A 115,343-nucleotide genomic window follows, 5' to 3' on the forward strand; every position below is an offset into this window, starting at 1 on the left:
AGATCAGCTCCTAAAAAATGGGTTTGTGGTAAACACCATTTTAAAGGAAGCTGATCTTTTTTGTCCGAACAGCGTTCGGATTAATTTTACAATCTACCTATAAACAACAAATTGCGGAGGCACTATCGACACCGCTAACAGATGTGCTGAGTACAGAACAAATAAAGAAATTAATTGAGACGCCGAAAACGTCAACGATGGGTGATTTAGCTTTTCCAACCTTTACATTAGCCCAATCGATGCATCGCGCGCCGAATGATATTGTTGCAGATGTTTTATCCAAAATTGATCAGAGTAATTTTGAAAAGGTTGTTCAAGCTGGGCCGTACATTAACTTTTTCTTGGACAAAGGTCAATATGCCAATGAAGTACTGGGTACAATCTTGCAGCAAGGTTCTCATTACGGAGACTTTGATGAAGGACACGGTGGAAATGTGCCAATTGATATGTCATCGCCGAACATTGCGAAGCCGATGTCAATGGGACACTTACGCTCGACTGTGATTGGTAACTCAATTGCCAATTTGCTGACTAAACGTGGCTATCATCCAATTAAGGATAATCATCTCGGAGACTGGGGCACGCAATTTGGAAAGCTCATTACTGCATATAAAAAATGGGGTAATGAGGCTGATGTTCGAAAGGATCCTATAACGAATTTGGTTGCTTATTACGTTAAGTTTCACCAAGAAGATGTTGAACATCCCGAGTTAGATGATGAGGCCCGTGAATGGTTTAAAAAATTAGAAGACGGAGACGAAGAAGCTAATCGCTTATGGAAATGGTTTAGTGAAGTTTCCCTCAAAGAATTCCAAAAAGTCTATGATTTACTCGGTGTGAAATTCGACCTTTATAATGGCGAAGCCTTTTATAACGATAAAATGCAGGAAGTCATCGACATTTTAAAAGAAAAAAACTTATTGGTAGAATCTCGTGGTGCCGAAATTGTTAACTTGGATGAATATAAGCTTAATCCAGCTTTGATTTTAAAAAGTGATGGCGCGACTCTTTATATTACTCGTGATCTAGCAACGGCAATTTATCGTGAACGTGAATTTAACTTTGCTCAAAATCTCTACGTTGTTGGTAGTGAACAAACGTATTATTTCAAACAGGTTAAAGCTGTGTTGTTAAAGATGGGATTTAAGTCGGCCGAGCATATGGAGCACATTCCATTTGGTCTTATCACAGTGAACGGTAAAAAATTGTCGACGCGTTCCGGGCGCATTATTTTACTTGAGGAAGTTTTAAACGATTCAATCGCTTTAGCAAAAAAGCAGATTGAGAGCAAAAATCCGGATTTGAAAAATAAGGATGAAGTTGCTCGTCAGGTCGGTGTTGGTGCCGTTGTCTTTAATGATTTGAAAAATGAACGTATTTTGAACATTGATTTTAATCTGGAAGATGTCTTGAAGTTTGAAGGTGATACAGGTCCTTATGTTCAGTACACAAATGCCCGTGCTCAAAGTCTGTTAGCTAAGGCTGGAGTTAAACTTCAACAAGGAAATTATGCTTTGACTGATGAAAAGGCGTGGAACACCATTAAATTACTCGATGAATTTCCAAATATCGTCAAGGAAGCTAATGATGAGCATGAACCATCAGTAGTTGCTAAGTACACATTGCATTTGGCACAAGCCTTTAATAAGTATTATGGCAATACTAAGATCCTAGTTAAGGATGCCGATTTAGACAATCGGTTGGCCTTAGTGAAAAGTGTCAGTGTAGTGTTAACCGAAGCGTTACGTTTGCTGGGTGTTCAGGCGCCAAGTGAAATGTAGCAGAATTTAAAAAATAGATTACTCCATAACTGTTAGACAAGATTGCTAACAATTATGGGGCTTTGTATATGCGCAGCAAATATTTTTCAAAACTAAGAAAGCGTTTTCATTGAAGCTAGTAATATGCTACGCTGTTGTTGGGAGTGATAATAATGATAAATAAAGAAATTAATTGGCAAGCAGATGATCCGGAAGAATATACCCATGATATCGACAAAGGTTCCATTATTGATTTACCGACCCGTTCCTATATTGTTTTATCAGGTGTTGGTAAGGCTGATCCGAATAACCGTGATTTCACAGCGAAGGCAGACGCTCTGTACAAAGTAGCTGATTATTTGGCAAACGCACCTGATAATAACTTGGAGATAGAAGGGTATACACCCTTTAAACGATATCCATTACAGGCAATGTGGGAAAGAGTCACACCTGGTCGTGATGCAGAGTGGCGTTATCAACTGATGATTCGTCAACCAGCCTTTATCACCAAGGAAATTTTACAAACGGCTGAATTTGACATTACTAACGTTGATCAACAATATTTATGGGATATCCGAATGCTTCATTTCTCTGAAGGACTTGAAGCCCAGATTGGCAATAATGGGGTACTGACCCGCATTGGGCCAGCAAACATCAAATTGCAAAAATTCATTCAAGACGCCGGTTATCGTTCAGTAGCCTCGGAAAGCTGGCACATGGAACTTTATTTGGATGATGTAGTGCGTACGCCTGGGGATCAGTGGCACACTATTTTACGGAATGGCATTGAACCAATGGATGTTTCAAAAGTTGTCGAAACAAAGATACCGATTTTCAAGGGTAGCAAATAGGTTATTGAATATTTGAATAAGTACTAAGATAAAAGTTTCACTTTGGTGGGGCTTTTTATTCGGCAGGAGTTTTGAATATATTTGACGTGTCAATGTATATTTCAATTGTTACACAAAGCCTGTTCAGTGCATTGTTAATTTTTCCTTGCATCATGCGTGTTGATATGAGAAAACGTACTCTTGATAAAAAACAATAAAAACACAATTAAGGCTACCAATTACAGTCCTATCTTAATGACGTAATTGGTAGCCTTAATTGTGTTTCAGAAACTTTCACGAATGATTTCTTTAGTTGGAATAACCTTAATTTTTGCTTTTGGTTCGCTTGTTAACTTAGATTCAATTTTATTTTTCAGCATTTCCATTGCTGAGTAACCGATGGCAAACGAATCTTGCCTAATGCAGCTAATCCCTGGACGCATCAATTGCATCCATTCAAATTCTTCATAAGTGGCTACACCAAAGTCGCTTGCATAGTTATAGGCCAAAGATTGAGTGACCTTTAATAGTTCCTGCAAAACACGCGAATTCATGGTGAAAAAACCGATCTTTTTATTAGTTTGACCAAGTATTTGTGCTACTTCATCTTTAAAACTAGTATCTGTTGTTAAGTCATAGTTATAAGGAACTATCAATAAGTGATCATCACCTGCATAATGAGTTGCTTGTTGAAACCCAGTGTAACGGTGGATTCTGGTACTTACTTCATCTAAAGGCCATGATATAAAGTAAAGATCATCATAGTCTTTCTGAACCATTTTGGCGGTCATTTCGGACACTGATTTCGTATTATCAGTCACAATCGTGTCAATCAAATTACGTTTGGATTGACGATCCACAATGACCGTGTAAAGGTTTGATAGCTGGTTATAAATATCGCCATCTGGATTAACTGGGTCAATGATCAAGCCAGCTACTTCTTCTTGGCGCAAGCGATTAATATTTTCAATTTCTCGCCGTTCGTCATTATTGGAGTTGGTAAAGACCATTTTGTACCCATACTGTTCGCACCTCTCGGAAATTCCCGAAATCACAGGCGAAGTGAAGGGGTTTGTAATATCTGCTACAGAAACGCCAATTGTTTTATTTTCGTTTTTGGCTAAATTACGAGCTGTTGTACTTGGCAAATAATTTGTTTTTGAAATGATATCTGCCAGTTTTCTTCTTGTATTGATAGACATCTTCGCGTAGTTACCGTTTAAAAAATAAGAAACAGTTGCTGTGGAGACATTAGCTAACTTGGCAATATCTTTTATCGTGAATTTATTCAAAATGACCCTCCATTGTGGTCGTAGTGCAAAGAATATATCCTTCTCAACACTGATTATATCATGTAGCCGGCTTAATAAGGCTTAACTTATATAGTTGGTTGAAGTGCAAAATGATCGACCTGATTAGCCTATCAAAAATGAAATTGTTTGAAAAGCTATTTTTACTTACTACAAAAGTTTGTGAGGCTTAATGTAAAAAAATAGGCGAGTAATTTGCAAATAAGTGTGAATAAGTTCGGTAAGTATACATTCAGGATTCTTTAAATGATTTGAAAGGATGATAAACTTTGTGAATTTAGCAGCAAATAGTTGCATTCGAAAATGTAATCGTTTACAATAATGTTGTTTTGAAAGTTAATCGATTAACCAAGAACGAACTAAAACGATTTTGCTTATAGAATTGGTAGCCTATAAATTGGGATCCTATCGAATCTATTTATTTTTACTGTTTTAGTTAAGCGATTAACCATAGAAATTATAAGAAAGGCGACTTTAAAAAAGATGAAGCCTATCTATGAAATCTCATGTTTTTAGTTGAACGATTAACTTATTTCTGTGGAAAGGGGGTGATATTAAGATGCTTTTTGTAAATATAGACGGATTTGAATCGAGTGATTATGCGCGAGTGCTTGAGGCAGTAAATTTTTTAAAAAAGACTGATTTGGATACTATTCCACTAGGAAGAAGCCACCGAGATGGCGAAAGGTTTTATGTTCAGTGCTTGGAATATGAAACGGAATCAATTGAAAATTTCAATTTTGAAATTCATCAAAAACGATTGGACCTTCATTACATCTGTGCAGGTGAAGAAGAAATAGATGTTTCACCTAATACAAATTTTGTAGCGATGACAGATTATAACGATGATCGAGATATTCAGTATGTAGAACAACCAGATCATTTCAACCGAATTATGCTCCATCAGGGTGATTTTGTTTTGATCGGCATGCACGAACCGCATAGAACAAATGGTGCAATTGGAAAATCAACTCATGTACGAAAATTAGTTTTGAAATTAGGTAGATAGGGGCAACAAAGATGGAAAACAATTTAGCCTCGCATGGTCGATGGACTGGCAAACAGTTCGTGGTTCTAGCGGGAATATGGTTTGCATTTTTAATCAGTTTTATAACGCGTTTATCGTGGGCAACGATTATGCCCTCGGCAATTGATTCACTTCATTTCACAGTGCAACAGGGTAGCAATTATTTAACTGCATTTTATATTGGTTATGCGATTACTGTGTTGCCAGGAGGAATGCTAGCCGATAAGTTTGGATACAAAAAACTTTTATTAGCAGCTGTTCTAGGTAATTTAGTTGTTATGGGTGCAATGGTTTTCATGCAGGGCTATTGGGACGGTCTGGTTCTAAGGTTTGTGCTTGGGCTTGTGAGTGGACCTGACTTATCCGCCTGTTTAGGGATCATCACAGAATGGTTTGACGGTAAAAAACGTGCGACTGCTACTGGAATATTTAACACGTGTACGTCTTTTGGTCTGACGGTTATCAACCTGTATGCACCATCAGTAATGGTTCATTATGGTTGGCGGGCAACTCTAGGGGTCACAGCACTATTTCCACTTGCGGCATTGATTTTTGCATGGTTCGCACTTAAAGGAACGCCACCTTTTCCACAACAGTTTGGTGTGAAGGAAAGTGATGGCAAAGTTGAAACTGAATCATCGATGCAGCGGTTACGCAAAGCAATTAACAATCGCAGTGTTTGGATGTTAGCAATTACGGGACTGTTTGCGACAGGCGCAAAATGGGGCGTGACCAACTGGGCAAACTTATTTATGGTTAAAAACTTGAAGTTTAGTTTGGTTACTGCCGGTTCTGCAATGGCAATTTTTGGAATCACCTCCGTTATCTCAATGGTTGTGGCGGGATGGATCTCGGATCACTCCAAGTGGTCTCGACACGTATGGGCAGCGATATTTATGGCGATTTTCACACCAACAATTATTGGCTTTGCGTTAACGCCACATGGGAATACTGCATTATTGTATTTCTGGACAGGCGCAATGGGTGTCGGTGCGTTTATGTTTAGTACTATTACGAACAACCTTTCAGTTGAAGTTGCACCAGCAGATCAGCGAGGGACGGTTTCTGGTTTTATCAACGTCTTCAATCAGGTGGGATCATTTCTTGCACCAATTCTGCTTGGACAGATTTTGGCATCCAGTGGTAGTTATGTGGCTTCGTATTTAATTATTTCGGTATTCCCAATAATTGCTGTTGTAGCATTGTTGTTCGTTAGAGAATCAGACGCTCAAAAGAATGAGTAAAAAAATAGATAAGATAAAAGGAGAAAAATTAATTATGGAATTTGGACTTAGTAAGGCACATCGTCGGGATGAAAAAATTCAAAAACGCATTCAAACAGCTTTAGATTGGTTAGATGCACGTTCAACGGAAGAATTACTTGCTGAACCAATCGGTAACAAAGAAATTGCCGATGGCGTAGAATTGCGTTTTCAAGAATATGACACACGTGAGTATGCCACGATGAACTATGAAACACATCGTAAACACATTGACATTCATTATATGATTCAAGGTGCGGAATGGGTTAGATGGGCGGATGCAGGAACCGCAGAAGCAGCAAGCGATTACGATCCTGATGTTGAAATTCAGTACTTTAAGCACCCAGCCTTTCACAGTAAAGCATTGTTAACTGATCGTCATTACGCTATTTTTGATCCGTCAGATTTACACGCAGCTCATGGGATTGTCGATGGTAAAGTTAATCATAATCACAAACTGTGTGTGAAAATCGCATTAGACTAATTGGATTTTTTGCTCTTTTTGTTAACCGCTTAACTCAAAAGCAATTTTAAACTTTCTATCTGTGTGGTAGCCGTTTTAGCTATGAAGGGAGCAGCAATGATGTGTAGTTATGTTATTAACACAATTGCATTTAAAGACCAGTTGAAAAAGGGTATTTCACAAGCTGACATTATTGAAGAGTCAAAGAAAATAGGTTTTGACGCCATCGAAATTCGTAGCGAATTTTTAAATGGCAGCCCAGAAGAGTTGGAAAGAATTAAAAATGTTAGCGAGAGAAAAAATATTGGTATTTTTTATAGTGTGAATGATGTTTTGTACAAGAATGGCCGGTTAAATTCGAAATTGCCACACTATGTTAAACAAATGCATCAAATGGGCGCCTCAAACATTAAATTGAATTTAGGCAAATGTGGTTATTTAGACTCGGCTGGTTTAGTTCGGTTACTTGATGGAACATTTAGTTTAAAAATTGAAAATAATCAAACACTTGCTGAAAGTGATCTGGTTGCGACACAACGCTTTTTTAGACTTATAGAGGGGGCGGCTATTCCCCATATTAGCTATTGTTTCGATATTGCAAATTGGAGTTGGCTGTCGGCCACTGCGAATGAGGCGGCCGTGGCTTTAGCAAATGTTACTGATTATGTTCATTTAAAAAATGAGATGTTGATTGACCAGCGCCGGCAGGTGACTGATAGTTTGGAAAAAGGTGGCCTAGATTGGCGTTCGCTAATTAAGCTTTTACCAATGGCGAGATATTTTGGCTTTGAGTATGCCAGCACGCCTGAAGTCATTGCCGAAGATTTAGAACAAGTAAAATCGTTCTTATCGTCTAAGTAAGGTGGAAGGGGAAAATTAACATGTTGGAAACTGTAAACAAGGTTTTTCAAACATTTGGTGCAAGCGTTCTTGTTCCAATTATGATTTTTGTTGTTGCTTTGTTCCTGCGAGTTAAACCCAAAACTGCGATGATGAGTGCTTTTTATGCAGGAGTTGGATTAACTGGCTTTGGCTGGATTATCACAATGTTCACGCCCGTAGTTACAAAGATTATTAAGCAGATGGTCAATAATACTGGGATTAAGTTACCTGTCGTTGATATTGGCTGGCAGGCAGGATCGCTTGCATCATTTGGTTCTAGTGTTGGACTTAGTTTTTTCGTATTTGGTTTAATTGCAGAGTTAATTTTGTTCGCATTAGGTATTACTAAAATTTTTATGGCTTCAAATTTGTGGAATAATTTTGGATTTATGATTTGGGGCACACTTTGCTTTTATGTAACACACAATTTTTGGCTCTCGCTAGGACTTTCATTTTTCATGTTGCTCTATGCATTAGCATTAGCGGAAATACAAGCAGATCGATGGTCAGATTATTACGGAGTCAAAAATGCGTCTGTTTCTTCGCTTCACAACATCGAACAAACCGTGCCAGCAATAATACTAGATCCTTTGTGGAACTTACTTGGATTTAACAAGGTTAAAATGACACCGGATTATTTTAAACGAAAGTTGGGCGTGTTTGGTGAACCAACAACATTAGGTGCCTTGCTAGGCATAATTATAGGTGTCTTAGGAAACATCAGGACCTTAGGAACCCTGCATGCTTGGGGTCAGATTTTATCATTCTCTATTCAACTTGCAGCCGTTATGACCATTTTCCCATTGGTGACAGGAGTTTTTGCCAAGGCATTTACACCCTTAGCAGAAGAAATTGACAAACATCGAGAAAATGACGGAAATTCAGAAAGTACCTCTGAAGATTTAATTCAGGATAAGAAACGATGGTTCCTAGGAGTTGATGACGGTGTTGGCTATGGTGAACCTGCAACAATTATTTCCGGAGTGATCTTAATTCCCATCATGGTAATCATTGCATTCATCCTCCCTGGAAATAAATCATTACCAATTGTTGATTTGATTTCTTTACCGTTTATGGTGGAGTCTATTGTTGCAATCACGAAGGGAAATATACTAAAGGTAATTGCCAATGGAATTGTTTGGTTTAGTATTGGATTATATGCGGCGAGCTGGCTGGGTAGTGTTTATACTGGTGCAGTTTCACATTATGGTGTCGCTATTCCGGCAGGAATCGTTTTGATCACCAGCTTTAATTTAATGGCACGCCCCCTTAATGCCTTAATTTTTGCCGCCTTTATTTCACAAAATCCATTGTGGATTGGCCTGGCCGTTCTCGTATATTTGATTCTACTCTACGCATTGCGGCGGTATCGTTCTACTATTTGGCAATATTTGAAGCGTATGTCAGATAAGAATGTTGGTTATTCGGGCAGCAATCAAAAAATAAATTATTAAATTTAAATCATTTGGAAATGGAGGAAAAATCATGAAAAAAATTGAAGGACATTTGCACCTGGTTCGATCAGTAGCGGGCTTTAACGGCAAAGGTCGGATGACGCCATTAGGTAATGGTAAAACAATTTGGGATGACGGAACTTTGATAAAGCTCATTCCTGATGGGTGGGGCGATGACGATTTTTTGGCGGAATCAGCCTTAAAGGTCATGGATGACAACAAGATTGAAAAAGCTGTTCTATTGCAAGGCAGTTTGAATGGTTATCAAAATTATTATTCATATCAAACGGTTAAAAAATATCCCAATCGTTTCGTAGCTGCCTTTTCTGTGGACCCTTTTACAGATTCTGCAATGAAAATTGTTCGGCGTCATGTTGAAGATTTAGGGTTTAGAGCAATTAAATTTGAAATTAGTCAGGGTGGTGGTTTACACGGATACCATAAGCCATTTCGATTGGATTCAGATCCAAATATTGGAAGAATTTTTCACTATCTAGCCGATTATCCAGGATTTGTTGTAACAACAGATTATGGTGACTATTCTCAGTTTAGTTATGAACCGGAGGCAATCGTTAATTTGGCGCTGCGTTATCCCAAACTTGATTTTGTTGTCTGTCATCTTTCATTTCCAAATGCAGATCATTTAGATCGACTATCTAATGCATTAAATCAGTGGAAGCCCTTAGACAATATCTATACTGATATTTCAGCCATTCAAGATATTGAAGGCGAAACTGATTTTCCGTTTCCACGATGCCAGAAAGACGTTAGTCTAGCTAAGAAGATTTTAGGATCCAAACGAATTATTTGGGGGACGGATTCTCCATGGTCCTCAACTTTTAATTCATATCATAACTTGGCAACATGGCTGGAGCATACTGATATTTTTACGCCCGATGAGCTTGAAAACGTTATGTACAACAATGCCAATCGTATCTATTTCAAGTCGCAAAATGTAAAAGCGATGTTAGATGCGGACGATCCAGTTATGGAGTAATTTACTAAAAATTGTAACGAAGGGATTTAATAAAATGAGTAAAGCAAAAATTTTAGTTACAGGTATAATTCCAGAACAAGGTTTAACAGAATTACGTGAAGCTTTTGACGTGACTTATGAACCTGAAAAAGAAACGCGAGAATGGGTTTTAGCCAATGTTAAAAATTTTGACGGTTTGCTTTTGATGGGAACAAAAGGGGATCGCGAATTAATCGATGCCGGGAGTAACCTAAAAATTATTACGGCTAACGGAGTTGGTTTTGACCACATTGATATCGAATACGCGAAATCTAAAGGAATTGTCGTTTCTAACTGTCCAATGGGTGTCCGTGTACCCACTGCAGAAATGACTTTCGCCTTAATTCTTGCAACAGTCCGACGTTTGTATTTCTATGATAAAGTTGTTCGGAGTGGAAATTGGATGGATGTTTCTGAACAAAAGTATATGGGTATGAGTTTGCAAGAAAAAACACTTGGAGTGTATGGAATGGGCCGCATTGGATCTGAAGTTGCCAAATTCTGTCAAGTTCTTGGAATGAACGTGATTTACAATGATGCTCGTCGCCTCGATAAAGATTTAGAAGAAAAATTAGCTGTAAAGTTTGTCGATTTTGATACTCTTGTCTCTACATCAGATGTTATTACGTTGCATGCTCCTGCATTACCATCCACTGTTGGTATCTTTAATGAAAATGTCTTTGACAAGATGAAGAATACTGCGTACTTGGTTAACGCGGCTCGTGGTGTTCTAGTAAAACAGAATGACTTAATTAAAGCGTTACAGGACGGTCAGATTGCTGGAGCTGGCTTAGATGTTTTTGAAACAGAACCGAATATTCCTGAATCTTTGCGTGCGTTGGATAATGTGATTTTAAGCCCTCATGCAGGTACAGGTACATTAGAGGCACGTACGGCAATTGCCAAAGAAGCTTCACAAAACTTGATTTCATTCCTTCGTGACGGTAAGGCTATTAATCAAGTTAACAAGTGATTTTGAATCTCCTAATGTGTGTTTCTCCATTAGGAGATTTCTATTTGATGGACAGCATATAATGAAATTTAGACGAAGATGTCTTGACGTTCGCAAGTTAAGCGGTTAACCTAAAAACAACTGAGAAAATGATTGAAGGTACAAGTAGATGGAATTTGAAAAAATATTCAGTGATGAACTAGATCATTGTTATGCAATTATGCGAATGACTGCTGAAAATCGAGACTTTGTGATCGTTGCTTCTGAGGAGAATCAGCCTTGTTACGCATATGATCTAGATAACCATTTTTCTAGAACCACTGTATGGCCTGATGTAGGCGGAACTATGACAATGGTAAATATTCCTGGAACGCTAAACTTTTTAGCAACACAGCGTTTTTATCCAGGATTCAATTCCGCAACATGTCGAATTGTTAAAGAAACATTTAATGGAACTGATTGGGATCAGAAAGTTATTGGCAGTTTTCCTTATGTCCACCGTTTTGACATTATTCCCAAAAAAGACAACGAGGGATTCTGGTATGTCGGGTGCAGTATAGCTAATTCAAAACGGAATACCGATGATTGGAGCGATCCGGGAAAAATCTGGGTTGGTACTTATGATGATGTAAATGACCGAATTGTTGATAAAACACCTCTTTCTGTCCGAATTACGAAAAATCACGGTTATAAGCGGATGGACGGATATTCTCTGGTTACAGGTGTCGAGGGTATTTTTAAATTGGTTCCACCATCAACTGACAACACTAATTGGAAACTAACTCAGCTTTCTAGCATTGAGACATCAGACATTTACAGCACCGATATAAATAATGATGGAGAAAATGAGTATTTAACAATTGAGGGATTTCATGGTCCATATTTAAGAATGTCAAATGCTAGTTTTCAGACAATTAAACGAAGTGAGCCTGATACGCCGTTTGGACACGCAATTTGGGGTGGTCAGCTCGGATCAAAGAACTATTTCATATTTGGTTGGCGTGATGGAGCACAAAACCTAGAGTTAATTAGTGATGACCAGCTCAGTGCTACGGTGATTGACAAGCAGGTGGGTCCAAGTAATGTAACGGTGTATGAGAAAAATGGACAACAATATCTGCTTTCGGCAAACCGGGAAGCAAATGAGGTTGCGGTTTATGCAGTCAGAAATGCTGAATGACGGATGGTGATTTTACATGCATTATTTTTTAACCATCGATAATGGTGGTACTAACACAAAAGTTGTACTTATTGATGAACATGGGGCGCAAGTTGATGTTTTCTCGTTTCCGACCAAAGATATTGAACCCAGCCCAGGCTTTCATGAAATTCAGTTGGACGAATTGTTTAAAAACCTAATGCACGCAATCAAGACCTTAATTAACAGAATGAAAGTTCCAATTAGTGAGATTGTGGGCATAACAACTGTCGGCCACGGAAAAGGACTTTATGTATTAAATAAAGACAATCGACCATTTATGAATGGGATCTTATCGGCAGATAGTCGAGCAGAATCCTTAGCAGAAAAATATGAAAGTAATGTTAATCAGATTTTTGAAATTAGTCACCAACATGTAATGCCAAGTCAAGCACCTGTCATTTTAAAGTGGCTTAAAGACAATCGAAGAGCCGACTATGATCAAATAGGAGCGGTGTTGTCGAACAAAGATTTTATCAGGTATTTATTAACTGGCAAGGTCGTTCAAGAGCGTGGTGACGCATCGGGTAATAACTTAATCAATTTAAAAACTGGCGAGTATGACAGCAGATTAACTCATTTCTTTGGGATTTCTGAAATATATGAAGCATTACCCAGTTTGGTAAACGCAACCGATTGTTGTGGACAAATTTCTAAAGATGTCGCAAGACAAAGTGGATTGCCAGAAGGATTATCGGTGTATGCAGGGATGTTTGACATCGATGCTTGTGCAATCGCAACCGGAGTTTTAGACGATAGTCTATTTAGTATTATTGCTGGTACATGGAATATGAATATTTTTCCAAGTCGAACTTTGGCTCCCGAGAGTTCAGGACTTATGAACTCATTGTTACCGACTAATCAATACTTGATCGAAGCTTCTAGCCCGACCTCTGCTGGGAACTTGAACATCATAATAAAGATGTTAATGACCGCGGAAATACGTGATGCACAAGCCAGTGGGAAATCGATTTATGATACGTTGGAGAGTTTTCTGGAATCTACTGATGCAACATTCACTAAGGTTTTGTTTTACCCATTTTTGTATGGTAGCAATCTCAGTCCAGATGCTGAGGGAAGTTTCATTGGTTTACGTAGTGGCACGACAAAATCAGAGCTAATAAAATCTGTATATGAAGGTATTTGCTTCGCACACCGACAACATTTTGAACAGTTATTGGCAGTTTTGGGACATCGACCTAAAGCTATTCGAATGTCGGGTGGAGCTGTTAACTCGCCCAGTTGGGTACAAATGTTTGCGAATGTTCTAAACTTGCCAATTGAATTAACAGATGTGAGTGAATTAGGTGGTCTTGGTGGCGCAATGGCAATAGGCGTCGGGGCCAATATTTTTAACAATTTTGGTGAAGCGGTTAACCAAATGACACATGTTATCAAACGCATTGAACCGAACCCACGGCAAGTTGATTTGTATGCAACTAAGTACGAGACCTATCAGACATTTGGACGGGCAATGGATAATCAGTGGAAACAGTTGGACCTTATGCAAAGGAAGATGAATACAATTGACGACTAATGCACTTGGAATATATGAAAAAGCACTACCACAAAATTTAAGTTGGGAAGAAAAATTCAATCTTGTGCACCAGTTGGGCTTTAATTTTTTAGAGTTTTCGATTGATGAAAGCGATGAACGGCTGTCACGTCTTGATTGGTCACGTCAACAACGGCAACAATTTCGTCAGGCAATGTGGCGCACAAATAGTCGAATTAATACGATGATGCTATCTGGTCATCGACGTTTTCCACTCGGGTCAGCAGATCCAGGGGTCAGAGAAAAATCGCTATCAATGATGTCAAAAGCGATTGACTTGGCTGTCGATCTTGGAATTCGTAATATTCAGATGGCAGGATACGATGTTTATTATGAGCAAAAAACGGTTCAAAGTCGTGAATGGTTCATTGAAGACTTAATGAAATGTGTAGAAATGGCGGCTAAGAAACTTGTAATGTTATCGATTGAAACAATGGATGATCCGTTTTTAAACTCGCTTAGTAAAATTGCACATATCAAAAAGGAAATTCCAAGCCCTTGGCTTCAAGGATATCCAGACCTCGGGAATATTTCTGCATGGCCTGAAAATAACGTTGCAGAAGACTTGGAAAATAACATGGATGATGTTGTTGCTGTCCATCTGAAAGACACCAAAAGAGTCACTCCGACATTTAAAGGACAATTCAAGAATGTGCCCTTTGGGGAAGGCGATGTTGACTTTGAAGGCTGTCTCAAAACACTAAAGCGATTAAATTATTCAGGAAGCTACACGGTCGAAATGTGGACGGAAACGGCTGAGAACCCAATTGCCGAGATAAAGAAAGCAAAAGCTTTTTTCGATAATTTGTTTACCAAATTGAATATTCACCAAGAAGTTATTGATATTAAAAAAAATGAGGAGGCAAACTGATGCTCGAAAAATTAAAACAGCAGGTTTATGAAGCAAATATGCAACTACCTAAATTGGGATTAGTTACGTTTACTTGGGGGAATGTCTCTGGAATAGATCGCGATAAAGGTTTGTTCGTTATTAAGCCATCAGGTGTGGACTATGAAAACTTAAAACCTGAAGATATGGTAGTTGTCAATCTGAAAGGTGAAGTTGTCGAAGGCAAGATGAATCCTTCAAGTGATACTCCAACGCACACGGTATTGTATAATGCCTTTCCAAAGATTGGTGGAATTGTTCATACGCATTCACCATGGGCAGTATCCTTTGCAGCAGCTAAAATGGATGTACCTGCCTTCAATACGACGGCCGCTGACACTTTTTTCGGCGATGTTCCAGCCGCTGACGCCTTAACTAAGGAAGAGATTGAAGCAGACTATGAAGGTAATACTGGTCACGCTATTGTCAGAACTTTCAAGGAACGTCATTTAGACTATGAAGCAATCCCCGCGGCTCTAGTAAGTCAACATGGGCCATTTGCTTGGGGACCGACACCAGATAAAGCTGTTTATAATGCTAAAGTTTTAGAAGTCGTTGCGGGAGAAGATTATCACACACTGCAGCTGACTCGATCAAATAGTGAACTGCCGCAATATCTGCTGGACAAACATTATTATCGTAAGCATGGCAATAATGCCTACTACGGTCAAAACAACGCACATTCAAAAGACCATGCTGTGCGAGAAAATTAAGATGTAACAAAAGCCATTTTAACTGTTTGATATCTTTTGGTGTTTATCCTGCGTTTATCTGACTAAAAGCGGTCTAATAGAAAAATTGAAGGGTGTAACATGTTTCGTCAAATGAAACACGTTACACCCTTTTTCTGATGCGTTTTGAATATTATGAAAGCGCTTCATTTTAACTGTACTGCCCGTTATGCTGTCCTCGTAAGCAAGAAAAATAAATATCAAAAGGGAGCACAACATTATGCAAAAACGTGATTTTATCGACACCAATACTTATACCAAAGAAGAAATTCAATACATGATTGATCTGGGTATTAAATTAAAGCAGTCAATCAATGCAGGCTATTATCCGCAAGTATTAAAAGATAAAACACTAGGTATGATCTTTGAACAATCATCAACTCGTACCCGGACATCTGCGGAAGCTGCAATGACAGAATTGGGTGGACACGCTCAATACTTAGCCCCTGGTCAAATTCAATTGGGTGGTCATGAGACTATTGAAGATACTTCGCATGTTCTAGGGAACATTGTAGATATCATTGGTGCACGGGTTGAACGTCACAAGACGGTTGCCGAAGTTGGTAAGTTTGCTCAAGTACCAGTTGTTAACTTTATGAGTGACTATAACCATCCAACGCAAGAACTTGGTGACATCATCACAATGAGTGAGCATCTGCCAGAAGGTAAGAAATTAAGTGACTGCAAGATTGTCTTTGTCGGGGATGCAACACAGGTTTGTGTTTCAACGATGTTTATGGCAACCAAGATGGGCATGGACTTTGTTCAATTTGGACCAAAAGGATTCCAGATTAAGCCTGAAACGTTAGCGATTGGTAAAAAGAATGCTGAAGTATCTGGTGGTTCAGTTCTTGTTACTGAAGATGCTGATGAAGCCTTGAAGGATGCCGACTTTATCTATACAGATGTTTGGTACGGCTTGTATGAGTCAGAGTTGCCAAAGGACGAACGGATGAAGATCTTCTATCCAAAGTACCAAGTAAACGCCGATCTTGTTGCTAAGGCCTCGGATCATGTTAAATTCTTACACTGCCTGCCTGCATCACGTGGTGAGGAAGTCACAGATGAAGTTATTGATTCTGACTATTCATTAGCATGGGAAGAGGCTGGTAATCGAAAGACAGCCATGCGTGCAATCTTTACTTACTTATTAAATCCACGCATCAAACATCCTTCAGATGCTGAAGCTAAAAAGTATCAAAGCGAAATTGACGATTTATTGGCCCACCAAGTGGACACCAACCTTGTCAGTGACTAAATCTATTTCCAAGCACTTTTGGTAGTGTCGTGAAAGGAAATTACGATGAACAAGCAAAAGAAAAAGTTTCGGTTATTTGATGCGGTGCTAATGGCGGTCGTTGTGGTACTCGTTGTTGAATCAGCAGCACCGGCTGCAGCCATTGGACCATCACAGTTCTTTTGGTGGATTTTTCTACTGATTCTCTTCTTCATTCCGTACGGACTCATCTCATCGGAATTAGGGACGACGTACGTTGGCGATGGTGGCTTATATGACTGGGTTAAACAAGCCTTTGGGCGTCGCTGGGGTGGTCGCTTGGCATGGCTCTATTGGTTAAATTATCCATTATGGATGGCCAGCCTTGGCGTGCTATTCGCGGAAGTTGCTGGACAAATATTCGGAGTTCACTTCAATACGTTCTGGACTATTATCATCGAACTTGCCTTCGTCTGGACGGTTGTCACATTAGGTAATAAACCAATCAGTGAAAGTAAATGGATTATGAATTTAGCGGCGTTCGCTAAAATATTTACGATATTGTCGCTGGGAATTATGGGAATTTACTTTGCAGCAACTAAAGGTTTAGCAAATAACTTTAGTGGAACCAATTTGCTACCGAAACTAAACCTTTCAAGTTTAAGTAATCTTTCGGTAATTATCTTCAATTTTTTGGGCTTTGAAGTGGTCGCAACTATGGCTGACGATATGGATAATCCTAAGAAACAAATTCCGCAGGCCATTATTTATGGCGGTATATTAATTGCTTTCTTCTATTTATTGGCTGCGTTCGGTATGGGCGCTGCTATTCCTACCGATAAGTTGTCAGCTTCTTCTGGTTTGATTGATAGTTTCGTGCTGATGATTGGCCATATGAACTGGTTTGTCGTTATCATTGGCATTATGTTTCTCTACATCCTCGCATCAGAAATGGTTTCCTGGGCGCTAGGTGTTAATTACGTTGCTAACTATGCGGCTAAGGATCATGCATTACCGGCTATCTTTGGTAAAGAAGATGCTAAAGGAATGCCTGTGGGTACTGGGTATTTAAATGGGATTATTGCTTCAGTTTTGGTAGTGGCTTCTCCATTTATTCCAGATCAAAATATCTTCTGGGCATTCTTTGCATTAAATGTAGTGGCACTGCTGTTGTCGTACACGATGATGTTTCCAGCATTTTGGAAGTTACGACGTGATGATGCGCAACGCGAACGACCATTTAAAGTACCCGGCGGGAAATTCATGATCAACCTTATGACATGGGTTCCTGAAGTATTACTTGTTGCGACAATTTTGTTATCAATTTTACCGTTAAATGGGTCAGCATCAGAGTTGGCAAACAAAATTCCGATTCTAGTTGGTACCATTTTGGCAGTTATTGTCGGCGAAATCGTTGTTCGAGTTGCGGAACAACAAGACGATTCAAGCACGAAAGATGAAAAGGTTTCTCAAAATTCAACTCATTCGGCGAATGTCAGCGGAAAGGACTAACTAAATAATGAAAACTTTAACGAGCACACCTCAGCAAGATGGGTACAGAATGCCCGGAGAATTTGAAGAACATCAAGGTGTTTACATTCTATGGCCGCAAAGACCTGATAACTGGCGTAACGGTGGTAAACCAGCTCAGCATACTTTTGTTAAAGTAGCAGAGGCCATTTCCCAATTCGAACATGTCACAGTTGGTGTCAATGATGACCAGTATGAGAATGCGCGAACAATGTTACCCGACAATGTTGAAGTCGTGGAAATTTCAAACGATGATTCTTGGGTACGGGACTGTGGTGCAACGTTTGTAAAAAACGATAAGGGCGGTCTACGTGCTGTGGATTGGACATTCAATTCATGGGGTGGATTAGTTGATGGCTTATATTTTCCATGGGATAAGGATGACCGTGTGGCACAAAAAATGGCCGAGATGGAACACGTGGATCGGTACCGATTAGACGATTTCATTCTCGAAGGTGGTTCTATTCATGTGGATGGGGAAGGCACTTTAATTACAACAGAAGAATGTCTTCTGTCGAAAGGTCGCAACGCGCAACTTTCAAAAGAACAAATCGAGGAAGTTCTAAAAACACACCTGAATCTCAAAAAGATTATTTGGCTCAAAAACGGGATTTATAATGATGAGACTAATGGGCACGTGGATAACATTGCTAACTTTGTAAAGCCAGGGGTTGTCGCCCTAGCCTGGACAGACGATAAAAACGACCCGCAATATCAAATTTCGAAAGAAAATCTAGATATTTTGGAACATGCTACCGATGCTAAAGGTCGCCAGATTAAAGTGGTTAAGTTAAATGTGCCAAAGCCTGTTTTGATTACCAAAGAAGAAAGTGAGGGTGTCGATGCAGTTGATGGAACCTTGCCTCGGCAGGCCGGAGATCGTTTAGCTGCAAGTTACGTTAACTACTACACGGCAAACGGCGGTATTGTCTACCCAACGTTTGGAGACCCGGCGGATGATAATGCGCAAAAAGTATTAGAACAGTTGTATCCAGATCGCAAAGTAGTTGGGGTACCAGCTCGAGAAATTTTATTGGGCGGCGGTAATATTCACTGCATTACCCAACAGGTACCGAAAGCGTAGGTGAAGAATATGGCAGGTAGAAAAATAGTTGTCGCTCTTGGTGGTAACGCAATTTTGACCAACGATGCCAGTGCTAAGGCTCAGCAAAACGCACTGCGCAAAACTGCTGCTTCTTTAGTTCAGTTTGTTGAACAAGGTGATCAGTTAGTGATTTCTCACGGTAATGGTCCTCAAGTTGGCAACTTGTTACTTCAGCAGGCCGCTGGCGCAACAGAAAAGAATCCGGCAATGCCAATCGATTCCGCGGTTTCAATGACGCAAGGGAGTATCGGGTATTGGCTTCAAAATGCGATGGATGAGGCGCTGGCGGAAAAGGGTTTAGATAAGTCTGTAGCCACGGTTGTGACACAAGTTGAGGTTGACGCAGATGATCAGGCCTTTGCTAACCCTACAAAGCCAATTGGGCCATTTTATAAGGCCGATGAAGTCGCCCAGCAACGACTGGATCATCCAGAGTTTACGTTTGTTGAAGATGCTGGACGCGGTTATCGTCGAGTAGTGCCATCACCAAAGCCAATTGGCGTAGTTGAAGCCGATGTTATTAATCAGATGGTCGACGCTAATATTATTCCGATCTCTGTTGGTGGCGGCGGTGTTCCGGTTGTTAAAGATGGTTCACGATATATTGGTCGTGAGGCCGTCATTGATAAGGACTTCGCTTCAGAAAAATTAGCCGAACTCATTCATGCGGATTTACTAATTATTCTGACCGCAGTTGATAACGTTTATGTGAACTTCAATCAGGCAAATCAACAAAAGTTAACTGATGTAACGGTCGGGGAATTGAGTGATTTTATCGAAGAAAAGCAATTTGCTCCTGGTTCGATGCTACCTAAAATTCAAGCCGCAATGGATTTTGTAAATCACAGTGACCACGGTAAAACAGTAATCACGTCGCTTGACAATGTTGGTGAGTTTCTCACCTCTGGCGCAGGTACAACGGTTATGAAGACGCGCGACACAGTTCTGAACAAGTAATTTGATTTTTGCATGAAGTTGGTTAGGTTTTGTTTCAAAAATGCACTGATTTTCTACGGAATAGGAAATCGGTGCATTTTGATTTTAAATTAAACGTATGGAGACTCAATGCTATTAGTCCACTAGTAAACTAATACCGTCGTGGCGTCATATTGATGACGTAATTACTGTATATTTGTAAAGTGCCATTACAAATATATTCAGGAGGAAATTCATGAAATTAACTACTTTGCCACCAACTAGTGGTGTCAGGTTTGTTGCTGAATTTGAAAGACAAAAAGATGCTTATTTGATTTGGCCTGAACGACCCGACAATTGGCGAGATGGTGCCAAACCAGCCCAACGTGCGTTTACAAGGCTAGCCAACCTGATCGGTAAATATGAGCCAACAACAATGTTGGTGTCCAGCAAACAATATTTAAATGCTAGGCATCTATTAGACGATCATATACGTGTTTTAGAGATGAGCAGTAATGACGCGTTTATTAAAGATACAGGCCCGATTTATGTCGAAACAGACGGGAAACTTCAAGCAATTGACTTTGGCTTCAATGCATGGGGTGGATTATTGGATGGCTTGTATTTTCCGTGGGATCAAGATCAGCTTATTAGCGAGAAGTTAGCCGAGCTGAACAACATTCCATATTATGTAGAACATAATTTAATCGTCGAGGGGTGTTCTATTATCACCGATGGGCAAGGCACCTTGATCACTACTGAGGATGTTTTACTGTCTGAAGGCCGTAACCCAGGTCAGTCAAAATCGGAAGTAGAAATGATGTTAAAAAGATACCTTGGCATAAAGAAAATTATTTGGTTAAAGCATGGCTTCTTTTTAGATGAAACGAATGGGGCCATCGATAATATTGTCAATTTCATTGCGCCGGGCGAAGTGGTGATTACTTGGACTGAGGATAAAAAGGATCCAATGTTCCAAACCGTTCGGCAAATTGAAAGAGCTTTGTTAAAGGCGAAAGATGCGTATAATCGTTCCTTAAAAATTTACCATTTGAATATGCCAAAAGTGCAGACTGTCGGAAAAGTAGAAAGCGAGTCAATTGATCCAATAAATGGTTTGTTGCCGCGGACTCCAGGGCAACGGTTAACGACTAGTTATGTTAATTATGTATTGATTAATGATGCTGTGATTGTGCCTCAGTTTGGAGATAGCAATGACGCCGTTGCGGTAGACAAGTTACAAGGATTGTTTCCTAAGCGACGCGTTTTACCGTTCAATGCACACGAAATGATTTTAGGCGGTGGTGGCCTACACACCGTTGTTCATACGCGTCCTGATACATCCTATCTTGGAGGTGAGTAACATGAACTTTTTTGAAATTGTCAGTACTCACTTGCAAAGTTTAACGGATAATGAACGAAAATTATTTGATTACATTGTTAAAAATATGAGCGACGTTCAGGGAATGTCGATTCGTGAAGTTTCAGCGACATGCTTTGTTTCGACGGCGACATTTTTAAGATTTGTTAGAAAAATCGGTTTTTCTGGATACAGTGAATTCATCACGGTTTTAAAGTTCACGACACGTGACAATGCCAGTGAGGCGCGGGATCAGGCCAATAATCAATTTGTTGTTAATCAGTCTAGCTATCGAGAAGATTATCTTAAGAATATTGAAGAAACAGTTCATGTGCTTCGACCTGAAGTGCTTCATCAAATCACGGCAAAGTTATCACACACGAGAACGATTTTTATTTTTGCGCGTGGTCTAAGTAAGAGTGCGGCAAGGTACATTACAAATCTTTACCAATTAGCTGGATTCAACGTTAGTTTTCCTGAAGATCAATTATATAGGCGCGCAGCAATGGACCACATTACTGCGGAAGACTTAATCCTTATTATCGACTATACGGGTGAGGAGGTTGAGTTCGTTAATCTTATTCAACAAGTTTTTAAAGAGCCCCTAAATCGGCCAATGGTGCTGTCGATTACAGGCGCTGACAACAACACCATTCAAAACCTGAGCGATATTAATTTGTATACTTTTTTTGACCAAATCAGATCCAAAGAGGGCGTCGAAATCAGTTCGCGTGTGACCGCAATTGTGATTATGGAATTGATACTCTATCAGTGGCTGGATGAGTAGAAATTTGCTGGAAAAGAGTTCAATAATAGCTGTCGGTCAATGATTAGCAATGTCGCGAACCTTTCTGAGACTAGTCTTGCAGGTCGGAATATGAGACTTTGCCGGATTCACGGACCTTTACCGCAAGTGATGTGAAACGTAATATTGCGGGATCGATGTAGTTTAATGATTTTTGAAATCCGTTAAGATAATCCGTCCAGGAGGAGTCTAATTCCTGTGGGTTAATGATGAGAAAATGTCCTTTTAACATTAGAGATGTGTGAGCATCCTCGTTAAAACAATAAATAGCTGCATTGGTTGTGTTGCTCAAATTTTTAACTGTGGCGGAATTATGCTTTGTATAGAAAAAGATTGTGTCTAATGATCTGTCCATTTTCAAGGGAGTAAGGGCTGTAATGTTTGGAAAACCGAGTGAGTCTATTGTGGAAACTTGAAATACAGTGGCCGATTCAAGCATCTTTTCTGCGACTTTAATGGTTTTTAGCATGGCTATCCTCCAAATGTTTTCTTTAAATAAAGGGTATCATAACAATAAGTAATTACGAAAAAAACTGATTGGGAAAATCACTTGTGGTGATTAACGTCTGTTTAATATACTGTTAATTACGCATTCACTGCAAAATGTGAACGCAAGATTTATCCTGTCCATTTTAATTTAAGTGTAATGATAAACATGACCATTAAAAAAATAAATATTTTTTGTATTTATTTTTAAAAGAACATAATTCACAAACGATTTGCACTCAATATTTATAAAATGCAATTTTTGAAAAAAATAAACCTCATTTTCCTCTTTATTGCTCTTTTTTTGTTCAATAGCAGTTTCTTCTTAATGTGAAATTGAAAACAATGTGTTCTACAAACGCTGATTTTATAGGAATCTGAAAAACCGTTTTCATTATTTTGCGTTAAAATTCCTTGTTTTCTGAAAGACGTATGTACTACAATGGAATTTGCATAAGGGAGAGAGAAAAATGAAAAAACTATTTTTTAGTGCGCTCGTTGTTATACTAGTTGTCGCAGGTTCTGTCGTTACAGGTTTTGCATCAACCAGCGCTACTCGAGCCAACAAAGACAGTCAGTCATTCAATCAATTATATTCTAAGGTTCTTCAGAAGCAGGACCTGCCACTACAGTAATTTCATTGGTTCTTATTGGATTGCTATTTTTAACAAAAAGCATTACGTCTATTACACATTTGTGGACGTAATGCTTTTTATGTTAACGTCCTTATTAAAAAAACGAGACTATTTTTTAGGGACAGTAACTGCCGAAAAGATGCCTTCAAAACTCATATTAAAATCAGTTTAGTGATGTTTTACATTGGTTTACAAATCATTAAAATTCTGATGGAAATATATGCTATGCTTAAGTTTCTAAGCAACTGGGTTTCAAAAAAAGAGTGAACAGGAGCTAACGCAGATGACAGAGATAAGGCGATCGAAAAGGGCAGTAACTGATCTTAGCAAGATAACTGCAATTTTGAATGGATCACACATTATTCACACAGCAATCAACACGGAAGACTTTCCCTATGTGGTGCCGACCAATTATGGCTTTGAAATAACGGACGATGGTAAATTAACGCTGTACATTCATGGTGCGCCGGAAGGTCGAAAAGTTGACTTGATCAAGCGAGATAATCGGGTCGGCTTTGAGATTGACGACGGGGGTTCCTTGATGCCGACTGAATCGACAGAGGCCAGTCATAACTCTTGGCTTTATCACAGTATTATCGGCACTGGTGTGGCTCATCAAGTGACAGACACAGAGGGTAAATTACACGCATTACAACAAGTACTGATTCACGAAACAGGTCATGCATGGGAAAACATTGATCCTCATGGTGTTGAATACGTAAACGTTTATCGAATTGATGTGCAAGAATATAAGGCTAAACAACATGAGGTACCACAGGCTCAATAGCGACTTGAACGCACCAAAATCAAAATGTACACGTCGGCCTTGCTAGTTCAAACTTATTTGAGTCTCACAGATTGAGACACGATTTTAAAAACTTGGGGATAATAAAAATGACAAGTGGATTAACCACACATCTGATTGCTAATGCAGGTCGTGGTAAACGTTTTTTACTTACCAATGAAGATGGTCACGAATTGGGACGTGTTAAAAATCACGGTTGGACGAATTTGTGGAACCAATTCTTTGGCTGGGCTGTGGCAATGCCAATTCATGACGAACTCACCGTGGAAGAAATGACGTTAACGGTCGAGTCGAAGACACATTTATTGAGTGGTAAATACCGTTTGGAGATCAACCATCAGCCGGTGGCATTAGTGGTCACTCATAATTTTCAAAACGGTTATCTCATTAACGTGAAGAATGAACGCTACCAGTTGAAGGCAGGGCTTGGCAACGCTAGCTTTCAAATATTTCGTTCAGCCGATCAAACACCGGTAGTTAGCATGCGGCAGCAAATTGATAATCCAGATGCGTTTTCGGTCACTGTAAATGAATCCTTCGGCCTGTTGACCGGTATTGGGTTAGCCATGATCATCATGCGCGAACAGGGGAAGTAATAAAAAATTGCTACTAAAGAACAGAAAAATAGCACGACAGTGGGATGTCTTATATACTGGATTCAATTAAGTTTGAGGAGGTTTCAGTATGGCAAAGTTGACATCCGAAATGAAGGATTTGATTTCACAAGCGTTTCCGTTTATTGCGACCGTTGATGAGGATGGAAATCCACAAATTGGTCCAAAGGGCACGCTGAGAGTCATGGACGATGAACATTTAATCTATAATGAGGAAACTGGGCGCCAAGCTTGGCACAATTTGCAGGAAAACCATAAGATAGCCGTTGCCGTTCATCCTTATCCAGGTAAGATTGGGCTGCGAGTTGAAGGGTACGCAACAATCTATAAAGATGGCCCCGTATTTGAGGCGGCTCATCAGTATGCAGTGGACAATCAATTGCCTGATTTAATTGCAGCGGTTGTCATTTCCGTTGACCGAATTGTGAGCCTTGATGCAGGTCCTGACGCTGGTACAGAAATCGCAAACGAACCAGTTTCAGATTAGTTTAAAATTTAATCAATAAAACGCAAAAAGCCCAATTCGTCAGAGTCGGGCTTTTGTAACGCATAAAAATGAAATTGAATTTTTTATTGAGCAGTGTAGCCACCGTCGACGACAAATTCTGATCCGGTAGCGAACTTAGATTCGTCGGAGGCGAGGTAAACACAGATGTTTGCAATATCATCAGGTTCACCGATGTGACCAACTGGTGTTAATTTTGTTTGAGCTTCTTCCATTCCTGGTTGGGCTTCCACTAGTGGTGTTTTGATGTACCCAGGGTGCACAGTGTTGACGCGCACGCCGTAACCTTGTTTTGCGGCATATAACGCTGCAGACTTGCTGAATAAGCGAACGCCACCTTTAGATGCATTGTAAGCAGCCAATAGTGGGTCACCGATGAAGCCTTCAATGGAGGACATGTTGATAATAGAGCCGCCGTGGTCCTTCATTGCAATCATGCCGTACTTTGTACCGTAGAAAACACCATCCAAGTTAATTCCCAGCAATTGATGCCATTCGTCAGCGGTGGTGTGCTCAACATCTTTCGCAATGGCGATACCAGCATTGTTGACAATGATATCAAGCTTACCAAACTTAGCAACAGTTTCATCAATAACTTCTTTAAAGCGAGCTTCATCAGAGGCATCTTGTTGCATATAAAGGGCGTTGTCACCGCCGTTCAGACCATCGAGTGCTGTTTGACCGTCATCCTTGTTGCGTGAGGTGATAACAACTTTAGCACCTTCCCGTAAAAAAGCGGCGGCGGTTGCCAGCCCGATACCCTTGGTTCCACCTGTGATAATTGCAACTTTATCCGTTAAACGATTTGCCATTTTCATAACCTCCAGTGGTTTAGGTTGCTACTACACCGTCATTTTCGCATGTTTGGTAAATGATGTGAAGTAATATACAAGATAAAAATAATTGAAAATGTTGTTGCTTACTTTTCGTAAGTGCGATATAGTAAACCCCGTTATAGAAAACAATGATAAAACTTTGGAGGACGATGACATGGAAACAGAACTTTTAGGATTAATGAAGCAACGTCGATCAATTTACAACTTGGGCAAACAGGTGAGTCAGTCTCAAGACGACATTACTACGTTACTCAAGGACGTAATCAAAGAGTCACCGTCCGCCTTTAATAGTCAAACAACGCGTGTCGTTTTCGCTTTTGGCGACGCACACGAAAAAGTTTGGGACATCGTGTTGGACGAGTTAAAAAAAGTTGCACCCGCTGAGGCCTTTGAAGGCAGCAAACAAAAGGTCGAGCAGCAATTTAAGGCTGGATTTGGGACGATTCTTTGGTTCACTGACATGAATAAAGTTAAGGAATTGGAAGACGGCTTCCCGCTGTATGCTGACAATTTCTATGATTGGTCGGAACAGCATATTGGTAACAGTCAGTTTGCAGCGTGGACTGCTTTAGCTGAGAACAATCTGGGTGCATCTGTTCAACACTACAACCCACTTATTGACGACAGCATTGCTAAGGCTTTTGACTTACCAAGTAACTGGCGCTTACGTAGTGAAATGCCATTTGGGTCAATCGAAAGTAAGGCTGACGAAAAAGATTATATGGATGATGAAGATCGCTTTAAGACAATCGATTAGTAGAAATGGTTTCAACAAAGAGACATTCCAAATGATGCGAAAAGCCTATTTGTATATGGGATTCATTAATTTGTAAAGTATCTTTTCACAATATTGGTATATATCATATTGATAACCGGTAAATTGTTTTACTCACTTAAATAAATGCCTGTATAAGACTGTTTATAAGCGATGACAAATAAAACGTACGCAACTTAAATAGTATATTTTTAATATTTGGTATATCCTTTTTATGAAAAAACGGTTATAATGTCCTTATAGCAATTATCAATGGGCATTAACTGTTTCAAAGGAGGGTGTACCATGGCAAACATTCTATTTATCAATGCGGATCAGCAGAGTACACAAACGTTGATTTCGGCAATGGCTGCAGCTCAACCTGCGGATCGCTTGCGTTTGACCACGATGCATCCCCACAGCTTATCGAAGCAGGTACGCGCACGTTTTGAAATTTTGGTTGGTGCGGCTGATGATGGCCTATTCATGGCTGAGGCTACAGCCGGTATCGACGCTGTGTACCTAACTTCAGGGATGGCGACAGTTAAATACTTGCACACCTTGAGTTGGGCACTGACTAATTTCAAACGGCCGGTAAAGCGGATTATTTTAACGAACAGTGCTGCGTCCGATAGTGAAGTGAAGACCGTGACACCGTTTTGTTCGGATCGATTGGCGGTACTGACGGCATTAAGTGCAACACATGTGGCATTTGTCCTTGTCCAACAGGTTGCTGCCAAAGTTGCTGATTGCGTCTTAATTGAGACAGTTGATGCTCGTAGTCAAGTGTTGCGGCAGGTTATCGAGTTGCAGCAGTGGAATCAATGGTTGATTACACTGTTGTCAACGAATGTTGGCAAACCGTGGGTCGGTATTGCAAATTAAGCGATTTTATATTTGAAATGAAGAAAGACGATCACTGAATGAATTTCAGTGATCGTCTTTTGTCGACCGATTAAATTTTAAATTGCTGAACTAGTCGTCAATTCGGGCAAATTGCAGGCTCAACAGACTGTTGAACAGTGACTGATCAAAACGATGATTTTCTGACCGAACGCTACTTGGTACGATAACAGTTCGATCTTCTTTTGTCTGTGCCTTTGTTTTAAATAAGCGACGTAGTTTTGATGTAATGATGTTGCGATGTGCTTCAGTTTCCATCTGCTGTCCCTCCATGCGAGAAATCTAAAAAAAATTGACTACTTATAAATACCATCTTTTTCAAGATGGGTCAATAGAAATGCTCGATAAAAGTCAGAAAAGGTCAAACTTTTTATAAAAGTGTATGAAAACGCCATCATTGGTTGCTGAAGTGATCTTTTTTCTACGTGCTTGGGGTGAAAAACTAAGCAACACTAAAAGTTCATCGTGAGTATTGATTCGATAAGGTAATGACAAATTTTAGATAGTGACAGTGGCATATTAAAGATGGTCGTAGCGATCCACCAGCATAGAAGACCAACGGCTAAAGCAGTTAAACGTTTCATGCAATCTCCTCCAGAAATAGTATTAGAGTTTAACGTTACGCATGCATAGAAAGAGGCACGCCTCCAGCAATGGAAGGGCGTGCCATTTTTGCCAAAATTTGATGGTTAAACTTGTGGTTGTGCGGCGTCAACCGCAGTTTCCGGAGCAGAGGATACAGGCGGCGTTGAGGCATGAGGCTTCTTGACTGGCTCATCATCAAAAATCACCGTATTCACAGTATCGATATACTGAGCTGAAACAGGGGTTACGTAAGTCAGATGGTTGTCTTTATCAACCACCACGTTTGATTCTGCGATGGTCTTCATTGCGGCACGGACTGCGGATTCAGTTAAGTCTTCACTAACGTATCGTAATTTTAGGTGGCTGGCCTTGCCGTCACCGTTTTTAAACTTGAGGCTCAATTCTTTCATTGATTAGTTCTCCTTTGAGTGTGAGTTAGGCGTTCGCTTCTTGCTTTGTGGTAACAAAGATGTCGTTAACATTGTCGTTGGACAGACTTGCAATTGCTGCGCCAAACTTGTTCAGTTGATCATCAGTGACGTTTTGAGCAACGGTATTATAGTTCCGTTTGATTGGCGTACTGTGACCTTCACCTGAAATAAGATATTGAACGCTCGTTTTAAGCCATTTTTGTGACATGTGTTTCTCTCCTTAAATGTTGAGGTATTTGTATATCGTGGCCACGACTACATCATTAGTAACGAAATGACGAGCGCACTTTGTAAAGGGAAAGGTAATTTTTATGGCGTAGTAAGTCTACAAAAGCTTCGTACCAGTGCATTTCGGCGTAAAAAAACTTTGCCAATCCTTGGTAAAAAAGTACCAAGGTGACAAAGTTTATGGTGTTCTATATTTAATTAACGCTGTTGAACGGCTGCATCGTATTGTTGCTGAAGCAGAGAAATGGCGCGTGGCTCTGCCCGTGGACTAGTGTATGGTTTCATCGCTAACCGACGAACCATCGGGTCATTCTCGCCATAGTTTACGTCAAACAAAGCGTGGCGACTTTCAGGTTGACCATAATCGTTTGAGTCAGCATAATTGAAAGATGCCCCGTTAACTAGGGCGTTGCGTTCTTCTAAGGTTAGACCGCGGACGTATGCTGGCACATCATTTACATTAGCAATTTGTCCCAGTGGCACAATGATGAATGTCGGTTCGGGAACGGGGGCAATCACAAATTCACTATGAAAATCGACTAGCCGTTTGAAATTAGCGGTTGGGAGTGCCGGCAACACGCCGCGTGCTAAAGCCTCTGGCTGCTTGTTATGCATACGGGAAGAGTCTGCTTTACTGGCAATATTGCCGTGAGCGATGGCGTCTTTGTCAAATGCAATGAGCGCTTCGAGATCGTTTTCTCCGTTGAGTTCAAATGAACGCCGCACAAATGCGACGTTATGTGCATCGATTAAGTACCGTAACTGATGAACCATGCGTACCGTTGCGTCATCTTGAGCCAGTCCGTTTGGAAAAGCTGCCTGAACAGTATGAGCAAGTTCGCGCCAGAAGGGATCGCTGGGACCGGCTTCACGGGCGAATTCATGATCCGCCACTAAATCGCCGGTGTTGCTGTTGAGATGAGCACCCAGGATTGAAAGTAATTGTCGCATTTTGTCCAGCGGCGCCATCGAACTGGCGGCAAATAAAGTGGTAAATGCTGAACTGCCTACGGTGGCACTGGATGCTTGCCAGTTACTAAACTGAGTCTTTAAGTTTACGTCGTTAACTGTTGACGCAATTTTTTTAGTTAAAGCTGTTAAGGCAGCCTCGTCCCATTGTTGATGGTCTGCCAACCGAACCAGCAAATCGTAGGTTCCTTCGACATAGGCTGACATGTTACTGTCGGACAAACTGACAGGTGGTTCAATTAACGAAATAAGTCTTTGATGTTGCGCCATAATGCGCCTCCTCGTTCTTCTTAGCGTAAGGGTAACACATTGCGATGGGTAAAAAGGAATATTTGAATGAAAATTATCCATTTGATTAGTTTAAATGGGATTTGCGAACGCTGATCTACATGAACAGTGGTAAATTGAAAGAAAGTTCCCAAAACATCGAATTCGATTTTTGTTTTGGGAGAAAGGGTCATTAATTATTCAATGGAAAAGCAAGCGAGCAATGTTTTAAGTACACTCATTATTCAAGATTTTACTGCTCTTGGACAGATGTCCATGACATCTGCATTAACGGTAAGCCAATCGATGAATATTTTGACAGCATCTTTGCCTGTTCAAATGTTATCAACGCAAACAGAGGGGTTTGGTCAACCTCATAGAGAAATAATGGCTGGTTGGCTGGAACAAGTTTGGCATCACTGGGATACCATTGATATCAAGCCGTTTACCTCGACACTTATTGGATACTTAGGAACAAATGAGCTGGCTCAACTAGTGAATAGTGAAATTAGGCAGCATCGCAATCCAAACCTTATTGTTGATCCAGCCATGGCTGATCAGGGCAGACTCTATCCATCTCTGACGAAAAGTTACGTTGAGGAAATGAGACGGTTAATGAGTGGTGCGCAAATTGCTTTGCCTAACGTTACCGAACTGGGGCTGTTGTCAGAAAACGATTTAGGAATGACCCCGTCGGATGACAAATTGCGGCAGGCACTGAAACGGTGTCAAAGTTTTGCTCCTGACTGTCAGGTTATTGTAACAGGAGTCAAAAAAGGCAGCGCGATTGGCTGTGCTTGGGTTAGTGGCAATGAAATCGAGTGGGTCGGTAAAAACATGATCAAAGGTCACTTTTTCGGTACCGGTGATTTGTTTAGTGCCACCTTTAATGTACTGAAACTTAGGTCACCAAAGATCGATACGGAACAGCTAGTTTCAGAAGCGATGGCGGTTGCTTACACAGCAATCCAAGAAACATCAGCCCTTCCGACCACCCAGTGGAGGTTAGGTCTCCAGCTTAAAGAGGCAATTTCGCTATTGATGAGTTTTGAGTAAAATCTATTAGTAAAAAGAATGATGCCGAGTACAAAAAGCTGAGCGAGTCCTATTAAAGGGCTTACATTTCACTATGTTTTTATTGCCACTTGGCTTATGCTATGTAAAGTGACGAATAAAAGAGTTATTTATGAAGAGTAGGGTAAATTATGTCTAAAAAAACGACGATAACTGATATTGCAAATGAGGCAGGCATTTCGCCAACAACTGTTTCACAGATTCTTAATGGTAAGGGTGAACGCTTTAGTGCCACGACCCGGCAAAAAGTGCTCGGTCTCCAAAAAAAGATGGGCTATCACAATACGGGGAATGATAAGCCATTTGAATCAAAAGTGACGGTTGGAATGATCGTGCCGAGCCTGGACAATCCATATTACCGTGAATTGATCCATGGGGTGCAGGACGGTCTGGTATCACAGTTTGCAGAACTGTCAGTGGAATTTTCAGAAAATTCTGAGGGCATCGGATATCATATTCATGAATTAAGCGAACGACCAGTAGATGCAATTATCGTTGCAGGAGATAATATGGATCTTGCTTTTGTGCAAACGCTACTGGCCAATACTGGTCTGCCTAGCATCATCATGGATCCGCAACAGGACAACGAGTCTTCTGTGGCCATTAATGAACTTGAAGCCGGCAGTAAATCGGCCGAATATTTACTTGATAATGGACACAGAAAAATTGCTTTGCTAATGAAGGCAGGAAATAGTGAAAGTAAACTGCATCGAATCACAGGCTTTTCAGATGGTTTGAAAGAATATCATTTGGATTTAGACCCAACATTATTTTTTGAGCAGCCTGATGATTCTAAAGTAAGCGGTTTTAATTCGGCCAAACAGGTTATTGATAGTGGTGCAACCGCAGTTTTTGCTTTCTCTGATGAGCTCGCTGTCGGATTGAATCGTGGTCTCCTTGCTCATGGAAAGCGTGTGCCGGAGGATATTTCTATTCTTGGCTTCGATGATATTGAAATTACGCGCTATGTCCAACCAGAATTGTCAACGGTTCATCAGCCAATTCAAGAGATGGGTGAGAAGCTAGTTAAAATATTATTCGCCAAAAAAAGTGACGATGAATTTAAACCGGATTCAGATGAAAGACTCTTTTCAGTTGTTCTGAAAAAACGTGGAAGCATTAAGCACATCTAATTGAATCCATTAAAAAGATAAGACAAGACAATCAATTGTGATAATTGATTGTCTTTTTTTGTGTCCATTTGGCCAGGTAAAAAAAACGTAAAATTATAAAATGCTAAGAAAATCGCAAAAAAGATGCGAATTAGTAGGCGTAATAGGGGAGCTAAACTAGACAAAAAATGAGCAATGTAAAAAAAACGTAAAAGAAAACGTTTACAAATTCGCATTGTAAATGCAAAAAACGGGTAGTAAAAATATAGCCGTAGCAAGTTTTACTTGTTCTTTACCAACAATATTTTTAGGAGGTACGACATGGATAAGCTCAAAATTGCGTCAACGGAAAAGGCCATGAACTTTTTTGAAACAGACCGTGAAATTGTGTCTGCAACAGAAACTGACTTTGTTGACGTCGCGGCTGTAGTGGTCATGGATGAAGACACATCCGTTGTTGAAGCAGCGAATGCAACAAAATTTGGGATTCCCGTTTTTGTCATTTCTGACGACAGTTCCAAGATTGACGGTTCCACGATGGAAAAGATTTATCACATTTTGGATCTCAAAAATCAATATGACCATCAGTTGTATAACCGTGAAATTGAGGCAGCGGCCTCAAAATATGAAGATGGCGTTTTACCACCATTCTTCAAAGAATTAAAGGCTTATGTTGAACGTGGGAACATTCAATTTGACTGTCCTGGACATCAGGGCGGGCAATATTTCCGTAAGCATCCAGCAGGTCGTCAGTTCTATGATTTCTTTGGCGAAAATGTCTTTCGTTCAGATATCTGTAACGCCGATGTTGACTTAGGTGACTTGTTAATTCATGAAGGCCCAGCGATGGACGCCGAAAAACATGCGGCACAAGTATTCAATGCTGACAAGACGTATTTCGTTATGAACGGGACGACGACATCAAATAATATTGCCATTACCGCCGCCGTTGCGCCGGATGATTTAGTCTTATTTGATCGTAATAACCATAAATCTGTCTACAATGCAGCATTAGTTAAAGACGGTGGCCGCCCAGTTTACTTAGAAACTTCACGAGACCCATACGGTTTTATCGGTGGTATTTATTCCCGCGATTTTGACGAGGATTATATCCGTAAACAGGCTGCAAAAGTGGATCCAGAAAAGGCTAAGCAAAAACGGCCATTCCGATTAGCTGTTATTCAGTTAGGTACTTATGACGGCACTATTTATAATGCCAAACAAGTTGTCGAACGCATTGGCCACTTGTGTGACTACATTCTTTTTGACTCTGCATGGGTCGGTTATGAGCAATTTATTCCAATGATGCGTGATTCTTCACCATTGTTACTTGATCTGGGACCTGAAGATCCGGGTATTTTGGTTACTCAATCAACACATAAGCAACAAGCTGGTTTTTCTCAAGCATCACAAATTCATAAAAAAGACGCTCACATTAAGGGGCAAAAGCGGTACATCGATCACAAACGATTCAACAACGCTTATATGCAATATGCTTCAACATCCCCGTTCTACCCACTGTTTGCAACCTTGGATGTTAACGCCAAGATGCAAGAAGGCGAAGCCGGTAAAAAACTGTGGCACGATGCTTTAGTGACATCAGTAAATGCACGTAAAAACTTGATGAAGAATGCCACAATGATTCGTCCGTTTGTGCCACCAGTCGTAAATGGCAAAAACTGGGAAGATGCTGACACTGAAGAAATTGTCAGCAACATTGATTACTGGCGCTTTGAAAAGGGTGCAAAATGGCATGCTTTTGATGGCTATGAGGATGATCAATACTTTGTTGATCCAAACAAATTTATGTTAACAACGCCTGGTATTAATGTTCAGACGGGTGAATATGAAGACTTTGGTATTCCGGCAACTATCTTAGCTAACTATTTGCGTGAACACGGGATTATTCCTGAAAAGAACGATTTGAATTCTATTTTGTTCTTGATGACACCAGCAGAGACACCAGCCAAGATGAATAACTTAGTATCACAAATCGTTAAGTTTGAATCACTTGTTAAGGCTGATGCGCCATTGGAAGATGTGCTTCCAAACCTGTATGCACAACACAAAGATCGTTATGCGGGTTACACGATTCGTCAACTCTGCCAAGAGTTACATGACTTCTATAAGGGAAACAATGCTAAGGAATATCAAAAAGAAATGTTCTTGGCCGATTACTTCCCTGAACAAGCAATGACGCCATACGAAGCTAACGTTGAGTTATTGCATAACAACGCCAAGCTTGTACCACTGAAAGATATTGAAGGTGAAGTCGCCTTAGAAGGTGCACTTCCATACCCACCTGGTATTTTCTGTGTGGTTCCAGGTGAAAAATGGAGCAAGGTTGCCCAGACCTACTTCTTAATCTTGGAGGAAGGGATTAACCGTTTCCCAGGGTTTGCGCCTGAAATTCAAGGTGTCTATTTCGAGAATGAAAATGGACAGACTACCGCATACGGGTATGTCTACGATCCTAAGTCAGAAAACAAGGGTGAGTAGTTCCATTCAACGTGGTGGACGTCATGTCTACCGCGCTTTTTTATAAATTTCAGAAAAACGGATAGAGGTAAAATCATGGCCCAGGAAAAGAAAAAGATGAGTGTGCTTCAGCTCACAATTATTACGGCCATTAACATGATGGGTTCAGGAATTATCATGCTACCAACCAATTTAGCACAGGTTGGTACGATGTCGATATTGTCTTGGATCGTTACTGCTGGTGGTGCAATGTGTTTGGCCTATGCATTCTCAAGAGCAGGGATGTATACCAGAAATTCAGGTGGTATGGGTGGTTATGCCCAGTATTCCTACGGTAAGGCAGGATCGTTCATGGCCAACTATACGTACGGTGTTTCACTTGTGATTGCCAATGCAGCGATTGCTATTTCTGCGGTTGGTTACTTTGATGTTTTATTCCATTTACACATGTCACCGGTTGGCGTTGCCTTGGCCACAATTTTTACACTTTGGTTGGCTACCGTCATGAACTTTGGTGGTGCAAGAATTACCGGACAAATCAGCACCTTCACTGTTTGGGGTGTTATCATTCCGGTTGTCGTTATTTCACTGGCCGGCTGGTTCTTCTTTAGTGGTCACTTGTATGCAGCATCTTGGAATCCGCACAATATGGGCTTTTTCAAAGGAATTAGCAATTCGATTTCGATTACACTATGGGCATTTTTAGGCCTAGAATCAGCTTCTGCAAATATGGATTCTGTTGAAAATCCTAAGAAAAATGTTCCCATCGCTGTTTTAGGCGGAACTATTGGGGCAGCCGTAATGTATATCGTTTCGACAAACGTTATGCAAGGTATTGTGCCTAACGCTAAGTTAGCCGCATCAAATGCACCGTTTGGGGTGGCCTTCAGTCAGATGTTTACACCGATGGTCGGAAATATCGTTATGGGATTGATGATTATTTCGTGTTTCGGGTCATTGCTGGGTTGGCAATTTACTATCGCCGAAGTTTTCCGCAGTTCTGCGCATGAAGGTTATTTCCCGAAAATATTTGGGAAAACAATTGCCAATGGTACACCTATTATTGGTATGATTATTATTACTGTTTTGCAGTCTTTGTTGGCGCTTATGACAATCAGTCCATCCCTGTCAAAACAGTTCACAATTCTAGTAAATTTGGCGGTGGTGACAAATGTTATTCCATACTTACTATCAATGGGTGCGCTTAAAACAATGCAGCTCGATGCCAAGGTATCGGCATCTGCACGACGCACGACAAATATCATTGCTACGATTGCATCGCTCTACAGTCTCTATGCATTGTACGCAGTCGGCTTTGAAGAACTTGCATATGGTGCACTTGTGACATTTGCAGGTTGGACTCTGTACGGATTTGTGTCACATAAATTTGATTTGTCCAAGACTACGAATTGATGACGCATCCTCAATTGAATAAAGTAACGCGAAAAAAGCAATTCGCGCTTTGGTTCTTCGGCAAAAAACTAAGTTGAGGCTGAATGAGGGTGAGTAAATGGATGAAAGCATACCGTTGGCTTTAACTGTAAACGGGCTATATTCAATGGGCAATCGCTATTTACAAGCGGACTTAAACACCTTTTCAGTGAAACGTGTTTATGGCGTCACAGTTTTGACCTCGATTTTTAGCGATGGTGAAGTACCGTCGAAAGATGGACTTGTGTTGTCGGCAACTTCAGTTGATCGTCAATTTGGTTCGATTTTAAATGGTCTTCATATATCTAGCTGCAAAGTTGGGTATTTGCCTAATTTGGACTTAATTACGGCAGTTGAACAAGCATGTCGGAATCGAAGTGTTGGTCCGGTTGTTTTAGATCCAATATTGTTTGATGAAACTGGCGCGTCTATTTTGGATGACACAGCTTTCTCAAAGTATGTGAATGATTTGATTCCCTTAGCTAATGTTATTACACCAACGATTGAAGAAGCAGAAAAGATAGTTGGTTTTGAGATTACATCCGATGATGATGTGATTCACGCAGCGAATGAACTTCGCGGTATAGGTGTTCAGAATGTTCTCATTAAGGGGAGTAACGAACATCAAGGTCGAGATAACATTCGTGATTATGTATTGCTTGAAGATGGCGATGATTTTTGGCTAACAGATAAACACGCACCTTTTTCACAACCGTCGGGTAAGGATGATGCTTTGTCTGCATGCATTACGGCAGAACTAGCAAACGGACAGAAAACGGAGAATGCAATTCGGACGGCTAAGGAATTTATCACTGACGCAACCCGAAATGTTCTACAAGTTGGCGATTCGATTGAATCGATTAATTTTTGGTCATAGCCTTGTTGAAGGAGCTGTGACATAAGTCCAATTTGAGAATAAGCATTAAAGTAGAACTGACCCATTCCCGAGCCCTGGGAATGGGTCAGTTTTGGGTTAAGCGGAATGCTCAGAAATTTGGGTGCACAATATTGCTTACATTATTATTCGTCCTAAATAAACTTATGTCACAACCTTTTATGTAATTAGTGCTTAAAGTTCCACAATTGATTTTGGTAATATGGATGGGTAGCGATAGATTTTGAAAATAGTTGAGGAGTGAATAAATTGGCGGCCAAGTTACAGATCAACCGTATTATGATAATGGCATTCTTAGTGAATGCTATTTATAGCATGATCTGGCCTGTCAGCACCTTATACATGCATGATGCCTTTGGCTTATCCCTGCCATTAATAGGTGTCGTACTAATGTGCTACTCCTTGGCTAATGCAGCCGGTAGCGTAATTTCAGGATACTTATTTGATCGGATGTCGCATCAAAGGATTTTGATGAGTGGCTTTTATTTATTGCTGACTGTATCTTTTATTGGAATGTTTGGCGATGGGTTAATTGCCTTTATATTATTTTTGGTGCCATTTGGGTTTATTACAGGATGGTGTTTAACGATTCAATATGCTTTAGTTAGTGATTTACAAGTGCCTAATCCGGAAAATGATTCGAGAAAGAACTTTAATTTGCTTTATTTGGCCGTCAATTTGGGATTAGTAGCCGGATCCGGATCATTAGGATTACTGTATCGGCATAATGAAATTAAAACGTTGATGGCTACTGTAACGGTGATTGCATTAATTGTAACGCTAATTGGAATAGGGATAGGTCCACATAATGCCGTAGAAGATGCCAGTCGATTAAGTGTTCAGGAGGATGACAGTCAAGGCGAAACGGTCCTCAAAAGAGATGTAATCATCCGTATTTTTATCACCTTATTTTTATTTTGGATCGTGTATGTACAGTGGATGACCAATTTTTCCGTCTATTTTACAAGCTTGGGCTATTCTGCTGGGTTTTACAGTCACGTTTGGGTGATTAATGGCATCGGAATCACACTTATTCAAGTGTTTTTACTTCGATTCGCTCACTTTTTTAAAACATCAATTATGCAGTCCAGATTTGGCATTTTCTTCTTGATGCTTTCGTTTAGTTGTTTAATTGCTGGTACCAATAAAATGTGGTTATTAGTGGCAGCCGTATTTTTAACAATTGGTGAAGCGCTTTTTGTGCCAGCTGCGCCAGTTGTTGTGGATCAAAATTCGCCAGTGAAAGTTAAGGGACGCAATCAGGGCCTAGTGAATGTATTTTCATCGATTGGAAAAGCAGTTGGTCCGGGTATAGGCGGTGTGGTCATTGTTAATAGTGGCTACCAAATGCTGTTTTTGATGGCAATATTGTTATTACTGTTTTCAGAAATTTTGCTTTTGAATTTTAAAAGGAAATAAGGAGGACACTATGCGGTTACAAGATCGACAAATTGTGGATCAAGGGTTAATAGATTCAATTTTAAAGGACAGTCACGTTTTACACTTGGCACTAAACGATGGTGATTTTCCATACGTGGTGCCCACAAATTATGGTTACAAGATGAATGAAGATGGCAAACTCAGTGTGTTCTTTCACGGTGCACCGCAGGGGAAAAAGTTTGATTTATTAAAGACCAACGACAAGGTTGCCTTTGAAATAGATGATGGCGGCGCTCTGATGCCAAGCACAAGTTCAGAAGCTAGTGATAATTCTTACTGGTATAGAAGTATTATTGGGCATGGACAGGCTGTTCAATTAGTAACGCGTGACGAAAAAATGAGGGCCTTACAAACGCTGCTAGTTCATGAAACCGGTCATGAATGGTCACAAATTGATAGACAAACTTTGGATTTTGTCAGTGTCTTTAGAATTGTTGTTGAAAACTACACGGCAAAGGGACATATTGAACCTAAGCTGTAGATAATACTTAAGGTGCCATGCCAAACAAGGAGTTAAAAGATGACTAGAGAAACTATTAAAAATGACCTCAATGAGCTTTTAACTGAATACTTTGAAAAAGTTGTATTGCCAGAAAATAGCATTTTTGTCGTTGGTTGTAGTACCAGTGAAATTTTAGGTAAGTGGAAGGGGACGGATTCGAGTTTAGACGTTGGTGAAACTGTTGTAGAAACGGTTCAATCATTTCTTAAACCCCCTCATCTGAACCTAGCCGTTCAAGGGTGCGAACATATCAACCGGGCACTAGTTCTCGAACGTGCGGTAGCCGAACGTCATGGTTTTGAAATTGTTTCGGTTAAACCGGCTATTCATGCCGGCGGTGGCACACAAGTTGCCGCTTACCAGCAGTTTGACGATCCAGTGGAGGTGGAACATATCGTTGCGGACGGTGGCATCGATATTGGTGGCACGGAAATTGGCATGCACGTTAAATTTGTGCAGATTCCGGTTCGTTTGGCACACCGTGATGTGGGTGAAGCGCGTGTTGTAGGCCTGTCATCACGACCTAAACTGATCGGTTGGGAACGAGCTCGGTATACGTTTACTGAAGATAATTTGAAGGATATTCGGTGATTGTATAATGAACGATTCGTTTATGTCGCACCAAAAGCTACGTCGTCTGACATTGACCATGATGTTGGTGGCGGTCACTGTGGTTATTAGTAGAATCTTTCTCATTCCCATCCCGCTAACGCGCGGAAACATCAATCTATGTGATGCTGGAATATTTTTAACAGCGTTGAGTCTTGGACCTCGTGAAGGGGCCGCGGTAGGCGCACTAACGGGTTTTATATTAGATTTGCTGTCCGGTTACGCCCAATATATGTTTTTTTCTTTGGCGATTCATGGAATAGAAGGACTCGTTGTTGGCCTGCTGGCCGCTAAGTTTTTAGGAAAAGCAGGTCAAGTATTAGTTCTATGTATTGGAACGCTGGTTATGGTTAGTGGGTATTTTGGATCGGACAGTTTATTGTATGGAATTTCAATGGGACTAATTGGAATTCCTGCCAATTTAATTCAAGGCATGGTTGGGGCGATTGTTGCTTTTTTTCTGAATGATAAAATTGGTGGCTTGTTACGACGGTAATGATTCATTAAAAATGAGAAGGCGTAAGTATTGACTTTAAAAAAAATAGTTATACGATGATGTCAGAGGTTATGAGTAGAGCAAAAGCTTCATTGTAAGCATTAGAGATCCAACGGTGGTGAAAGTTGGCGTTTGAGGTGAAACACATCTACGAACCAAATTTGCGAAGACAATTAGCATTCGAGTAGCAAGTTTCGCGTGATTGCGTTAACAATCTTGAGTCTTGGAGCTCGCGATCTGAGACTCACTGAGGTAACAGTTGTGAGACTGTTATGAATTTGAGGTGGAACAGCGTTTTGACGCCCTCCAAAGTTACATTATGTAACTTTGGAGGGCGTATTTCTTTTTATACAGAAAAGGGGACGTTTATATGACTGAATATGATTATCAAAGACCAAAAGGTACAGCAGATATTTTACCAGGTGAAATTGAAACTTGGCAGAAACTTGAAGGTGTTGTCAGGGATCTCTTTCCGAAGTACGGATATCGGGGTATTCGAACCCCGATGTTTGAAGACTACAATGTTTTTGCTCGAAACGTTGGCGATACTTCAGATATTGTTGAGAAACAAATGTATGATTTTGAGGACAAAGGTGGTCGAAGAATTGCATTACGACCAGAAGGCACTGCTGGTACAGTTCGTGCATATGTGCAGAATAAGTTGTTTGGTCCTGAATATCCTAAACCATACAAAGTGTATTACATGGGGCCAATGTTTAGATATGAACGACCTCAATCAGGGCGTCAACGGCAGTTTAACCAGATTGGGTGTGAAGCTTTAAATAGCGAATCCCCGCAAATTGATGTTGAGGTTATTGCCATGGCATTGCAGTTCTTTAAGAAACTTGGGGTAAGTGACTTAAAACTGGTAATCAATTCTCTGGGCGATCAGGAAACTCGTGACAATTATCGTGCGTCGTTGATTAATTACTTGAAGCCATTTTATGATCAACTAAGTGATGATTCAAAGACGCGTCTGTACAAAAATCCGTTGAGGGTCTTGGACAGCAAGGACGAGGCTGATCAAAAGATTGTTGCAAATGCACCGTCAATCTTAGATTCTTTGAGTGACTATTCAAGAAATTATTTTGAGCAGGTCAAGAGTCTTCTGGATGAACTAAACATTGATTATGAGATTGACTCGGATATGGTGCGAGGCTTGGACTATTACACACAGACCATCTTTGAAATTATGTCAGATGCCAAGGTATTTGGTGGTGGTTTTGTCACAGTTTGTGGTGGTGGTCGTTATGATGGGCTGATTTCGCAATTAGGTGGTCCTAAAGAGGGCGGAATTGGCTTCGGAATGGGAGTAGAACGTTTGCTACTGCTGCTGAAAGCTGAGAATCCCAACTTTGCTCCCCAACCACAAGCTGATATTTTCTTTGCATCGGCGGATGAGGATGGCGACAATCTCGCGTTTAAGTTACTGAACGCTATGAGGCAGAAAGGTTTAGCGGCTGATAAAGATTATCAAGGCATTAAGGTTGGTTCACAAATCAAGGAAGCAATTCGGAAGAATGCCCGTTATTATGCTGTTGTTGGACAACGTGAAGTTACGGATAGAAAAATAGAATTGGTAAAGGCCGATTCAGACGTGAAACAAGTAGTTGATATTGACGACTTACTAATGAATCCAATGACATATTTAAAATAGATAAATGATTACCGTTGATCTTAGATAAACGATACAAAAGACGACATTGCTGAGGGTGATAAAAATTCAGCAGTGTCGTTTTTTATATGAAGCAAAAAAGAAGACATCAATAAGATGCCTTCCGTGAAAATACTGAGAAAAATTAATGAACTAATCTTTAGCTGCGTCGGGATCGTAGACATATCCGTAGGCAACTTCCTGACCATTTTCTTCTTTATAATACATTCCTTGAACCTCAGTACTAAATCCGGGAAATTTATTTGTAGATTCTTCAAGGACTTTAAAGTAGTTCAAAATCGTTTGAGTCCAACGTTCGCCAGGGGCAATGGCAAAAATACCAGGTGGATAAGGAATGATTCCTTCCACGGCTATTTTTCCTAAAATGTCATCTAATTTGACGAGCTTAACATTGTTACGGCGATATTCTGTATCGGCTTCTTCCAAAGTCATCGCTCTTTCTGGTAGATGCTCTTTGGTGAAGATGTCCTTTTGATATTTCTTTGCATTGTGTGATTTGTAGAAATCATGGATTTCTTGGCAAAGTTGACGGATTGTGTAATTTTTGTATCGATCTTCATACTGTTGGTACAGGTGAGGCAATACTTCCTTAAGTGGCGCATCTTCGTTGATGTATTTTTCCAGCTTAAGGATTTGGTCAACTAAGTTGTTCATCTTTGCATCATCTTCGGCGGGTGTGATTAAGAACAGCACCGAATTTAAATCATTCTTTTCATTAATAATGCCGTGTTCGTGTAAGTAGTGAGTCACGATTGAACCTGGCACACCAAAGTCTTCATATTTGTCATTTGGAATATCAAGACCAGCAGTGACGAGCATGAGCTTATTTGGATCAATGAAATATTGTCCTTTGCTATAACCATCAAAACCGTGCCAGTTTTCGTCGGGATCAAAAGCCCAGTAAGCTTTGTCATTGACGATTTCCTGATCATCTGCGTCTTCCCAAGGTTTTCCATGGACCATAGGTGGAACGAACGGACGAATCATTGTTGCTTCGCGTAATAAGCGTTTACGTGCTCGAACAACGGTTAACATAGTGTCGTTCCACATCTTTTTACCAGTTTCGCCTTCTTGCATTCTTGCTGAAACATCGATTGAAGCAAAAATACCATAGAATGGGGATGTTGAAGAATACTTCATGAATGAGTTATTGAACTGTTTGTGACTTATATAGCGACGTTGACCTTTGATATGGCTGTCTTTTTTAAGAATTTGTGACGCTTGAGAAATACCAGCCTGCTGTTTGTGGATTGATTGAACAACGAGTAAACCGGGATCTTCAGGGCCAAGGTTAACTAAGAGGGGAGAAGTCTCCTTCATCATTGGAATAAACTGTTCATAGCCTGCCCAAGCAGAATCGAAAAGAATATAGTCACAAAGATGACCTATTTTATCGACAATTTGTTGTGCGTTTGCCATAGTACCGTCGTATGTGTCGTGTTCAATGATTGCTAACCGGAATGGTCGTTTTTGATCAGCCTTTTCGGGTGCTACTTTACGAATTTCATCGCGAAGTGTCTTTTCGTCGTAACCAGAATCCTTGATGCCACCGATTAATCCATACGAATTATGACTTGTTTCCAGATAAATTGGAATACCGCCGTTCATTACGAGGGCATTATTGTAAGCAGATTTATGGTTATTGCGATCAAAGAGTACTAAATCACCCTTTGTGACAGCTGCGGTGATAGCAATGTTATTTGACGTTGTTGAGCCATTTAGTACAAAGTATGCTTTGTCCGCATTGAATACTTTTGCTGCATGTTTCTCTGCTTTTAAGGCGGCACCATCATGAGTTAGAACATCGCCAAGGCCATCTTCTGAGATTGAAACATCTGCTCGGAAGAAACGTTCACCATAAAAATCGTAGAATTTACGGCCAACAGGGGACTTAAGATAGAATGCGCCTCCTTGGTGACCAGCACATTCAAACTGCCACGACCCACGATTAACAACTTTGTTTAATTCCGCGAAGAATGGCGGCATTAAGTTCTCTTCATATTCGCTAGCAGCGTGCTCGACTTCTCGAGAATAAATTTGCTTGTTGAAATCATTGTTTAGATCGATCAGGTGATCAACAGCATTGAGATGCTGATTATTATCAAGTGCATTAGTATCGTGTGTAGCTAAAAAAACGGGTATTCCAAAGGTCGTTTTTTTGACTGTGTCGGCGATTTCTAGTTCATCATCCGTCAATACAACCGCGCCAACGTTGGTCCAGTCTGTAACGGATGTGACATCAACGACCTCCCGATCGGATTGAACATAATCATTAATTTCGGGAGCCATCGCGACAATCAATTTTGACATTTTTCCTGCTTCCTTTCGATAGATGAAGTATTGGAAAGCTTTCTTAGATTTAAAGTTAAATATTCGATTGAAACTGACATATGCTAATTTTGAAAAGTCACAAATTGCGCATTGTTTTGAATCTTTGACGATATACATCAACAAGTTTCCAGTAAATAGTTGAAATCTCCTCCTCACGAGGAAGAACTGAAACGTACATCACAGGAATCGCACGATTAACAATAGTTGTGGTCGAGACCACCAAATCAAATTTTGTCAGATCTGTTTTGGATAATTCGCTGGGAGCAATGAGTGTCATTTCGTTGTTCGAGGGCAGGTTGTTTTGCAAGGAAAGTAGAACGAACTGAGAAATTTCTGCCCCTGCATGACAAACGACAAGAACATGGTTTGAACGTCTATGTCGTTCAGCAGCAACGAGAAAATGCAAAGACAAGAGAGAGACTTCATCGTCATACAAGTTAATGTGGTAGTGCGTTTCCAACTCGTCAGCACTACGCTTAACGGTCTGAGCAATAACACGGTGGTGTGCAAAAATTTCAGACTTAAGCGGATCTGCAATATGCAATCCTAAGTTCAAACGGGCAACCATGGGAATTAAATGATAAATAGTGACTTTTAAAAGTTCACTATCAGTATTGAAATCCGTTTCAAGTTCTTGCCCGACACGTTCGATTAAATGTTTGGCTGCTATGGTGAAATCGTATTTGGATGAAAAATCGTTTGGATTGCTACTAATGCCGTGACCCAACAGTAAGAGGTTCAAGAAACGAAGATTTTCGTTAGTAAAAGTTACGCCCGCATGTGATTTGCAAGTTTCTGCTAAATTTGAAACAACACGAGATAGGTCAGTATCCTTTTGAAATTCAAATACAATAATTTGATTTTTAGTACCAGTCAGATGCAGACCGTGCTTAACTCGGTTTAAAAAAATCAATAATAATTCACGTAGGGAGTCTGGAAGGTACTCATCTTGTACGTGTGCATCTTGAGCCGAATTGTCGTCTACAAAATTTGTGGAAATTTCAAAAATTGCGGTACCAAAGATGGCAAATAGTTGAGATTGCTTTAAATCAGAATGTGCAAGGTACATATCTAAATATTCTTTAAATGCTTGCTCAATCTTAATTTCAACCTCAAAGGAGTGAACTAGGCTTGTTTGATCGGGCAGGCTAATCTTTTTGTCTCGTAAAAAAGCATTGATTTCATCAAAGTCTTTTTTAATCGATTGTACAGAGACGAAAAAGGACTCAGCATACACCCGATAGCTATTACGATCAGAAAACAATAGTTGTGCAAAAAGATACAATCTTCGATATTGAGGTGTAAATTTTGTATCAAGTTGAGTAGCAACTTTTTTACCTAAGATCAGGCGGAGGTGCTGCTTCTTTTCACTTGATCCAGTGATTAAATAGCCTTTTCTTGGCATTCTTTCCAAGGACAAGCCATGATTATTTAAATATGTTTCTACACCCTTGCTATGGTTGTAGATTGTTTTTTTGGAAACGCCTAATGCGTTTGCGTAATAATCCGCTGAGCGATAGGAAGTTTCTGCAAGCATTAAATTCAAGAGATTTTGATCGTAATTTGTCATATTGTTCACTTACTCCAGAGTTTACAATCGGCGGATTTGCCATTTAGTCATCAGACGGTTTTGAAGACTAATGCTAGGGAACTACTGAAGAAATCTTTAAAAGATAAAAATTAAGTGACATACCACCTGCAAAAGTAATCGCATACTCGATTTTTAACGACATGTCGTGAGTTGAACAAAGAACGTAAATGAAGCCATTTACGTGACTTATTTAAATCGAATTAACCAAAGCTAGCTTATAAACAACACGTAAAACAATTTTTGAGAAAACGCTTTAATGCTGTTCACGTGATTAATGTATCATGCGTACATGCGTGCTTTTTTACCTTTACTTGCCGCATTTATTTCTACGTAAGTGTATGGTTATTTGCCAATAAAATGTGTTAACGGCGTGGCGTCGCTATTGAGGAGGGCTGTAAATTGCACTCAATTTTGTTTTTGATTTTGCATATTTTGTGTAAAATCATGAAAGCGTTTTCTCAAGCCTCTATCTATTCAGGCTAAATATAATTAATTACTTATTGCATTGATAAATCATTTTAAGAAAAAAGTATGCTTAATAAACTTTCAACGCAAAAAATATGATTACAGCCTCTGATTCTGCGTAATTAAAAAATTTGAATTAAAAAAAGGAAATTCAGAAACTTCGTTAAAACTATATTAAGAAGGGCGATTTATGGACATCACTTAGTAGCCAATCATCGTTTTATTGAATAGATGGTCTGTTGACTTTTAAAAAAGTGCATGGTAGTTTGCCAAATGAGAAAACGTTTTTAATTGCTGTCCACAATCTGATTTTTTTACTTAATTGGCCAATCGGCTTTAAGGAGAATTTAGACTATGGACGAGAGCAATAAAAAAGCCCAAGCGGGTAAGCTGGGTTTTGTTGGCTTAGTTGCACTTACAGTTAGTGCAATGGTCGGATCTGGGGTTTTCGATTTACCTAAAAACATGTCACAAGTCGCCGGTGTTAATGGGCAGCTTCTTGCATGGATAACGACTGGAATTGGTATCTGGTTCATCGCCGAGACTTTTGTTATTTTGAGTGATGTTAAACCTGATTTGACCGCAGGCTTGTATAAGTATGGTGAACAAGGTTTTGGAGCGTTCACTGGTTTCTTTACTGCATGGGGTTATTTTGTTTGTGAATGTGCTGCTAATGCGGCATATGCTGTTTTAACAATGAGCACACTAGATTATTTCTTCCCAGGACTTTTCACTGGTGGTAACAACTGGCCTTCTGTTATTGGGGCAACAATTCTTACCTGGGGATTAACTGCATTGGTTTTACGTGGTGTTGAAGTGTCAAGCACGGTTCAAAAGTATGCTACTGCCATTATGTTAGCCGTTGTTGTTGTTTTTGTTGTAACTGTTGCTGCACATTTCAATTTGCATACGTTTACGACGAATGCTAATGCAACACAAGCAATTGCTTCTAGGGGCGATAAGGCAATGGGAAGCATCTGGCATCAACTAATGTCAACGATGATGGTTACATTATGGCTATTTGGTGGCGTCGAAGGTGCTGTTGTTATGTCCGGTAAGGCACGGGATGTTAAACAAGTGCCTAAGGCAACAATTACCGGTTTTATCATGTGTATGGTTATGTATACCCTTGTAGGGATGTTGTCCTTGGGTGTCTATTCATATGGTCACTTGGCTAAATTGACATCTCCTTCAACTGCATATATTTTGACTAATTTATGGCACAGTACTATTGGTCGGGATGTCATTACAGTTGCACTATTGTTTGCGGTTTTCGCAAGCTGGATTTCATGGATTCAAATGTTGGCAGAGTTACCACAGCACGCTGCTGCTGAAGATGGATCTTTCCCGAAAGCCTTTGCAAAGGTTTCGAAAAACAATGTTCCAAGTTTCTCCGTTATTGTAGCAACGTTGGTAATTCAAGTAATTATCGTCATTGCACACTTTGATTTGAATGCTTATCAAATGTTGTTGACGGTTGTAGGGACAATGACAGTTCCGCCATATTTAATTTCGGAAATGTATCTCATGAAGATCAGTCGCAAAAAAGGTGGATTCGCGGAGGGCTCCAAACACAGTCCAAAGAAGGCCTTAATTATTGCCGGTTTGGCTTTTGCATACACGTTGGTGATGGCAATTGCAGCTGGTCCAAGATATATTGCTATTGCATTTATTGTGTATGCGTTAGGTATTCCGATTTATATTGTTGCCCGTAAACAGCACAATAAGGTTACCTTTACCAAAAAAGAACTAGTATTTGCAATTATCATTGTCCTTGTTGCAATCTATGGTGTATACGCTTTGATTGCAGGTTAGACAAAAATGATTATGTTCTTAATTGCACTGTACATTTTATGAGCTTGCGTATGCAAAGTTCCTACTAATACAACAAATTAGAAGTGTGGGTCTCCATTATCAATTTTGATTCTGGGGATCTTAGTGTATAGATGAAAAGAGGAGTTAATAGATGACTAGAGAAACTATTAAAAATGACCTCGATGAGCTTTTAACTGAATACTTTGACAAGGTTATGCTTCCGAAAAATGGCATTTTTGTCGTTGGCTGTAGTACTAGTGAAATTTTAGGTAAGTGGAAGGGGACGGATTCGAGTTTAGACGTTGGTGAAACTGTTGTAGAAACGGTTCAATCATTTCTTAAACCCCGTCATCTGAACCTAGCCGTTCAAGGGTGCGAACATATCAACCGGGCACTAGTTCTCGAACGTGCGGTAGCCGAACGTCATGGTTTTGAAATTGTTTCGGTTAAACCGGCTATTCATGCCGGCGGTGGCACACAGGTTGCCGCTTACCAGCAGTTTGACGATCCAGTAGAAGTGGAACATATCGTTGCAGATGGCGGCATTGATATTGGTGGCACGGAAATCGGGATGCACGTGAAGTTTGTGCAGATTCCGGTTCGCTTGGCACACCGTGACGTTGGCGAAGCACGGGTTGTAGGCCTGTCATCTCGGCCTAAACTGATTGGTGGGGTACGAGCTCGGTATACGTTTACTGAAGATAATTTGAAGGATATTCGTTAAAGGTGTGACATTATGAACAATTCTTCAACACAGCACGAGACGCTCCGACGGCTGACTTTGAGCGCCATGCTTATTGCCGTAACCGTTGTCATTAGTCGGTTATTTATTATCCCCGTACCCATGACCCACGGAAACATCAATCTGTGCGACGCCGGGGTCCTCATTGCAGCCATGTTATTGGGGCCACGTGATGGCGCTAGTGTTGGTGCAATTAGTGGTTTTCTACTGGATTTGTTGTCAGGATACGGGCAATATATGTTTTTTTCCTTTATCGTTCATGGCTTAGAGGGTCTGGTCGCAGGTTTAATGTTGTCGAAAGTAAGTAAGAATGCATCAAAGATAATTAGTTTGGTACTCGCTGTAATTATTATGACAATTGGCTACTTTTTAGCTGATAGTCTTTTATACAGTGTTTCGATTGGCCTAATCGGCATAGCTACAAACCTAATCCAAGGTCTCGTGGGTGTTGTTATTGCGTACGTTGTAGGACCAAAGATTATTCAACTGATAAAAAAATGAGCATTAAAATAAAACAATTCAGTAAACCCCGGCTTGCCGGGGTTTTGTTGTATAACAACAAGTTAAATGATTGCGTATGCAGCTTCAAACGTGGTCTAACAGACATTTCAGCATTGTTGAGACTAAGCACATATCGTTAACGAAAGTATTGGTTTAGGCGCTTACATAAGTTACAAAAGGTTTCATTAATTATAAAATGTTCATTATTTCACAAATAACAAATACACTAAATCCATTGCTAAATTAAGTTATTTCAATTATTTGGAGGAATTATCATGAGCATTGCGAAGGCCCTTGAGGCTACGTTCACAAACGTGTCGATTATTAGTTCGATAACATCGACCGTTTTTATCATTTTGTTAGGCTTTTATTTACGAAAACGAGGCACCTTTGGTGAAACGTTTGGGAAAATTTTGTCGAAAGTTGTTTTGTCGGTTGCGCTACCAGCTTTAGCGTTCAATTCATTCATGCAGCCAATCAGTCATGAAACTTTCACACAGGGTCTGAATGTTCTGATTTGGGGTATTTTAATCTATATCATCCTAATTTTCGTAACGCCGTTTTCGTATACGAAGTTTCCTAAAGATAAGCAAGAAACATTAGCTATTTTAACGACGTTTGGTTCAACAACATTCTTTGGTATTCCAATTGTTGGTGCTGTGTTTGGGGCCAAGGGGATTATGTATAGTTCTATTTTTAACATCGGTTACCGAATCTTCTTATACTCATATGCCTACATCAAAATGTCCGGATTGAAGATGGAAGCAAGCAATATCAAAAAAATGTTTTTAAATCCTATCGTTATTGCAACATTTGCTGGCCTGATTTTATGGATGATTCAAGACTTTATGCCAATGGTTGCTGTTAAGCAAGCTGTAAATGGCGTAATTGCAACAAATGCACCAACCATCAACGTGGCTTTCTATCGGATTGACCAAACTGCACTTTGGTTGTTCAAACCACTGCAGTACTTGGGTAATTTGGCATCACCATTGGCTTGGCTTTCGATTGGTGCAACATTAGGTTCTATTTCCATGAAGGATGCTGCCTCTGACAAGGCCTCATGGTATTACAGTTTTAACAAGGTTATCCTGGTTCCTTTATTGAACTTGGTGCTGTTATTTATCCTAACGATTACTCACATTTTGCCAGTTAGTTACGTTGCCTTGGCAACCGTTATTATCATGATGGCAACGCCGACGGCTTCTGTAGCCTCGGCATACGCGATTAGTTTTGATCGGGATGCTGTATTAGCGTCAAATGCATCGCTGATTTCGACGATTTGTGCCGTTGTTGCGACACCTATCTGGATTGCCTTGCTAGAGGTACTGAATCAGGTTGGGATTTTTAAATAATGACGTTCTTTGATTAAGGTTGAGGTGGATAATGATGTTTAAAATTACAGCATATGGTGTTCGTTCAAACGAAGTGTCGTATTTCAACGATTTAAATAAAAATCAGTATGAATTAAACTTAATAAGCGATTTGTTAACACATGAGAATGTCGAAACTGCTAAGGGTTCAGATGCCGTATTATTGCGTGCCAACTGTGTGGCCGATGCCACGAATTTGGCTAAGTTTAATGAATGGGGCATTAAATATGTCTTCACTCGGACGGTTGGCTTTAATCACATTGACCTGAAGGCAGCAGCTAGTTATAACATGAAAGTTGCACGAGTCCCAGCATACTCACCATATGCAGTAGCAGAATTAGCGATGACACTGGGGATGATGTCCTTGCGTCACACGACATTGGCCACGAGCCATGCTGAAGAGGGTGACTTTACGGTGGCTCCTGCATTATTTTCCCGTGAAGTGCACAGTAGTACGGTTGGAATTATTGGTACTGGAAAAATCGGCGCGACGGAAGCGAGTTTGTATAAAGGCATGGGTGCAAAGGTACTGGGTTACGATCCTTACCCTTCGGATTTTGCGCGTCAATTTGTTACCTTTGTTGATCTTGATGAGCTATTGGCGCAATCAGATATTGTGTCGATTCATGTGCCTTATTTCCCAGGTCAAAATGAAAATATGGTTGACGAAGACTTTTTGAAAAAAATGAAGAATGACGCGGTTTTGGTTAATACAGCGCGTGGTGAACTGGTGGATCACGCTGCTGTCCTGCAAGCATTACAAACCGACACACTTGGTAGCTTTGCCACTGACGTTTTGCCAGACGAAAAAATAATTTTTGGTCATCAGTTTAGTGGTAAATTGCCAAACGAAATCGTCGAAAGTCTCCGTGAACTTTATCCTCGCGTTTTAATGACGCCACATATGGGTTCATATACCAAACCGGCATTGACTGATATGATTGCTGTTAGCTATCAGAACTTTGAACAAGTTTTAGCTAACGGTCATACTGATAATGACGTGAAGTTAGATTAAAAATAGCACATACGAAAAAGCGGTCACACCAAATTAAAATTGGTGGGCCGCTTTTTCATCGCTGATTGCGTCGAAATCGACTCAGAGAAATTATTTAGTTCACGAATTGGTAAACGGTTAGAGGACGTCCAACTGCTAAGTATTTAATGCTGGAAGATAGTTGACGTGTGTCGATTAAATAGTCTAAATATTTTTTTGTTGAAATTCGGGATAGCTTGGCCGCCTGTGCAGCATCTTGAACGGAAAAGGGCGCTTGTAAAGGTTGAATCGCTGTTAGCACACGTTCTAGTGACAATCGGGACAATCCCTTAGGCAGTGTTTGTGGTAACTGAGAGGATTGCGAAAAGGGAGTTGTAAATAATTGATCTAAGTCCTTTTGTGCCAGGGGACCCGTATTTTTAAGTGATTGGTGTATTTGCAAGAATTTGGTCACTGATTGTTCAAAGCGATCAAATGTAAAAGGCTTGATTAGATAGTCGAGGACACCATAGTCGATAGCTGTCTTAACATGGTCTGTATCATTTGCGGCCGTTAACATGATCACTTGGGGATGTATTTCAAGGCGCATTAACTCTGTCAAAACCTCACTGCCGGACAGTTTGGGCATATAGACGTCAAGCAACATGAGGTCCATTGGCTGTTGCTTTAGAATCGACAATGCGTGAGCGCCATTGTCGGTCTTTGTGAGACTTAGCTGGGCTGATGGAATAATCTTTTTTAGATATTGTTGATTAATCGTACTGACCATGGGATCGTCTTCCACAATTAAAACATTCATTATATTAGTCATCGCCCTTCGATTTTTGATTAGAGAGTGGTAATTCAACGTAAAAAGTAGTGCCTTGCGGTTGATTATTGGTCACAGATAGGTAGCCATCACGGGCATCAACGACCTGTTTAACGAGTACTAAACCGTAACCGCGATCTTGTCCCTTGGTTGAATAATGTTGTTCAAACATGTGAGCTTTAACTTCTTCTGAAATTCCGCATCCGTTATCTGTTACCTCAATGACTAGGATATTGCTTTCATCGTCATAATTAATTGACAAAGTGATTTCTGATTTAACGTTGTTATCGTTATTAACAGCGTCAATTGCGTTATCAATGAGGTTTCCAAGGACTTTAATTAGGTCCACACTTAGGGCTTCCGAGGCAACTTGTTTGGGAAGAAGGCTATCTGGTGTGATAGTAAAGGCGACTTGCTGTTCATGAGCTTGGTTTAATTTTCCCATGAGAAATCCAGCAACTGCTGGCGATTGGATATGATTGTTGAGGTTTCCGAATTGGGCTTGATAATCTGCTGACGTATTGGTAATGAATCGTTGAACTTCATCATATTGATGCAATTCGATTAGACCGGAAACGGCCTGAAGTTTGTTCATAAATTCATGTGTTTGCGCTCGAAGGGCCTGAATATATTGTGTTGTTCCAGCTAATTGGTCAGCCAGTAGTTGATATTCAGAACGATCACGTAATAATGCCATGCTACCTAGGCGTTTGCCAGCAGAAATCAGTGGACTCGTCGACACAATTAATTCTTTAGACTGTACTAATACGGATTCATTAATTGTGCTTTTTGAACCCTTAAACGTCTGACCAAATAGAGCGTCAAACAGGTCGTCGTCAAGTGGATTACCAATTGTCAGGGTCGGAAACAGCTCATTTGCGATATCGTTCGCTCTGATCAGCCGCCGTTGTTGATCAATTGCAATGAGACCCTCAGACATACTGTCATTGATAACGGATAATTCAGTCACACGAGTAGCGATTTCCTGGGGTTCCATTCCTAGTAACCGGCGACGAATATGGGTTCCTAGCAACCAAGCAGCGATGATGCCGATGATCAGGCCCAGTAATGATCCAATGACAATGGGCAACTCGGCAGACCGTGTTTCACTATTGATCGATTTTTCTGTTAAACCGACACAGACAATACCAATTTGTTGATGCTTAGCATTGTAAACGGGGGTAAAAATTCGGTAACCATTTCCTAGTACACCTGTTTCACGAGAAAAATGTGTTTGACCAGTTAGAGACTTGGTGGCATCTTTTGGAGAACTAAAACGATGACCAATGACGCGGGTGTCGGGATGTGAGTAACGAATTAAGCGACGGTTCATGACAACAATGAAATCGACATGAGTGGCTCGTTGAATTCGCTTGGTGTATCTCTGAATGTCGCCATGTGCCGATGGCTGTTTAGTCGTTAAATTATCTCTAACAACCGTACTTGTGGCAACAATTGTGGCTGTGCTGCGGATGTTTTGTTTAATGTTCCGTTGCTGCGTTTGGACAACGTTGTGTAGTACGAGAAGTGCAGCGATGGATAAAGAAGTTGCGACCGTTAATAAAACCACTAAGATGATCGTTGTGCGTAGCGACCATTTGCGATGGTTAGATTTTTTTTGCATGATGATTGATTGACTCCAGTTAAAATAGGTTGATACTATAATTATACAGGTGTGCTAGCCAGTTAAGACATCCGAACGGAAAATAATTGATGGTATTGAGCTTTGCTTCTGAACAAACAATCGTTGACTTTTTTGAGAAACACTATAAAATAGTAAGTAACTTTTAGGAAAGATCTCGACGTGTTTAATAATAACTATGTCAGGATCTAGGAGGTTTTTTAATGACACCAATGACAGATTTAAGTAATGCACAACTAGACGATATTATTAAAAAAGATGGCAAAGTGATGCTATTCTTTACCGCCACTTGGTGCCCTGATTGTGCTTTTATTAAACCAGTGATGCCGCAAATTGAATCCAAGTACGATCAATATCAATGGGTTCACGTGGATCGTGATGCAAATATCGACTTCGCTCAAGAACTTGGCGTCATGGGTATTCCAAGCTTTGTTGCGTTTGAAAACGGTAAGGAAATTGGTCGTTTTGCCAACGCTGATCGGAAGACACGTCAAGAAGTTGAAAGCTTCATTGATAAGTTGGAAGGACAACCGGCATAAGCGTGTCCAGAATTGAACAGTAACGATTAAGGTCAATGCCGCTTGTCGGGATTGACCTTTTTTGTAATTGTCGAGGAATGATTGATTATTTTAAGCATGGGGATTTAGATGGCATGTGATATGCTAATGACAATGAAGGCATTAGGGAGGCAGACATGATAATAACCACGAGTGATCACGTCAGGTTGGATTATACAGATGAGGGCGAAGGACAGCCGGTTGTTATTCTGACTGGCCTGGGCGGTGCAAAAGAAATTTGGCGCGCCCAGGTTTCAGCACTAGTTTCAGCTGGCTATCGGGTCATCAATGTGGACGCCCGTAATCAGGGCGCTTCGCAACATACTGCCAAAGGATTAAGAATTAGCCGCCACGGTATGGATCTTGCGGAAGTGATCGATAAATTGCACCTCGTAAAGCCTATCTTGCTGGGAAATTCGATGGGTGCAGCGACTATTTTTGCTTATTTGTCACTATTTGGGGATGCAAACGTCACCGCAGTGATTGATTTAGATCAAAGTCCCAAAATGATCAATGAGGCGGATTGGAAGTTTGGGTTTAAAGATGTAACTTGGGCTGACTTTCCAGACTTTTTTAGAATGCCGTTGGGACCGTCTACATTTAAGCATATTGACGATGATACGTATCAACTCGTAACGGCCGCTGCTACCACGCACCCATATGATGCAGCACTTAATGAACCATTTTTGTTTGATCATGCTTTTGCAGATTGGCGTGATGTGATTCGCCAGTTAAACGTGCCATTGTTAGTGATGGCGGGCGGCGAATCGCCATACTTTAATCCCGAATTTGCCGCTGTAACTGCTAAGATGGCAGCTCACGGTCAGTCAGTTATTATTCCGAATGCTGGTCATATCTTGATGGCAGAACAAAGTGCGGCAACCAATGCGGCATTGTTGAGTTTTCTGGAAAAACTACCACATGCATGATTCTCCGACAAACGGGGCCATCCGCTCTCTCTTAAGTTGAGCGAGTTATTTGGATAAATTAAAGCTATGTGATATTATGAGCAAACAATAAACTGTTCATCTTGCTTATAAGGGAGGCAGGTTAGCAATGGAGAAGACATTGAATTACGCTGAGCAGGTGCTGGCGGAAGCGCCAGATGGGCGGGATTACGAGTGGAAAACGGCGTATACCGGTCATCCCACAATGCCAATGCGCATTCGCCACGTGAATAATTGTGGTTTTGAATTTGAATTATCCCCTGCAGATTTTGCGGCAGGCAAGCGGTGTTATATTCATTTGCACTGTGGTTGGGTTAGTTCGAATTATTAGTTCCAATAAAGAGCGAGATTGTTAAATATCGTTTATTTAGATGGTAGACACAAAAAGCCAGTCCTCGGGCTTGAGGATTGGCTTTTTATATGGCGTGATACTGGTGTTGCTGGCAATTTTTATAAAACAGTACTTGCACCATCATCCCACGCATCAACGAGCGTGAACGTGACGTTATCGCTACCGCGAACCAATTTTGACACAGGGCAGCGACTTTCTGCGAGATCAAACCACGCCTGTGCGGTTTTACGGTCCACTTCTGATTCTGGAATGTAGACGTAAACGTCAACAAAGAATTGAAGACCGTGTGTATCATGAGCTTGATCAACGTCCACTCGTACCTTTGTTTGATGTTCATAACCATCACGTTTTTCAATGGCCTCAAAGGTAGCGTTCAAACAGGTAGCTAGGGCCATTCCCAGCAGTTGTTCAGGATTAGTCCCATTCGTGTCATCGTTTGTGTTCCGAATCTGTAGATCGACACGGTTTTTACCCTGAGCAAATGTGTGACCAGAAACGCCGTCTTCGTTAACAATTGTCGTATGATATGTTGTCCGTGGTCGTGCGTCTTTTTCCATTTTGTAGCCCTCCAAGCGAATTATATTAACAGCTTCATTTCACAGACTGACCAATAAAACAACAATCAATTAGCCTTACTGTTATTTCTAAGCCTGTTAAAATGTTTTAAAAAAATCCATCAATTTTGATATTTTTTAAAAGCGGTGTATATTAGAAACAGAATAAACGAAGGAGTGCACACATGGCGGATCAATTAGATGACGTATTAAAGTTGCATGCTTTACATAATGGGGTTCTTGGCATTGAGTCTGAAATGGCGATTAAAAATCGCTCGGATTTGGGCAAAGCGTACACACCAGGGGTTGCGACAATTTCAAAGATGTTGGCCAAAGATCCAAGTTTACGAGACCACTATACGTTAAGCGGCAAGCTGGTAGCCGTGGTTTCTGATGGTTCGGCTGTTTTGGGTCTTGGTAATATTGGTCCGGCCGGTGCACTGCCGGTTATTGAAGGTAAATCGTTACTATATAAAGACTTAGCGGGTGTTAACGCGTTGCCATTATCAGTTGCTCAGGTATCCACTGACGAATTCGTCAGCACGATTAAAAATATTGCTGGCAGTTTTGCAGGTATTCATTTAGAGGACATTGCAGCGCCAAGATGTTTTGAGATTGAAGACCGGTTAAGCAAAGAACTCAATATTCCGGTTTATCATGATGATCAAGAAGGAACTGCTATTGTGGTGATGGCCGGCCTTTTGAACGCAGCCAAGGTTGTGAATAAACCATTTAACGATTTGCACATTTTGATTAACGGAGCTGGTGCTTCGGGGATTGCAGTTGCTCGATTATTGTTTGCTGCAGGCGTGAAACACATTACACTAGCTGACATCCATGGTGTCGTTACACCTGATGATGACCGTTACAACAAATTTCAACGTGGTTTGGCGCGAGAATTGGGCACACAAACCACTGGCACCACATTGCAAGAAGGTATTAAAGGCCAAGATGTGTTTGTCGGATTATCTGACGCAAATGTGTTAACCGGTGATGATGTGCGCAATATGGCCGATCAGCCGATTATTTTTGGCCTGGCCAACCCAGTGCCTGAAATTGATCCAGCAGTTGCTAAAGAGGCCGGTGCAGCGGTTATTGCGACAGGTTCTAGTCAATATCCAAACCAGGTTAATAACATTTTGGTCTTTCCAGGATTATATAAGGGGTTACTGGCCAGTGGTCTTAAACACGTCACGTTTGTTTTAGAAGCAACAACGGCTAAGGCGCTCGCTAGCTTAGTAGAACATCCGACGGCAGATCATATTGTACCAGGAGTATTCGATGATGGGGTTGTTCAGACAGTTGCTAAGGCCGTTGTCGATTTTGCGAAATAATTTGTACGGGTAATCCGCTTTTTAAAGTTAAAAGATGCATTAAATTTAAAGACCGCTATTGGTGCAAAAGACGCTGATGGCAGTCTTTTGTTATTGACAAGTATCAATTAACGAACAAGACAAAATTGGCGGGTAGGCGTAAACTGTTAACCGTAATTTGAAGAGGAACGGAGAGAAAATCGTGGCAGAAGATATATTTTCAACTGGTGAACCCCAAACAATCGCTGATGTGTTGGCGAACAAAGATGAGCGCGTGGCACTTCAACAAAGTTTGATCGCCAAATATCCGGGAAGAACAGTGGTAGCCTTAAAAATGAATATTCCCGGACCAATTAAAAATAACAGTGACTTAGAAAAGTTGTTCAAAGCCGGTGATGCGCAGTTGAGAAGCATGATGACTCAACGCCAATATGTCATCATTGATGACGAACATTGGGACCGTCCAACAGGATCCGAAGCGTTTTATGTCGTTGATATGAAAGCCGATCAGGTCAAAAAATTGGCAGTTTCGTTTGAAGATGAGTTTACACTTGGCCGCTTATTTGATGCCGATGTACTGATGGGTGGGGACGGTGGTGCGCGAGCGTTATCCCGGACTAACTTTGGTTTGCCGGCGCGAACCTGTTTAGTTTGCGGTCGGCCGGCTAAAGATTGTGCTCGTTCGCGTCGCCACAGCGTGACAGAATTGCAGGCACACATTGCTGACATGTATACGACTTACTTTGGAGGACAGCTGCTATGACACTTGATTTGAGCGCTCAACAGTTGGCGTCAACACTTTCACAATTAGGTGAACGGGCGCTCCTTTATGAAGTAGCTGTGAATCCAAAGCCGGGGTTAGTTGATCCTGTTTCCGCTGGGCCACATCCTGATATGACGGTGTTTACTTTCATTGATAGTGCGACCAGTTTACAGGAATACTTGCACAAATGTGCGCTTGCGGGTCAGTATTTTGAACAAACGGAAGATAAACCACCTGAACTGTTCGGTCAGCTGCGACGTTTGGGACAGCGTGCCGAGCAGACGATGTTTGAAACGACGAATGGTGTGAACACACATAAGGGTGCGATCTTTTCATTGGGCGTATTAGTTGCGGCGACAGCACAGCAACTAACTGTTAATGGCAAATATGCGACAAATGAAGTTATTGCTATTACCAAGCAAATGCTTCAAGGATTAACTGAAAATGACTTCAAAAAGATCAAGGCGACTTCACCGGCGTTGCTAACAGCCGGTGAACGTCAATTTCTAAAGTATGGTAAGGCTGGTATTCGTGGTGAAGCGGAGGCGGGCTTCCCAACTGTGGTTGAACTAGCATTGCCATTTTTACGACAACGTCAGGGAACAACGATGGAACGTTTGCTTGATACATTAATGCGCATTGCCGGCAACACGGATGATTCAAATTTAATCAAACGGGCTGGTGACGCAAAAATCACTGATTGGATGCACGTTCAAAGTAATCATTATTTCGAATTAGGCGGCAGTCGAACATCAGCTGGTCAAGTTTTCTTAAAACAGCTGAACGAAATATTTTTGTCACGTAATTTGAGTCTCGGTGGCTCGGCAGATCTGCTTATTTTAACGATTTACTTTGCCCTGTTAGAGGGACAACTTCGTTAAGTTTGAAAATTAAAGAGGACACAGATCAAGCGATTACAATAATCGTCATTTGATCTGTGTCCTTTTATAGTTGCTAATAACAAAATGCTGATAAATAGGGTTATCTTTTGCCGAATCGCCATTCCGTTAAACCGTAAACAATGCCGCTAAGCACCGCTAGGCCCAACATTATGTTCATAACTGCAAAAGCACCGAACACAGTAGCAATCAATACACCAATCAATGTGAAAATAACAATCCACAATGCGATAAGCTGAACGGTTGTATTATGTTCTGCGTGTACGCCTTGCTGAGCTCCTAAAGTGGTACCCGCTCCTGCTGGCGTTGAATCAATAGCTTTTTCAGCATTATTTTTATCTGACATGATCAGACCTCCAGACATGTTTTTTTGATAAAACTAATTATATTATTAATTTAATGCTGTTGGCATTCAAAAGCAATCATCTGTTATTCTCCATTCGTTATAAATCTGACGCGGCGATAATAACTTTTTTATGGTAGAAAATCACTGTTGCGCCTTTAAGTCGTGATTCACACTATTAGCTAACCAGCGTGAATACAGCCAGTATCCGAGCCACGACACAATATACCAAGTGGCAAAGCCAACAAATGTGAGTGAAGTGCTAACTGTCGTCAAAGGCATCCAGTGAAAAATGCCGGCAAAGATCAGATAGATAATTGATGTAAACACAATAATCAACGCATATTTAATCACTGGTTTGATCGACAACCACTGTAGTAGGTTGACAAATGTGAGGCTTAAACAAAATAGCCACACCTCAAGAATCAGTTGACGAACGTGCGGTATTCGCGAAATCAGCAGGTTTAAAACGATAAAAAAATTACCAATTGAAAATGACGTGAGAAAATTTTTAAATAAGCTCATCATTTTTTGTTCCATAATGTAACCTCCAAAGCTGTTATTTACTTTTGTGATTGCAATGTTTTAATGCGTTGGCGTAATAAAGGGACAAATCGTCGCGAAACAGCGACTTGCTGACCTTTTTTTAAATGTGCCGTCATTGTTCCAGAAAAAGAAGCTACCAATGAGTCCAAGTACCTTAAATTGATGGTCGCGGACTGTGAGACTAAGGCAAAAGAAGGTTGTGTGAGTTTTTCCATCATTTTTGATAGGGCGCCACGAACATGGAAAATGTTGCTCGTTGTCGTGATCGTCAGGTCCTTATTCTGAACTTCAACTGTGATGATCTCTGCAATCTGAATAATGCTCATCCGACCGTTTTCGTGAATCACGATTTGATTGTCACCTTCGTTATATTCGGCAATGTAGCCAATCAAGTTAGTGACACTGTCCGTTTGCGCTCGGGCATAAACGACAACGGAAGTGTCGGATTGATCAATTTGTTTATACGTGACTTTCATATGAATCACCTCTATTTGATGAACTAAGCTTATTAAACGAGCGGCTTAAAAACAATGATTTGCGCGTGAACGGTTCGAAATCTGGTGAAAGTGGCAATGAAGTTCAAAAAGGGTGCATTTTGCCGTACCTGGGCATAGAATAATGTTATCAATTACTAGGAGGAAAGATTATGTCAGAGCGTTTATCAGGTAAGGTCGCCATTGTTACGGGTGCCGCTGCAGGAATTGGGCAAGCCATTGCTGAGGCTTTTGTTAAAGAAGGAGCCAAAGTTGTTGTGACCGCAGATCATAATGTTGATGGCGGGCAAAAGGTTGCCAGTAAATTAGGTGACGCAGGCCTGTTTGTTCAGCAGAATGTGGCCAAAGAGGATGATTGGAAAAAGGTTATCTCAGCGGCTGAAGATAAATTTGGAAAAGTTGACATTGTCGTCAACAATGCCGGTATTGGCGGTAAGAATGGCCCTGTTGAAGACTTATCATTAGCTGATTGGCAGCAAGTGATCGATGTAAACCTTACCGGGAATTTCCTAGGTGTTAAATATGGTATTCAGGCGATGAAGAAGAATGGTGGCGCAGGTTCAATTATCAACATTTCCTCAGTCGCCGGTCTCCGTGGCTTACCAATGGCAGCGGCATACTCTTCAAGTAAAGGTGGTACAAGACTGTTGACCAAGGCAGCGGCTCTATCTGCAGCCCATGAAGGATTGAAAGTGCGAATCAATTCTGTGCACCCAGGTTGGGTTGACACAGCAATCATTCCGGAAGAGGTTCGTGATTCTGTTGTTAAGACAATTCCAATTGGAGAAATGGGACAGCCGTCAGACATTGCCAATATCTGTGTTTTCCTGGGCTCTGATGAATCGAAGTATGCTACTGGCGCTGAATTTACAATTGATGGTGGACAAAACGCCTAAGTTTATTAAAATAGACCAATTAAGCGCTCTCTAAAAAACTAGAGAGCGTTTTTTCGTGTCGTAGTGATTTAAGGCTGATTAATGCCAGTGCACTGAACATTGAAATCAACGAATTTTGTTAATGACAATGTTGATTATGAAGACGCTGATAAAAGCTTCTTTCCGTGGCCTTAACCACAGATTGTGTAAATGCACTGGTTATGCCTTAAAAACGCATATTGTATGGTGCAATTTTTATTCATGAGTTAGGTAGACCACTTTAGATAATTGACACTGTTGCTAAATATTTAGGTGCCGCTACGCAAGGAGAAGTAACATTTTAAGCGCATTAGCAGAAGGCACACTTGTCGAATTTTGCTTTTAAATGTATATAACAATAACCCATTTTAAATAGTGATGTGCTGCCTATAATAGTTCTGCACAGCGCCTATTATTGATTGACACATTTTTATTTTCAATTCATATAAAATTGAGGTTTCCGTTTGGTTAAAGGGCTGTTATACTACACATATGACATGCTTAAACTTTTCTTAATGTTTTGAGCATAATTCAGACTACATGGGAAGTGCTGAGAATGGGAACAGAACAAAGTAATCGTGTTCTGGCTGCGATTGGGGCCGTTAGTGCCATTTTAGCAGCTGGTGGATCATCAGTATTTGCATCACAAATCAAGGCGCAAAAAAACGACGTACCGTTAGGTTATACGCGACACACGCATGTGCCACTACAATCGATAGAAACCTTAAATAAGGTTAAGGACGGTGCTGATCGTCAAACTTCTGTCATTTACAAGGGACATAATGCTGCACTGGACAACGTTAAAGTTCAAACAATGCAACCAGTTTTACGCACCGTCAACGTCCAAACGTCGCAACAGCATACATATGCAGTTAAAACCGGGGACAGTTTATGGTCGATTGCGGCCGCAGAGGACACCACTGTTGATGAACTGATGGCCAATAACCAACTCACTAGTTCTATTATTCACGTTGGTCAGAAGCTGTCCTTGGAGGCTTTGCAACCAACAAGTAGTGAAGCGTCAACAATGGATGCGTCGGCAGCGCCAAGTGAGGATAACAATACTCTCCAAACGCTCAACCTTGTGTCTGCAGTTGATACTAAAGTTGATCAAACCAAAGATGATAACGTCGTGCAAAGTGATGTTAAGTCAACCTCAACCGACCAAGTCGCTAATGCTAGTGCGGACAGTTTGAGTTCAACGGTTGTTACTTCTGCTGCGACATCAGCGACTGATTCGGTGTCTGTGTTATCTGCAAGCAAAAGTAAAGCCACGACATCTATAGCACCTACAAGCCAACAGACTAAGGCTGTTACGACTAACAATGTCATCTCAACTTTGGCAGCAGACAAAACGGTAACATCTCACGTTAGTTCAACAGCTACTTCAACACAGACCGCGACATTGAGCTCTTCAAAAGTAACGACCAGCAGTGCGGCAACGTCCGTTTCCAGTTCGACGTCGCAGTTGAAGAGTCAATCTAATAGTGACGTTTCAAACGTCGTAACATCCAATGCGACAACTAAGCGGGCGGTTTCCGTTTCTTCACAAGCAGCACCTGCTTCGTCGGCAGCTGTTCGGTCAACGCCTGATCAAGCATCGACGTCTACCCAAATGGATGAACCGGCCCAACCAACTAAGTCACAAGCTGCTGCAACGGAAGTCAGTGCGGCACCAACGCCATCTCAACCAAATTACACGGCGGATCAGTCAACACGGACAAAAGTTGTCCAGACTGCTGTTGATTATCAGAATCAACAAGTGCCATACGTTTGGGGTGGTGCATCAACTCAAGGTGCTGATTGTTCAGGACTTGTTCAACAGGCTTACGCATCGGCTGGTGTTTCGTTGCCGCACAATACTGTCGCGCAGGAGGCGTACTTTAACGCTCAACCTGTTAACGCCGCTCAGCCAGGTGATGTTTTGTTCTGGGGGCCACAGGGTGCAACTTACCACAACGCCATTGCAATTGGTGATAGTCAGTACATTGCCGCGCCTGAACCAGGTAAAAACGTGCAAACGTATACGATGGATGGTCAAAACTTTATGCCGAGTTTCTCGGGGAGTTTGCGCCAGTGAGATGTTTGGATAGTCCAACGATGCTGAAATAGATTGTTTGTAAGCGTCGCTAGTTATTTTGTATGACATTTAACTGATTGTCGAAATATGACAATTTGGAAACAAAATAATTATGAAGTCAGTTGAACGTTTTACAAGCATTGATTACAGTTCATTCCGATACAGATACAAATCCTTTTAGAACAAAATATTGTTATATACATTTTAAAACTCAAAATCAATTTAAAATGAGCACTGAAAAACTTCAAAAATGATGCAAAAAATCCTTGGTCAAAAGTGTTCACAGTTTGGCCGAAAGGTGTTATAGTCACTTATGAATTTGAAGGAGCTTTAATTGCTACCGTCATAATCTGGGTCGTCGACCTATAGTATGAAATGGAGTGTTAAAGATGAGTAACAAGTTAGAGATTCTTGAAGAATACCGCGAAGCTACACATGAATTAGCGGAACTTCAAGATGAATCGAGCGCGTCAACACATCGGATGGCATCGCATGATCAGATCGATTCCCTCAGGGGTAAGTGTGACCAACTGGATGCAATTCTCGAGGCCATGGACGCTGCTGAAGATTAATATGTAATCAAACAAAAAGGGTGATCGCCAGATTTTTTGGCGGTCATCCTTTTTGTTGCTTTAATTAAGTTTTCAGTACTTGCCAGATCGAAGTGCATCATGGATTGTGTTGGCAATTACGTTACGCCCAAGCAATTCGTCCTGCCATTCCCGCGGAAGTGACGTCAAGCCCCCTCGAACTGCTGCAAGACCGCCAGCGATACTGGCAATGGTGTCCGTGTCACCGCCAAGATTGATTGCGTTCAGGACAAGGTCATGATAATCGGTAAAGTGGTTGAGTAACCACCAGACGCTTTCTGTAGTGTCAACGACATAGCCGCTGGTGTTAAGCTGAGCGGCAGTCAGATTGTAAAAAGCAGGATCAAGAAGACGATTGTACTGAGGCAGTTCGCCGGCTAATTCAGTGCGGTTCTGGACGATTTGCTGAACATCTTGAACCGCTTGGGTGAGAAACTGCCTGGTCCAACCAGTTGATTCAATAAGCCTAGTTAAGAGCGCGGAATAAAGCAAGCAGGCGACTGTTGAACGAGCATGTCGATGCGTTAACTCAGCAACTCCGATAATTTGATCAACTAGATCTGGGCGGTTTGTTAACGTTTGACCTTCATCCAATTGGTGAATAGCCCATAATGCGACTGGTAACATACGCATAAGGGCGCCATTACCGTTGTTTTTGACATCAGCGCTACCAGCATCACGAGGATCATGCGTTTCACTGTAATGACGTAGTGCTTGACGAGTACCGTTACCGACGTCAAAAGTTTCATGAACAGGTGTGAAATCGGCATCGTTTAACCAGGCCATGAAGTTATTCATGACTGGTTCTAATGGAATAATGGTGTCAGTTGCATTAGCCGCAATCGCAGCTAGGGTAGCAAGCGTCATGCTAGTATCGTCTGACCACGTGCCGGGCAATGTTTGATAGGCGCCCATAAGCATTTCGTGCACCGGATTTTGTTGCAACTTTTCGTAACTTTTGAATTGTGTTGACTGACCAAGGGCGTCGCCGATAGCGATACCGTAAATGCCTGCAGTCAATGCTGCTGATGTATGGTTCATGTGCAAGACCCCCTCTGAGATTAGTAAGACTTCCCACGATGAAATGAATGATAAAAAATTTAATGATATTACTTAGAATGTCGGGTAGGAGCAAACCAAAATGGATACTGTTCGACGGAAAGATAAATATCGAAGAAACGATTACCCATCTCTTCACCGTCGACCTGACCGTATTCCAAGGACGATATTGTTAGATGCAAATGATCAGCCTGATAATGATGAACGTTTTTAAAATTCAGATGACGTCCAAAAGCCATCATAATAAACAAGAAAATGAATTTTGGCAAAATCATTTTTTCGGCGATAATGAGCGATAACTTTCGATCACGAACGTTTGCGATAGGCAAAATGGGAACGCCACCGCCAAAGTAGGGGTGGTTGCTAGTGGTCACCAAAAAGCCATTGTCAAAAATATCACGACGGTTACCAACATGAACTGTAACCGGAAAGGCGGTTTGCTGTCCCAGCACTTTGACGAGTTGTCCAATATAGGCCAGGCTGCCAAGGTGAAGACGGTTGAGCCAGTCTTTTTTTGTGCTGTGATTGGCGGCACTGACAATTGCTGCATCGAAACCAATGCCAACATTATTAACAAAATAGCGTTGCTCTTGTTGGGTCGTCTCTTCATAATGACCGATGTCCAATATTTCTGGTTCAGTAGCCGATAGGATCTGTTTTAACGCGTTTGAAGGGTTGCGGGATACTTGTGCACCTCGGGCAAAATCATTGCCAGAACCGGCAGGAATGTACGCTAATGGCAGAGGAGCTGCCACATCGACCTTTTTTAATCCATTTAGCGCTTGATTGAGAGTACCATCACCGCCGACGACCAAAACAATGTGTGAACCCATGGTGACATTTGCATGATGTTTCGCATACTGTTCAGCAAGAAGAATCGCATGTTCAGCATGTCTTGTTTCGTCCATTTGATATTCAATTCCCAGTTGATCCAGCTGTGGTTGAATCGTATGCCAAACGTTGTTTGCGTATCCGCGGCCAGCGTGACGGTTTAAAATGACGTAAAAGTGACGGGTCATAATAGTTCCTCTCAATATGAAACACTTTCTCTTTATTCAGTATACGAAATGAGCGACCAATGGAGTGGGGCCATTAGCAGTTGTTTAAGGTTTCTTAAAGAACATTGCCCATAAGAAAACCGGTTCTTCTGATGAAGAACCGGCAGCAATCAACGATTTTGCATCGCGTTGATTATTATTCGTTTGTTGCTTGTGTTTCAGCTTTGGCATTAACTTCGCGCCGTGCTGGTGAATTACGATGTGCGACAGCCTTTTTATGAGGTGTGTTTGTGCTGGTCATAATCAATTCTGGCAGAATCATCGGATGACGTTCAGTCTTCTCATACAAGAAACTTTGCAAGTCATCGATAATGGCTGTTCGAATCGAGGCTTCCGTTGCGTTATCATCGCGCATTGCACGACGAATCGTACGGAACACGCGCCGACGACCTTCATTAATCATGTCGCCAGATTCACGCATATAGACGAAACCACGACTGAGAAGGTCAGGGCCAGCCTGAATTTCCTTGTTTTTAAGATCAATTGTCGCAACAACGACAACTAATCCTTCTTCGGACAACATCTGACGGTCATGTAAGACGACGTTGCCGATGTCACCGACACCATTACCATCTACATACACATCGCCGGCGTTAAAGTGACCAGCGACACGGGCAGAATCAGCAGTGAGAGCCAACACATCACCGTTTTGCAGAATAAACGTGTGATCTTCTGGAACGTCACACAACTGCGCGAGTTGTGTATGAATCTTCTGCATTCTGTACTCACCATGGATTGGCATAAAGTACTTAGGCTTGATCAACCGAAGCATTAATTCCTGATCGACCTGGCCACCGTGTCCTGAAGTATGGATGTTGTTGACAGCACCATGAATAACTTCAGCACCGGCTTCTTCCAATTCGTTAATGACCCGGTTAACACTAGTTGTGTTACCAGGAATTGGGTTACTTGAAAAGATAACTGTATCATTTGGTTGAATTGAAATCTGACGGTGGGTGCCGTTAGCAATGCGTGATAGGGCGGCCATTGGTTCACCCTGAGAGCCAGTACACAAAATGAGTGTTTCATTCGCTGGAATATTGCGAAGCTCGGAAGCATCAACCAACACGTCGTCGGGGATGTTAAGGTAGCCGAGCTCACGACCGTTAACTAAGGCCGCTTCCATTGACCGACCAAACACGGCGATTTTCCGATGATGTTCAATGGCGGCTTCGGCGGCTTGTTCAATTCGTGAAATGTTTGAAGCGAAGGTAGCGAAAATGATTCGACCATCAATTTTATCAAACAACTTATGAATTGAATGGCTGACCCAACGTTCAGACTTAGTGAATTCTGGCCGTTCGGCATTCGTTGAGTCGGAGAGAAGACATAGGACACCTTCCTCGCCGAGCTTTGCCATTTTCTGCAAATTCGGTGCCGGCGTGTTGATTGGTGTGAGGTCAAACTTAAAGTCACCAGTTTGAACAATCGTCCCAGAAGGCGTCTTAACTGCGACACCAAGAGTATCGGGAATACTGTGGGTTGTTCTGAAGAACGAGACACTCGTCTTTCTGAACTTCAACACAGTGTCTTCGTCAATCTCGTGCAGTTCAGTTGTTTCGAGCAACCCATGTTCTTCCAACTTGTTTTTAATGAGCGCCATTGGAAGGGGACCTGCATAAATCGGTACATGAATTTGTTGAAGCAAAAATGGAATCCCACCAATGTGGTCTTCGTGTCCGTGAGTGATGACAAGCGCCTTAATTTTTGATTCGTTTTGTTTAAGGTAAGAGTAGTCCGGAATCACGTAATCAATTCCCAGCAATTCGTCTTCGGGGAACTTAATACCGGCATCAATCATGATGATTTCATCCTGAAATTGGACACCATAAGTGTTTTTCCCAATTTCGCCTAATCCACCAACTGCGTATACTGCGGTTTCGTTATTTTTAATATTGAGTTTTGCCATAAGCTAAAACTCCGTTAACTTGTAGTTGGCACCTTTTTGCTCATATTCCAAAGCGTTGCCTTCAAGTGGTTCTAAATATTCAACATTGTACTCAGTGTTAGCCTCAACGGTGCTCATTGCTTCGGCCTCATTATCGGCCTCAATGTATAATGAGTGAGTGTCTTCCCGTTTAGGGTTACGAACTTTTGATTCTTGATAATAAACTTTGAAAATCATGTGTAAAAATCTCCTATATAATGAATTTTTATTGTATGAAAAACAGAACCGTCACACCTAAGCGAGGCGGTTAACAAACGAAAAATTAAGGTGTTTTCTCCCGAACAGCGGTTGCGCGAACACAACATTTGAGTTCAATATTACCATAGCCGGCCCGCGATGTACACTCACACGGCGCATTGCCAGCGTATTCAGGCTCATTTGCAGGGGCATTCAATGGTTTAGAAAATCAGTTCCAGAAAATACGGATTGATTTACCGTCAGCTAGCGGTTACTGATGAGAAGATATGGTAAAATTAGGTGTAGAAACGGAGGGGTTCTGAATGAAACTGGCACTAATCATTATTATAGGAATTATCCTCGCATATTTAATTTATCATTATATTCATCGTCTGATTATTCGTCGGGCGACAAGCATTGTTCGTAATGATGCTCAGGCGACGACGGAAAGTGCTATGACAAGTGCACTGAATCAGTTGGCTGACGAACACACTTTGAACCAAAACCAAAATCATTTTACAGCGTCTGACACTGTGGCTGACGTGTGGGGTCGCGGCGTAATGGCCTTTGAGTTCAGCATGACTGCCGACAATTTGCAGGCAGATCAACTGCCCACTTTAAGGCGACCATTAAACAATGCGCTGGGAGAGTATGCGGTTAAAAATCATGTTAAACGGTTATCGACGAGCCATCCCACGTTTGTTGTGACTGACTTGTGGTTATTTGAGGGGCAATTGCACATTGATGTTGCCTATTTAATGAATGAATCTACCATTGAATATGTTCAGGATCTTAAACGACTTAACCCTTCAGAAAAAATGCCAGCCTCCAGTGCTGAAGAAAACCACTAGGGATAACCACTAGTAAGTCGCTTTTATATGTATAGTTAAAAACAAAAACCGCTTTGAACTAGCACGACTGCTAATTCAAAACGGTTTTTGTTAACTCAAATTTAATTATGATGTGCCGAGTTTTCACTCAGGTTGTCGTCAATTGTATTCAACATGGCCGACAAAGAGGTTAGTTCTGTACTGCTGAGACCTGCAAAGGTCAAATCATTAACACGCTGTAACTGATCATTTATTTTGTCAATCAAATGGGCACCGTCATCGGTGAGCAAAACGCGCCATGCTCGTCGATCCGTATCCGTTTTGACTTTGCGTACAAAGCCTAAGTTGATCAATTGGTCCAACCGTCGCGTAACGTTGCTTGGGCTGAGATAAATCCGTCTATATAACTGATCCTGTGTTAAACCGGTTTTGGCGTCGATCTTTAAAAGGAGATAATAATTGCTGGCCGAGAGATTAAGCGGCCGTAATTGATCGTCGAGCAACGCTGTTAGTTTTCTTGAGGCGGTGTTTAACTGGGCAATAAGGTCATCGTTTAATGGTGAAAATGCCATGATTGCTTACCTCCAGGTGTTTAACCAATCAACAGGGTGTTTTCTTCGGCCGCAAATGGTTGTTCCTTATTAATATGGTCATAAAATAGCACACCGTGCAGATGATCAATTTCATGTTGACAAACAATAGCGGGATAATTTTTCAACCGAACTTTGTGGTCGTTACCGTCAACATCTTGATAACGTAAAGTAATGCGATCAGCGCGCGGCACATAACCAGGTTTATCTTCATCAACTGATAGGCAGCCTTCACCTTCGGACAGTGCGCCAAGCTGAACAGATTGGCTAACAATGACGGGATTAATAATTACATCCTTAAAGACCGGGTTGTCTTGAGCTTCCTGGGCAGCCTTTAAGACATCATCATGATTATCTGGATCATCTGGTTCTACAGGTGAGGGTACCAGAACGGCTGCCATTTGAATGGAAACGTCCACTTGTGGGGCGGCTAAACCGACTCCTGCCCTGAGACCATACTTTTCAGCAAGGTCCGGATTTTGACTAACTTCCAGATATTCCATCATGTCCTTTGCAAGTTGTTGGTGTTCCTGACTTAGTGGAAAGGTGACCTTGTCAGCATACTTGCGTAAGGTAGGGTTACCATCCCGAATAATGTTGTCCATTAATATCACGTGCTGTTCCTCCTCATATACTACTAACAAATAGTGTACCATATGCTAGAAATTTCGGAACGGCTAAGCGTGAAGACGAATCAAAACAGAAGTCAAGTAATGGACGCAAAACACTGATGATTCAGCCTTTGAAAGCGGACATGTCCGTTAAGTAAGCTAACAACGCTTCGTGAAAACTAACGCAAAGAAAACTTATTTTAATGTTATTAAATTTGTTTTCAAAGTATAAAAATATTGCCATGTGAAACGTGAAAGGGTTATGAAAACGTGATTGCACATTTAATACGCTGGGAAAAAGTTCATGTAACAGCGTTTTATGTTTGATTGGTTGGTTGCTATACAAAAAGCCCCCAAAATGTTCAGAAACTTCACAAGTAAATGGATTGTGTCAAAGACTATTGTGAGATTTTTAACAATTATGAAACCCCTTGCAAACGATTTCTATATAGCGTTACAATTGTCGGTGAAAGATGAAAGCGCATACATTTGCTTGTTGCAAGTTTTAGACAGTGAGCGGATGGAAGCTGTCATCAAAAAAAGAAAGGAATGTGTGCATTATGGCAAACAACGATTCATCTAAGCCAATTGTAGACTTTGCTGCGATTAAGGAAAATCTCGGTAGTGAATACAAAATGGTTCAAGTTCTAGACGGTTCTGCCAAAGTTGTTAATCAAGAGGTGTTTGACTCATTTAGTGATGAACAACTGGTTGATTTCATGAAGAAAATGGTTTGGGAACGTGCTTTACATGAGCAAACCATGAGCTTTTCACGTCAAGGTCGGTTAGGGTTCTACGCTCCAACGGCTGGTGAAGAAGCCAGTGAAATGGGCAGTGTCTCAGCTTTTGAACCTCAGGATTTCTTGTTCCCGGCTTACCGTGACCTACCACAACTGATCCAACATGGTGGTTCAGTTGAAAAAGGCTTCTTATGGTCACGTGGTCATGTTAAGGGTAATCAGTATGATCCAAAGTATCGTGCATGGATGCCACAAATTATTATCGGTGCTCAATTCGTTGAAGCTGCCGGTGCTGCTTTAGGAATTAAGAAGAACGGTGAGAACAACGTTGCCTTTGTTTACACCGGTGATGGTGGGACTTCGCAAGGTGATACTTATGAAGGTTTGAACTTTGCCGGTGCCTTCCAAGCACCATTAGTTGCCATCATTCAAAATAACGGCTTTGCGATTTCTGTTCCACGGAAGAAGCAAACAGCTGCCACAACGTTGGCTCAAAAGGCTGTTGCTGCCGGAATGCCTTCTGTTCAGGTTGATGGGATGGATATCTTGGCTGTTTATTCTGTTGCTAAGGCTGCTCGTGAATACGCCGCAGCAGGCAATGGGCCAGTGTTGATTGAAACCTTAACTTACCGTTACGGTGCCCACAGCTCAGCTGGTGACGATCCTTCACGGTACCGTACTAAGGAAGAAGAAAAACCTTGGCACGATAACGACCCATTAATCCGTTTGCGTAAGGTACTAGAAGACAAAGGACTTTGGTCCGATCAACAGGAAAGTGACTATGTTGACGAATGCAAGACGCAGTTCAAGGCTGACTTGAAAGCTGCCGATGCAGAACCTAAACAAACAAATGTTGAAATGTTAAAGAACACGTTCGAAGTACCAACTCCGAACATCAAGGCACAAATTGCCGAATTTGAAGCAAAGGAGTCGAAGTAATCATGGCTACGAAAACTTATATTCAAGCGATTACTGACGGACTTGATCAGGTCCTAAGCGACGATGACAAGACGTTAATCTTCGGTGAAGATGTCGGTAAAAACGGTGGTGTTTTCCGTACCACTCAAGGATTACAAGACAAGTACGGTGAAGACCGGGTATTTGACACACCATTGGCTGAATCAGGTATTCTTGGTTTAGCAATGGGATTAGCAGCAACTGGTTGGCGGCCACTTCCTGAAATCCAATTTATGGGTTTCACATTTGAAGCTGTTGACTCCATTGCTGGTCAAATGTCACGGACACGGTTCCGTTTCGGTGGCGAAAAGAATATGCCAATCACGATTCGGACACCATTTGGTGGTGGGACACACACCGCTGAAATGCACTCAGATAACTTGGAAAGCTTCTTCACTGACGTTCCTGGATTGCGTGTGGTAACACCTTCCAATCCTTATGATGCAAAGGGCTTGATTATTTCAGCTGTTGAAAACAACGACCCCGTATTGTTCATGGAAAACTTGAAGTTGTACCGTTCCATGAAAGCTGAAGTGCCAGACGACAAGTACACGGTTCCGTTGGACACTGCCAAAGTGGTTCGCGAAGGAACTGATATCACCGTTGTTGCTTACAGTGCTGAAGTTAATGAAGCACTGAAAGTAGCTGACAAATTAGCTAAGGAAAACATTTCAGTTGAAGTTATCGATTTGGTTTCCCTATCACCAATTGACACAGACACAATCTTCAAGTCAATCGACAAGACGCATCATGTTGTGATGGTTCAAGAAGCACAACGGATGGCTGGTGTCGGTGCGACAGTCGTATCTGATATCGCTGAAAACGACATTCTTTCATTGGACGCCCCAATTGGACGGGTAGCCGCTCCAGACAGCATTTACCCATTTGCTTTGGCTGAAGACGACTGGATTCCGGATGCCGCTGAAATTGAAGCAAAGGTTCGTGAAATCCTCACATACTGATACTGACGTTTGATAATCAGATCAGACGGGTTTACCCGTAAATTCGATGAAAGGAAGATATTCCATGTCCTACAAATTCAAATTGCCAGAACTTGGTGAAGGAATGGCCGAAGGTGAAATTGCTGCCTGGGATGTTAAGGAAGGCGACAAGGTCGCTGAAGATGACACCCTGGTAGAAATTCAAAACGATAAGTCCGTTTCAGAATTACCATCACCAGTTGCTGGTACTGTTAAAAAGATTTATATGCAAGCAGGTGAAACTGCTAAAATTGGCGATCCATTAGTTGAGATTGATGATGGTTCACCTGACACCCCTGATGATGACGCTGCGCCTGCAGCACCAGCAGAAGCTTCTGCTGCGCCTGAAAGTGCTACACCAGCTCCAGAACCTGCTGCCACACCAGCGGCAGCTGCACCAGCCGCTCCAGCTACAGGTGCCAACCCGAACCCTGTATTGAGCAACCCAAGTAAACTTGTGTTGGCAATGCCATCGGTTCGTCAATATGCTCGTGACAACAATGTCGATATCTCGATTGTTGCCCCAACTGGCAAGCATGGTCAGGTATTAAAGAGTGACGTTGATGCCGCTAAGAATGGTGCAGCACCAGCTGCAACCACGGCTGCACCAGCTGCAGCAAGTGCTCCTGCTGACACTGCCGCAGCTCCAATCAAGCCATACGTTTCAGCAACGCCTGATCTTGAAACACGTGAACCAATGTCAATGACACGGAAGGCTATTGCTAAAGCAATGGTTACCTCCAAGCACACTGCACCACACGTAACTTCATTTGATGATGTCGATGTGACTGCATTGATGGCTAACCGGAAGAAGTACAAGGCGATTGCCGCTGACCGTGACATCCACTTGACCTTCTTGCCGTATGTTGCCAAAGCTTTGGTTGCCGTCTTAAAGGACTTCCCAACCTTAAATGCGTCAATTGATGACAGTACTCAAGAAATTGTTTACAAGCACTATTACAACATTGGTATTGCTACGGACACACCACATGGTCTGTATGTACCAAATGTTAAGAATGCTGATTCCAAGGGTATGTTTGAAATTGCTAAAGAAATCACTGATAACACCCAGAAGGCTCAAGACAACAAGCTGTCAGCTGCTGAGATGTCCGGTGGTTCTATCACCATTAGTAACGTTGGTTCTATCGGTGGTGGCTGGTTTACACCAGTTATTAACTACCCAGAAGTTGCGATCCTTGGTGTTGGTAAGATTGCTAAAGAACCATATGTCAACGACGATGGTGAAATCGTTGTTGGTAACATGTTGAAGCTGTCACTGAGTTATGACCACCGTTTGATTGATGGTGCAACTGCACAACGCGCATTGAACGAGTTGAAGCAATTGTTGCACGACCCAGACATGCTGTTAATGGAGGGATGATTTAACAATGGCTGATGTAGAACAAAAAGACACGGTGATTATTGGTGCAGGCCCCGGTGGTTATGTTGCCGCTATTCGGGCGGCCGAACTTGGTCAACAAGTGACGGTAGTTGAACAATCAGAAACACTCGGCGGTGTTTGTTTAAACGTCGGTTGTGTTCCTTCAAAGGCGTTAATTCAAGCTGGCCACCGTTTGCAAGAAGCAAATGATGCCTCAACTTACGGCATTACAACAGCTGGTCCAGCCACAATCGATTTTGCTAAAACGCAAGAATGGAAGCAAAAGAAGGTTGTTGACCGGATGACCAGTGGGGTTGCCATGTTGCTGAAAAAGCACAAGGTTGAAGTGATTCGCGGTGAAGCCACACTAGACAGTGACACACTATTACGTGTTATCGCTCCTGGACCAAAGCAGTTCATGAGCCGTGACACAGGTCGGACACTGGCTTTCAAAGACTTGATCATTGCATCAGGTTCACGACCAGTCGAAATTCCTAACTTCAAATTTGAAGGTCGGGTTATCGATTCAACTGGTGGTCTGAACTTACCAGAAATCCCTAAGGAATTGGTGGTTATTGGTGGTGGTTATGTCGGAACTGAATTAGCTGGTGCCTATGCAAACCTCGGCGCTCACGTAACGATTCTTGAAGGCACACCATCGATTCTGCCTAACTTTGAAAAAGACATGGTTTCATTAGTGCTTAAGAACTTGAAGGCTCATAAAGTTGATGTTATTACGAGCGCGATGGCTAAGAAGTCTGAACAAGATGACAACTCTGTGACTGTCACCTATGAAGTTGATGGCAAGGCTCAAACAATCAAGGCTGACTACTGCATGGTCACTGTTGGTCGCAAGCCTAACACAGACAACCTTGGGCTTGAATTTACGGATGTTAAGACTGACAAACGTGGTTTCATTGAAGTCGATGATCAAGGTCGGACAGCTTCTCCGCATATCTACGCAATCGGTGATATTGTGAACAATGGTCCAGCATTGGCGCACAAAGCCTTCTTCAATGGTAAGGTTGCCGCTGGTGCAATCGCAGGTCATCACACTGCAAATGATTATGTAAGTGTTCCTGCCGTTTGTTTCGCAGACCCTGAATTGGCCACGGTTGGGTACACCCAGGCTGAAGCCAAGGATGCTGGTTTGGAAGTTAGCACCGCTAAGTTCCCATTTGCTGGGAATGCGCGGGCGGTTTCAATGGATCAAGCAGATGGATTCGTTCGTTTGGTCACAACTAAGGAAGACAACACCCTTGTTGGTGCACAGGTTGTTGGCCCAGATGCCAGTGATTTAATCGCCGAATTAAGTTTGGCAGTTAACTCACACATGAATGCCGAAGACGTTGCTTTGACCATTCACCCACACCCAACTTTGAGTGAACCGATTCAAGAAGCTGCGGATATCGCAATCGGTTTCCCAACTCATATCTAACATCGTAATGCACACATCATTACTGAAAAAGAGGCTGGTAACAGCCTCTTTTTTTGCGGAAAATAATGCAGATAACTGATTGTGCTCACCAATTTTGTGGATTGTGTAGTGCAATTACGGTCTCATGCACTGATTTACTTGATATTCGGAGCGGCTTGGGTAAAATTATGGTAAACATAAACTAATATTTCAATTAATTGAGTCAAACGCATATTTATTGCTGTACTTAATACGTTTTATTCAAGAGGGATGGTCTGTTAATGAAGCCAAATTTAGTGCTATATGGGACCGGGAGATTTAATCAATTATTGTTATCCAGTTTGATCGCGTTGGATTTACCAATTGGAATGGCTGTTATGGATTCTGGGGACGTTGCTGCTGATCAGCTTTACGCGGATACACAAGTGGCTGCTGAAGGCTGCACGAATTTAAACGTTAAAATTGCGACGCAAACTGACCTAGTAACAGCGGATGCCATTATTTTCGGCGATATTGCGCCGATGGAAGCTGGGACGGAACGCGATGATGCGTTGAGCGTTGTAATGCCTCGTTTGCGCAACTTCATTCGTGAGGCGATGGCACAAGGCTTTAAGGGAAAGATGATTGTCGCCAGTCAATATGACGATTTATTGACATACTTTGCCCAGAAGTTTTCCGGTGTTGGCGTCAGCAACTGCATTGGTGTTGGGACATTAGCCCATACAACGATTTTAAATAACACTTTAGCGAGAACATTTAATGTGCCGCTTGATAGTTTGCATGCCTACGTAGTGGGAATTGCCAATGATCACTTGATTGCTTGGAGCCGATCAACGGTCGGACCGGCACCAGTGCTTTCACTGATGGCAAATGAGGATATTAACTTTGATGCTGCTGAATTAGGCGAGATTGAACAACAGCTGAATGCAACTGCCATTTCGACTAATGATGCACTGCGCGCGCAATCAGTAATTAAAATTTTAAATGGAATCTTTTTCGATCGTCCGTTTATCGGTTCTTTAACCAATTTGCTGACGATTACTGAAGAACGAGTGACACCACTCAGCACGCCAGTCCGTGTTAATGCAGCAGGGGTTTCAAAACTCGTTGATGTAAGTTATTCTGATTTGGAGCAACGTCAATTAGACGAAATTGGTAGTCAAGTTCGTGATACTACATTGGCGATTGAAAAGGGAAGTTTGGAAGAGGACGACGATGAAGACGAACATTGATTTACCGTTGGATGAACAGTGGTCTCGTCAAGAGATTGTTGTTGCCACTCGTTTATACGAATTAGTTTTGGAAGCCAATGAGACCGGTGTCGATCGGGAAAAATTATTGGCAGCGTACGACGCGTTTACGCAAATGATGCCATCAAAAGGTCAACGTCGTCAGTTAGATCGGCAGTTCGAAAAACAGGCTGGCGTCAGTATTTACGCGACCATTAAACAAGCTCAGAGCAGTTCTCGCAAACGGCTACGAATTGAGTAAGCGTCATTTTGAAAAATATTTAGTGTAAAAATGCAGAAAGGATCAATTGGATGCAAGAAGCAACGTATCAGAAGTGGAATGCACAAGTTACGGCCTGGATTGATGAGGCGAAGGCTAATATTTTAGAGCATTTTCATGAACCGCTAGACGTTGAACAGAAGTCTGGTCGTCGTGACCTGGTTACACAAGTTGATAAGGAAAACGAACAGCGTTTCGTGGCTCACATTCGCGAATCAGATCCGAATGCACGCATTCTCGGCGAAGAGGGACTTGGCGATGATGTTCAAGATGACAAAGGGCGGTTGTGGATCATCGATCCGTTGGACGGCACGATGAACTTTGTCAAACAACGGGATGATTTTGCCATTATGTTGTCACTTTACATTGATGGTGTGGGTCAGGCGGCGTGGCTGTGTGACGTTATGGGTAACCGGTTATTTCATGGCGCTAAGGGGCTTGGTGTTTGGCTCAATGATGATAAAATGACAGCTCCTGCCAATTTACCGTTGAGCGAAGGCTTGGCAGCGTTATCCGGTCCACTAGTTACTCACGATGTGGATCATATGCAGGCGATTGCAGCTGCGAGTTTAGGCATGCGAATTGTTGGCAGCGCAGGCATTGCTTTTACAAAGGTCTTACGCGGCCAGCAAGTGTGTTATATCTCATATTTGAGACCTTGGGATTTTGCGACAGGAAAAATTTTAGCAGAAGAACTGGGTTTAGTGGTGTCCACAGTTGACGGTCAAACGCCGACTGTGCTATCATATGGCGTTGTATTAGTAGCTACGAAGCAGGCACAAAAAGCTATTGTTGCCATGCAAACCGCGTAATGTCGGACTGTGACACGAGTTAACGAGGCGTCACAGTTTTTTTACGCCTTGTATAAGGGCGCACGCTACCGATTAATTTAAGTTATTTGAAACGAAGGGAAGTTACACTTTGAAAACTAGAGACGATATTCGTAACATTGCTATCATTGCCCACGTTGACCATGGTAAAACAACTTTAGTTAACGAATTATTGAAGCAATCCGATACGCTGGATTCCCACACGGAAATCGCGGATCGTGCAATGGATACGAACGCAATCGAACAGGAACGTGGGATCACGATCCTGTCAAAGAACACGGCCGTTAAGTACGGTGACAAACAGATCAACATCTTGGATACACCAGGACACGCGGACTTCGGTGGTGAAGTTGAACGTGTTATGAAGATGGTTGATGGTGTGTTATTGGTTGTGGATGCCTACGAAGGAACCATGCCACAAACACGTTTCGTGCTTAAAAAGGCATTGGAACAACACTTGACACCAATCGTTGTCATCAACAAGGTGGACCGTCCAGGTGCTCGCCCTGAAGAAGTCGTTGACGAAGTGCTTGATTTGTTCATCGAACTTGGTGCGGACGAAGACCAATTGGAATTCCCAGTTGTTTATGCTTCTGCTATGAACGGGACTTCTTCATACGATTCAGATCTGTCTACACAAGAACACACGATGAAACCAATCTTTGATACCATTTTAAAGACGATTCCAGCACCAATTGATAACGAAGACGAACCTTTGCAGTTCCAAGTTGCTTTATTGGACTACAACGATTTCGTTGGTCGTATCGGAATTGGCCGGATTTTCCGTGGGAAGATCAAAGTTGGTGATAACGTTACTGTTATGAAGCTGGACGGCTCTACACAAAACTTCCGTGTTACGACACTGTATGGTTTCTTAGGTTTGCAACGGGTTGAAGTTAACGAAGCCAAGGCTGGTGACTTAATTGCCGTTTCAGGGATGGAAGAAATCAACGTTGGTGAAACTGTGACACCACAGGATCACCAAGAAGCATTGCCTGTTTTGCGGATTGACGAACCAACTCTGCAAATGTTATTCCGGACGAACGACTCACCACTTGCTGGTCAAGAAGGTAAGTTTGTGACAACTCGTCAGCTGGAATCGCGTTTGAAGCAGGAATTGCACACCGATGTTTCATTACGTGTTGAAGACACCGACGAACCAGATGCATGGATGGTTTCTGGTCGTGGTGAATTACACTTATCAATTTTGATTGAAACTCTTCGTCGTGAAGGTTATGAATTACAAGCTTCACGTCCAGAAGTTATCTACCGTGAAATTGACGGTACGATGGAAGAACCATTTGAAGCCGTTCAAATTGACACACCCGAAGAATATGCTGGTTCCATCATCGACTCCTTGTCTCAACGCAAGGGTGAAATGAAGAACATGGAAAACACAGGTAATGGTCAAACTCGTTTAGAGTTCTTGGCACCTTCACGTGGTTTAATCGGTTATTCAACTGATTTCTTATCCATGACGCGTGGTTATGGGATTATGAACCATACCTTCGACAAGTACATGCCAGTTATTAAAAACTGGAACCCTGGCCGTCGGAACGGAACCTTGGTTTCAATTAACCAAGGTACTGCAACTACGTACGCCATGATGGGTGTTGAAGGACGTGGTCAATTGTTCATCGATCCTGGTACCACTGTGTACGAAGGGATGATTGTTGGTCAGAACAGCCGTGAAAACGACATTTCTGTCAACGTCACCAAGGGTAAGAACATGACCAACGTTCGTTCTTCAAACAAGGATATGACTGCGACAATCAAGACGCCAACTCACTTGACGCTTGAAGAATCACTCGAATTCTTGAACGAAGACGAATATTGTGAAATTACACCTGAACACGTTCGTTTGCGGAAACAAATTTTGGAAACAAACGCACGTGAAAAAGCTTCTAAGCGTCGTAAGGCTGCTGCCCGCGACAACTAAATTTGTCTTTTAAAGCCTTGTCCTTGTGACAGGGCTTTTTTTGAATCTCGCGGTATAGTCTGCCACTGGCATTACTTACGGTTTTGGGATGGCGGTTTCAATCAGCATCTTACTAAGTGCTCATCACACGGTTAAATGTTAAATAAAAACCGTAGATGATTGGCTTGTCGGTAAAGCAGACGTGAGCGTATGCTATAATATGAAAAGAATTTTTTTGTGAGGAAAACGATGTGAAAAAGTTTAAGATTCTTGATTACTATATTTTAATTCCGTACATCGTTCTCAGCCTGATTGGTATCGTGATGGTGTATTCAGCCAGTGCTAACGTGGCCATCAGCAATGGTAGTACGCCAAATGGATACTTGATTAAACAGACCGTGTACGTAATTCTTGGGCTTTTCTTAGCCGCATTTTTTTATTGGCTACGGCTATCGTTATTGAGACGGCGATCCTACGTAGAAATCGCGACATTTGTTATGTTCGGACTGGTACTGATTGTGTTGGTTATTGGTGCACGGATCAACGGGGCCAAGGGCTGGATTAATTTAGGCCCAGTAAACATTCAACCTGAAGAGTTTTTAAAACTTTATGTTGTGCTTTTCTTGGCCCACTATATGGATTCACATCAGGTTAGTTTAGAGGAACGTTATTGGCATACGATGCGTGCGCCGCTAATTTTATTTGCTGTCATGATTGGTTTAGTTCTAATGCAGCCAGACACTGGTGGTGCAGCGATTGATTGGTTTATTATTTTGATCATGATGTTGAGTAGTGGTAACAAACATAATGTGCCTACCGAAATTGTTGGCGTTCTGTTTATTGGCTATTTGGCAATGCTAGGCTTTTTGTCACACACAAACTTGAACTCGCCGATGTGGACTAAGCATTATCAATTACAACGGTTTGTCGCCTTTATCGATCCATTTGGAACGATTAAAACAGTTGGTCGACAGCTCGTTAATTCATACTATGCGATTAGTAATGGTGGTTTATTTGGTCGCGGTTTGGGAAATAGTATTCAAAAAATGGGCTATCTGCCAGAACCTAACACTGATTTTATTTTGGCAGTAACCAGTGAAGAGCTGGGTGTTATTGCAGTGCTGATCATTCTCGCTCTGCTAGGGACAATTGCTGGGCGGGCTATTCAAATTGGCAAACGTGCATTTACAATGTATGAATCGTTAGTTTGTTATGGCATTGCGGCGCTCATCACCGTGCAGTCATTGTTTAATGTCGGCGGTGTCGTTGGTGCGCTTCCTATCACTGGGGTGACCTTGCCGTTTATTAGTTATGGTGGTTCATCCATGTTAGTGCTGTCTATGTCAATGGGTATCCTTTTAAATATTTCTGCCCGTGAAAAGCGTGCACAAATCGCTGAACGTGCTGAAAGGGTAGCTGTTAAGTGAGCTGAATTATATATAGCTGTGAAAATGTCATTTGGAAAAATATTGAAATAAAAGAGTAAGGAGGATGTTTTATGAGCGAGGAACAAACAGGCCAAGTTAACGGCTCAAAAGGTTCAACTGATAAAAAGAAACAAGCGCCACGTCGCAATAATCACCACCCACGTCGTCGGTCCAAATCAAATCAACAGAGAAACAATAAACCTAATAACAGAGCTAATGAAGAAGAGAAACAGGCGCAACAAAGTCCTAGTGCTAAACAGAACAAAACTGTTAAATCACCAAGTGATGACGGCCGTCAAAATCGATCCACAGGTCAGCATCGCCGTCGTCGTTCACAACGTAAACCCAACCCAACTTCGAGACAGGATAATGTACATACTGCCGAAAAGACGGTTACTGCATCACATTCCGTTAAAACGAATTCACATGGTGTAAAACGCGAATCAGAACAAAAAAAGACGATTTCTCGGTCCCACAAAAACAGAACAACGACGCACTCATCGATGAATCACTCAAAGAGTGAACCCCAACATGAGAAAAATTCAACAACAGTGTCTGTAAAAGGGACTGACGGTCAAAATGTTCCTGCTAAATCCGAGGAGGTTGTCGTTCGCGCTAATCTGGCCGATGCTTTTCTTAATCACGAGCCTGAAAAATTGGCACCTCAACCTCGTCAGGCTTTGCATGTGTTTGTCCGCAATTTGCGTCAGGTCCGTCAACTTAGACGATTTGGCGATATTGAATACATTTCAAAGAAGCTGCACTACGTTGTCATTTACATGGATCAGGATGACATTAGTCGAAATCAGCAAGCAATCAACAAATTATCGTTTGTTCGACGTGTAATGGTCAGTGAACGGCCAGAAATTGATCCGTTTGTTGGCGAAGGAGTTAACGCTAATTTCGTGACTCATACGGAAAATGACGGTGCGGCTGATGCCATCCCTGACGCTGACCAAACGGCCGCTGATCATTCAGGTTCAGCGGCAACAAAATCGACGGAGGCACATTAATGCGAGTGGTTGCAGGCGAGTTTGGCGGACGACCGTTATCAGCAGTTCCAGGGTCGTTAACGCGTCCCACTACGGACAAGGTCAAAGAAGCCATGTTTAGTATGATTGGACCTTATTTTGACGGTGGCCGGGTATTGGATTTATTTGCCGGATCTGGCGGCTTGGCTATTGAAGCCGTATCACGCGGTATGGCTGAGGCCGTATTGGTTGACCATCAGTATCAGGCAATTAAGACCATTAAGGCCAATATTGCGGTCACAAAATCAGCAGATCAGTTTACGGTTATCAAGGGTGAGGCTAACAATGTGCTCAAACGCTTGGTTGCAGAAGAACAGCGATTTGACCTAATTTTGTTAGATCCGCCATACGCAAAACAGAAAATTATCGATAATCTCAACTTCATGGCAGCAAACGGATTACTCAATGATGGGGCACAGGTAATTGCTGAAACAAATCAGGAAGCTCAATTGCCAGAGAATTTTGGCTCATTTACGCAAACTCATCATCGGGACTATGGTATTACGGACGTGATGGTGTATCGGTATCAAGTCTTAAAAAAGGAGACCGGCGAAGATGAGTAAACGAATTGCGGTTTTTCCAGGCAGTTTTGATCCACTGACGAACGGTCATTTGGATATCATTGAACGGGCCAGTCACATGTTTGATCAACTTATTGTTGCCGTTGGCACTAATACAGGCAAACGGCCGCTATTTAGTGTTGAAGAAAAAATTGACATGATTCAAGCTGTCACGGCCAACCTACCAAACGTTAGTGTTGAAACCATCAGTGGATTAACGGTTACGTTTATGCATGAGCACCACGCTACCTTTTTGATTCGTGGGTTACGCAATGATCAGGATTTTAATTATGAACGAGATATTGCCAATATGAATCGCACATTAGCGGAGGATGTTGAGTCTGTCTTTTTGTTAGCAAAACCTGAGAATGCGCAAATTTCTTCCAGTATTCTGAAAGAAATCGTTCATTTTGACGGTGATGTTTCAGCATTTGTACCAGCTGTTGTGTGGACCCATTTGCAGGAGAAGCGGCAACAGGAACGGCAAGAGAAGAATTAATAATTGGATGGGGTAATTGAATGAAAAAAAGACGTTGGGGCTGGTGGCTTGGCGGAACAATCGTTATCATTGGTCTTCTGGTGATGCGGTTTTTGCCACTCAATCAGTACATCGAAACGCCCGGAACGGCAGATAACTTACGCAATTTCGTCACGATGCCAACACGGCCAGACAAGCGTAAGGGTGATTTTATGATTACCTCTGTTTATCAGCAACAAGCGACACCAATTTCTTGGTTATGGGCGCACGTTGATCCACACGCGACAATCTATAACGAGCAAGAAGTAACTGGCGGCGAGAATCAAACGACTTATAACAAGGTTCAGGGATTCTACATGCAAAGTGCTATTAATCAAGCCATTGCGACGGCGTATAAAGCTGCCGATGAGCAGTATACGCGGCAATACTTGGGAATCTACGTTTTGGATGTCTCAAAAACGTCTCACTTTTATCACAAAATTCAGGTCGGCGATACCGTTACGAAGATTGACGGTGTGCATTATGATTCTTCTGTTGGTTACCAAAAGGCGTTGGCCAAACGTAAACTATCGGACAAAGTTGCCATTACGTATACACACAATGGTAAAGAACAGACAACGAAAGCCGGTTTAATTCGTTTGCCAGACGGACGTTCTGGGATCGGCATTACACTGACGGACGATGTTAAGGTCAGCACCAAAATTCCGGTTGAAGTTAATGCTGGGCAAATTGGTGGTCCATCAGGTGGTTTGATGTTTAGCTTGCAGATTTATCAGCAATTAACTAATCAAAATTTACGCCATGGTCAAAAAATTGCTGGAACTGGCACCATTAATGCGGATGGTTCCGTTGGTGAAATTGGTGGAATTGATAAGAAAATTGTGGCTGCTCACAAGGCGGGTGCTAAGATATTCTTTGCACCATATCTCAAACCAAGCAAGGCAGTTTTGAAGTATGAGGAAGGCCACAAGACGAACTATCAACTGGCAAAGGAAACAGCAAAGAAATATGCACCAGGGATGAAAGTTGTTCCCGTGAGCTCGTTTGATCAGGCCGTCAAATATTTACAGACACACAAGTAAATTGATTTGGATATAAAGTCATCGGTTGAAAAAACTGATGACTTTTTTATGTTTGACGAACAAATAACGCTTGTTTACGTATGTTATGGGTATGGACCATATCAGATAGTAAACAGGAGGATAAATCATGGAATGGCGAGAGGCATTACGAGATGCTTGGCGACAATATCGAGGCTGGTTGTTGGGTGGTCTGGCTGTCATGATTGCAGTAGGTGTGATTGGTGCTCAGTTATTAAAACCTAACGATCAACATCGCGACACAAACAGTTCAATGAATGGCATGTCACAGGCCTCATTTCAATCCGATAGCTCCGGCCTAACTGAGGCGGCAACCAAGGTAGCAACGCGGTCAACCAAGTCAGAAGCAACTGCAAGCGCGGCCACTGTTAATTCAGAAAAGACTGTTGGACAGACTGAATCGGTGGTTGAGGTAAAAGGTGCCGTTAATCAACCAGGCGTGTATCGGTTTAAAACAAATATGCGAGTTATTAACGCAATTGAACGGGCAGGCGGTTTGCGGGCGGATGCTGATAGTAAACAAGTCAATCAGGCGCAGACGTTACATGACCAAATGGTGGTTTACATTCCCACCCATGGCGAGGCGTTGCCAACGACTAATGCCAGTGGCGTGGATGGTGCCACGAATACGGTCACGGGAGTCAATAATGGCGCAGCTGGCACTGCTGGGGCGTCAATTGACGGCGATAGTGCGGATGCACCGATTGGGTTGAACAGTGCGACAAAAGAACAGTTAACGAAAATTTCAGGAGTAGGTGATAAAAAGGCTCAGAAAATTATCGACTTTAGAACGGAACACAACGGCTTTAAGTCATTAGACGACTTAAAACAAATTTCTGGATTTGGTGAGAAAACCGTTCAAAAATTGAAACCACATTTAAGCTTGTCGTGAGACACAGACTGTCATACGCTTAATGAAATATATTTAATGAATGGTGGAGGTAATATGATGACAGATCAAAAACGGGTTCCCTGGGACCAATATTTTATGATGCAAGCGGTGTTGTTAGCTAGTCGCAGTACTTGTCAGCGGTTGTCTGTTGGTGCTGTTTTAGTTCGCGACAAGCGCGTTATTGCTGGCGGTTATAACGGTTCTGTCTCAGGTGATGACCATTGTATTGATGTTGGTGATTATTTAGTGGATGGACATTGTTTAAGGACGATTCACGCAGAAATGAATGCTGTTTTGCAATGTGCGAAGTTTGGGATTGCAACTGATGGAGCTGAAATTTATGTAACCGATTTTCCGTGTTTGCAATGCACTAAAATGTTGTTACAAGCCGGCATCACGAAGATTAATTATTTGCGTAATTATCATAATGATCCATATGCAATGCACCTAGTATCTCTTAAAAATATTGAAGTGAAGCAGATTAACATTCCCGAGGATGCATTGACACAATTCCACATTACGGACTACTTAACGGCTCAAGATAACGATTCGCAGACTCAGCAATGACCATTTCTAACCGGCCACCATGGATTTTCCTAGGGCTACTTGTCGGTCTTATTAATGCAATGATTGTCGGTCATTTTTGGTGGGCTGGAATCGGTATTGTTTATCTACTGGTCCGGTGTCTTTACTTGGGAAACGTCAGAGCACATATGTTTTGGCTCATGGGTACTGCAGTGTTAGCAACTGTGTGGTTTAGCTATCAAAATGTGCAGTACGATACGAAAACGTGGACAACAATCGCAACGCGTCAGCTTAGTCTACGGGTTGAGCCAGATCAAGTTCAGGTTACTGGCGATACAGTGAGCATTATCGGTGTGACAAGAGAAGGTCAGTGGATCCGTGCGTTTGGTCATTTAACGAGCCAGCAAAAAGCGACTCAATTGCAAGTTATCGATCAACCGACACAATGGCAGGTAAATGGTCCAAACGACTTACTTGAAGGGCCACGGAACCGTATGCAATTTGATCGTCGTTCGCAATTGCGTGCAATGGGGATTCATGGCAGCATGAAAATGGCCCAGTGGTTCATTGTGAAACCGAGTCAAACAGCATGGCAGTGGCCAATTGATTTAATGCATCACTGGCGTAAGCAGTTACTACTGTATTTCGCGACGTTGCCTACCACATTGAATGAGTACGCAAGCAACCTAATTATTGGAGCGACGGCTAATGATTTTTACACCCAGAATAGTGGCCTAAAACAGTTGGGACTTTTGCATTTATTTAGCATTTCCGGTATGCATGTTGTGTATCTAGTCACACTTTGCCAATTTATCCTTGCACGGTTAGGCGTCCCTCGTGAGCACTCACAACTAGTATTGGCCATTGGCTTGCCGTTTTATGCAATTATTGCTGGTGGTTCGGGCACATTAATTCGCGCTATTCTTATTGGTGAAGCTAGTTTGCTCCAGCCACTCATTAACCGTAAGCAAGCGACTCAGATAAGTGGCTTGGACATGTGGTCGTTATCATTAATTGGTGGTGTTACGCTTCAACCGGCGGTCTTGTTAACACTAGGCGGTCAACTAAGTTACTTGTTGGCGTTTGCGTTGATCTACGTTGCAGTCGAAAAGACTTGGTGGCAAACATGGTTAATGAATCTAGTCAGCCTGCCATTAATTTTACATACCGTTTTTCAAATTCACGTTCTTAGCACGCCTGTAAATCTATTGGTGATTCCATTATTTGGTTGGTTTATTTTTCCGTTAGTCATTATCGGCGCCTGCTTGGGTGGCGTATTGAATTGGGTTGCCAATATCACTAACACGGTTTTGATGGTGTTTAGTGGTTTGATAAACTGGTTTGGTCAATTACCGGGAATGGTTACGTTTGGACATCTTTCGACATTATTCACCTGGATATGTTTATTGATGACACTGTTGGCCATTGATGAGCGGCGGCCACGAATCCGGTGCAAGTGGCTTATTGCACTAACGATAGTGTACGGAGTGGCGTTTGTGACGATTCATTGGCCAACGGATGGTGAAGTTTCGTTTATTGATGTTGGTCAGGGCGATAGTATTCTTTTAAGAACGCCATTTAATCAGCATATTTCGTTAATTGATACGGGTGGCAAAGTCGGATTTTCAAAACCATCGTGGGCACGCACTCCCACGGGGATGACCAATGTTGAAGCCGTGACAGTTAATTACCTTCATAGTCGCGGTATCAGTGAAATTGACGATGTGAACTGCAGCCATCAAGATGCCGATCATATCGGAGATGTTGGTCGACTGTTGCAATTGATGACAGTTCACACATTGACGATTCCTGCTGGCATGCGTCAATCGCGCGGTTTTCAGACGAAAATTGCCCCATATCTAAAGCAAACCAGAGTCATCGAGCTGACTGCAGGTCGACAACCTAAAAATTTTCCGTTTACCATTTATCATCCTTTTCATCCAGGGCCAGGTGGCAACGAGGATTCCGTGTCATTAGGCACAATTAGGAATGGTGTTCGCTTTTTATTTATGGGTGATTTGGATCGGTCTGGTGAACGAGAAATCCTGCAACATTATCCGATCCTGACAACCGATGTGTTGAAACTAGGTCATCATGGCAGTGATACCTCTAGCGACCCAGTGTTTATTAAACAAGTTGCGCCTAAAATTGGGATTATTTCGGCTGGTCGTGAAAATCGGTATGGACATCCTAAACAAAGTACACTAACGACACTGATGCAGAACCATATTACAGCCGTTAATACCGCGGATGCTGGCATGATTAGCTATGTCTATGATTGGTTTGGTAACGGCCATTGGCAGACGATGTTGCCGACGCGCACACCGATTGCAGGTTCGCCTCGTTAGTTTGTGGGCTGAATGAAACTTAATAGGGTATAATGGTGAAACGGGTTGAAATGTATTAAAAGGCGTTTTGCGACGTGTAAAAAGTAGCTTGATGGAAGGAATGAAATGGCAACGATGAAAATTGCGGAGTTAACGCGACAACTGGCTGGTTCAAACGTTCAGCCATTATATTTAGTGACGGGGACTGAACGGTACCTATTGAATCAGATTCGAGCGCAATTTAAGGCAATCATTCCCGAGGACCAGGCTCAAATGAATGTTGGTAGCTATGACATGGTGCAAACGCCGGTAGCCGTGGCACTTGATGACGCGATGGCGATGCCTTTTTTTGGCGAGCATCGACTGGTTATAATCGACGAACCTTATTTTTTAACAGGCGAAAAGAGTAAATCAAAGGTCGACCATGATTTAGATGCCTTGCTTAAATTTATTGAACACCCAGAGCCAACTACAATCCTAGTTTTCTTCGCCCCATACGAGAAGCTTGATAACCGTAAGAAGTTAGTTAAAACTTTGAAAAAAGTGGCTGTGAATGTAGATGCATCGCCATTGAGTGAACGAGATGCACGTCAGTTTGTGGAGCAGCAGGTAGACCATGATGGCTATAAGTTCGGTCCTGGTGCACTGGATACCTTAATTCAGCGCACTGGTGCTGATTTGTCGCTGATGATGGCCGCACTAACAAAACTGGAATTATTCGCCGTTCAAGATCATGTAATGACAACGGCAGCGGTTACCGGTTTAGTGGCACAATCTTTGGATGACAACGTTTTTGATTTGGTGAATGCGGTCCTCGGCCGAAATGTTAAACGGGCGGTGGGCTTGTACCATGATCTATTAGCAACTGGAGAAGAACCACTACGGATTAACGCTGTCTTAGTTAGTCAATTTCGTTTGTTGCTGCAGGTGAAGGTACTGGCTAGCCGTGGATTGAGTCAAGGTTCTCTGGCAGGTCAGCTAAAAGTGCATCCGTACCGGGTAAAGCTGGCCTTGCAGAGTGATCGTCACTTTTCTCAACGTGATTTGAGTCGCGCTTTTTTAGGGTTAATCAACATTGAAACGCAATTGAAGCAAACACAGGATGATCCAGAATTGCTTTTTAATTTATTTATGTTGCAGTTTACCAATCAAGCTGCATAATTTCTCTTCAGTTTATGAATAAAATGAGCCATTGCAATCAAATTAATTGATTACAATGGCTCATTTTGTGTTAGTAAGGGGAGTCGAGTAAAACAGATGTAAAAGAAAAACCATCATCACGAATGATGATGGTTAAGAATTTACTTTGCTAAGCGAGCAGCTAAACGTGACTTGTCACGTGAAGCCTTGTTCTTCTTGATCAAACCTTTTGAGTAGGCGTGGTCAATTGCGGCGCTCGCGGAACGGTATAATTCTTCAACGTTGTCTGCACCAGCAGTTACAGCTTTTTCAAACTTTTTAACTGCAGTCCGTTCTTCGCTCAATTGAGCAGTGCGACGTGCTTTGGCAATTTCGTTAGTCTTAACACGTGCAATGGCTGATTTTGTAACTGGCATTAATTTCACCTCCGGAGCGTTTGACCCACGTCAAACAAATTTCAACAGTCATCATTATACAAGAGGCTTACTACCAATGCAATAAATAAATGCAGAAGCGTCAAGGAAATTCACTTGACCCCATCATGAGTAGCGTACTTTTGCTTGCAATTGGTGGTGTGATTAGATAAACTATTAACCGTGCTAAAGCATGACCCTTACTTAGTTTATCGCCACCACTTGGCGTAGACTCGGTATGCGGTGACAATATTTGAAAGGTGGATTTTATCCATGGCTATTACACAAGCAGAAAAGAATCAGATCATCTCAGAATACGCACGTCACGATGGTGACACGGGTTCTGCAGAAGTTCAAATCGCAGTTTTGACAGCTGACATCAACCAATTGAATGCGCATTTACAAGTGCACACTCACGACTACCACTCACAACGTGGTTTGTTAAAGAAAATTGGTCACCGTCGTAACTTACTGCGTTACCTGCGTAACACGGATATTGAACGTTACCGGACGTTAATCCAAAAGTTGGGTCTTCGTCGGTAATCGTTGTTCGACCGAAGTGTGTGAGGAGGGCTACCCATTGTGGGTGGCTCTTTTTTTATTCACATTGACGTTAGAACACTGACTGGTTTGAGAAGCCGTCAGCTGGGCAATTGATTGGCTTTTAAGATGGAATATGATAAGCTACATGTAACTGATTGTCCCGAAAAAAATAGGTTGTTTTAATATAATTTTTTTGTGGAGTTGCCGCTCCTTTAAACACATCAAACTTAATAGCGATGTGAGGCTGCTTGCGTACTGAGATCGAAATGAGGATAAACACTATTTTGATCAAACTATAGACAGGCCGTTAAAATTAATTCTTAAAAATGACCGTTAGAGAAACAATTAAGTCAAAAAAGAAATTTTTAATATGAGGTGAATGAATTGAGTAATCAGATTCGAATTATCCCGTTTGGTGGCGTGCGCGAAAACGGGAAGAATATGTATGCGCTGGAAGTTAATGATGATATTTTTATTTTGGATTGTGGTTTAAAGTATCCAGAAAACGAGTTATTGGGAATTGATATCGTCATTCCTGATTGGAATTATTTGCGGGAACACGCAGATCAAATCGTCGGTGTGTTTTTGACACATGGGCATGCAGATGCAATTGGCGCATTGCCGTACTTCGTCAGTGAATTTAACGTGCCTGTTTTCGGTTCAGAACTAACGATTGAATTAGCAAAGTTAAATGTGGAGAATGATCCAAAGTCTAAGCAATTTAACGACTTTCACGTTGTGGATGCTGATACAGAAATTGATTTTGGAGAGGAAACAGTCTCGTTCTTTAAAACGACACACAGTATTCCAGAATCTCTGGGAATTGATGTTAAGACACCGCTCGGACAAGTTGTTTATACCGGAGACTTTAAGTTTGATCAAACCGCAGCACCCTTTTATCAAACCGATTTAGCTCGTTTGGGTGAAATTGGTAAGAACGGCGTCGTTGCCTTGTTAAGCGATTCAGCCGGCGCAGAACAATACGGCGAATCAGCAACCGAAAATCAGATTGCCAATTTTGTTAAGGATCAGTTTGCTGCACACGAGGGTCGAATTGTGGTTGCCAGTGTTGCGTCTAACATTTTACGAATGCAACAGATTTTTGATGCCGCCGCTGCGACGGACCGTAAAGTCGTATTGATGGGTCACGATTTGGAGAAAATTGTACGGACAGCAATGCGCTTGGATAAGTTAGAATTACCATCTGATGATCTATTGGTTAATCCCAAAAACATGAAGTCCTTATCACCTGAACAGACCGTTATCTTGGAAACTGGCCGAATGGGCGAACCCATTAAGGCGCTTCAGAGAATGGCAACGGGTGAAGATCGTTATGTCAAAATTGGTGAGGGTGACCTGGTTTTCATTACAACCACACCGTCGCATGCAATGGAGACAACGGTTGCTAAGACACGTGATTTAATCTTCCGTGCGGGCGCACATGTGCAAGCCATTTCTGATAGTTTGCAGTCGTCCGGTCATGGTTCACCAGCAGATTTACAGTTAATGATCAACTTTATGCATCCGGATTATTTCATTCCAATCCAGGGTGAGTATCGAGTTCTGAATCGGCATGCTAAGTTGGCAGAAGAAACAGGTATTTCGTCTGACCATATCTTCTTAACACAACGTGGCGATTCGCTTATCTATAATGGTGAGGCACCAATGCATCTAGCAGAGAGCATTGAAGTCGGCAATACGATGATTGACGGCATTGGTGTCGGTGATATTGGTAATATTGTGCTTCGGGATCGTAAGATTTTATCTGAAGATGGTATTTTTATTGCAGTGGTCACGATTGATCGTAAGAAGAAACAAATCGTCGCCGAACCTAAACTGACGTCTCGAGGATTTGTTTACGTGAAAGCTAGTCGTGATTTAATGCGTGAGGCTAGTGAATTGGTCACGAAAACCGTTCAAGATAACTTGGATAACAAAGAATTTGACTGGGGTCATTTGAAGCAGGATGTGCGCGAACATCTGGGTCGTTATTTATTTGATCAGACCAAGCGTCATCCAGTTATCTTACCGGTGATCATGGAAGTGAACCAACACGCCCATCATGCCCGGACAAAGAAAAACACAGCAAAAAAAGCAACTGAACAGGAGTAATTTATGTCGAAAGACACATTGAATGGTCGCCAGCGTGAAATGTTTGATAAAGCTAATCAAGCTTATCAGGACAAAGATTACGCGCAGGCGGCTTCTTTGTTAGAAAATATTTATAATGAAGTTCAAGATCCACAGATCAATCATTTATTGGTTGAGTCACTATATCTACATGAAGAATATTCGAGAGCACGTGCTTATGCGGATGATTATTTGAATAGTTATTTAACCACCGCAAGCAATTTCCGGTTTTTACTAACGTTATTGTTGCGCGTGCATGAATTCATTCTCGCTCATGAAATTGTGGCGGGTGTCCATGATGAGAAACTCAAACAAACGGGTCTCGAGATGATTGAGGGGGCCGAAAATGAGGCTCGTATGGACACAAAAGCGACCCTGACAACGATTGCTAAGCAGTTTTACCACATGAGTGACTATTCAGCAGCTGAGCAACAGGGACGTTTTCAAGCCGCACTAAAGTTGCCGTTAACAGAATTCAAACAGGGAGCACAGTATTTGCTGGTCGATCCTTATTTGCATCCACTATTTGTTGTTAGTATTTTGGAAGTTTTTCAACGGTTGCACGAAGAAACCGCGGTAACATTTCAATGGTTAGATAAAAAACGTTATACAGTGGTTCCCAATCAACTTAATTCGTTACAAGATGATCAAATGTACAAACAAGTACAACAATCACTGACGGAAAAACTAGCGGCTAAAGATCCCGTTGCTTACAATCTGTTGAGCCAAGAAGTGTGGTTGCAATTAACGTTGACTTATCCGTTTGTCAGTCGGGTAGTCACGGACGCAGACGGGTGGGTGGATAATTTAATTGCAGTTTATCAAGGAAAGCCATCTAATAGTTCCAACGAGATTGCAACGTGGCAGTCGCGGCTGGAAAAATTAACAGCTGAATTGTTGGCTAATGATAATCAGGGCTAAGAACTTATAGACTGAAACTGCCTGCCGTTGTTAAAAATTTGTGGCTTTTGTGTTTACAAAAGTCATGGCAGTATATATAATGTTTAAGGATTCTTGGGCTGAGACAATGAAAACTCAGTGTTTTCATTTTGTTCTCAACCGAGGATGTAGTATACTATTTTATAAAGACTTGTCAGGGCATACCTGACATTCTTCTATCACACACTGGAGGTTTTCATTTTGGCTAAAGAACATTATGAAAGAACTAAGCCCCACGTTAACATTGGTACTATTGGCCACGTTGACCATGGGAAGACTACTTTAACTGCTGCTATTACTAAGGTATTAGCAGAAAAGGGATTAGCTAAGGAACAAGATTACGCTTCTATCGATGCTGCCCCTGAAGAACGTGAACGTGGTATTACGATCAACACTGCCCACGTTGAATACGAAACAGAAAAGCGTCACTATGCACATATTGATGCTCCTGGACACGCGGACTACGTTAAGAACATGATCACTGGTGCCGCTCAAATGGATGGTGCTATCTTGGTTGTTGCCGCAACCGATGGTCCTATGCCACAGACGCGTGAACACATTCTGTTAGCTCGTCAGGTTGGTGTTAACTATATCGTTGTCTTCTTAAACAAGACTGACTTAGTTGACGATGACGAATTAGTTGACCTTGTTGAAATGGAAGTTCGGGAATTACTTTCCGAATACGATTTTCCTGGTGACGACATTCCTGTTATCCGTGGTTCAGCTTTGAAGGCTTTGGAAGGCGACCCAGAACAAGAAAAGGTTATCTTACACTTAATGGACGTTGTTGATGAATACATCCCAACTCCAGACCGTGACATGGACAAGCCTTTCTTGATGCCTGTTGAAGACGTATTTACGATCACTGGTCGTGGTACTGTTGCTTCAGGTCGTATCGATCGTGGTACTATCAAGGTCGGTGACGAAGTTGAAATCGTTGGTTTACGTGACGAAACTTTGAAGACTACTGTTACTGGTCTTGAAATGTTCCGTAAGACTCTTGACTTAGGTGAAGCCGGCGATAACGTTGGTGCTTTGCTACGTGGTATTGACCGTGAACAAGTTGTCCGTGGTCAAGTGCTTGCTGCTCCTGGTTCAATCCAGACGCACAAGAAGTTCAAGGGTGAAGTTTATATCCTGACAAAAGACGAAGGTGGTCGTCATACACCATTCTTCTCAAACTACCGTCCACAATTCTACTTCCACACCACTGATATCACTGGTGTTATCGAATTGCCTGATGGCGTTGAAATGGTTATGCCTGGTGATAACGTTACGTTCACTGTTGAACTTATCGAACCAGCTGCCATTGAAAAGGGTACTAAGTTCACTGTTCGTGAAGGTGGACACACTGTTGGTGCCGGTGTTGTTTCTGAAATCGATGACTAATTTAGGCTTTGCCTAAATGTTCATCAGTGTCAGTTAATGACATTCACGAGTGCTTAGCTTAGGCTAGGCACTTTTTTTATACATAATCCTAGTTAATCCCTCTCGATACACGTGTTTTTTAGCACATTTATTTACTTTCGCGGGTGGTTACGTTAAACTATTAGGCGTATGCAATTTATCAGAAGTTTGGTGACAAACTTCAACTGGAGGAATTTTTTAATGGTCGCTAAAGCAGAATTTGCTAAAAAAGAAGGCAACCAAGGCGAGTTGACTTTCTCAATCGCTAACGAGACGATCCAAAAGGGTTTGGATCAAGCCTTCACTAAAACTCGGAAACAATTAAACGTACCTGGATTCCGTAAGGGCAAAGTTCCTCGCGCTATCTTTAACCAGATGTACGGTGAAGAATCACTTTACAATGATGCGCTGAACATCGTTTTGCCAGACGCTTACTCAAAAGCTGTTGAAGAAGCTGGCATTACACCAGTTGATCAACCACAAGTTGATGTAAAGAGTATGGAAAAAGGTAAGGACTGGGTTTTGAAGGCTGACGTTACTGTTGCCCCAGAAATCAAGTTGGGTGAATACAAGGGTGTTACTGTGCCTAAGCAATCCACCACTGTTACCGCTAAACAAGTTAATGAAGAACTTGAAAAAATGCGTCAACAGCAAGCTGAATTGGTACTTAAAGAAGGCAAGGCCGCTGAAAAGGGCGATACTGTTATTATCGACTTTGACGGTTCAGTTGATGGTAACCACTTCGATGGTGGTAAAGCCGACAACTACAGCCTTGAATTAGGTTCGAACTCATTTATTCCTGGATTCGAAGATCAATTAATCGGTCACAAGGCTGATGAAGATGTTCAAGTTAAGGTTACGTTCCCTAAAGATTACCAAGCAAAAGACTTGCAAGGTAAAGAAGCTATCTTCGATGTTAAGATTCACGAAGTTAAGACTAAGGAATTACCTGACTTGGATGATGAATTCGCCAAGGATGTCGACGAAGACGTTGACAGTCTTGAAGAATTAAAGGCTAAGACTAAAGACCGTTTGAAGGAAGAAAAGAAGACGGCCGCTCACGATGCTGTTGAAGATGCTGCTATCAACGCGGCTGTTGACAACGCTGAAGTTATCGGCGGCAAGATTCCTGACGCCATGATGGATGAAGATATTCACCGTCAAATGGACCAGTACTTGGCTCAAATGGCTCAACAAGGGATTAACCCTGAAACTTACTACAAGATTACAGGTACTACTGAAGACGACTTGCACAAGCAATTTGCTCCTGATGCAGAACGTCGTGTTAAGACTAACCTTGTTTTGGAAGCTGTTGTTGATGCTGAAAAGATCGAAGCAACTGACAAGGATGTTGACGGTGAAGTTAAGAACCTTGCTGGCCAATACAACATGGAAGAATCAGCAGTTCGTTCTGCTTTGACACCTGACATGTTGAAGCATGATATTGCCATCAAGAAGGCTGTTGACTTAATTGCTGACAACGCTAAGCAGGAAACCAAAAAGGCAGCTGCTAAGAAGTCTGTCGACGAAAAAGAAGATAAGTAATATCGTCTTACATTAATAACTGTCCTACAGAAAGTGAGTGACCAGTAATGGTTACTCACTTTTGTGTCAACGACAGAATAGTGCAAGTCATTAGCTGTTTTTCTAATTATCTGCTATTATGTTCCTAGTTTAGGTGCCATGTAATTTATGGACGGCCTAGGATTAAAAGAGAGCGAGGGTGCTAATGTTTGATAATACCGATCCTAATGGTCCAGTAACTTGCTCATTTTGTGGAAAGTCACAAGATCAAGTAAAGAAGATTGTTGCCGGACCTGGCGTATACATTTGTAACGAATGTATTGATCTGTGTAAAGAAATTATTGATGAAGAATTTGCTGAAGACGCTGCTAGCCAAGTATTGGATGTACCAACACCAGCGGAAATCGTTAAAACGTTGGACCAGTATGTAATTGGACAGAGTGAAGCAAAGCGTACTTTATCCGTTGCTGTTTACAACCATTACAAACGGATTAATGATTTGAGTACAGAAGACGATGGTACTGAATTGCAAAAGAGTAATATCAGTATTATTGGACCAACTGGTTCGGGTAAAACTTACCTGGCACAAAGTTTGGCCAAAATTCTGAATGTACCATTTGCGATTGCCGATGCGACGACTTTAACTGAAGCCGGTTACGTTGGTGAAGACGTTGAGAACATTCTGTTGAAGCTGTTGCAAAATGCAGATTACGATGTTGAACGGGCTCAGCATGGGATTGTTTACATCGATGAAATCGACAAGATTGCTAAAAAGAGTGAAAACGTCTCTATTACTCGTGATGTGTCGGGTGAAGGTGTTCAGCAGGCTTTGCTGAAGATTTTGGAAGGTACGATTGCTAATGTTCCACCGCAGGGTGGTCGTAAGCATCCACAGCAGGAGTTCATTCAAATTGACACCACGAATATTTTGTTTATTGTCGGTGGTGCGTTTGACGGCATCGAAAACATCGTGAAGAACCGTTTGGGTGAAAAGACGATTGGTTTCGGTACTGATTCTGCCAATAAGGATGAAGTCGCCAACATGACTGATAAGGACATCATGCAACACGTGATTCCTGAAGACCTGTTGGAATTTGGTTTGATTCCAGAATTTATTGGTCGTTTACCAATTCTCACAGCCCTGGAAAAGCTAGATGAAGACGATTTGGTTCGCATCTTAACGGAACCGAAGAATGCGCTGGTTAAACAGTACACGAAGCTCATTGGTTTGGATGGCGTAAAACTTGAATTTACGCATCCGGCGCTACGTGAAATGGCAAAGTTGGCCATTGCCCGTGATACAGGTGCTCGTGGTTTACGGTCGATCATGGAAGAAGTTATGCGAGATATCATGTTTGACTTACCAAGTCGAGATGACGTTGAAAAAGTGGCTATTACTAAGGAGACGGTCACTAAGCATGCACAACCAGACCTAGTTTTAAAGAGTGAAAAGGCCTCATAGTCTTATGAAAATAATGCGTTGAAGAGGAATGGCGTTAGCTTGCGGGCTGACGTCATTTTTTGTTTAGCCCACGGGTTAACGTCATTAAAACGTCACAAAATTCTGAGTTTGCTATGCTATGATAGACACATTGAATTATAAAGCGTGTGACCAATTAAAAGGTCAGGTCACGATAAAGGAGCGTTCTACATGGAAGTGCATGATGTCGAGCTAACGATCAGCGCGGTGGCACCAAAACAATACCCAAAGGGATCTTTACCAGAGGTTGCGCTCGCCGGTCGTTCAAATGTGGGCAAGTCATCGTTGATTAATACTCTAATTAACCGTAAAGCGTATGCCCGAACTTCAAGTCAACCAGGGAAAACACAAACTCTCAATTTTTATAACGTTGAATCTACTGTTTACTTTGTGGATGTGCCTGGATACGGATTTGCCAAAGTTTCTAAAACAGCTCGAGAAAAATTCGGTCAAATGATCGAAACGTATCTCAGTACCCGGGATCGATTGCGCGGTGTGATTTTACTAGTGGATGCACGTCATGATCCTTCAGATGATGATATCAGTATGCATGAATGGTTGAGTTATTATAATATTCCGATGCTTGTTGTGGCGACAAAATCAGATAAAATTGCCCGCGGCAAATGGAATCAAGCTGAAAGTCGCATTCGTAAAGGACTTAATATGGCGCCAGAAGATGATTATATTCAGTTTTCGGCGGAAACCAAACAAGGTAAAGACGCTGTTTGGAACTGGATTGAACAGCAGGCTGGGTTGGCTTAAGGCGGGTAAAAGTTAGAACGGGAAGAGTGAACAGAATGGAATTTAATGAGTATCAAAAAGAAGCTAAGCGGACATTATTCGGAAACGAACAAGTGCTGACTAATATCACACTTGGTGTGGCCAATGAGGCCGGTCAAGTAGTTGACTTGGTGCAGCGTTATACTTTTCAAGGTCGTCCACTTGATAAGGAAAAATTAACACACGAGCTTGGTGACACACTTTGGTATCTATCTCAGATAGCTGAGTGGGCCAACATTGATTTTGAAGAAGTTGCCAAAAAGAACATTGAAGAATTAAATGATCGTTACCCAGATCCACAACATGCAAAGTGGGAATAGGATAAAAAAACAACCAGCGATTTTACGCTGGTTGTTTTTTTGCGACAAGGCTTACTTGTCGGCTTTCTTTTTATCATCTTTTTTTGCTTCGTCTTTTAAATGCTCGCGCTTTAGTGGCGTTTTGTTCGGGTCCTTAATATCATCAGGATCGACAGCAAATTGGTCAAACAGTTTATCTAAGTCTGTTTGCCGTTTGAAAGTTAAACCCATGTGAATTGCTCCTCTCCAAATCTAAAAACTAAGTTGGGCTAATTGTAGCAGATTTTGCTTAAAAACGAAAATGTGCAAATTTTATACATTATCGCCTGTATATATTCGAAAATAATGCATAAAACTAATTATTTTTACAAAATAGTTGCATATTATTTCATCTAATCGTATACTCATTTACATTGTAAAACTTGATACGAGGGGCGAAACGGATGAAAAAATTTGCGAAGTGGTTATTTCTGGTCGTGACGGTTGTCGTGACTTTGGGTGTAACCGGTAATATGAACACCAAGGCGGACAGCAATACACCAGCAACTGACCAGTACTTGAGTAAAGTGAAGGCGAAGGGGGAGCTGGTCGTTGGAACGAGTCCTGATTTTCCACCTTACGAATTCACCAAAAATATTAACGGCAAGTCCAAGGTTGTCGGGATGGACATGGAAATTTCCAAAAAGGTTGCCTCTGATATGGGCGTGAAGTTAGTTATTCGCCGGATGGATTTTGATTCTTTATTGGTTGCACTCCAGACTGGTAAAGTTGATATGGTCATCGCAGGAATGAGTAAGACACCTAAACGGGCTAAGAGTGTTGACTTTAGTAACGTTTACTACAAGGCCGGCGAAGACTTAGTTATCAAGAAAAGCGATTTAAAGACGATCAAGAGTTATAAATCGTTAGCAGGAAAAGCAATCGGAGCTCAGACTGGTTCTATTCAGTACAACTTGGTCAAGAACCAAGCCACCAAGTCAACACTGAAGGGGATGGACAAGGACACCGATTTAATCCTTGCACTGCAAACGAATAAAATTGATGCAATTGCTTTGGATCAGCCAACTGCTGAGGCCTATGCAAAGAACACTGATGGCTTGGTCGCCATTAACGCTCACTTTAAAGACGAAGGCGAACAAGGATCAGCCATTGCCTTTCCCAAGGGCGCTCAGTCTTTGGTTAATTCCGCAAATAAATCAATCGCAGAAATCAAAGCGAAAAATTTGATTCATAAACAATATTTGCCAAATGCTGGTAAATACTTGGCAACTGGAAAGTCTAAATCGGCTAAGGCAGCCAACTCAATGTGGGCTTACAAAGATTTCTTTATTGCCGGGGTTGGTTACACGCTGATGATTTCAGCAGTATCTGTTGTCATTGGTTTCTTGCTAGGTACTTTGCTAGCCTTAATGCGGTTAAGCAAGAACAAGATTGCTAATGGTATTTCAGTAAGTTACATTGAGTTTGTGCGGGGCACGCCACTGATGGTTCAGATTCTGTTTATCTACTTTGGCCTAGGCCTCGTGGTTAACATTCCGGCGCTACTTTCTGGGATTATTGCAGTTTCATTGAATTCTGGGGCGTATGTTGCCGAAGTTATCCGTTCTGGGATCAGCTCTATTGCCGTTGGTCAAACGGAAGCGTCTCGCTCACTCGGATTATCAAGGTCGATGACGATGCGGTTTATCATCCTGCCACAAGCGATGAAGAACATTTGGCCAGCATTAGGGAATGAATTTGTTTCCTTGATCAAGGAAAGTTCAATTGTGTCTATTATTGGGGTTAAGGATTTAATCTATCAATCACGAATTGTTCAGGCAGATACTTATCGTGGAGTTATGCCATTATTGATTACCATGATTTTGTACTTTATTATGACGTTTGGCCTCTCACGGCTGATGAAGTTCTTTGAAGGGAGAATGACACATGAATAACGAAACAGCGACGCCAGTACTAGAAGTTAAACATCTGAAAAAAGTATTTGGTAAAAACGAGGTCTTGAAAGATATTAATGAGCAGGTTAGTAATGGTCAGGTGATTTGCTTGATTGGCCCATCTGGGGCTGGTAAAAGTACCTTTTTACGTTGTTTAAACATGTTAGACCAACCGACCTCTGGTGAGGTTTTGTTTGAAGGTCAGGACTTAACCAAGTTAGACGATAAACAGCTAGACAAGACACGTGAAAACATGGGGATGGTGTTTCAGAGCTTTAACTTGTTTCCGCATAAAACAGTTATTGAAAACATTAAGCTGGCGCCAGTTAAAGTTAAGGGCGAAGACGATGCAACGGCGACCGCGACGGCAGAAAAGCTGTTGAAACAAGTTGGTTTGGAAAATAAGGCCGATGCTTTTCCAGCCAGCTTATCTGGTGGACAACAACAACGGGTAGCCATTGCGCGGGCACTAGCCATGAATCCTAAGGTAATGTTGTTCGATGAGCCAACGTCTGCACTTGACCCTGAAATGGTCGGTGAAGTGTTGAAAGTCATGCAGGATCTTGCTAGCGAAGGGATGACAATGGTAGTTGTCACGCATGAAATGGGTTTCGCCCGTAATGTGGCCGATAAGGTTTGGTTCATGGCGGATGGGTATATTCAAGAGTCCGCTGAACCTAAAACATTCTTTGAACATCCTGAAACTGACCGGGCGAAGGATTTTCTTGCCAAAATTCTTGAGGCATAAACATCAGGTTTCAAACTGTCGATGATTCAGTTTTTCTTAATCATGAGAGATAATTTTGGAGGCAAACATGGAAGACGCTGCTGCATTAAAGATTTTAACGGATTTGATTGCGATTCCGTCGGTTAATGATCGTGAATCAGAGGTTGCTGACTATTTGGCTGGCCTATTTAAGGACTTGCCGGCTCACATTGAACGTGTCACGTTTGCGCCAGGCCGTGATAACTTAGTTGTTACAATTGGCGACCATGGTCCATTACTAGGGTTCTCTGGACATGAAGATGTGGTTGCAGCTGGTAATGCAGCTGATTGGACCTTTCCGCCGTTTGCCGGCACAATTGATCAGGGTAATGTGTACGGCCGTGGCGCCAGCGATATGAAATCCGGTTTAGCCGCACAGGTGGTTGCCATGCTGGATCTGTTAAATTCAAATCAACCGCTGCCTGGGCGTCTTCGTTTGTTAGCGTCAGTTGGTGAGGAAACAGGTGAGTATGGTGCCGCTCAATTGACGCAACAAGGGTACGCTAATGACTTGGACGGACTGGTTATTGGTGAACCCAGTGCGTTTGACATCAAGGTGACGCACAAGGGCGTTATTGACTATAAGGTTACCTCTCTGGGCAAGGGTTCCCATTCATCACGTCCTGATCAAGGGATCAATGCAATTACGCCACTACTGAAGTTTGCTGAACAAGCTGAATCAGTGATGGCAGCAAACGATAAACGGGACGATGTGTTAGGTGGGCTAACGCACGTGATTAGCCAGATTGGCGGCGGCGAACAGATTAATTCAGTGCCAGCAAATGCTTGGCTAACCGGTAACATCCGGACAATTCCGGCCTATCCAAACGATGAGGTCATGGCCCAGCTAGAAGATATTATTGAGTCGTTAAACCAAGCGGGCGCTAAATTAAGTATTAGTTATAGTTATCCCGAGCCACCATTACCCTCACAGGCTGGCACGAAATTAGCAGAAATCACACAGGCTGTTTTGAAAAACACCATTCATCGTGGCGGTGAGTTAACTGCGGGAACGGGTGCGACAGATGCTTCGGAGTACACGAAGGCAGGTCAGTTGCCAATCGTTATCGTCGGCCCTGCAGCCGGGGCAACCGATCATCAAGTTAATGAAAACGTGGCCATTGATGACTATTTGACTGGGTGCCATTTCTATCGAGCCTTGGCAGAAGCGTTCTGGGCACAAGCAGAAGAATAGGGTACCAGACAAAACTAATTTTAAAAAAGTTATTAATAAGGTAAACCGGGTCGTTCATTATGAACAATCCGGTTTTTTTTAACAAAATGGCCGAGATGTCTAGCTAAACGTTTTTCAAACGGACGCTCTTTTGTTTTGCGAACACGCGTTCATGCGTTATAATTTAACTACGATTTTACAAGAACGGAGGCAGTTTTGTGGCATCAGAACACATTGAGCATAAATTAACGTTGCTACCGCCAATGCCTGGTTGTTACCTGATGAAGGACATTAACGGAAAGATTATTTATGTCGGCAAGGCCAAAAATTTGAAAAACCGTGTGCGTTCCTACTTTAAGAGCAGTCACGAAGGCAAAACTGCCCAGTTAGTGGCTCACATTGTGGACTTTGAGACGATTGTGACGTCGACTGACAAGGAAGCTTTTTTGCTTGAAATCACACTAATTCAAAAACATCAGCCATACTACAACATTAAATTGAAGCGGGGCACCGGTTACCCGTACATTAAAATTACGCACGAACGCGATCCACGAATCATCATCGCAAACGATGTCAAACACGACGGTGGATATTATTTTGGACCGTATCCCAACGTTTACGCGGCCGAAGAAACACTACATTTCCTACAAAAGGTCTATCCTTTGCGGCGTTGTTCTGGTTATCAAGGGCGACCATGCTTGTACTATCACATGGGCCAGTGTTTAGGGGCCTGCTTTAAAGAAGTGCCCGAGAGCGCGTATGATGAGCAGATCAAACGCATTAAATCGTTTTTAAACGGTAATACCGCACGAGTTATCAAACATTTGCAAACACAAATGAAAGAAGCGGCAGCCAGTTTGGAATTTGAGCGGGCCGCTGACCTACGTGATCAGTTGCACTACATCGATGTCACGGTTGAAAAGCAAAAGATTATCAGCAACGATCAAACGCCACGGGACATCTTTAATTTCTATCTGGACAAGGGCTGGTTATCCATTCAGGTTTTCTTTGTGCGGCAAGCACGTTTGATGAAACGGGAAAAACGGTTGTTCCCAGTCGTTTCAACAGCACCAGAGGAAATGCAAACGTTTATCATGCAGTTTTATAATCGCAAGAATGCGGTGCTACCTAGAGAAATTTTGGTTCCTAGCAGTATTGACGAGGACACCCGGGAATCCATCGAAGATGTGCTGAATGTCCCCGTTAACGTGCCTCAACGTGGTGTCCGCCGCGATTTAATGGAAATGGCCGGCAAGAATGCCCGACTAGTGCTGGAAGAAAAATTCCGTTTGTTGGAGTTAGACGAACACAAAACCACGGGTGCCATGCAAGAAATTGCGGACGCTTTGGGACTGCCGCCAGTTTCTAAAATTGAAGCTTTTGACCATTCTCATGAACAGGGTGCCGATTTAGTTTCAGCGATGGTTGTTTTCGAAAATGGTCGACCAAATAAGAAGTTATATCGCAAGTATAAGTTACGTACGGTGGATCACGCTGATGAAACAGCTAGCACGATGGAAGTTATTCGGCGACGTTACACACGTTTACTCAAAGAACATGCAGATATGCCCGATTTAATTCTGATGGATGGTGGTGCCATTCAAATGAACGCGGCTAAGGATGTTCTAGAAAATGAGCTTGGATTGGATATTCCGGTCGCTGGGATGGTCAAAAATGATCATCACCGAACGGCGGACCTAATGTTTGGCGAGGATGATGAGCATCTAAATCTTGATCCTAAGTCACAAGGTTTTTATTTGTTACAACGAATCCAGGATGAGGTGCACCGGTTTGCCATCACGTTCCATCGTCAACTGCACAATAAGAATTCATTGAGTTCACGTTTGGATCAAATTCAGGGCGTAGGACCAAAAACGCGCGCAAAGCTGTTGAAAAAGTACGGGTCGCTGAAGAAGATTGCGGCTGCACCAGTTAGTGATCTGCATGAATTGGGCTTGTCAGAAACGGTTGCGCAAACCGTTCACGTGGCTGTAGCTGCCATGGTGACCGGTGAAGCGCAACAGTCGTTAAGTTATCTGGACCGTCAGCAAACAATTTAACTTATTTGAGCAAATTTAAGAACGTTGCTTTCAGGTAGATGGAAGCAACGTCCTTTTAGTTTTAGTTTGGCGAAGTCAGCACAACGTTTGCATTTGAAGAATCATGTTAACAAGATAGTGGTTAAATGCAGAATTGTTTTTTGACCGAGCGTGTATTGCACTGTACAATGGGATGAGCGAATTGTTCGAAGATTGACAGACGATTGTGGGACGCACAACTGGTCACCACATTGATATAGATAAATCAAGATATAGAAACCAAGAAATTATGGAGACACACAAATGGCATTTGTTGATAAAGCAACAATTGAAGTAAAAGCAGGAAACGGTGGTAACGGGATTGTTTCATTTAGACGTGAAAAATTTGTCGCTAACGGTGGTCCTTTCGGTGGCGATGGCGGACATGGTGGCAGTGTCATCATGGTCGTTGACGAAGGCTTGCGGACGTTAATGGACTTTCGTTATAACCGGCACTATAAGGCCAAACACGGTGGCAACGGGATGACCAAGGGGATGACAGGTCGGTCAGCGGCCGATTTGTACGTTAAGGTCCCAGGCGGAACCATCGTGCGGAACCTTGATACAGACGAAGTACTGGGTGATTTAACGGAACCCGGTCAAGAACTTGTCATTGCCAAAGGGGGTCGTGGCGGTCGTGGTAACATGAAGTTTGCCACACCCAAGAATCCTGCCCCAGAAATCGCTGAAAATGGTGAACCAGGTCAGGAACTACGTATTGGTCTGGAATTGCAATTGTTGGCCGATGTTGGCTTGGTTGGTTTTCCATCTGTTGGGAAATCGACCTTGATGTCGGTCATTACAAATGCAAAGCCTAAAATTGCCGCTTACCATTTCACGACGATCGATCCTAATATTGGAATGGTCCGTTTGGATGATGGTCGGGACTTCGTTATGGCCGATTTACCGGGTCTGATCGAAGGTGCGAGCGATGGTGTTGGTCTCGGCTTTCAATTTCTCCGACACGTGGAACGGACGCGTGTCTTATTACACTTAGTGGCAATGGCAGGCGATGATTTTCTCGATGAAGAAAATGCGATGGCTCCGATTGAAGCCTTTCATGCGATCAACAAGGAGTTAGGCAATTATGATGCCAGCTTGTTAGATCGGCCTCAGATTGTGGTCGCAACTAAGATGGATCTTCCGGGTGCGAAGGAACGTTTCGATGACTTTAAAGCAGCTCTGGACGAAGATGACTCATTGTCAACGCAACCAACTGTAATGGCGATTTCTTCCGTTTCTCACGAAGGATTGAAACCGTTGATTCAGGCCACAGCCACACTACTTGACCAAACACCAGCATTTGTCCCACAAGCGGATGAAGATCTTGGTGTTGTGTATCAATATCAGGATGACGAAAAGCCTGCGTTTGAAGTTCAGCACACGGATGAAGGTATCTGGTTATTGACCGGCGATAAGATTGAACGCTTATTTAAGATGACGAATACACAACATGAACAAAGTATGGTCCGTTTTGCCCGTCAACTGCGGACGATGGGTGTGGACGACGCATTGCGAGAAGCAGGCGCTCAGGATGGCGATACGGTCCAAATTTTGGACTTTACCTTCGATTTTGTTGAGTAGCTGAATCCAGTAATACGGTTATTTGTTCGTGAAAACGGGTAGGGGTTTAACAGATGCAAACAGCAAAAACGTCGAGTCATCGGCGTTACATAACAGGTATAGATGGTTTGCGGACGCTTGCAGTATTAGGTGTGATCGCTTATCACCTGTTACCAGCGGCACTTCCGGGTGGTTTTCTGGGTGTGCCCATTTTCTTTGGGTTAACAGGTTACTTGGTAACTGATAGTTTTTTGAACTTGATTAATAAAGGTACTTCGCTAGCAGTTAATCATTTTTACAAACGCCGAATTCAACGATTGTATCCAGCCTTGGTGGCAATGCTGGCATTGACCAGCACGTACATCACGTTGTTTGCCCGTAATCTACTGGTTGGACTGCGGGGAACGATTGTGACCAACTTGCTGTATGTTTACAACTGGTTCGAAATCAATCATGGCCAATCGTATTTCGATCGTTTCAACGGTGAGTCGCCCTTCACTCATTTGTGGACGTTGTCCATTGAGGGTCAGTTTTATCTCTTCTGGCCCTTTATTATTTGGGGACTGGTTAAACTGTTCAAACGTCGTTCACGGGTGGCAGGTGCGTTAATGGTGGGAGCTGTTATATCGGCTCTTTTAATGGCAGTGCTTTTTAAAGACGCTAATCAGGTCAACCGGGTTTACTATGGCACGGACACGCGAGCCTTTTCAATCCTGATGGGGGCTGCGTTGGCGGCAGTTTGGCCAGCTAATCACCTAAATGCAAATCTACATGCTGCTGGTCGACGATTGTTAAACTGGGTCGGCGGCATTAGTCTGCTAGTCATGTTCATTCTGTACTGGGTGATGACCGGGACATCAACTTTCACATACCGTGGCGGGATGTTCTTGTTTTCCATTTTTGCGACTGCGATGATAGCCGTTATTGTTCATCCTGGCGCGAGTTGGAATAAATGGCTGACTAATCCTGTATTCAATTGGGTTGGCAAGCGCAGTTACGGCATATATCTGTATCAGTTTCCAGTCATGATTTTTTATGAGCAGCGAGTTGTCAACATTGCCCAACATACCGTGCTCAATGCGCTGGCTGAATTGGTATTGATTTTACTGTTAGCTGAGTTATCCTATCGATTTATTGAACAGCCAATCGCTCATGGACGTTTGACATCCTGGTGGGCGACTGTCAGAGCGCCGACAACTTGGCGGCAATATCCACGTGAAGTGATTACGAGCACGGTGCTTGTTCTCGCGTCACTGATAACTATGGTTGGGTATGCTCAAGCAACACCTCGCAAGAAGCCACCCGTTGATGCGGTAACTAAACACATCAAAGCGGCTGGAAAACAGACGGATAAAAAGAATCGTGAAGTGGCTGCGCAAAAAGGAGCATTTGATGCTTCTGAAAAAGCCACGGCACAAACGAACCAAAAGGCTAATAAGCAATTATCTGCTCAGCAAAAGAAGCTCGCCAAAGCTTTTGATCTTCAGCCAGCGACAATGTTATCAGCACAGCACATTTCGCTAACGGCGGTGGGTGACTCGGTGTTAGTGGATAATGCGGATAGCTTGCAACAAGTGTTTGGACACGCTTATGTCGACGCTAAGGTGGGCCGTCAAGTTTGGGAAGCACCGTCAGTGATTCAATCACTAAAAAAACGCCATTTACTGGCATCGACGGTTTTAATTAACCTGGGGACAAATTCGCCATTAACACAAACGCAAATTGACGCAGTGTTGAAAGCGGTTGGTCCAAAACGGAAAGTCTTTTGGGTCAACACAATGGTACCGACGAAAACGTGGCAAAATCAGGTTAACGATTTAATTGCGCTCAATGCCAAACGGTCCAAGCAGGTTTATCTTGTTGATTGGTATGGTGCGAGTCACGATCAACCAAGTTGGTTTGGTCCGGATCATGTGCATCCCAACCCACAGGGGAGCGTCGCCTATACCCGGTTGGTGACAAATACTGTGGTTCAGAAAAGTATTTCGCCAAAAAAATAAGGCTCAACGTCAGCGTTGAACCAAACTAGCTATCACATAAACATAATTTTTTCGTCAACCAGACGATAACCAAATAGCTCACGGGTTGTCGGTGACGCAATTGCAGTTTGAACCGCAATTCGCCAACTGCCCGGGAGCTTTTGCGTTCTCGTCACGAATGCATCTAGTGTTAATGGTCGACCAGCTTGGGTTAAGTCCAGGTCCAGTACTAATCGACGATCTGTCGGAGACTTGGTTAAGCCCACTACTGGCTGTGGCTTGTCATCAACAGCAACAAATAAGGGTCGCTGCATGTCGTAATCAGCGGTGGAAAATTTAAAATCGACTAAGCGCATCGGTTTGGTGGTCCTTTCTGACTATTTATTAACAGTCATTTTATTACAGTTCAGCTTACCATAGTGGCGGTTGGTGACGATTGTTTTTTGGCTTCAAATTCAGTAGAATTGAATGCGAACTGAATGTTGACCACGGTGTCATCGTTCTTATTTAGGAAATCATAAAAATGCGTGAATTCATTAATAGTACAGTAAATACTTTTATATAGGGATTAGGTAGAAGAATAGTTATGGAGATTGAATTTTTAGGTACTGGTGCCGGTTCACCGGCTAAAGCGCGTAACGTGTCGAGCCTTGCACTTCGCTTGTTGGATGAGCGCAATGCAGTTTGGCTATTTGATTGTGGTGAAGGTACGCAACATCAAATTTTAAATACAACGTTGAAACCGCGCAAAATTGAAAAGATTTTTATTACGCATCTACACGGTGATCATTTATTTGGATTGCCAGGTTTGCTGAGTTCACGTTCGTTTCAGGGTGGCAATGAGCCACTGACGATTTACGGACCCAGAGGGATTAAGGAATACGTTCAAACAAGTTTACGGTTGTCCGAGTCTGCGTTGACGTATCCTTTAAAGTTTGTGGAACTCAGCGGGGATGGCGTTATTTTTGACGATGCGACCTTCACGGTTTCATGCAAACGGTTAGATCACAAAATTGTGAGTTTTGGCTACCGAATTGTTGAAAAGGATCATCAAGGCGAGCTGCTCGTGGATAAGTTAGCGGCGGCCAAGGTGCCATCCGGACAAGTTTATGGTCAGTTGAAGGCCGGCAAAACTGTCTCCTTACCAGATGGGCGAACACTCAATGGTAAGGACTTCATTGGACCCTCACAAAAGGGACGGATTGTGACGATTTTGGGTGATACGCGTAAGACGCGGCGGGCGACAGAATTGGCGCAGGATGCAGATGTGCTGGTTCATGAAAGTACGTTTGCAGCAAACGAAAGTAAACTGGCACGTAACTATTATCATTCAACTAGCGAACAGGCTGCTCAGGTGGCTCATGATGCTCACGTAGGCCGATTACTGATGAATCACATTTCGGCGCGTTATAATGGACGTGGTGCTAAAGAATTAGAGCGTCAGGCTCGCGCAACGTTTGCCAATTCAAAGGTTGTTCGGGACTTTGACGTCATTGATATTCCGTTTAAAAAATAAACCGTACAAATAGTTACGGCAGTTGAGGTGAGTGCTAATGATGAACTTATCAAGTCGATTAAAAGAACTGCGTGATTTGAAGAATCGGATTGTTTTAATTACTGGCGCATCTTCCGGAATTGGTCAAGCAGCCGCTTTTGAAGTTGCTCGTCGCGGGGCAATTGTGGTTTTGGTTGCCCGTAATGAGTTGAAGTTAAATCAGGTTGCTCAACAGTGCATGTTGTATTCTGGCCGCCCAGCCTTTGCGTTTGCGCTAGATGTCGCTAATCCAGCGGCTATCGATAAAACCTTAAGTCAGGTCCGCCATGAAGTGGGTGCAGTAGACGTTGTCATTAATGCTGCCGGTTTTGGCGACATGGAGCCAGCAGTTGATACCGATCCTGAGATAACAGGCCGGATGTTTCGGGTTAACGTGCTTGGCCTGATTTACATTACGCGTCAGCTAGCCAGTGACATGATCGATAAACATTATGGCGCAATCATTAACATTGCTTCTGTGGCTGCAAAAATTCCGACTCCGAAGGCTGCGGTTTACACAGCAACAAAAACGGCGGTTGTCGGTTACAGTGATGTATTGCGGCAAGAGTTGCGGCCGTTTGGCATTCAGGTCACAACCGTCAATCCAGGTCCCGTTGCGACCAACTTCTTCAATATCGCAGATCAAGACGGCGATTACTTGTCAAAAGTTGCCAACTTCACTGTGACGCCTCAACTGGTGGCTGAGCGACTGGTTGATACCATTGGTTATCATGTGCGCGAAATTACTGTACCACGTTATTTTGCCGCAGCATCAGTGGCCTATCATTTGTTCCCAACAGTTGGCGATTTTGTTATCGAGCAGCTATTTAAACCGCACGCACCTAAGCGCATGCAACTGAGTGCTGCAAGTGACGAACCTTCAACTGATACTGAAACTGATCCGACGGAGGCACCAGAATGAAAAATCAATGGCGTTTAATTGCAGGGTTGATTCTAGTGCTAATTGTCGCAATTTTTGCCGTCATGAACGGAAATAGTGTACCCATTCATTTTGGTGTAGCCACGGTTAAGTGGCCGATGATTTTGATTCTAATTGTGTCATTGTTGCTTGGTGCTATTATTGCGTTGTTAGTGACGGCCGGAACGCATGCTAGCGACAAACGGAATGGTAAACGTTCTGACAGCGAAACAACTGCGGAAAATGATCAATTAAAGAAGCAAAATGAAGAATTAAAGAGTAAAAATGAACAGCTTAATGGGCTCTTAGATGATCGAGACAAGACCATTGAGCAGTTACAGCAGAAACTTAGTCAACAAAACATTGAAAATTAGTTTCTGCAATGCGGGATGAAAAATCGTTAATGTGATTAAGGAAAGGTGTTTGTTTTCTGAATATAGGGAACAAACACCTTTCCAGTTGTGGATTTATTTAGACGTTAGGTGAGGAGGAAAGACTGTGCTAGAGTCCAAGTACGATTGGCAACAGGCGCCACAGGTGGCAGACGAAAAGGTCGCGACATTCGCTCACGACCTTGATGTTTCGCCCTTTATGGCACGATTGTTGTTAGCACGAAAGTTAGACACTGCCGATAAGGTCAACGAGTGGCTGAAACCGACTATTGATGTACTGCATGATCCACACGAAATGTTTGATATCGAAAAAGGTGTTGCCCGGATTCAGGCAGCTGTGGAGGCTGGCGACCAGATTACGGTATATGGAGATTACGACGCAGACGGTTTGACCAGTACGTCGTTGATGTACGAGGCCCTTGATCAGCTTGGTGCTAACGTGAACACATACATTCCTAACCGTTTTACGGATGGCTACGGCCCAAACGTAGCAGCCTTTAATCGACTAATCGATGCTGGCACACAGTTGTTTGTAACGGTAGACAATGGGGTGGCTGGTAATGAGGCAATCGATGCTGCTGCTAAACGAGGCGTTGACGTCGTCGTTACTGACCATCATGAACTGCCGGAACAATTACCTAATGCCGCTGCCATTATTCATCCTCGTCATCCACAAGGACATTATCCGTTTGGCGGATTATCTGGTGTTGGGGTGGCCTTTAAAGTGGCCCAGGTGCTGTTAGATGCGACTGCCGATGAGTTAAGTGATGAGTTAGATTTGGTTGCTATCGGCGAAATTGCGGACTTAGTGCCACTAAATGACGAAAATCATGCGCTCGTTAAATTTGGACTACAGGTAATTGCTAATACGCAGCGGCCAGGCTTGATTGCGTTGATGAAGGCTGCAGGTATTGACGGGCAGACCATCAATGAAGAGCACGTCGGCTTTGGCATTGCGCCGCGTTTAAACGCACTGGGCAGACTTGGGGATGCCAATCCAGCGGTCGAGTTGCTAACTACGTTTGATGACGCACGTGCTGAAGAGTTGGCTTCGGAAATTAATGCCCAAAATGAGAAGCGACAACAGCTGGTTAAGGACATCAGCGGTGATGCCTTGGCACAGGCGCAGACACCGGAAAATCAGGCTCGCAAAACGCTCATTATTCACGGCAAGGGATGGCATGAAGGCGTATTAGGAATTGTTGCTAGCAAAATAGTAGAGGCAACGCACAAACCAACACTAGTCATGAGCGAAGATTCAGAAAAAGGCACGTTAAAGGGCTCCGGTCGCTCGATTGCAGGTTATGATTTGTTTAACGCCATCAATCCTGTTCGTGACCAAATGGTGGCGTTTGGCGGTCATGCGATGGCGTGTGGCTTGACATGTCCGATAGATCAGCTCGATACTTTAGCCGCTGCTCTGGAACAGGCCTGTGTTGACCAATCGGTTGATTTGACAGCCAAGCCAGCGTTGCCTGTTGCTGGGCTGGTTCCACTCGCAGACGTTAATGCAGCTGATTACGCTGCGGTTCAAGAACTTGGTCCGTTTGGAACGGATAATCCGCAACCTGTGTTTGCTTTTAAACCAACTTCGGTAGACAATGTCCGGACGATGGGGGCGGCTAAGAACCATCTCAAATTCCAGATGTCAGATGAGGCTGGGCATCAAGTCGCGGCCATTGCTTTTGGGCGCGGCCATCAGAGCGAACAAGTCACTGCTAACCCTGAAAATGTGAGTGTCGTAGGTACGTTGTCAGCCAATACCTGGCAGGGAAAAACAACCTATCAGGTAATGGTAAAAGACTTTTCGGTGACTGGCATTACTGTTGTTGATAGTCGAACGAATCATCTCGCCAAATCATTGTTTGAACGGCCAGACACGTATTTATTTTTTCACAAGAAGTTGGCTGATCAATTGCAAGGCTATTTGCCAGAAGGAGCACAGTCTTTGTGTGTTGGCCGCGATGAACTGCCTTCAAGCTGTGATCACTTGGTTATTGTCGATTGTCCGGATGATCTGAATGATTTAAAGCAAGTTCTGAGTCAAATCAAAACGGATGAATTAACGACCTACTTTTATGAACACGATTCAGCGTATTTAGATGGTATGCCAAGTCGTGCAGAATATGGCAAACTGTTTAAGTTCGTTGCGAGTCATCAGAATGTTGATATTGCTCATCAGTTGCCAACGTTGGCAAAGTATCTCCAAATTGATGACGCTAAATTGATTTTTATGATACAGCTGTTTTTTGAGGTGGGATTTGTTAAAATAGACTCTGGCGTTATGAACGGGGTGAGTGAACCACCGCACGTAAATCTTACTGATGCGGTAGCTTACCGACAACGTTTGACACGCATTGATACTGAAGAAAAATTACTTTATTCTAAGGCACCTCAACTGAAGGCTTGGTTGATGGGCGCCATGAGCTAAGCTTAAAGGAGCTGTAAAAATTGGCTTTAGACTTAACAAAATACATTGCAACGGTGCCAGATTATCCCGAAAAGGGCATCATGTTTCGTGATATTTCACCGTTGATGGGTGACGGCGCTGCATATCACCAAGCGACCGATACCATTGTAAATTATGCGCGCGACAAGCAGGTTGATATGGTCGTTGGTCCAGAATCTCGTGGTTTTATCGTTGGCTGTCCAGTGGCTTATGAATTAGGCATTGGCTTTGCGCCAGCACGCAAGAAGGGCAAGTTGCCACGTAAAACAATCAAAGCGGACTATGCTTTGGAATATGGCACTGCTTCGTTGTACATGCATGAAGATGCGATTAAGCCAGGACAACGGGTATTAGTTACGGATGATATTCTGGCAACCGGTGGTACGATTGAAGCAACAATTAAGCTTGTTGAACAGCTTGGTGGCGTGGTTGTTGGTTGTGCGTTCTTACTTCAATTGAAGGATTTGCATGGCTTAGACAAACTAAAAGATTACGATACATTAGTCTTAATGGACTATTAAATCGCTTGGTGTGACGGGATTTTTTCGTCACGCCTTTTTAGTTTCTAAAATTATCAGGACAGCATAATAATTTTTTTGATATTTAAGTTGTCGTATAAAAACGCCGTAAATGAACATTGCTGCTCATCTACGGCGTTATCAATTACTTATTATTTTTCTTAAGACTATGAAGAATTTGGAGAGCTTTCTTACGTGTCTTGATGTTGGGACTTCTTAGGTTTCGGATCGCAGTACTTTGATCTATTTTCATTTAGTTTGCCTCTTTTATAATTTGTTTGCCGTTGTAAAAGCCATTGGAAGAAACATGATGGCTCATCACATATTCACCAGTTTGTGGATCATAGTGAATAGCTGGCGCTGTGATTTTATGCGTTGCACGGCGCTGGTTTCGCCGAGTTTTGGATGTTTTACGAGCCGGAGTGGCCATGAGC

At 42.2% G+C, this 115,343-nt stretch carries 113 protein-coding genes; 86 read left to right on the forward strand and 27 right to left on the reverse strand.

Annotated features, from left to right (window positions below):
- Positions 1–83: 83 nt before the first annotated feature.
- Positions 84–1,781, forward strand: coding sequence for an arginine--tRNA ligase (argS, locus tag GB993_RS02785; protein ID WP_161003376.1), 1,698 nt, complete (start codon positions 84–86; stop codon positions 1,779–1,781).
- 152 nt (positions 1,782–1,933) lie between these two features.
- On the forward strand, positions 1,934–2,611 hold the full coding sequence (locus tag GB993_RS02790; protein WP_017262963.1) for a hypothetical protein: 678 nt from the start codon (positions 1,934–1,936) through the stop codon (positions 2,609–2,611).
- A 263-nt stretch (positions 2,612–2,874) separates the two neighbouring features.
- Here GB993_RS02790 and GB993_RS02795 read toward each other — a convergent pair whose 3' ends face one another.
- Entirely contained in the window at positions 2,875–3,882 is a 1,008-nt protein-coding gene (locus tag GB993_RS02795; RefSeq protein ID WP_161003006.1) for a LacI family DNA-binding transcriptional regulator, read from the reverse strand.
- Between the two features lie 577 nt (positions 3,883–4,459).
- On the opposite strand from GB993_RS02795, the gene GB993_RS02800 reads away from it, so the two are divergent.
- The 17 genes from GB993_RS02800 to GB993_RS02880 all read left to right on the forward strand — a co-directional run bounded on the left by GB993_RS02800 (position 4,460) and on the right by GB993_RS02880 (position 22,241).
- Positions 4,460–4,909 carry a NanQ anomerase/TabA/YiaL family protein gene (locus GB993_RS02800; protein ID WP_161003007.1) on the forward strand — a complete coding sequence of 150 codons (450 nt, stop codon included), beginning with the start codon at positions 4,460–4,462 and terminating at the stop codon, positions 4,907–4,909.
- An 11-nt stretch (positions 4,910–4,920) separates the two neighbouring features.
- Positions 4,921–6,171, forward strand: coding sequence for an MFS transporter (locus tag GB993_RS02805; RefSeq protein ID WP_161003008.1), 1,251 nt, complete (start codon positions 4,921–4,923; stop codon positions 6,169–6,171).
- A gap of 34 nt (positions 6,172–6,205) precedes the next feature.
- Positions 6,206–6,673 carry a NanQ anomerase/TabA/YiaL family protein gene (locus GB993_RS02810; protein ID WP_161003009.1) on the forward strand — a complete coding sequence of 156 codons (468 nt, stop codon included), beginning with the start codon at positions 6,206–6,208 and terminating at the stop codon, positions 6,671–6,673.
- 63 nt (positions 6,674–6,736) lie between these two features.
- Positions 6,737–7,513 (forward strand): sugar phosphate isomerase/epimerase family protein, encoded by a 777-nt coding sequence (locus GB993_RS02815; RefSeq protein ID WP_161003010.1) that lies wholly within the window; start codon positions 6,737–6,739, stop codon positions 7,511–7,513.
- A gap of 20 nt (positions 7,514–7,533) precedes the next feature.
- Positions 7,534–8,988 (forward strand): PTS galactitol transporter subunit IIC, encoded by a 1,455-nt coding sequence (locus GB993_RS02820; protein ID WP_161003011.1) that lies wholly within the window; start codon positions 7,534–7,536, stop codon positions 8,986–8,988.
- A 31-nt stretch (positions 8,989–9,019) separates the two neighbouring features.
- Positions 9,020–9,985 (forward strand): amidohydrolase family protein, encoded by a 966-nt coding sequence (locus tag GB993_RS02825; RefSeq protein WP_161003012.1) that lies wholly within the window; start codon positions 9,020–9,022, stop codon positions 9,983–9,985.
- Positions 9,986–10,019: 34 nt separating this feature from the next.
- Complete coding sequence (locus GB993_RS02830; protein ID WP_161003013.1) at positions 10,020–10,976, forward strand: NAD(P)-dependent oxidoreductase; 957 nt, start codon at positions 10,020–10,022, stop codon at positions 10,974–10,976.
- Between the two features lie 148 nt (positions 10,977–11,124).
- Positions 11,125–12,135, forward strand: coding sequence for a hypothetical protein (locus tag GB993_RS02835; RefSeq protein ID WP_161003014.1), 1,011 nt, complete (start codon positions 11,125–11,127; stop codon positions 12,133–12,135).
- A gap of 16 nt (positions 12,136–12,151) precedes the next feature.
- Entirely contained in the window at positions 12,152–13,690 is a 1,539-nt protein-coding gene (locus GB993_RS02840) for an FGGY-family carbohydrate kinase (RefSeq protein ID WP_161003015.1), read from the forward strand.
- Positions 13,680–14,579, forward strand: coding sequence for an L-ribulose-5-phosphate 3-epimerase (locus tag GB993_RS02845; protein WP_161003016.1), 900 nt, complete (start codon positions 13,680–13,682; stop codon positions 14,577–14,579). The genes GB993_RS02840 and GB993_RS02845 overlap by 11 nt, the downstream gene beginning before the upstream one ends.
- Positions 14,579–15,310, forward strand: a complete 732-nt coding sequence (locus tag GB993_RS02850) for an L-ribulose-5-phosphate 4-epimerase (RefSeq protein ID WP_017262106.1) — start codon at positions 14,579–14,581, stop codon at positions 15,308–15,310. Before GB993_RS02845 ends, GB993_RS02850 begins: the two co-directional genes overlap by 1 nt.
- Positions 15,311–15,548: 238 nt before the next feature.
- Positions 15,549–16,586, forward strand: a complete 1,038-nt coding sequence (gene ptcA, locus GB993_RS02855; RefSeq protein ID WP_161003017.1) for a putrescine carbamoyltransferase — start codon at positions 15,549–15,551, stop codon at positions 16,584–16,586.
- Positions 16,587–16,631: 45 nt separating this feature from the next.
- Positions 16,632–18,056, forward strand: coding sequence for an APC family permease (locus GB993_RS02860; RefSeq protein ID WP_161003018.1), 1,425 nt, complete (start codon positions 16,632–16,634; stop codon positions 18,054–18,056).
- A 7-nt stretch (positions 18,057–18,063) separates the two neighbouring features.
- Positions 18,064–19,158: an agmatine deiminase gene (gene aguA, locus GB993_RS02865; RefSeq protein ID WP_161003019.1), complete on the forward strand. Its 1,095-nt coding sequence runs from the start codon at positions 18,064–18,066 to the stop codon at positions 19,156–19,158.
- Positions 19,159–19,167: 9 nt separating this feature from the next.
- Complete coding sequence (gene arcC, locus GB993_RS02870; RefSeq protein WP_161003020.1) at positions 19,168–20,136, forward strand: carbamate kinase; 969 nt, start codon at positions 19,168–19,170, stop codon at positions 20,134–20,136.
- Between the two features lie 214 nt (positions 20,137–20,350).
- Entirely contained in the window at positions 20,351–21,457 is a 1,107-nt protein-coding gene (aguA, locus tag GB993_RS02875) for an agmatine deiminase (protein WP_161003021.1), read from the forward strand.
- Position 21,458: 1 nt separating this feature from the next.
- Positions 21,459–22,241 (forward strand): MurR/RpiR family transcriptional regulator, encoded by a 783-nt coding sequence (locus GB993_RS02880; RefSeq protein WP_161003022.1) that lies wholly within the window; start codon positions 21,459–21,461, stop codon positions 22,239–22,241.
- A 70-nt stretch (positions 22,242–22,311) separates the two neighbouring features.
- Here GB993_RS02880 and GB993_RS02885 read toward each other — a convergent pair whose 3' ends face one another.
- Positions 22,312–22,728: a pyridoxamine 5'-phosphate oxidase family protein gene (locus tag GB993_RS02885; protein ID WP_161003023.1), complete on the reverse strand. Its 417-nt coding sequence runs from the start codon at positions 22,726–22,728 to the stop codon at positions 22,312–22,314.
- A 487-nt stretch (positions 22,729–23,215) separates the two neighbouring features.
- Here GB993_RS02885 and GB993_RS02890 point away from each other — a divergent pair, with 487 nt between their 5' ends.
- The 4 genes from GB993_RS02890 (at position 23,216) to GB993_RS02905 (ending at position 25,286) form a co-directional block, all read left to right on the forward strand.
- Positions 23,216–23,380 carry a hypothetical protein gene (locus GB993_RS02890; protein WP_161003024.1) on the forward strand — a complete coding sequence of 55 codons (165 nt, stop codon included), beginning with the start codon at positions 23,216–23,218 and terminating at the stop codon, positions 23,378–23,380.
- Between the two features lie 283 nt (positions 23,381–23,663).
- The gene (locus tag GB993_RS02895) at positions 23,664–24,167 is read left to right on the forward strand and encodes a pyridoxamine 5'-phosphate oxidase family protein (protein ID WP_162854031.1); all 504 of its coding nucleotides are present in this window, start codon (positions 23,664–23,666) and stop codon (positions 24,165–24,167) included.
- 107 nt (positions 24,168–24,274) lie between these two features.
- Positions 24,275–24,781, forward strand: coding sequence for a hypothetical protein (locus GB993_RS02900; protein WP_161003025.1), 507 nt, complete (start codon positions 24,275–24,277; stop codon positions 24,779–24,781).
- A gap of 88 nt (positions 24,782–24,869) precedes the next feature.
- Positions 24,870–25,286, forward strand: a complete 417-nt coding sequence (locus GB993_RS02905; protein WP_161003026.1) for a pyridoxamine 5'-phosphate oxidase family protein — start codon at positions 24,870–24,872, stop codon at positions 25,284–25,286.
- A gap of 83 nt (positions 25,287–25,369) precedes the next feature.
- On the opposite strand, the gene GB993_RS02910 is transcribed toward GB993_RS02905, so the two are convergent.
- Positions 25,370–26,116, reverse strand: a complete 747-nt coding sequence (locus GB993_RS02910; RefSeq protein WP_161003027.1) for an NADP-dependent (R)-specific alcohol dehydrogenase — start codon at positions 26,114–26,116, stop codon at positions 25,370–25,372.
- A 178-nt stretch (positions 26,117–26,294) separates the two neighbouring features.
- Here GB993_RS02910 and GB993_RS02915 point away from each other — a divergent pair, with 178 nt between their 5' ends.
- Positions 26,295–26,897, forward strand: coding sequence for a nitroreductase family protein (locus tag GB993_RS02915; RefSeq protein WP_161003028.1), 603 nt, complete (start codon positions 26,295–26,297; stop codon positions 26,895–26,897).
- A gap of 303 nt (positions 26,898–27,200) precedes the next feature.
- Positions 27,201–27,779, forward strand: a complete 579-nt coding sequence (locus tag GB993_RS02920) for a hypothetical protein (protein WP_161003029.1) — start codon at positions 27,201–27,203, stop codon at positions 27,777–27,779.
- A 90-nt stretch (positions 27,780–27,869) separates the two neighbouring features.
- Here GB993_RS02920 and GB993_RS02925 read toward each other — a convergent pair whose 3' ends face one another.
- The 5 genes from GB993_RS02925 to GB993_RS02940 all read right to left on the reverse strand — a co-directional run bounded on the left by GB993_RS02925 (position 27,870) and on the right by GB993_RS02940 (position 30,280).
- Positions 27,870–28,055 (reverse strand): hypothetical protein, encoded by a 186-nt coding sequence (locus tag GB993_RS02925; RefSeq protein ID WP_017262090.1) that lies wholly within the window; start codon positions 28,053–28,055, stop codon positions 27,870–27,872.
- Between the two features lie 194 nt (positions 28,056–28,249).
- Complete coding sequence (locus GB993_RS13120) at positions 28,250–28,381, reverse strand: hypothetical protein (protein ID WP_284142826.1); 132 nt, start codon at positions 28,379–28,381, stop codon at positions 28,250–28,252.
- A gap of 105 nt (positions 28,382–28,486) precedes the next feature.
- A complete protein-coding gene (locus tag GB993_RS02930; protein WP_161001133.1) occupies positions 28,487–28,792 on the reverse strand; it encodes a DUF2922 domain-containing protein in 306 nt (101 codons plus the stop codon).
- Positions 28,793–28,817: 25 nt separating this feature from the next.
- Positions 28,818–29,021 (reverse strand): DUF1659 domain-containing protein, encoded by a 204-nt coding sequence (locus GB993_RS02935; RefSeq protein WP_161003030.1) that lies wholly within the window; start codon positions 29,019–29,021, stop codon positions 28,818–28,820.
- 218 nt (positions 29,022–29,239) lie between these two features.
- The gene (locus GB993_RS02940) at positions 29,240–30,280 is read right to left on the reverse strand and encodes a DUF3114 domain-containing protein (RefSeq protein ID WP_161003031.1); all 1,041 of its coding nucleotides are present in this window, start codon (positions 30,278–30,280) and stop codon (positions 29,240–29,242) included.
- Between the two features lie 201 nt (positions 30,281–30,481).
- Between GB993_RS02940 and GB993_RS02945 the strand changes: the two genes are divergently transcribed.
- From GB993_RS02945 to hisS, 10 genes are all read left to right on the forward strand, one after another.
- Complete coding sequence (locus tag GB993_RS02945; protein ID WP_161003032.1) at positions 30,482–31,333, forward strand: bifunctional hydroxymethylpyrimidine kinase/phosphomethylpyrimidine kinase; 852 nt, start codon at positions 30,482–30,484, stop codon at positions 31,331–31,333.
- Between the two features lie 149 nt (positions 31,334–31,482).
- Complete coding sequence (locus GB993_RS02950; RefSeq protein ID WP_161003033.1) at positions 31,483–32,484, forward strand: LacI family DNA-binding transcriptional regulator; 1,002 nt, start codon at positions 31,483–31,485, stop codon at positions 32,482–32,484.
- 300 nt (positions 32,485–32,784) lie between these two features.
- A complete protein-coding gene (gene speC, locus GB993_RS02955) occupies positions 32,785–34,962 on the forward strand; it encodes an ornithine decarboxylase (protein ID WP_161003034.1) in 2,178 nt (725 codons plus the stop codon).
- A gap of 75 nt (positions 34,963–35,037) precedes the next feature.
- Complete coding sequence (potE, locus tag GB993_RS02960) at positions 35,038–36,354, forward strand: putrescine-ornithine antiporter (RefSeq protein WP_161003035.1); 1,317 nt, start codon at positions 35,038–35,040, stop codon at positions 36,352–36,354.
- A gap of 97 nt (positions 36,355–36,451) precedes the next feature.
- Positions 36,452–37,249 carry a PfkB family carbohydrate kinase gene (locus GB993_RS02965; protein ID WP_161003036.1) on the forward strand — a complete coding sequence of 266 codons (798 nt, stop codon included), beginning with the start codon at positions 36,452–36,454 and terminating at the stop codon, positions 37,247–37,249.
- 267 nt (positions 37,250–37,516) lie between these two features.
- Positions 37,517–38,686, forward strand: a complete 1,170-nt coding sequence (locus GB993_RS02970) for an MFS transporter (RefSeq protein WP_161003037.1) — start codon at positions 37,517–37,519, stop codon at positions 38,684–38,686.
- Positions 38,687–38,696: 10 nt separating this feature from the next.
- Positions 38,697–39,188: a pyridoxamine 5'-phosphate oxidase family protein gene (locus GB993_RS02975; protein ID WP_161003038.1), complete on the forward strand. Its 492-nt coding sequence runs from the start codon at positions 38,697–38,699 to the stop codon at positions 39,186–39,188.
- Between the two features lie 39 nt (positions 39,189–39,227).
- On the forward strand, positions 39,228–39,800 hold the full coding sequence (locus tag GB993_RS02980) for a TIGR01440 family protein (protein WP_161003039.1): 573 nt from the start codon (positions 39,228–39,230) through the stop codon (positions 39,798–39,800).
- Positions 39,801–39,807: 7 nt separating this feature from the next.
- Positions 39,808–40,314: an ECF transporter S component gene (locus tag GB993_RS02985; protein ID WP_161003040.1), complete on the forward strand. Its 507-nt coding sequence runs from the start codon at positions 39,808–39,810 to the stop codon at positions 40,312–40,314.
- 370 nt (positions 40,315–40,684) lie between these two features.
- Positions 40,685–41,971 carry a histidine--tRNA ligase gene (hisS, locus tag GB993_RS02990; RefSeq protein ID WP_161003041.1) on the forward strand — a complete coding sequence of 429 codons (1,287 nt, stop codon included), beginning with the start codon at positions 40,685–40,687 and terminating at the stop codon, positions 41,969–41,971.
- 150 nt (positions 41,972–42,121) lie between these two features.
- Here hisS and speC (GB993_RS02995) read toward each other — a convergent pair whose 3' ends face one another.
- Complete coding sequence (gene speC, locus GB993_RS02995; protein ID WP_161003042.1) at positions 42,122–44,299, reverse strand: ornithine decarboxylase; 2,178 nt, start codon at positions 44,297–44,299, stop codon at positions 42,122–42,124.
- A gap of 97 nt (positions 44,300–44,396) precedes the next feature.
- Positions 44,397–45,890 (reverse strand): BglG family transcription antiterminator, encoded by a 1,494-nt coding sequence (locus GB993_RS03000; protein ID WP_161003043.1) that lies wholly within the window; start codon positions 45,888–45,890, stop codon positions 44,397–44,399.
- A gap of 840 nt (positions 45,891–46,730) precedes the next feature.
- Between GB993_RS03000 and hdcC the strand changes: the two genes are divergently transcribed.
- The 5 genes from hdcC (at position 46,731) to GB993_RS03025 (ending at position 51,822) form a co-directional block, all read left to right on the forward strand.
- Complete coding sequence (gene hdcC / locus GB993_RS03005; RefSeq protein ID WP_161003044.1) at positions 46,731–48,191, forward strand: histidine-histamine antiporter; 1,461 nt, start codon at positions 46,731–46,733, stop codon at positions 48,189–48,191.
- 151 nt (positions 48,192–48,342) lie between these two features.
- Positions 48,343–48,915 carry a TIGR01440 family protein gene (locus tag GB993_RS03010; protein WP_161003045.1) on the forward strand — a complete coding sequence of 191 codons (573 nt, stop codon included), beginning with the start codon at positions 48,343–48,345 and terminating at the stop codon, positions 48,913–48,915.
- Between the two features lie 12 nt (positions 48,916–48,927).
- Positions 48,928–49,434: an ECF transporter S component gene (locus tag GB993_RS03015; protein ID WP_161003046.1), complete on the forward strand. Its 507-nt coding sequence runs from the start codon at positions 48,928–48,930 to the stop codon at positions 49,432–49,434.
- A 275-nt stretch (positions 49,435–49,709) separates the two neighbouring features.
- Positions 49,710–50,789, forward strand: coding sequence for an AEC family transporter (locus GB993_RS03020; RefSeq protein WP_161003047.1), 1,080 nt, complete (start codon positions 49,710–49,712; stop codon positions 50,787–50,789).
- A gap of 34 nt (positions 50,790–50,823) precedes the next feature.
- Positions 50,824–51,822 carry an NAD(P)-dependent oxidoreductase gene (locus tag GB993_RS03025; protein WP_161003378.1) on the forward strand — a complete coding sequence of 333 codons (999 nt, stop codon included), beginning with the start codon at positions 50,824–50,826 and terminating at the stop codon, positions 51,820–51,822.
- 94 nt (positions 51,823–51,916) lie between these two features.
- Here the strand turns inward: GB993_RS03025 and GB993_RS03030 are convergent, their stop codons facing one another.
- Positions 51,917–52,612: a response regulator gene (locus GB993_RS03030; protein ID WP_347877341.1), complete on the reverse strand. Its 696-nt coding sequence runs from the start codon at positions 52,610–52,612 to the stop codon at positions 51,917–51,919.
- Positions 52,605–54,233 (reverse strand): ATP-binding protein, encoded by a 1,629-nt coding sequence (locus GB993_RS03035; RefSeq protein ID WP_161003049.1) that lies wholly within the window; start codon positions 54,231–54,233, stop codon positions 52,605–52,607. Before GB993_RS03035 ends, GB993_RS03030 begins: the two co-directional genes overlap by 8 nt.
- Before the next feature lie 221 nt (positions 54,234–54,454).
- Here GB993_RS03035 and GB993_RS03040 point away from each other — a divergent pair, with 221 nt between their 5' ends.
- The 3 genes from GB993_RS03040 to GB993_RS03050 all read left to right on the forward strand — a co-directional run bounded on the left by GB993_RS03040 (position 54,455) and on the right by GB993_RS03050 (position 56,086).
- Positions 54,455–54,790: a thioredoxin family protein gene (locus GB993_RS03040; protein WP_161003050.1), complete on the forward strand. Its 336-nt coding sequence runs from the start codon at positions 54,455–54,457 to the stop codon at positions 54,788–54,790.
- A 155-nt stretch (positions 54,791–54,945) separates the two neighbouring features.
- Positions 54,946–55,737 (forward strand): alpha/beta fold hydrolase, encoded by a 792-nt coding sequence (locus tag GB993_RS03045; protein ID WP_161003051.1) that lies wholly within the window; start codon positions 54,946–54,948, stop codon positions 55,735–55,737.
- 127 nt (positions 55,738–55,864) lie between these two features.
- Positions 55,865–56,086 carry a hypothetical protein gene (locus GB993_RS03050; protein WP_161003052.1) on the forward strand — a complete coding sequence of 74 codons (222 nt, stop codon included), beginning with the start codon at positions 55,865–55,867 and terminating at the stop codon, positions 56,084–56,086.
- A gap of 119 nt (positions 56,087–56,205) precedes the next feature.
- On the opposite strand, the gene GB993_RS03055 is transcribed toward GB993_RS03050, so the two are convergent.
- Positions 56,206–56,664 carry an OsmC family protein gene (locus tag GB993_RS03055; protein ID WP_017262063.1) on the reverse strand — a complete coding sequence of 153 codons (459 nt, stop codon included), beginning with the start codon at positions 56,662–56,664 and terminating at the stop codon, positions 56,206–56,208.
- Between the two features lie 182 nt (positions 56,665–56,846).
- On the opposite strand from GB993_RS03055, the gene GB993_RS03060 reads away from it, so the two are divergent.
- The 3 genes from GB993_RS03060 (at position 56,847) to citG (ending at position 59,618) form a co-directional block, all read left to right on the forward strand.
- Entirely contained in the window at positions 56,847–57,995 is a 1,149-nt protein-coding gene (locus GB993_RS03060) for an NAD(P)-dependent malic enzyme (RefSeq protein ID WP_161003053.1), read from the forward strand.
- 178 nt (positions 57,996–58,173) lie between these two features.
- Entirely contained in the window at positions 58,174–58,737 is a 564-nt protein-coding gene (gene citX / locus GB993_RS03065; protein ID WP_161003379.1) for a citrate lyase holo-[acyl-carrier protein] synthase, read from the forward strand.
- A complete protein-coding gene (gene citG / locus GB993_RS03070; protein ID WP_161003054.1) occupies positions 58,734–59,618 on the forward strand; it encodes a triphosphoribosyl-dephospho-CoA synthase CitG in 885 nt (294 codons plus the stop codon). The genes citX and citG overlap by 4 nt, the downstream gene beginning before the upstream one ends.
- A 100-nt stretch (positions 59,619–59,718) precedes the next feature.
- On the opposite strand, the gene GB993_RS03075 is transcribed toward citG, so the two are convergent.
- From GB993_RS03075 to GB993_RS03085, 3 genes are all read right to left on the reverse strand, one after another.
- Positions 59,719–59,982: a DUF2207 domain-containing protein gene (locus GB993_RS03075; protein WP_161003055.1), complete on the reverse strand. Its 264-nt coding sequence runs from the start codon at positions 59,980–59,982 to the stop codon at positions 59,719–59,721.
- Positions 59,983–60,123: 141 nt separating this feature from the next.
- Entirely contained in the window at positions 60,124–60,519 is a 396-nt protein-coding gene (locus GB993_RS03080; RefSeq protein WP_161003056.1) for a hypothetical protein, read from the reverse strand.
- A 23-nt stretch (positions 60,520–60,542) separates the two neighbouring features.
- Positions 60,543–61,001, reverse strand: a complete 459-nt coding sequence (locus tag GB993_RS03085; protein WP_161003057.1) for a LytTR family DNA-binding domain-containing protein — start codon at positions 60,999–61,001, stop codon at positions 60,543–60,545.
- Between the two features lie 170 nt (positions 61,002–61,171).
- Here GB993_RS03085 and GB993_RS03090 point away from each other — a divergent pair, with 170 nt between their 5' ends.
- The 3 genes from GB993_RS03090 to GB993_RS03100 all read left to right on the forward strand — a co-directional run bounded on the left by GB993_RS03090 (position 61,172) and on the right by GB993_RS03100 (position 64,585).
- The gene (locus GB993_RS03090) at positions 61,172–61,915 is read left to right on the forward strand and encodes a glucose 1-dehydrogenase (RefSeq protein ID WP_161003058.1); all 744 of its coding nucleotides are present in this window, start codon (positions 61,172–61,174) and stop codon (positions 61,913–61,915) included.
- A gap of 574 nt (positions 61,916–62,489) precedes the next feature.
- Entirely contained in the window at positions 62,490–64,013 is a 1,524-nt protein-coding gene (locus GB993_RS03095; protein WP_161003059.1) for a C40 family peptidase, read from the forward strand.
- A 389-nt stretch (positions 64,014–64,402) separates the two neighbouring features.
- Complete coding sequence (locus tag GB993_RS03100; protein ID WP_017262054.1) at positions 64,403–64,585, forward strand: hypothetical protein; 183 nt, start codon at positions 64,403–64,405, stop codon at positions 64,583–64,585.
- Between the two features lie 72 nt (positions 64,586–64,657).
- On the opposite strand, the gene GB993_RS03105 is transcribed toward GB993_RS03100, so the two are convergent.
- The 4 genes from GB993_RS03105 to GB993_RS03120 all read right to left on the reverse strand — a co-directional run bounded on the left by GB993_RS03105 (position 64,658) and on the right by GB993_RS03120 (position 68,845).
- On the reverse strand, positions 64,658–65,644 hold the full coding sequence (locus tag GB993_RS03105; protein WP_161003060.1) for an ADP-ribosylglycohydrolase family protein: 987 nt from the start codon (positions 65,642–65,644) through the stop codon (positions 64,658–64,660).
- Between the two features lie 68 nt (positions 65,645–65,712).
- Positions 65,713–66,681, reverse strand: a complete 969-nt coding sequence (locus GB993_RS03110; protein WP_161003061.1) for a diacylglycerol/lipid kinase family protein — start codon at positions 66,679–66,681, stop codon at positions 65,713–65,715.
- A 175-nt stretch (positions 66,682–66,856) separates the two neighbouring features.
- Entirely contained in the window at positions 66,857–68,629 is a 1,773-nt protein-coding gene (gene rnjA, locus GB993_RS03115; protein WP_161003062.1) for a ribonuclease J1, read from the reverse strand.
- A gap of 3 nt (positions 68,630–68,632) precedes the next feature.
- Positions 68,633–68,845, reverse strand: coding sequence for a DNA-directed RNA polymerase subunit epsilon (locus GB993_RS03120; RefSeq protein ID WP_017262050.1), 213 nt, complete (start codon positions 68,843–68,845; stop codon positions 68,633–68,635).
- A 323-nt stretch (positions 68,846–69,168) separates the two neighbouring features.
- Between GB993_RS03120 and GB993_RS03125 the strand changes: the two genes are divergently transcribed.
- A complete protein-coding gene (locus GB993_RS03125) occupies positions 69,169–69,696 on the forward strand; it encodes a hypothetical protein (RefSeq protein ID WP_161003063.1) in 528 nt (175 codons plus the stop codon).
- Positions 69,697–69,797: 101 nt separating this feature from the next.
- Here the strand turns inward: GB993_RS03125 and GB993_RS03130 are convergent, their stop codons facing one another.
- Positions 69,798–70,247: a MarR family winged helix-turn-helix transcriptional regulator gene (locus tag GB993_RS03130; protein ID WP_161003064.1), complete on the reverse strand. Its 450-nt coding sequence runs from the start codon at positions 70,245–70,247 to the stop codon at positions 69,798–69,800.
- 20 nt (positions 70,248–70,267) lie between these two features.
- Positions 70,268–70,879, reverse strand: a complete 612-nt coding sequence (locus GB993_RS03135) for a peptide deformylase (RefSeq protein ID WP_161003065.1) — start codon at positions 70,877–70,879, stop codon at positions 70,268–70,270.
- 557 nt (positions 70,880–71,436) lie between these two features.
- On the opposite strand from GB993_RS03135, the gene pdhA reads away from it, so the two are divergent.
- From pdhA to holA, 17 genes are all read left to right on the forward strand, one after another.
- On the forward strand, positions 71,437–72,555 hold the full coding sequence (gene pdhA / locus GB993_RS03140) for a pyruvate dehydrogenase (acetyl-transferring) E1 component subunit alpha (protein ID WP_017262045.1): 1,119 nt from the start codon (positions 71,437–71,439) through the stop codon (positions 72,553–72,555).
- Between the two features lie 2 nt (positions 72,556–72,557).
- The gene (locus GB993_RS03145; RefSeq protein ID WP_017262044.1) at positions 72,558–73,535 is read left to right on the forward strand and encodes an alpha-ketoacid dehydrogenase subunit beta; all 978 of its coding nucleotides are present in this window, start codon (positions 72,558–72,560) and stop codon (positions 73,533–73,535) included.
- 64 nt (positions 73,536–73,599) lie between these two features.
- Positions 73,600–74,934 carry a 2-oxo acid dehydrogenase subunit E2 gene (locus tag GB993_RS03150; protein ID WP_161003066.1) on the forward strand — a complete coding sequence of 445 codons (1,335 nt, stop codon included), beginning with the start codon at positions 73,600–73,602 and terminating at the stop codon, positions 74,932–74,934.
- 7 nt (positions 74,935–74,941) lie between these two features.
- Complete coding sequence (gene lpdA / locus GB993_RS03155; protein ID WP_161003067.1) at positions 74,942–76,372, forward strand: dihydrolipoyl dehydrogenase; 1,431 nt, start codon at positions 74,942–74,944, stop codon at positions 76,370–76,372.
- Positions 76,373–76,632: 260 nt separating this feature from the next.
- A complete protein-coding gene (locus GB993_RS03160) occupies positions 76,633–77,583 on the forward strand; it encodes a Rossmann-fold NAD(P)-binding domain-containing protein (RefSeq protein ID WP_161003068.1) in 951 nt (316 codons plus the stop codon).
- A complete protein-coding gene (locus tag GB993_RS03165) occupies positions 77,567–77,842 on the forward strand; it encodes a UPF0223 family protein (protein WP_161003069.1) in 276 nt (91 codons plus the stop codon). Before GB993_RS03160 ends, GB993_RS03165 begins: the two co-directional genes overlap by 17 nt.
- A gap of 50 nt (positions 77,843–77,892) precedes the next feature.
- Entirely contained in the window at positions 77,893–78,672 is a 780-nt protein-coding gene (locus GB993_RS03170) for an inositol monophosphatase family protein (protein ID WP_161003070.1), read from the forward strand.
- A gap of 109 nt (positions 78,673–78,781) precedes the next feature.
- Positions 78,782–80,629: a translational GTPase TypA gene (typA, locus tag GB993_RS03175; protein ID WP_017262038.1), complete on the forward strand. Its 1,848-nt coding sequence runs from the start codon at positions 78,782–78,784 to the stop codon at positions 80,627–80,629.
- A gap of 230 nt (positions 80,630–80,859) precedes the next feature.
- On the forward strand, positions 80,860–82,035 hold the full coding sequence (locus GB993_RS03180; RefSeq protein ID WP_161003071.1) for an FtsW/RodA/SpoVE family cell cycle protein: 1,176 nt from the start codon (positions 80,860–80,862) through the stop codon (positions 82,033–82,035).
- Positions 82,036–82,106: 71 nt separating this feature from the next.
- Entirely contained in the window at positions 82,107–83,048 is a 942-nt protein-coding gene (locus GB993_RS03185; protein ID WP_161003072.1) for a DUF2129 domain-containing protein, read from the forward strand.
- Positions 83,048–83,629 carry a 16S rRNA (guanine(966)-N(2))-methyltransferase RsmD gene (rsmD, locus tag GB993_RS03190; RefSeq protein ID WP_161003073.1) on the forward strand — a complete coding sequence of 194 codons (582 nt, stop codon included), beginning with the start codon at positions 83,048–83,050 and terminating at the stop codon, positions 83,627–83,629. The genes GB993_RS03185 and rsmD overlap by 1 nt, the downstream gene beginning before the upstream one ends.
- Entirely contained in the window at positions 83,622–84,125 is a 504-nt protein-coding gene (gene coaD, locus GB993_RS03195) for a pantetheine-phosphate adenylyltransferase (RefSeq protein ID WP_161003074.1), read from the forward strand. Before rsmD ends, coaD begins: the two co-directional genes overlap by 8 nt.
- A 20-nt stretch (positions 84,126–84,145) precedes the next feature.
- Entirely contained in the window at positions 84,146–85,186 is a 1,041-nt protein-coding gene (locus GB993_RS03200) for a SepM family pheromone-processing serine protease (RefSeq protein ID WP_161003075.1), read from the forward strand.
- Positions 85,187–85,313: 127 nt separating this feature from the next.
- Complete coding sequence (locus GB993_RS03205; RefSeq protein ID WP_161003076.1) at positions 85,314–86,096, forward strand: ComEA family DNA-binding protein; 783 nt, start codon at positions 85,314–85,316, stop codon at positions 86,094–86,096.
- Positions 86,097–86,150: 54 nt separating this feature from the next.
- Positions 86,151–86,663 carry a ComE operon protein 2 gene (locus GB993_RS03210; protein ID WP_161003077.1) on the forward strand — a complete coding sequence of 171 codons (513 nt, stop codon included), beginning with the start codon at positions 86,151–86,153 and terminating at the stop codon, positions 86,661–86,663.
- Positions 86,660–88,969, forward strand: coding sequence for a DNA internalization-related competence protein ComEC/Rec2 (locus GB993_RS03215; RefSeq protein WP_161003078.1), 2,310 nt, complete (start codon positions 86,660–86,662; stop codon positions 88,967–88,969). The genes GB993_RS03210 and GB993_RS03215 overlap by 4 nt, the downstream gene beginning before the upstream one ends.
- Before the next feature lie 114 nt (positions 88,970–89,083).
- Positions 89,084–90,109 carry a DNA polymerase III subunit delta gene (gene holA, locus GB993_RS03220; RefSeq protein ID WP_161003380.1) on the forward strand — a complete coding sequence of 342 codons (1,026 nt, stop codon included), beginning with the start codon at positions 89,084–89,086 and terminating at the stop codon, positions 90,107–90,109.
- A 140-nt stretch (positions 90,110–90,249) separates the two neighbouring features.
- Here the strand turns inward: holA and rpsT are convergent, their stop codons facing one another.
- Positions 90,250–90,504 carry a 30S ribosomal protein S20 gene (rpsT, locus tag GB993_RS03225; protein WP_017262028.1) on the reverse strand — a complete coding sequence of 85 codons (255 nt, stop codon included), beginning with the start codon at positions 90,502–90,504 and terminating at the stop codon, positions 90,250–90,252.
- Positions 90,505–90,774: 270 nt separating this feature from the next.
- Here rpsT and rpsO point away from each other — a divergent pair, with 270 nt between their 5' ends.
- From rpsO to GB993_RS03265, 8 genes are all read left to right on the forward strand, one after another.
- Complete coding sequence (gene rpsO, locus GB993_RS03230; protein WP_017262027.1) at positions 90,775–91,044, forward strand: 30S ribosomal protein S15; 270 nt, start codon at positions 90,775–90,777, stop codon at positions 91,042–91,044.
- A 384-nt stretch (positions 91,045–91,428) separates the two neighbouring features.
- On the forward strand, positions 91,429–93,156 hold the full coding sequence (locus tag GB993_RS03235; protein ID WP_161003079.1) for a ribonuclease J: 1,728 nt from the start codon (positions 91,429–91,431) through the stop codon (positions 93,154–93,156).
- A 3-nt stretch (positions 93,157–93,159) separates the two neighbouring features.
- Positions 93,160–94,095 carry an outer membrane protein assembly factor BamD gene (locus GB993_RS03240; RefSeq protein WP_161003080.1) on the forward strand — a complete coding sequence of 312 codons (936 nt, stop codon included), beginning with the start codon at positions 93,160–93,162 and terminating at the stop codon, positions 94,093–94,095.
- A 219-nt stretch (positions 94,096–94,314) separates the two neighbouring features.
- Entirely contained in the window at positions 94,315–95,502 is a 1,188-nt protein-coding gene (gene tuf / locus GB993_RS03245; protein WP_017262024.1) for an elongation factor Tu, read from the forward strand.
- Between the two features lie 219 nt (positions 95,503–95,721).
- Entirely contained in the window at positions 95,722–97,065 is a 1,344-nt protein-coding gene (tig, locus tag GB993_RS03250; protein ID WP_161003081.1) for a trigger factor, read from the forward strand.
- 184 nt (positions 97,066–97,249) lie between these two features.
- On the forward strand, positions 97,250–98,506 hold the full coding sequence (gene clpX, locus GB993_RS03255; protein WP_017262022.1) for an ATP-dependent Clp protease ATP-binding subunit ClpX: 1,257 nt from the start codon (positions 97,250–97,252) through the stop codon (positions 98,504–98,506).
- Between the two features lie 189 nt (positions 98,507–98,695).
- Positions 98,696–99,286, forward strand: coding sequence for a ribosome biogenesis GTP-binding protein YihA/YsxC (gene yihA / locus GB993_RS03260; protein ID WP_161003082.1), 591 nt, complete (start codon positions 98,696–98,698; stop codon positions 99,284–99,286).
- Between the two features lie 35 nt (positions 99,287–99,321).
- Entirely contained in the window at positions 99,322–99,624 is a 303-nt protein-coding gene (locus tag GB993_RS03265) for a nucleoside triphosphate pyrophosphohydrolase family protein (protein ID WP_017262020.1), read from the forward strand.
- A gap of 51 nt (positions 99,625–99,675) precedes the next feature.
- On the opposite strand, the gene GB993_RS12915 is transcribed toward GB993_RS03265, so the two are convergent.
- Positions 99,676–99,834 (reverse strand): SPJ_0845 family protein, encoded by a 159-nt coding sequence (locus GB993_RS12915; protein WP_017262019.1) that lies wholly within the window; start codon positions 99,832–99,834, stop codon positions 99,676–99,678.
- A 212-nt stretch (positions 99,835–100,046) separates the two neighbouring features.
- Between GB993_RS12915 and GB993_RS03270 the strand changes: the two genes are divergently transcribed.
- The 6 genes from GB993_RS03270 (at position 100,047) to GB993_RS03295 (ending at position 109,118) form a co-directional block, all read left to right on the forward strand.
- On the forward strand, positions 100,047–101,537 hold the full coding sequence (locus GB993_RS03270; RefSeq protein WP_161003083.1) for an ABC transporter substrate-binding protein/permease: 1,491 nt from the start codon (positions 100,047–100,049) through the stop codon (positions 101,535–101,537).
- Positions 101,530–102,285, forward strand: coding sequence for an amino acid ABC transporter ATP-binding protein (locus tag GB993_RS03275; RefSeq protein WP_017262017.1), 756 nt, complete (start codon positions 101,530–101,532; stop codon positions 102,283–102,285). The genes GB993_RS03270 and GB993_RS03275 overlap by 8 nt, the downstream gene beginning before the upstream one ends.
- A gap of 67 nt (positions 102,286–102,352) precedes the next feature.
- Complete coding sequence (locus tag GB993_RS03280; RefSeq protein ID WP_161003084.1) at positions 102,353–103,498, forward strand: ArgE/DapE family deacylase; 1,146 nt, start codon at positions 102,353–102,355, stop codon at positions 103,496–103,498.
- Between the two features lie 197 nt (positions 103,499–103,695).
- Complete coding sequence (uvrC, locus tag GB993_RS03285) at positions 103,696–105,537, forward strand: excinuclease ABC subunit UvrC (protein WP_161003085.1); 1,842 nt, start codon at positions 103,696–103,698, stop codon at positions 105,535–105,537.
- A gap of 282 nt (positions 105,538–105,819) precedes the next feature.
- The gene (gene obgE / locus GB993_RS03290; RefSeq protein ID WP_161003086.1) at positions 105,820–107,139 is read left to right on the forward strand and encodes a GTPase ObgE; all 1,320 of its coding nucleotides are present in this window, start codon (positions 105,820–105,822) and stop codon (positions 107,137–107,139) included.
- Between the two features lie 53 nt (positions 107,140–107,192).
- Complete coding sequence (locus GB993_RS03295; protein WP_161003087.1) at positions 107,193–109,118, forward strand: acyltransferase family protein; 1,926 nt, start codon at positions 107,193–107,195, stop codon at positions 109,116–109,118.
- 32 nt (positions 109,119–109,150) lie between these two features.
- Here GB993_RS03295 and GB993_RS03300 read toward each other — a convergent pair whose 3' ends face one another.
- Positions 109,151–109,453 carry a hypothetical protein gene (locus GB993_RS03300; protein WP_161003088.1) on the reverse strand — a complete coding sequence of 101 codons (303 nt, stop codon included), beginning with the start codon at positions 109,451–109,453 and terminating at the stop codon, positions 109,151–109,153.
- Between the two features lie 230 nt (positions 109,454–109,683).
- Between GB993_RS03300 and rnz the strand changes: the two genes are divergently transcribed.
- The 5 genes from rnz to GB993_RS03325 all read left to right on the forward strand — a co-directional run bounded on the left by rnz (position 109,684) and on the right by GB993_RS03325 (position 114,912).
- Positions 109,684–110,613 (forward strand): ribonuclease Z, encoded by a 930-nt coding sequence (rnz, locus tag GB993_RS03305; protein ID WP_161003089.1) that lies wholly within the window; start codon positions 109,684–109,686, stop codon positions 110,611–110,613.
- A 37-nt stretch (positions 110,614–110,650) separates the two neighbouring features.
- On the forward strand, positions 110,651–111,553 hold the full coding sequence (locus GB993_RS03310; protein ID WP_161003090.1) for an SDR family NAD(P)-dependent oxidoreductase: 903 nt from the start codon (positions 110,651–110,653) through the stop codon (positions 111,551–111,553).
- Complete coding sequence (locus tag GB993_RS03315) at positions 111,550–111,924, forward strand: lipopolysaccharide assembly protein LapA domain-containing protein (protein ID WP_161003091.1); 375 nt, start codon at positions 111,550–111,552, stop codon at positions 111,922–111,924. The genes GB993_RS03310 and GB993_RS03315 overlap by 4 nt, the downstream gene beginning before the upstream one ends.
- Before the next feature lie 124 nt (positions 111,925–112,048).
- A complete protein-coding gene (gene recJ / locus GB993_RS03320; protein WP_161003092.1) occupies positions 112,049–114,373 on the forward strand; it encodes a single-stranded-DNA-specific exonuclease RecJ in 2,325 nt (774 codons plus the stop codon).
- A gap of 20 nt (positions 114,374–114,393) precedes the next feature.
- Positions 114,394–114,912: an adenine phosphoribosyltransferase gene (locus GB993_RS03325; protein WP_017262007.1), complete on the forward strand. Its 519-nt coding sequence runs from the start codon at positions 114,394–114,396 to the stop codon at positions 114,910–114,912.
- Between the two features lie 142 nt (positions 114,913–115,054).
- Here the strand turns inward: GB993_RS03325 and GB993_RS03330 are convergent, their stop codons facing one another.
- Complete coding sequence (locus GB993_RS03330) at positions 115,055–115,162, reverse strand: putative metal homeostasis protein (protein WP_161001199.1); 108 nt, start codon at positions 115,160–115,162, stop codon at positions 115,055–115,057.
- Positions 115,163–115,339, reverse strand: coding sequence for a 50S ribosomal protein L32 (rpmF, locus tag GB993_RS03335; RefSeq protein ID WP_161003093.1), 177 nt, complete (start codon positions 115,337–115,339; stop codon positions 115,163–115,165).
- Between the last annotated feature and the right edge of the window lie 4 nt (positions 115,340–115,343).

The organism is Furfurilactobacillus milii (genome assembly GCF_009864005.1).
Classification (GTDB): Bacteria; Bacillota; Bacilli; order Lactobacillales; family Lactobacillaceae; genus Furfurilactobacillus; species Furfurilactobacillus rossiae_B.

Excerpts from the sequence above, each read along its gene's own strand:
- GB993_RS02790 (WP_017262963.1), top strand. The coding sequence starts at position 1,934 with ATGATAAATAAAGAAATTAATTGGCAAGCAGATGATCCGGAAGAATAT.
- GB993_RS02800 (WP_161003007.1), top strand. The coding sequence starts at position 4,460 with ATGCTTTTTGTAAATATAGACGGATTTGAATCGAGTGATTATGCGCGA.
- GB993_RS02805 (WP_161003008.1), top strand. The coding sequence starts at position 4,921 with ATGGAAAACAATTTAGCCTCGCATGGTCGATGGACTGGCAAACAGTTC.
- GB993_RS02810 (WP_161003009.1), top strand. The coding sequence starts at position 6,206 with ATGGAATTTGGACTTAGTAAGGCACATCGTCGGGATGAAAAAATTCAA.
- GB993_RS02820 (WP_161003011.1), top strand. The coding sequence starts at position 7,534 with ATGTTGGAAACTGTAAACAAGGTTTTTCAAACATTTGGTGCAAGCGTT.
- GB993_RS02825 (WP_161003012.1), top strand. The coding sequence starts at position 9,020 with ATGAAAAAAATTGAAGGACATTTGCACCTGGTTCGATCAGTAGCGGGC.
- GB993_RS02830 (WP_161003013.1), top strand. The coding sequence starts at position 10,020 with ATGAGTAAAGCAAAAATTTTAGTTACAGGTATAATTCCAGAACAAGGT.
- GB993_RS02835 (WP_161003014.1), top strand. The coding sequence starts at position 11,125 with ATGGAATTTGAAAAAATATTCAGTGATGAACTAGATCATTGTTATGCA.
- GB993_RS02840 (WP_161003015.1), top strand. The coding sequence starts at position 12,152 with ATGCATTATTTTTTAACCATCGATAATGGTGGTACTAACACAAAAGTT.
- GB993_RS02850 (WP_017262106.1), top strand. The coding sequence starts at position 14,579 with ATGCTCGAAAAATTAAAACAGCAGGTTTATGAAGCAAATATGCAACTA.
- ptcA (WP_161003017.1), top strand. The coding sequence starts at position 15,549 with ATGCAAAAACGTGATTTTATCGACACCAATACTTATACCAAAGAAGAA.
- GB993_RS02860 (WP_161003018.1), top strand. The coding sequence starts at position 16,632 with ATGAACAAGCAAAAGAAAAAGTTTCGGTTATTTGATGCGGTGCTAATG.
- aguA (WP_161003019.1), top strand. The coding sequence starts at position 18,064 with ATGAAAACTTTAACGAGCACACCTCAGCAAGATGGGTACAGAATGCCC.
- arcC (WP_161003020.1), top strand. The coding sequence starts at position 19,168 with ATGGCAGGTAGAAAAATAGTTGTCGCTCTTGGTGGTAACGCAATTTTG.
- aguA (WP_161003021.1), top strand. The coding sequence starts at position 20,351 with ATGAAATTAACTACTTTGCCACCAACTAGTGGTGTCAGGTTTGTTGCT.
- GB993_RS02880 (WP_161003022.1), top strand. The coding sequence starts at position 21,459 with ATGAACTTTTTTGAAATTGTCAGTACTCACTTGCAAAGTTTAACGGAT.
- GB993_RS02885 (WP_161003023.1), bottom strand. The coding sequence starts at position 22,728 with ATGCTAAAAACCATTAAAGTCGCAGAAAAGATGCTTGAATCGGCCACT.
- GB993_RS02890 (WP_161003024.1), top strand. The coding sequence starts at position 23,216 with ATGAAAAAACTATTTTTTAGTGCGCTCGTTGTTATACTAGTTGTCGCA.
- GB993_RS02895 (WP_162854031.1), top strand. The coding sequence starts at position 23,664 with ATGACAGAGATAAGGCGATCGAAAAGGGCAGTAACTGATCTTAGCAAG.
- GB993_RS02900 (WP_161003025.1), top strand. The coding sequence starts at position 24,275 with ATGACAAGTGGATTAACCACACATCTGATTGCTAATGCAGGTCGTGGT.
- GB993_RS02905 (WP_161003026.1), top strand. The coding sequence starts at position 24,870 with ATGGCAAAGTTGACATCCGAAATGAAGGATTTGATTTCACAAGCGTTT.
- GB993_RS02910 (WP_161003027.1), bottom strand. The coding sequence starts at position 26,116 with ATGGCAAATCGTTTAACGGATAAAGTTGCAATTATCACAGGTGGAACC.
- GB993_RS02915 (WP_161003028.1), top strand. The coding sequence starts at position 26,295 with ATGGAAACAGAACTTTTAGGATTAATGAAGCAACGTCGATCAATTTAC.
- GB993_RS02920 (WP_161003029.1), top strand. The coding sequence starts at position 27,201 with ATGGCAAACATTCTATTTATCAATGCGGATCAGCAGAGTACACAAACG.
- GB993_RS02925 (WP_017262090.1), bottom strand. The coding sequence starts at position 28,055 with ATGGAAACTGAAGCACATCGCAACATCATTACATCAAAACTACGTCGC.
- GB993_RS13120 (WP_284142826.1), bottom strand. The coding sequence starts at position 28,381 with ATGAAACGTTTAACTGCTTTAGCCGTTGGTCTTCTATGCTGGTGGATC.
- GB993_RS02930 (WP_161001133.1), bottom strand. The coding sequence starts at position 28,792 with ATGAAAGAATTGAGCCTCAAGTTTAAAAACGGTGACGGCAAGGCCAGC.
- GB993_RS02935 (WP_161003030.1), bottom strand. The coding sequence starts at position 29,021 with ATGTCACAAAAATGGCTTAAAACGAGCGTTCAATATCTTATTTCAGGT.
- GB993_RS02940 (WP_161003031.1), bottom strand. The coding sequence starts at position 30,280 with ATGGCGCAACATCAAAGACTTATTTCGTTAATTGAACCACCTGTCAGT.
- GB993_RS02945 (WP_161003032.1), top strand. The coding sequence starts at position 30,482 with ATGGAAAAGCAAGCGAGCAATGTTTTAAGTACACTCATTATTCAAGAT.
- GB993_RS02950 (WP_161003033.1), top strand. The coding sequence starts at position 31,483 with ATGTCTAAAAAAACGACGATAACTGATATTGCAAATGAGGCAGGCATT.
- speC (WP_161003034.1), top strand. The coding sequence starts at position 32,785 with ATGGATAAGCTCAAAATTGCGTCAACGGAAAAGGCCATGAACTTTTTT.
- potE (WP_161003035.1), top strand. The coding sequence starts at position 35,038 with ATGGCCCAGGAAAAGAAAAAGATGAGTGTGCTTCAGCTCACAATTATT.
- GB993_RS02965 (WP_161003036.1), top strand. The coding sequence starts at position 36,452 with ATGGATGAAAGCATACCGTTGGCTTTAACTGTAAACGGGCTATATTCA.
- GB993_RS02975 (WP_161003038.1), top strand. The coding sequence starts at position 38,697 with ATGCGGTTACAAGATCGACAAATTGTGGATCAAGGGTTAATAGATTCA.
- GB993_RS02980 (WP_161003039.1), top strand. The coding sequence starts at position 39,228 with ATGACTAGAGAAACTATTAAAAATGACCTCAATGAGCTTTTAACTGAA.
- GB993_RS02985 (WP_161003040.1), top strand. The coding sequence starts at position 39,808 with ATGAACGATTCGTTTATGTCGCACCAAAAGCTACGTCGTCTGACATTG.
- hisS (WP_161003041.1), top strand. The coding sequence starts at position 40,685 with ATGACTGAATATGATTATCAAAGACCAAAAGGTACAGCAGATATTTTA.
- speC (WP_161003042.1), bottom strand. The coding sequence starts at position 44,299 with ATGTCAAAATTGATTGTCGCGATGGCTCCCGAAATTAATGATTATGTT.
- GB993_RS03000 (WP_161003043.1), bottom strand. The coding sequence starts at position 45,890 with ATGACAAATTACGATCAAAATCTCTTGAATTTAATGCTTGCAGAAACT.
- hdcC (WP_161003044.1), top strand. The coding sequence starts at position 46,731 with ATGGACGAGAGCAATAAAAAAGCCCAAGCGGGTAAGCTGGGTTTTGTT.
- GB993_RS03010 (WP_161003045.1), top strand. The coding sequence starts at position 48,343 with ATGACTAGAGAAACTATTAAAAATGACCTCGATGAGCTTTTAACTGAA.
- GB993_RS03015 (WP_161003046.1), top strand. The coding sequence starts at position 48,928 with ATGAACAATTCTTCAACACAGCACGAGACGCTCCGACGGCTGACTTTG.
- GB993_RS03020 (WP_161003047.1), top strand. The coding sequence starts at position 49,710 with ATGAGCATTGCGAAGGCCCTTGAGGCTACGTTCACAAACGTGTCGATT.
- GB993_RS03025 (WP_161003378.1), top strand. The coding sequence starts at position 50,824 with ATGTTTAAAATTACAGCATATGGTGTTCGTTCAAACGAAGTGTCGTAT.
- GB993_RS03030 (WP_347877341.1), bottom strand. The coding sequence starts at position 52,612 with ATGACTAATATAATGAATGTTTTAATTGTGGAAGACGATCCCATGGTC.
- GB993_RS03035 (WP_161003049.1), bottom strand. The coding sequence starts at position 54,233 with ATGCAAAAAAAATCTAACCATCGCAAATGGTCGCTACGCACAACGATC.
- GB993_RS03040 (WP_161003050.1), top strand. The coding sequence starts at position 54,455 with ATGACACCAATGACAGATTTAAGTAATGCACAACTAGACGATATTATT.
- GB993_RS03045 (WP_161003051.1), top strand. The coding sequence starts at position 54,946 with ATGATAATAACCACGAGTGATCACGTCAGGTTGGATTATACAGATGAG.
- GB993_RS03050 (WP_161003052.1), top strand. The coding sequence starts at position 55,865 with ATGGAGAAGACATTGAATTACGCTGAGCAGGTGCTGGCGGAAGCGCCA.
- GB993_RS03055 (WP_017262063.1), bottom strand. The coding sequence starts at position 56,664 with ATGGAAAAAGACGCACGACCACGGACAACATATCATACGACAATTGTT.
- GB993_RS03060 (WP_161003053.1), top strand. The coding sequence starts at position 56,847 with ATGGCGGATCAATTAGATGACGTATTAAAGTTGCATGCTTTACATAAT.
- citG (WP_161003054.1), top strand. The coding sequence starts at position 58,734 with ATGACACTTGATTTGAGCGCTCAACAGTTGGCGTCAACACTTTCACAA.
- GB993_RS03075 (WP_161003055.1), bottom strand. The coding sequence starts at position 59,982 with ATGTCAGATAAAAATAATGCTGAAAAAGCTATTGATTCAACGCCAGCA.
- GB993_RS03080 (WP_161003056.1), bottom strand. The coding sequence starts at position 60,519 with ATGGAACAAAAAATGATGAGCTTATTTAAAAATTTTCTCACGTCATTT.
- GB993_RS03085 (WP_161003057.1), bottom strand. The coding sequence starts at position 61,001 with ATGAAAGTCACGTATAAACAAATTGATCAATCCGACACTTCCGTTGTC.
- GB993_RS03090 (WP_161003058.1), top strand. The coding sequence starts at position 61,172 with ATGTCAGAGCGTTTATCAGGTAAGGTCGCCATTGTTACGGGTGCCGCT.
- GB993_RS03095 (WP_161003059.1), top strand. The coding sequence starts at position 62,490 with ATGGGAACAGAACAAAGTAATCGTGTTCTGGCTGCGATTGGGGCCGTT.
- GB993_RS03100 (WP_017262054.1), top strand. The coding sequence starts at position 64,403 with ATGAGTAACAAGTTAGAGATTCTTGAAGAATACCGCGAAGCTACACAT.
- GB993_RS03105 (WP_161003060.1), bottom strand. The coding sequence starts at position 65,644 with ATGAACCATACATCAGCAGCATTGACTGCAGGCATTTACGGTATCGCT.
- GB993_RS03110 (WP_161003061.1), bottom strand. The coding sequence starts at position 66,681 with ATGACCCGTCACTTTTACGTCATTTTAAACCGTCACGCTGGCCGCGGA.
- rnjA (WP_161003062.1), bottom strand. The coding sequence starts at position 68,629 with ATGGCAAAACTCAATATTAAAAATAACGAAACCGCAGTATACGCAGTT.
- GB993_RS03120 (WP_017262050.1), bottom strand. The coding sequence starts at position 68,845 with ATGATTTTCAAAGTTTATTATCAAGAATCAAAAGTTCGTAACCCTAAA.
- GB993_RS03125 (WP_161003063.1), top strand. The coding sequence starts at position 69,169 with ATGAAACTGGCACTAATCATTATTATAGGAATTATCCTCGCATATTTA.
- GB993_RS03130 (WP_161003064.1), bottom strand. The coding sequence starts at position 70,247 with ATGGCATTTTCACCATTAAACGATGACCTTATTGCCCAGTTAAACACC.
- pdhA (WP_017262045.1), top strand. The coding sequence starts at position 71,437 with ATGGCAAACAACGATTCATCTAAGCCAATTGTAGACTTTGCTGCGATT.
- GB993_RS03145 (WP_017262044.1), top strand. The coding sequence starts at position 72,558 with ATGGCTACGAAAACTTATATTCAAGCGATTACTGACGGACTTGATCAG.
- GB993_RS03150 (WP_161003066.1), top strand. The coding sequence starts at position 73,600 with ATGTCCTACAAATTCAAATTGCCAGAACTTGGTGAAGGAATGGCCGAA.
- lpdA (WP_161003067.1), top strand. The coding sequence starts at position 74,942 with ATGGCTGATGTAGAACAAAAAGACACGGTGATTATTGGTGCAGGCCCC.
- GB993_RS03160 (WP_161003068.1), top strand. The coding sequence starts at position 76,633 with ATGAAGCCAAATTTAGTGCTATATGGGACCGGGAGATTTAATCAATTA.
- GB993_RS03165 (WP_161003069.1), top strand. The coding sequence starts at position 77,567 with ATGAAGACGAACATTGATTTACCGTTGGATGAACAGTGGTCTCGTCAA.
- GB993_RS03170 (WP_161003070.1), top strand. The coding sequence starts at position 77,893 with ATGCAAGAAGCAACGTATCAGAAGTGGAATGCACAAGTTACGGCCTGG.
- GB993_RS03185 (WP_161003072.1), top strand. The coding sequence starts at position 82,107 with ATGAGCGAGGAACAAACAGGCCAAGTTAACGGCTCAAAAGGTTCAACT.
- rsmD (WP_161003073.1), top strand. The coding sequence starts at position 83,048 with ATGCGAGTGGTTGCAGGCGAGTTTGGCGGACGACCGTTATCAGCAGTT.
- coaD (WP_161003074.1), top strand. The coding sequence starts at position 83,622 with ATGAGTAAACGAATTGCGGTTTTTCCAGGCAGTTTTGATCCACTGACG.
- GB993_RS03200 (WP_161003075.1), top strand. The coding sequence starts at position 84,146 with ATGAAAAAAAGACGTTGGGGCTGGTGGCTTGGCGGAACAATCGTTATC.
- GB993_RS03205 (WP_161003076.1), top strand. The coding sequence starts at position 85,314 with ATGGAATGGCGAGAGGCATTACGAGATGCTTGGCGACAATATCGAGGC.
- GB993_RS03210 (WP_161003077.1), top strand. The coding sequence starts at position 86,151 with ATGATGACAGATCAAAAACGGGTTCCCTGGGACCAATATTTTATGATG.
- GB993_RS03215 (WP_161003078.1), top strand. The coding sequence starts at position 86,660 with ATGACCATTTCTAACCGGCCACCATGGATTTTCCTAGGGCTACTTGTC.
- holA (WP_161003380.1), top strand. The coding sequence starts at position 89,084 with ATGAAAATTGCGGAGTTAACGCGACAACTGGCTGGTTCAAACGTTCAG.
- rpsT (WP_017262028.1), bottom strand. The coding sequence starts at position 90,504 with ATGCCAGTTACAAAATCAGCCATTGCACGTGTTAAGACTAACGAAATT.
- rpsO (WP_017262027.1), top strand. The coding sequence starts at position 90,775 with ATGGCTATTACACAAGCAGAAAAGAATCAGATCATCTCAGAATACGCA.
- GB993_RS03240 (WP_161003080.1), top strand. The coding sequence starts at position 93,160 with ATGTCGAAAGACACATTGAATGGTCGCCAGCGTGAAATGTTTGATAAA.
- tig (WP_161003081.1), top strand. The coding sequence starts at position 95,722 with ATGGTCGCTAAAGCAGAATTTGCTAAAAAAGAAGGCAACCAAGGCGAG.
- clpX (WP_017262022.1), top strand. The coding sequence starts at position 97,250 with ATGTTTGATAATACCGATCCTAATGGTCCAGTAACTTGCTCATTTTGT.
- yihA (WP_161003082.1), top strand. The coding sequence starts at position 98,696 with ATGGAAGTGCATGATGTCGAGCTAACGATCAGCGCGGTGGCACCAAAA.
- GB993_RS03265 (WP_017262020.1), top strand. The coding sequence starts at position 99,322 with ATGGAATTTAATGAGTATCAAAAAGAAGCTAAGCGGACATTATTCGGA.
- GB993_RS12915 (WP_017262019.1), bottom strand. The coding sequence starts at position 99,834 with ATGGGTTTAACTTTCAAACGGCAAACAGACTTAGATAAACTGTTTGAC.
- GB993_RS03270 (WP_161003083.1), top strand. The coding sequence starts at position 100,047 with ATGAAAAAATTTGCGAAGTGGTTATTTCTGGTCGTGACGGTTGTCGTG.
- GB993_RS03275 (WP_017262017.1), top strand. The coding sequence starts at position 101,530 with ATGAATAACGAAACAGCGACGCCAGTACTAGAAGTTAAACATCTGAAA.
- GB993_RS03280 (WP_161003084.1), top strand. The coding sequence starts at position 102,353 with ATGGAAGACGCTGCTGCATTAAAGATTTTAACGGATTTGATTGCGATT.
- obgE (WP_161003086.1), top strand. The coding sequence starts at position 105,820 with ATGGCATTTGTTGATAAAGCAACAATTGAAGTAAAAGCAGGAAACGGT.
- GB993_RS03295 (WP_161003087.1), top strand. The coding sequence starts at position 107,193 with ATGCAAACAGCAAAAACGTCGAGTCATCGGCGTTACATAACAGGTATA.
- GB993_RS03300 (WP_161003088.1), bottom strand. The coding sequence starts at position 109,453 with ATGCGCTTAGTCGATTTTAAATTTTCCACCGCTGATTACGACATGCAG.
- rnz (WP_161003089.1), top strand. The coding sequence starts at position 109,684 with ATGGAGATTGAATTTTTAGGTACTGGTGCCGGTTCACCGGCTAAAGCG.
- GB993_RS03310 (WP_161003090.1), top strand. The coding sequence starts at position 110,651 with ATGATGAACTTATCAAGTCGATTAAAAGAACTGCGTGATTTGAAGAAT.
- GB993_RS03315 (WP_161003091.1), top strand. The coding sequence starts at position 111,550 with ATGAAAAATCAATGGCGTTTAATTGCAGGGTTGATTCTAGTGCTAATT.
- GB993_RS03330 (WP_161001199.1), bottom strand. The coding sequence starts at position 115,162 with ATGAAAATAGATCAAAGTACTGCGATCCGAAACCTAAGAAGTCCCAAC.
- rpmF (WP_161003093.1), bottom strand. The coding sequence starts at position 115,339 with ATGGCCACTCCGGCTCGTAAAACATCCAAAACTCGGCGAAACCAGCGC.